Below are 110,982 nucleotides of genomic sequence, written 5' to 3'. Positions count from 1 at the left end.
CGAAGAGCCACGAGCGGCCGTCGGCGCCGGCACGAAGACGACCAGCAGTACCGCGAAAAGGGAAGCCAGCAAAGCGAAATCCAGCGCGACAACGGACGGACGACGTCGCTTTCCGTGTAGCCGCGCCATGAACTCGACGGTGCCCGCACCGGCCGCGGCGGCGAGCAGCGACCACGGTGCGGCATCGGAGAATGCCTGCCACCACCATCCCATGCACTCCCCTTTCGCCGATGATCGTCTTCGGCGAGGGTGGCAGCATCGTGAAGGCCAGACAAGAACCCTGACTATTGTCGGTGAATAACTACCATTCGCGTCGATACTTCACCGGTTTGGATTGTCATGGGCGTGCGCCCAGAGCGGGCCCGATCCAGCGGCGGACGAGGACTCGCAGTCGATCGTCGGTGTGCGGCGGGGTCGACGGGTACTGCAGGAACGAGAGGAACAGCCGCATCAACGTCTCGGCGAGCCCCTCGAAGTCCTCGTCGGTCGTGACGCCCACAGCCGCCCAGTCGACCGGCACGTTCCGGAGGATGCGCGAGCCGAGCGAGAAGGACTGCGACGACGTGACCGCGACGGTGAAGACGTCGGCCTCACCCGCTTTCAGGAGCAGTCCCAGGTGGGGATCCTCGGGAACCGCCCGGACACCGAACACCACGGATTCCACCGCGACCTCGGCGGCGCTGTCGAACGAGGCGAGATGCCGTTCCATCCGCCTGGCGAACTCCTCGACGCGGTCGAGCGCGACCGCTCCGAGGATGTCGGCCAGGCTCGGGAAGTAGCGATAGACGGTCTGCCGGGTCACGCCCGCCTCGGCGGCGACGTCGGAGAGGCTGGTCTTGGCGAGACCGACCCGGTCGATGCAGGCCGTCGCCGCCTCGACGATCCGGCGGCGAGCCTCCTGCTCGGTTCCGGGAGGGTTGCCCTGCCATCCGTGGTGCCCCATCGCTCCATCTTCCCCGAACGGCGAATCTCAGACGGTGGCAGGTGCCGCACGGCGCACGCGGTACAACGCGGCCAGCATCAGCCCCGCACCCGCGAAGCACGCCAAGGCGTAGAGCCCGTTCCCGACCGGGGTCCCCTCTTCGGTGATGCCGTTCTCCGCGGAGAGGTAGGCCGGCAGTGCGCCCAGCCAGAACACGGCCAGCCCGCCCAGATAGACGGCGGGATAGAACCTCGCGAAGGACTCCAACGGTTCGCCGGGACCTCGGTGCCGGACGAGGATCCAGCTGCCCGCGACCCACAGCAAGGCCAGCTCGGCACCGAGAATCCAAGCCTGCGCGGTCGTGTTCCCGTCGAACAAGCTCGACGGGAGACCGGCGATCGCCATGGTCGGCGGGGTGAGGACACCGGCCAGCAGGACGCGCCCCGCCAGTGACCAGCCGCGCCTCGGCCCGCTCGCCAGGCGCATCACCAGCCAGGTCATCGCGCCCATCGAGACGGACGCGAAGAGCAGCATGCTGTTCATGGGCACGGAATCCAGTGCGGGGTGATTGACGATCCGGTTCTCCCCGTTCCAGGCCCACCACTTCAGCTGCGGGCCGAGGTGGTCGAAGACCTCGTAGAATACCTGGCAGGCGAGAGCGACCGCCACCGAGCCGATCGCCGCGCCGCGGGCACGGAAGATCCCCAGAGACCGGACGAGCTCGTAGGCGAGCTGGCTGATCATCGGATAGAACGCGACGATGTAGAGCGGCAGCCGGTCCCCCATGAACTGAACGGTGAACCGGTTGTGGGCGAAGATGAAGCCGTACTGGCTCTCCAGGCCGAACCACTCCGGGAAGTACAGCGGTGGTTCGATGACGAAGAGGTAGACCAGCGAAGCGCACCACAACGCCAGGTTCGTCGAGTCGCCCCGACGATGACGGCGGATGGCGTGCACCAGCGCGAAGACGGCTCCGCCGACGACGAGCAGTTCCAGCAGTGGCATCGTCCAATGCGCCGCCTCCCACGGAGGGCGGATCGAGAGCCAGGGGGAAACGTCGTGGCAGTCGAAGCCGAGTCCCCGGGTGACGGCTTCCGCGTCCGGTCCGCAGACGGGGGTCATCGGGAGCCCGCCGGTGAGTAGTCCGTGACCGGCGGCTCGGCCCGGGCGTCGAAGTCGAACGGGATCCGGTGCCGTCCGAGTGCGGCGCGGATCCGGTAGCGCAGCAGTCCCGCGAGCACCCGCGGGTTGGTCATCATGTCGCGCAGCGACTCGTCGAGGTTGAACACCTTCGCGAAGTGCTCGTCGACGACGTCGTCCTCGCGGGCGGCTCCGACGATGAGCCTGAACGCGGGTCCGGACATCGCCGAGAGCAGGCGGCGTTTCCACTCCCCCGCCTTTTCGGTGCCCACGGCGCAGGCGTAACCCTGGTCCCTCGCCATCGCCAGGCTCCACGGGACGTTGAGCAGCTTTCGCTGCGCGGCGAGGAAAGCCGCGGAGAACCGGTCGTCGAGACGTTCGGCGTGAGCGAGATGTCCACGCAGCAGCAGGGCCGATCCCGCGGCGGAACTGATGCCTTGCGCGTAGAACGGGTTGAACGCGCAGATCGAGTCGCCAACGAACGCCAGGCGTTTCGGCGGGGTACGGAGCTTGTCGTATCGTCGCCACTTGTTGCCGGTCGACCGGGTCAGGTGAACCTCGGACGTCGGCGTGGAGCGGTCCATCGCGGCCGCGAACAGCGGCGCCCGCACCCGGCGGGCCGACTCGACGAACGCCTCGGTGGTCCGCGGCATTTCGAGTCCCCACGAACCCATGCAGGCGATGACGCGGTTGCCTTCGATCGGGAAGAAGTTCACCAGGAACTCGTGCTCGTCCGGATGCGCGCCCTTGTCCGGCGTCGGCATGATCACCAGGTGCTGCCACCACCAGGACCCGGGACGCTCCCCGGCTGAGGGCAGGTCGTACCAGCGCGAGGTGTAGGTGACCTTGGCGTCGAGAGTCCGCACCTCGGGCTCGGGCCAGCCCGCCGCCGCCAGCCAGGCGCCGACGGAGGACCCACGCCCCATCGCGTCCACCACGAAATCCGCGTCGACGTGCTCGTCGCCGGTCACGACCCCGGCGACTTCGCCGTCTCGTGTGGCCAGGCCGCTCACCGCGAAACCTTCGCGGATCTCGACGTTGGGCAGTTCCCGGACCTTGTCGCGCAGCACGCGTTCGATGAGGATCCGCGAGCTGTAGATCATCGTCATCGCGCTGCGTTTGCGCGCCGACCAGCCTTCGCCGTCGAGGTAGGCGGCGTCCATGGACGGCATGAGGTGTAGACCGCCGGCGGCGATGAGGTCGTCCTCGAACCCGGGGAACAACGCGCCGATCGCGCGGCGGCCGGAGTTCAGCAGGAAATGCGGATGCTTGCTCTGCGGTACCCCGCGCCGATGTTCGGCCTCGGCCGGAAGCTCGTCACGTTCCAGTACCAGGACCTGGTCGAAATACGGGGCGAGGGCTCCGGCGGTGCAGAGACCGGCGGCGCTGCCACCGAGGACGACGGCGGTCTTGCCGAGTCGCATGCGGATCAACTCCCAGCGTCATTCATACAGATTGACAACGCCTGTATGAATGTATGAATGACGTCGGAGGCTGTCAAGGAATCGGCCTCGCACAGCAGCGAGGGCCACCCGGATGCCGGGTGGCCCTCGGAGATCGTTCGGGAAACGCGTTACCAGGGAGCGGGCTGTCCGTTCTCCAGGAGAACTCCGGACGGGCCGTCATCGGGAAGCATGGCCGCGTGGACGATGTTGTTCGCGGACTCCTCCACCGAGCGCTCCGCCATCGGCATCATCCTGGTCCGCGTCGGACCGGGGTTCACCGCGTTCACCAGCACCCCGGATCCCTTGGTGTGCGAGGCCAGCATCATGGTCAGCCCGTTGAGCGCCGCCTTCGACACCGAATAGCCCGGCGCGCCGGTGAACAGTCCCCTGTCGTAGGAACCGGCGTCGCTGGAGACGAAGACCACCCGGCCCCAGCCTCGGCTGACCATCCCCGGGAGGAACGTCTGCGCGACCCGCCAGCCGCCCAGCAGGTTCACCGCCAGACTGCGTTCGACGAGGTCCAGCGGCACCGACAGCGGATCGTTGCCCGGATCGAGCAGGACACCCGCGTTGCAGATCAGCACGTCGACCTCGCCGACCCGCTCACCGGCGCTCCGTACGCTTTCGGCGTCGGTGACGTCCAGCACCTGCGACACGCCCGCTTCGCCCGCCTGCCTCGATGTGGGGACAACCCGCAGGCCCCGCCGGGCGAGCTCGGCGGCGACCGCTTGCCCGAGCCCTCGATTGGCTCCGGTGACCAGGGCGGTGCGCTGTTCGGGCATGATGCTCCTCGCTGCTCGGCGGAGTGATGGGGAACCCGGGGAATCCGCAGAGTACGCCGGTATTCCGGTGTCCAATGGCGTCCGGAAGAGGGCCTCTCCCCTTCCATCCAACTGTCCATTCCAGTCGACTGGACGGGCTTGGGTAACATCGGAGCATGAGCAAGCGCTTAGTCAGTATCGGTGACTCCTTCACCGAGGGTGTCGGCGACGAGGACCCGTCGTCCCCCAACGGCGTCCGCGGCTGGGCCGACCGCGTCGCGGAGCGGCTCGCGGCGAATCACCAGGACTTCCGCTACGCGAACCTCGCCATTCGCGGCAAACTTCTCGGGCAGGTCCTCGCGGAGCAGCTCGAACCGGCGCTCGCGTTGAACCCGGACCTCGTGACGATGTACGCGGGCGGCAACGACCTGATGCGGCCGAAGGTCGACATCGACGCCCTCATCGACGACTACGACGTCGCGGTCGGCCAGGCCGTCGCGACCGGCGCGCGCGTCGTTCTCTTCACGGGCGTCGACGGCGTCGAGGACGCCTTGTTCCGCACGATCCGGGGCCGTGTCGCGATCTACAACGAGCATGTCCGCGGTATCGCCGCCCGGCACGGGGCGCTGCTGGTGGACATGTGGGCGATGCGCCGGCTCCGCGACCGGCGGCTGTGGGCACCAGACCGGCTTCACCTCAACTCCTTGGGGCACAACGAGATCGCCATCGCCGTCCTCGACGCGCTCGGTGAACCGCACAAGCTGACGCCTGCCGAACTCGGACCGCGGCCACTGCTGAGCCCGCAGGCGCGTCGTACCGGAAACCTGCGGTGGGGCAAGGAACACGCCGTCCCGTGGATCAAACGCAGGCTGCGTGGCGAATCGTCGGGCGACACTCTCGCACCGAAGCGGCCGACGATGGATCCCTACGCCTGACGCGGCCGGAGACCGTCGAAGAGGATGCAGATCGTCCGGGCCCGCAATTCGGGCCCGGCGTGCTCCGCCGCCTTCGCGGTCCCGATGATCACCGGGATCAGCTCGTCCACGCCGAGGTCTTTGCGGACGTCGCCGGTGTCCTGCGCCCGGCTGAGGAGCACGCCGAGCGCGTCCTTCAGGCGGACACCGATGACCGAGCCCGCCGAGGGAAGGCTGACTCCGGCGGCCGACAAGGCTTCGAAGTAGGCGTTCTTGTCGTCGGCCATCGCGATCCAGCCGGTCAGGAACCCGAAGAACGCGGCGCCCGGGTCCGGCGAGTCCGCGGCAACCGTGGATTCCGCTTCGTCGACGAAGCGGTGGAGACGCGCGTAGAGGACCGCTTCCAGCAGGGCTTCTTTCGTCGGAAAGTGCCGGAACACGGTGCCGACACCGACGCCTGCCTCGCGGGCGACTTCCTCGGTGGGCGCACTGGTGCCTTTGGCCGTGAAGACGCGCTCCGCGGCCTCCAACACCCGCGTGCGGTTACGGCGGGCATCGGCTCGGAGCGGTTTTTCGTCCGTCACAGCGGGGATCCTAGACCCGTTGTCGAGACCGTCTAGTCCGGGATCTCGTCCACTACGCGCGCCAACGCTTTGGGAACCCCGGTGCGCCAGCCGCCGCCCATGATCCGGCGCGACATCCGCTGGAACTCGTCGTCGGGATCGAAACCCTCGTGACTGAGGAACAGCCGGGTGCCACGGCCCTCCGGTTCGAGCCGCCAGGTGACCGTCCATTCCGGACCCCAGCTGATACTGAGCAACCGCTCCGGCTCCACGGCCAGCACCTCGCAGGCGACCGGTCCGCCCGCGAAACCGGCGGCGGGGACGGGATCCGCGAGCAGCTCGAACCGGTGGCCCACAACGGGTTTGATGTCGTTCGGCATCCGGAGCCAGCGCTCCAGCAGTCGCGGTTCGGTCAGCGCGCGCCACACCTTCCGCGGCGGGTGCGCCAGGAACTGGTCGACGTGGATGGCCGTCGGATCCTCGTCGTTCAGAACTCCTCCTCGTCCAGCAGGTCACGCAGGTCGGCCAGTTTGCCGCGCCAGTACTGCTCGTACGGCGACAGCCAGTCGGAGACTTCCCGTAGCGGACCGGCTTCCAGGGAGTAGACGCGATTGCGGCCCTGCCGCTCTTCCCGGACGAGCCCGGCTTCGCGCAGCACCCGAAGGTGTTCCGACAGGCTCGGCCGCCGCATGTCGAAGCGGTCGGCGATCTCTCCCGCCGCTCGCGGGCCGTCGCGGAGGATGCCCAGCACCTCGCGGCGGGACGGGTTGGCGAGTGCGGCGAAGACGTCGTCGTTGACCGGCACTAGCGCGGCCAGTTCCCGTATCTGGCGGCTTCGAGCAGGTCGAAACCGAGCTTGCCGACGGAGAAGTCCCGCGCCTTGGCCTGATCGGAAACCGGCACGGTGAGAAACCGGGCATGGTCGATGCTCATGCCGCGACAATACGTAGGAGATTTCCTACATGTCAACTCCGGCCACTTCGGGAGTGGGCTCCTACAACCTCGACTTTAATAGAGGTCCAGGGATCGTGACCAGGCCCGCAACGGCTTGAGTTCGCCTATGGACGAACTTTTAGCGTCATCGCCATGAGCACGAAAACCACCGCACAGTCCTCCTTCCGCCTCGCCGTGATCATCGGGAGCGTCCGGCACGAACGGTTCGCCGACGCCATCACGGGCTGGCTGTTGACCGAACTCGCCGCGATCGACGGTCTGGAGGTCGACCCGATCGACCTCGCCGACGTCGATCTCCCGTTGCAGGGGACGCGGCCCGGCGGCACCGAGACGGCGATCAGCGCCAGGCTGCACGCGGCCGACGCGTACCTGATCGTCACCCCGGAGTACAACCACAGCTTCCCTGCCGCACTGAAGAACGCGATCGACTGGCACTTCAGCGAATGGGCGTACAAACCCGTCGCGTTCGTCGGCTACGGCGCCGGTTCGGGCGGAATCCGCGCGATCGAGCAGCTGCGGCTGATCTTCCCCGAGCTGAGGGCGACCACCATCCGCGACGCGGTGCTGCTGAACGCTCCGTGGACCCGCCTCGGCCCGAACGGCTACGAAGGCACCGAAGGCGAGCGCGCCGCGCTGGCCGGGACGATGACCGAGCTGGGCTGGTGGGCCCGCACCCTGCGCGCCGGACGGGCCGCGGATCGGGTGAGTGCGGCATGAATCGCCTGACCGCACAGGAACTGCGCATCGCGTCGGTGATCGCGCTCGGCGGCTTGATGGCCGTCCTGGACACCACGATCGTCGCCGTCGCGCTGCCGCGGTTCATGACCACCTTCTCCGCGTCGCTCACCACCATCCAGTGGGTCGCGACCGCCTACGCGCTCGCCATGGTCGCGGCGATGCCTCTGGCGGCCACCTTCGCACAACGCTGGGGTGCGCGCCGGGTGTACCTGATCGCCTTGCTCGTGTTCGCGGCGGCGTCCGCGGCCGCCGGAGCGGCAGGCGATCTGGGCTGGCTGATCGTCGCGAGGGCCGTCCAAGGGCTCGCCGGCGGCCTCATCAATCCCTTGGGCATGACCATCGGCTTCGGCACGGTGGATCCGGCACGCCGGAGCCGGATGACCACGATCACCGGGCTGCCGCTGCTGATCGGACCGATCATGGGTCCGTTGCTCGGCGGGTTCCTGCTGGACAGCCTGTCGTGGCGGGCGCTGTTCTTCATCACCGTCCCGCCCGCCCTGCTCGCCGTCATCGGAGTGCTGCGCTGGGTGCCCGCCGACACCCTGTCCCCGGAACGCTCCCCGATCGACCTCGTGGGCGGCCTGCTGCTCGTCCCCGGCGTCGTCGGGGTGGCCTACGGATTCAGCGAAGAAGCGATCGGCGCCGGGGCCCGCGCGGCGATCGTCGTCGCCGGGCTGGCGCTCATGGCCGTGTTCACCCGCCGGTCTTGGCGGCATCCCGCGCCGCTGCTGAACGTCCGGCTCCTGCGTGACCGGACGTTCGGGCGCAACGCCGTGGTCCTGGTCCTGTACGCCGCGCCGTACTTCGGCTCCATGCTGCTGATGCCCGCCTACATCCAGATCATGCGCGGCGACTCGCCCATGATCAGCGCACTGATGTCGGTGCCGGGCGCGATCGGCATGGGCATCACGATCCAGTTCGCCGCCCGCGTCCTGGAACGCTTCGGTCCGCGGATCGTCGTCGGGACCGGGCTGAGCCTCGCGATCGCTTCGACCGGGCTGACCATGCTCGTCCTCGCACCGGACACGCCGTACCTGGTGCTGGCGATCCTGGGCGTGTTCCAGGGCGCGGGCACCGGCGCGATCATGATGCCCACGATCGTGAGCGCCGGCCGGAACCTGCGTGGCCCGGATCTCGCGTCCGGTTCCGCGATCCTCCCGCTCTCCAGCACCATCGCGAGCGCGGTCGGCACGGCGGCGGTGAGCGCGTTGTTCACCGGGTTGATCGCGACGGCCACCGAAGGCCAGGGTCTCGCGGCGCTGAGCGACCCGCAGGCGGGCGTGACGCTCGTCGGGGACGTCGTCTCCGCCTATCGCCTGACCCTCATCGGTGTCCTCGCGGTGATGGTGATCGCCCTGGTCGTCAGGCTGAGGACCAGGCCGGTCCCGGTAGCCTCGGCGGTGGAACCCACGACGGTACGGAGCGCAGCATGACGACGCCGACCCCGGCACTCCCCCGGCTCGATGCCCACCTGACCATCAGCGAGGTCGCGAGCCGGGCCGGGGTCTCGGCCAACGCCGTCCGGTACTACGAGCGCTACCACGTCATCACCGCGGAACGCACCAAAGGCAACGCGCGCCGGTTCACCGTCGACGCCATTTGCCGGATCCGGCTCGCGGTCGCCGCCCAGCGGGTCGGGCTCAGCCTCGCCGAAAGCGCGGACATCCTCGCCGAGATCCCGCCGATGTCCCCCGACCTCGGAAAATGGTCCAACGCCGGGCAACGGCTCATCGACGCCGGGCAGGCTCGCATCGCCGAGCTCACCACCGTGGTCGACGAGTACCGGACGCTGGAGTTCCTCAGGCGCTGAACGGTCCTTCGGCCGGATTCGACCAGCGGAACACCGGACGGTTCTCCAGACCGGGGTAGGCCACGGCCATGCCCCGGTCAGGGGACATGGACCACAACAAGGCATCAGGCGACGCGGCATGATCCGCCCAGGCCGGGGACCACTCGGGGATGTAGCGCTCGTAGATGCGGCGAATCCGCGCGACGTCCTTTGTCTCCAGCCCCGCGGGCCCGGTCATCCGCACCTGGCGAACGTCGCCGGGTGGATCGAACGTCGCGACCATCACGGCGACTTCACGGTTCTCGCGGGCCGCGTCGAGGAACGGTGCCGGCCGGTCGCCGGACGCCGGAGAGTGGAACCACAGCCTGCCTTCCTCGGCCACGAACCACATCATCGCCAGCGCCGGGTTCCCGCGGCCGGTGGTGGTGGCGACGCTCGCCGGCAGGCGTGGCTCGTCGAGGAAGCTCTGAACGGCGAAAATCGCTTCGGTCATGCCGCCACCCTGCAACCTCCATCGCTGTCGAGGTCCAGCCCGAGCACATGAAGGCCCCCTTCTTTGCGATAGGCGCAAGGAAGGGGGCCTTCATGTACTTCAAGGGCCGATCAGCGCTGCGGCGGCGGACCGCCCTGCGGACCACCGAACGGTCCCTGCTGCGGGAACGGGCCGCTGCCCGGTCCCTGCGACGGCGGACCCTGGTACGGGCCTCCCGGCGGCGTGGCGGGCGGCTGGGCCTGCGGCAACCGGGGCGGGGCCGGCGGAGCCTGCTGCTGCGTGGGCTCCGGGGCGGCTTCCGGCTCGGGAGCGGACTTGGGGACCTTGCGCGGAGCGGGCGGCTCCTGCCGCGGCGTCGCGACGCCGAGCGCCGGGACCTCCTTGCGCGCCACGGCTTCCGCGGCCGCGACGGCCTCGGCGACCTTCGGGTCGCTGGAGGTGTCGAACCAGCCCTGGACCTCTTCGTCTTCCAGGTCCGGCTTCTCGACCGGGTCTTCCTTCGGCGGCTCGTAGCGGAACACACCGTCGTCGCCGGGGGCGCCGAGCGCGCGGGCGAAGCCTTCCAGGGCCTTGCCGTAGTCGCTCGGGATCATCCAGACCTTGTTCGCGTCGCCCTGCGCCATCTGCGGCAGGGTCTGCAGGTACTGGTACGCCAGGACCTCGGGAGTGGGACGTCCGGCCTTGATCGCCGCGAAGACCTTCTCGATGGCCTTCGCCTGACCCTGCGCCTGCAGGTACCGGGCGGCCCGTTCACCTTGCGCCCGCAGGATCCGCGACTGCCGCTCGGCCTCCGCGCTCAGGATCGCGGCCTGCTTGGCGCCTTCCGCCGCGAGGATCTGGCTCTGCTTCTGACCTTCCGCGGTCTTGATCGCCGATTCACGCTGACCTTCGGCGGTCAGGATCATCGCGCGCTTCTCACGGTCGGCGCGCATCTGCTTCTCCATCGAGTCCTGGATGGAGGGCGGCGGGTCGATCGCCTTCAGCTCGACGCGGGCCACGCGGATGCCCCAGCGGCCGGTGGCCTCGTCGAGCACGCCGCGCAGCTGGCTGTTGATCGAGTCACGCGAGGTCAGCGTCTGCTCGAGGCTCATGCCACCGACGACGTTACGCAGCGTCGTGGTGGTCAGCTGCTCGACACCGACGATGTAGTTCGAGATCTCGTAGACCGCCGCCCGCGAGTCGGTGACTTGGAAGTACACGACCGTGTCGATGGACACCGTCAGGTTGTCCTCGGTGATCACGGGCTGGGGCGGGAACGAGACGACCTGCTCGCGGAGGTCGATCCGCGCCCGCACCTTGTCCAGGAAGGGCACCAGAAACGTCAGGCCGGGAGAAGCCACCGTCCGGAACCGGCCCAGCCGTTCGATCACGGCTGACTGCGCCTGCGGCACCACCATGATCGCCTTGACCACGACGACGACAACGAACAACGCGAGCAGTCCGACGACGATGAATACCACTGTCTCTGACAACTACCTTCCCCTTACGTAGAAACCTGTTGCTGTGCGGCTCACAGCTCGGCCGAAACGACCGCGGTGGCGCCCGAGATCTCGACGACCGTCACCGATGTGCCCGGGGCGATCGGTTCCCCCGCGGTCATGCATCGTGCCGACCACACGTCGCCCGCCAGCTTCACCTGACCGGCTTCGACGTCCACTGTGGACACTACTACCGCTCGCGCGCCGATCAGCGCGTCGGTGTTGGTCTTGATGTCCGGTCCCGCGAGGAACCGGCGCTTGAGGGTCGGCCGCACGAGGGCGAGCATGCCGACCGACGCGACGGCGAAGACCGCGACGTCGATGAACGGGTTCCCGGTCAACGCGGCGGAGCCGGCCCCGAACAGCGCCCCGGCGCCGACCATGAGCAGGAACAGGTCGCCCGAGAGCAGCTCGGCGATGATCAGGAGGATGCCGGCGATCAGCCAGATGAGAGCGCCTGTCATGCGTTCATGCTCCCAGATCGCGTCGATTCATACCGAAGAAGCGAAACCGACGTGACCGACGCGTGACCTTGAGTGACCTCGCGCAAACCGGTCATTCAGGACTCGTCGCCCGGGTCGGAGACGAAGTCGATGAGCCGCTCCACCGCTCCGATCAGCGGCGTTTCCAGATCCCGGTAGCTGCCGACCGCCGCCAGGACCCGCTGCCAGCCCTCCCACGGCTCGCCCCAGCCGAGCGCCTCGCAGACACCTTCCTTCCACTCCGTGCCACGCGGGATCTTCGGCCAGGCGCGGATACCGACGACCGAAGGCTTCACGGCCTCCCAGATGTCGATGTACGGATGCCCGGTGACCAGCACGTTCTCGTCGCGGATCGCGTCGACGATCCGGGACTCCTTGCTGCCCGCCACCAGATGGTCGACCAGCACCCCGAGACGACGGCCGGGGCCGGTACCGAACTCTCCGATGCGGTCGGACAGCACGTCCACTCCATCGAGTGGTTCCACCACCACGCCCTCGACCCGCAGGTCGTGCCCCCAGACCCGCTCGACGAGCTCGGCGTCGTGCTTGCCTTCCACCCAGATGCGCGAATCGCGCGCGACCCGGGCCTTGAGCCCCTGGACCTGGACCGACCCGGACGCCGAGATCCGCCGGGCAGGCGTCTTCGAACCCGCCTTGGCGGGCACCAGCGTGACCGGTTTGCCTTCGAGCAGGAAGCCCGCGGGGTTCAGCGGGAACACGCGGTGCTTGCCGTGCCGGTCCTCGAGGACCACGTTGCCGTACTCGATCTTCACCACGGCGCCGCAGTACCCGCTGGCCGGGTCTTCGACCACGAGTCCCGGTTCGGCGGGCACCTCGGGGATCTTCCGCTTGCGCGGACCGGACAGCACGTCGTCGTAGGAATGGGAGCGCACGGCGGACGACGCTAGCGGTGCCCGGGCCCGGCGTCTGCCCGCCACGCCGGTCAGGCCGCCATGAGGAGCATCGCCTCGACGAACGGGGTCCGTTCACCGCGTTCGAGCGGGCGCATCACGAACAACGGCGAGAGCGCGACGCACCACGCCCGCGTCCGCTCGGCGTCGAAGCCCGGCAGGTGCGGGGCGATCGCGTCGAAGCCGTCTTCGAGCGTGCCGCCGTCCCGCATCGGCAGCGTGACCCAGTCGGCGAGGTCGAAGGACGGGTCGCCGACGCTCGGACGCGGGTCGATCGCGACCGCTCCCCTGCCCGGTCCGCCGTCGAGGACGTTGCCGGGGTGCAGGTCGCCGTGCACGATCGCGTTCCCTCGCCCGTCGGTCGCGAGGGCGAGCGCTCGCCTCCTCGCGCGATCAAGAGCGTCCATCGACAACGTCGCTTCGGCGACCGACCCGCGGAGACCGCGCTCGGCAAGCCATACATGAAGACGACCCGGTCTTCCAGCGTCGAGAAGCCAGGCGGCGGGGCCACCGCGTGGATCTGGGTCAGCAGGTCGCCGACCTCGGCCCACGGGACGTCCGCCGCCTCCAGCAGTTGCGTGCCGGGATCGATGCCCTCCAGCAGGATCGCGCCGTCGGAGATCTCGGTGGCGAGGACCTGCGCGACCCGTGAGCAGCCGTCCCACGCCCGCAAAGCGGTGGCCTCGGATTCGGCGATCGAGTGATCCGGGGTCAGCTTCAGGACCTTCTTCGCGCCGTCGTCCCCCGCACAGATCAAGGTGCGGCCGGTGTTGCCCGGTTTCGCGTCGACGACGGTCAGACCCCAGCGCTCGGACAGCCGCGCCACCAGCGCGGGAAGATCGTCGCACCACGTCGCGACGTCTTCGCCGAAACGCTTGATCAGACGCGTGCGCGCCTGATCGTCCAAGACGTTCAAAACAGCGGCCAAGGGATCGCGCGCCAGTCGTCACCGGGCTCCGGGAAGACGCCCTCGGCGAGCAGCAGCTCGGTGCGCTCGGCCAGCGCGCGGATCTCGAAACCGGTGAGGTGCTCGCTCAGCGCGTCGCCGAGTTCGCCGTCCAGCCGCTCGCGCAGTCCGCGCAGCTTTCCGACCTCGTCCCCGGTGAGCCGCTCGCCGATCCAGCCCCAGAGCACCGTCCGCAGCTTCGGATCGGTGTGCAGGCAGATCCCGTGGTCCACCCCGTAGACGCGGCCGTCCGCGCCGGCGAGCACGTGGCCACCCTTGCGGTCGGTGTTGTTGACCACGATGTCGAGCAAGGCCAGTTCCCGCATGCCCTGATGGTTCGCGTGCGCGAGCACCGCGGGCTCACCGTCGCGGTCGTGCGCGTGCAGCACGACGCGCCAGTCGTCCGGCAGGCTTTCCGGGGCGCGGACGTCGACCAGCTCCTCTTCGGTGGTCTCGATCCACAGCTGCACCATGCCGGGCCCGAACGGCCCGTCGCGCAGCACCGTCGGCGGGATCGCGCCGAGCCCGGACGCTTCGGCCACCATGGCCGTCGCGACCTCGCGGCCGGCGAGCGTCCCGTCCGGGAAGTCCCACAGCGGCCGCTCGCCCGACACCGGCTTGTACACGACGTTGCCGCTCACGCCGTCGAGTTCGATCGTGCAGAAGAGCGTGACGTTGGAGGCGTCGACGAGCCTGCCTTCGACGTCGATCTTGCCGCGCGTCACCAGCTCCCGTGAGGTCTCCGACACCTCGTCAGTCCTCGAGGACGTCGACGTCGCGCCGGTACCCGTTCTGGCGCGGGCAGATGTGGCCCGCCGGGTCGAGCGGCTCCGCGCACAGCGGACACGGTTTGCGCCCGGCGTTGACCACCCTGTCGGCGCGTTCGGCGAACGCGCGCGCCGCGCCGGGGGTCAGGAAGACGCGGACGGCGTCCGGCCCTTCTTCCGTGTCGTCCAGAACGACCGTTTCATCCACCTCGCCTTCCGTCATCGCGAGCAGCTCGATGACGACGGCGCTGCTGTCGGCGTCCCAGCCGAGCCCCATCGTTCCGACGCGGAACTCCTCCTCGACCGGGACGGTCAAGGGGTCGACGTCGAGGAGCTCGTCGGGCGCGTCGTCCGGAACGTCCGCGCCGAACCGGCTGGCGACCTCTTCCAGCAGCGAGCCGAGCCTTTCGGCCAGGACCACGACCTGCTGTTTTTCGATGGTCACACTGATCGTGCGGACGTCCTCGGACGCCTGGAGGTAGAACGTGCGGTCGCCGGGCTCACCGACGGTTCCTGCGACGAACCGGTCGGGCTGGCGGAAGACGTGGATTACGCGAGACATGGCACCTTTGACACTAGGCCACGACCCCATGATCGGCATCCGCCGCCCCACGGTTCCGCCCAGGGCGAAACCGCTCGACAAAACCGCCCGTCCTGGCAGTGCCCCACGCCACCGCGGGCAAAGGGACGCTCCTAGTCTTCAGCTGTGGTTGAGATCGCCCCTTACGGCACCTGGACGTCTCCCCTGGCAGCCGCGGATGTCGCGGCCTCGGGAGTCAGCGCGCAATGGCTCGCGACGGCGGGAGACGAGGTCTGGTGGGCCGAAGCGAGAACAGGGGAAGGCGGCCGCGTCACCCTCGTGCGATCCCGCGCGGACGGCACGACCGAAGACGTCCTTCCCGCTCCCTGGAACGTCCGGAACCGCGTCCACGAGTACGGCGGCCGCCCCTGGCTCGTGCTCGGCGACGTCCTCGTCTTCACACACTGGGCGGATCAGCGCGTCTACCGCCGCGACCTGACCACCGGCGAGACCACGCCACTGACACCGGAGCCCGCGACCCGGCACGGGATCCGCTACAGCGATCTCCGCCCCGGCCCCACCGGCGAGGTGTGGCTGGTCCGCGAACGCAGCACCGGCCCCCGGCGCGTCGACATCGCCCGCGACCTCATCGCGGTCCCGCTCGACGGCGGCCCGGAACGCGTCCTGACCGCAGGCCATCACTTCCTCACCGCGCCGCAGCTGTCCCCCGACGGGACGCGCGCGGCGTGGCTCGGCTGGGACCACCCCGCGATGCCTTGGGACGGCACGGAACTGTGCGTCGCCGAGATCCGCGAGGACGGCACCTTCGGCCCTCACCACGTCCTCGCCGGCGCAGCCGACGTCTCCGTCTGCCAGGTCGAATGGGAATCCCCGGACAGCCTGCTCGCGCTCCTCGACCCGGACGGCTGGTGGAACCTGCACCGCGTCGGCCTCGACGGCGGCATCACGAACCTGGCGCCGTGCGAACGGGAGATCGGCGGTGCGCAGTGGAAACTCGGCGCACGCTGGTTCACCCCACTCGGGGACGGCCGGTACGCCGTCATCGCGTCCGGCCGCCTCGCCGTCCTCGACGAGACGACACGGGAAGTGACCCCCGTACCGGTCGCCGAGGACCTGACCACGTGGTCCACCAACGGGTTCGCCGTCCACGAAGGCAGCGTCGTCGGCGTCGCGGCAGGCCCGGCGTGCGAAGGCGCCGTCGTGAAGGTCGACCTCGAAGACGGGACCGTGACCGAACTCGCGACGGCGTCCGGACAACCCTCACCCGCCTACCTGTCGACGCCGGTCGAGCGGATCTTCAAAAGCGACGACGGCGCCCGGATCCCGGCGTTCGTCCATCTGCCCGCGAACGCCGATTTCGCCGCGCCCGAGGGCGAACGGCCCCCGCTGCTCGTGTACCCGCACGGCGGACCGACCGGCCGCGACAGCGCGGTGCTCGACTTCGAGATCGCCTACTTCACCAGCCGCGGGATCGCCGTCGTCACGGTGAACTACGGCGGCTCGACCGGCTACGGACGCGCCTACCGCGAACGACTCCGGGAGCAGTGGGGCATCGTCGACGTCGCCGACTGCGTCACCGTCGCCGAAGCCCTCGCCGCCGAAGGCACCGTCGACGGCGACCGGCTCGCCATCCGCGGCGGCAGCGCGGGCGGGTACACCTCCGCCGCGTCGGTGACCACCACCACGACCTACCGCGCGGGCACCGTCATGTACCCGATCCTCGACCTCGGCCAGTGGACCGGAGACGGCGGCGAGACGCACGACTTCGAGTCCCGCTACCTCGACGGGCTGATCGGACCGCTGCCGGAGACCGCGCGGCGCTACCGGGACCGGTCGCCGATCAACAACGCGGACACCCTCGCCGGCCCCTTGTTGTTCCTGCAGGGCCTCGAAGACGAGATCTGCCCGCCCGAACAGGCGGACAGGTTCGTGGCAGGGCTGGCGGGCCGCGGCATCGAACACGCCTATCTGCGCTTCGAAGGAGAGCAGCACGGTTTCCGCAAGGCGGAGACGATCATCGCCGCCCTCGAAGCGGAGTTGTCCTTCTACGGCCAGGTCCTCGGCTTCGAGACACCCGGCGTGCCGAAGCTCCGGCTGAGCCGGTGAAACCGCCCGAAACGCGCCCGGGCGACACGATCGCCTTGGTCGCACCGGCGGGCCCGGTCCCGGCCGATCTCGTCGGCAAGGCACTGCCCGTGCTCCGCGGCTGGGGCGTCGGCGTCCAGGTCGGCGAGTGCGTCCGCGCGACTCCCGCCGGCTACCTGTCGGCATCCGACGAGGCGCGGGCCGCCGAGTTCACACGAGCCTGGCTCGACCCGAAGGTGACCTGCGTCGTCGCCGCCCGAGGCGGGTACGGCTCACAGAGAATGCTCGACCTGGTCGACTGGACGGCGCTGGCCGCGGCCGGGCCCAAGACGTTCGCCGGATCGAGCGACGTGACCGCGCTGCACCGGGCCGTGAACGTCCACTTGGGACTGGAAACGCTGTTCTCCCCTTTGCCCGCGACCACACTCTTCGACGCGGCCGCCGCCGAACACCTTCGGCTGTCGTTGTTCGAGCCGGACGCGGTACGGACGATCACCTCGGCGACGTCGTCCCCGCTGGTGCCGGGTACCGCGACCGGCACGCTCATCGGCGGCAACCTCGCCCTCCTCGCCTCGGGTCTCGGTGCTCCGGAACAGGGCTCGGCGCGCGACGCGATCGTGCTCCTGGAGGACGTCACCGAGAACGTGTACCGGATCGACCGGATGCTGACCCAGCTCCTGCGTTCCGGCTGGCTGGACGGCGTCCGGGGGTTCGCGCTAGGTTCGTGGGCGTCTTGCGGCGACCCCGAGGCGATCCGGTCACTGATGCTCGACCGGCTCGGCCTGTTCGGCGTGCCGATGGTCTGGGACTTCGGGTTCGGGCACGTCCCGGCGTCGCCGACCATCCCCCTCGGCGCGCGGGCCACCCTCGACGCCGAGGCGGGCACGCTCCAGGTTTTGCCATAACGGCAACGGAACTTGCGTCCACTTCCGGATCCAGGGCATCTTTCGGACATGGATTCCACACAACAGTTCTGGGAAGACTTCTACCGGGACAAAGACCAGGTCTGGAGCGGGAAAGCGAACCCGATCCTGGTGGCCGAGGTCGCCTCGCTGGCACCGGGGACGGCGCTCGACCTCGGCTGCGGCGAGGGTGGCGACGCCATCTGGCTCACCCAGCAGGGCTGGTGCGTCACCGCCGTCGACATTTCGGACGTCGCACTGAAGCGCGCCGCCGGGCACGCGGCCGAAGCCGGGGCCGAGGGCATCGTCTGGGAACGCCACGACCTCGCGAAATCCTTCCCCGAGGGACGCTTCGATCTGGTCTCCGCACAGTTCTTCCACTCCCCCGTCGCGGAAGACGGCGAACGGGACAAGGCACTCCGCCGCGCCGCCGAGGCGGTGGCACCGGGCGGTGTCCTGATGGTCGCCGGCCACGCGGGCTGGCCGACCTGGATGGAAGAGCCACCGCACGAGGACTTCCACTTCCCGACGCCCGCCGAGGTACTCGAAACACTGGAACTGGCCGACGGCGAATGGACCGTGGAACGGCAGGAGCTGATCACCCGCGACTTCCCCGGACCCGAGGGACAGCAGGGCACACGTTCGGACAACGTGCTCCGCGTACGACGCTCGGCCTAGCTCACAGGTCCAGCACCTCGGGTGGCGATCGCCGCGTGAGCAAGGCATGGGCGTGCTCGGTCAAGGACGACTCGGAAGCGGCGGCATGGGCTCGTAGCCGCGCCAGGGCCTCGTCGAGCGGAATACCGAGCTTCGCGGACAGGTAGCCGGTGGCCTGATGGACTTCGGCGCGACGAAGGGAAAGAGCGTTCCACGGGTCGCTCCCCATGCCGTTCAGCAACAGAAGCAGCAGGATCCGGCCGAGTCTGCGGATGTCTCGCCGTTGCGCGGTGGTCAGCACCACGGGGGTGACGCGGTAACCGGTCATGACGCCGACCGTGGCGGCGCCGAGCTGGAGCGGAACGGCGATCACGGCGCGGGCGGATGTCCGGATCGCGGCGGGCAGGAACGCGGGCCAGCGACCGTGATCGGTCAGGGTCAGGTCCGGCTCGGTCAGCACCCGGCTCTGGCGCGCGGCCTGCCAGGTGGGACCGTCACCGAGTGCGAACTGGAGTTCTTCCAGCTCGGGCCCGAGACCCTTGGCCGGGTCGCTCCACACCAGTTCGGGAAGGCCGCCATGGATCCCGCTCACCGTCAGGGCGTCCATGCCGAAGACGCGTGCGACCCCTTCCGGCACCGAACGCAGCCCGCTCCCCGTCCGCGTCGCCTCGACGAGCCCGGCCAGGACGGCGCCGACGTCGCGACCCGGCATTTCAGAGCGGCGTGATGAGTTCGGCCGGGCTCTCTCCACGCGCCACGCGGGCGGCGAGGTCCGCGAGGTTCACCCGCCGGTCCCGGGCGTGTGCGCGCAGCCGTTGGAACGCCTCTTCGACGTCGATTGCCAAGGTGGCCGCCAGCACTCCCTTGGCTTGTTCGATCACGATGCGGCCGTTCAACGCCGCCTGCAACTGGTCCACGATCTCGTCCTTGGTCTGTAGCGCCCGCCGCTGCGACAGCCAGGCGCCCGCGGCGTCGGCCAGGACCTGGGCCAGGCCCAGGTCACGCGAAGTCGGCGCCGCACGGCTCGCGCTCATCAGGTTGACGGCGCCGAGCGTGTGGTCGCCGGCCCGCAGCGGCACGGCCGCGACACGAATGATCCCGGCGCGCAGCGCCAGGGGAACGAACCGGGGCCAGCGTCGCGCGCCGTCGCCCGGTGGGTGGAGCGTGGTCGGGAAAAGGACCTCGCCGCTGCGAGTGCTGTCCACGCAGGGTCCCTCGTCCAGCTCGAACTGGTCCTGCTCGAGGCGACGGCACACCTCGTCCGAGGCGGTCAGGTAATCCACCTGGCCCACTTCGTTCAGGATCGTCGCCCCGGCCGCCCGGATCCCGAGCAGGGCGACCAGATACGTCGTGAGGTCGTGCAGGAGATCGAGGACGTCGCATTCGTGCGTGCGGGTGGCCAGATCGAAGACCGCTTCGGCGACTTTCCTCTCGCGCTCCGTCGAAGGCATGGCCCCTCCAGTCCTCCGGGGACCACACTGGCCCGGCTGTGTGGCGCATACCGACCAGTCAAGTCCTGCCCGATACCGCCGCGCCATGCCGGGAGCGCCGCAAAGGGAAAACGCTATGCAGGAAACGCAGACTTTCTCTCGTGACCGGGCCCGGAACCCCCATGTCGGACGGCAGAGCGGGCGGCTCTCTCGGTACCGTTACCGGATGCGGATGACGCCTGCGGAGACCCGGTCACGGTTCGAAGGCGAGCGGATCGCGCGGCTGGCCACGACGGGTTCGGACGGTGTACCCCATCTGGTGCCGGTGACGTTCGTCCTCGAAGGCGATTCGGTGGTGTTCGCGATCGATCACAAACCCAAGAGCACGACGGCCTTGCGGCGGTTGAAGAACATCGCCGAGAACCCGGTGGTCAGTTTTCTCACCGACCGCTACGACGAGGACTGGACCGGGCTGTGGTGGGCACGGGCCGACGGCGTCGCCCGGGTGTTGACGGATCCCGACGAGCACACGGTGCCGATGCGGCTGCTGCGGGCCAAATATCCGCAGTACGAGACGCAGCCCCCTCCCCATGCCGTGGTGAGCACGCTCGTTCACTCGTGGAGCGGCTGGCGGGCTTCCTGAGCGTTCTTTTTAGCGTTGTTGCCGTGAAGCGGCAACAACGCCATCGCCAAGGCGTATAGGTCGTTATACATTTGATCACGCCATACGCCGATCAGGGAAAACGGCAGTCAGGAGCGAGGCGCTTCGGCGGGCAGGAACTGCTCTTCCCGCTTCCCCCGCCAGGCGGAGATGATCCCCAATGGATCCGGCCGCAGCAGCGAGGCGGCCGCGTACACGCTCGCGGCGACGACACCCGCCATGAACCACCAGTCGTAGAGCGCCTGCTCCCCTGTCGGGTAGTACACCAGCGTCACGAACACCGACACCGCGACGACGACCGCGAGGTTCCGGCGGCGCCACTCGAAGGCGGACAGGACGACGAAACCCCAGGTCAGATACCACGGCAGTGACGGCGGCGGGACGATCGCGCCGGCCAGCAGGACGATCGCCATCCGGTGGATCGCCGGGTATCCCCCGTCACGGGCCAGCCACCACTGCCAGCCGGCGAAGACGAACAGGCCGACCATGGCGATCGCCCGGAACACCGTGACGAACGGCGAGACCTCGACGTCGACCACCAGGTTCACCAGCGAATAGAAGATCTCACCGATCCCGGTCGGGAAGTTCATCCAGTTGGCGATCAGCGTCGGCGCCTTGAGGCCAGTCAACCAGCCGAGGTTGACCGATCCGAGCGAGATCCACGTGCCCGCGACGAACACGGGCAGGAAGATCCCGACCGACGCCGCGCCCGCGCGGAGGAAGTTGACCACCTTCCGGTCGCCGGGCAGATGGTTCGCCCACACCCAGACCAGGAACGGCAGCGCCCACGCCGCGGTGGGTTTGATCAGCATGCCGATGGTGACCAGGACGATCGCGACGACGTGCTTGCGCTCCAGCGCGGCCAGCACACCGATGGTGAGGAAGCCCAGCATCAGCAGGTCGTTGTGCGGGCCGCCGACGAGGTGGATCACGGTCATCGGGCTGGCGATGGCGAGCCACAGCGTGATCGGCAGCTTGCCGCCGAGGTGCTTGACCAGGCGCGGCAGCGACCACAGCATGCCGACCAGGCCGATCATGAGCACCAGGCGGGTCGCGATGACGCCGGCGATCATGTCGTTGCCGGTGATCGAGACGATCCCCTTGGCGACCAGCAGGAACAGCGGGCCGTACGGCGCGGGGGTGGTCTGCCACAGCGGGTGGACGTTCTGCACGACGTCCGGCAGCACGGTCAGCTCGGCCGGGCCGTTGGCGTACGGGTCGAGCCCGTGCAGCAGCTGCGCGCCCTGCGCGAGGTACGAGAAGACGTCGCGGGTGAACAGCGGCGGCGAGACCAGCAACGGCGCCATCCAGCACGCGGCCGCGATCACGATCGGACGGCTGCCGATCCGGCCGGCCAGCGCGTAGCGGCCCAGCCGGACCCACGCCCAGATGATCAGCGCGAAACCCGTGTAAAGCATCGTGTTGGCGAGGATGCGGCCGTGGCCGTAACGGATCCACGACAACGGTCCGTGGCCCAGGATCGGGTCACGGATGAGGATGCCGCCGGCGCCGAGCGCGGCCAGCATCAGCAGCGTGCTGCCCACCGTCCCCATCGCGATGGTGCGGTACGGGAACCGGGAAGGCACCCGGAGCCGCTCGCCGAGCGAGCCGGACGAGGGCGTCTGCGGGGAGTCTGTCGTGGTCGCCATTTCGAGATTGGAGGTTACACACCGCGCCTGTGCGAGTGCGCGGCAATGGGTGTTTCCCGCGTCGGACACCGGAATGCCCTCGCTCAGCGGTCGGCCGTCTCTCGCTGAGCGGTACCCCCGGGCAACGCGGCCAGCAACGACTTCGTGTAGTCGTGCTTCGGGTCCAGCAGGACCTCCTCGACCGTCCCGACCTCCACCAGCTCCCCGCGGTACATCACGGCGACCCGGTCGGCGATGTTCCACGCCAGCCCGAGGTCGTGGGTGATCACGAGCCCGGCGAGGCCCAGCTCACGCCGCAGGCGCAGCAGCAGCGCCAGGATCTCCCCTCGCACCGACGCGTCGAGCGACGCCACCGGCTCGTCGGCCACGACCACACCCGGATCCAGCGCGAGCGCGCCCGCGATGACCACGCGCTGCCGCTGTCCGCCGGACAGCTCGTGCGGGAGCCGGTCGAAGAACTTCTCCGCGGGCCGCAGTTCGGCCGCTTCGAGAGCCTTCCTGACGATCTCGTGCTCGTCGCCCATCCCGTGGATGCGGGGGCCTTCCGCGACGGCCTCGTACACCGTGTGGTTCGGGTTCAGCGCGCTGGTCGGATCCTGCAGGACCAGCTGGACCTGGCGCCGGTACGCCTTGAGCCCGGCGCCGCCGAGCGGGACCGGCTTGCCGTCGTACCGGACCGCGCCCGAGTCGGGTTTCTGCAGGCCGAGCAGCGTGCGGGCCAGTGTCGTCTTGCCGGAACCGGACTGGCCGACGAGCGCGACGATCTCGTCCTTCCGTACCTGGAGGCTCACCCCGGCGACGGCGTCGATGCGCTTGCCGGTGCGGTCTCGGAAGCTGACGCGCAGGTCTTCGGCCTCCAGCAGCGCGGGCCGATCGGCGTCGCGTTCCGGTTCCGGTGGCAACGGCGTGCTGGTCGCGGGCGCGAACCGGGACACCGGGTCGCCGACGGTCGGGAACGCGGCAGCCAGCGCCTTGCTGTGCTCGTGACGCGGCGCGCTCATCAGCTCCGCGCTCGGCCGCTCCTCGACGATCTCGCCGTCGTACATCACCGCGATCCGACGGCAGGTCGCGGCGAGAACCGACAGGTCGTGGCTAATCATGATCAGCCCGATCCCCTGTTCGGCGACCAGCCTGCCCAGCAGGTCGAGCACCTGGGCCTGGACGACGACGTCGAGCGCGGTCGTCGGCTCGTCCGCGATGATCAGCCGGGGCGAGCAGGCCAGCGCCATCGCGATCATGACGCGCTGTTTCTGGCCACCGGACAGCTCGTGCGGGTACGCGCCGGCGCGGCCGGGCGGCAGGTCGACCTGTTCGAGCAGCTCCGTGACCTTGGCCTTGACCTCGCCCTCCGACAACGCCTTGCCACCGGGCGGGTGCAGGCGGATCGGCTCGGCGATCTGCTCGCCGATCTTGCGGACCGGGTTGAGCGCGTGCATCGCGCCCTGGAACACGACCGACGCCTCGGCCCAGCGCACCGCGCGCAACCTGCCCCACTTCATGGCGGACACGTCTTCGCCGTCCAGCAGGATCTCTCCGCTGACCTCGGCCGACCGCGGGAGCAGCCGCAGCACGCTCATCGCGACCGTCGACTTCCCCGACCCCGACTCCCCCGCCACGCCGAGCGTGTCGCCCGGTTCGAGCACCAGGTCGACGCCCCGGACGGCGGCGACCTCGCCGCCCCCGGTGGCGTAGGTGACGCCGAGGTTCTTCAGTTCCAGCAAGGGGCTCATGAGTGCTGTCCCTTCAGGCGCGGGTTCAGCACGGTTTCCAGCGCGCGTCCGACGAGGGTGAAAGCGAGGACGATCACGACGATCGCGAGACCCGGCGGCAGCAGGTTCCACCAGGCGCCCCGGGTGATGGCTCCGTTGTTCAGCGCGGTCTGCAACATCGCGCCCCAGGAGACGGAGTTCGGATCGCCGACCCCGAGGAAGGCGAGTGTGGCGTCGGCGATGACGGCGTTGCCGACGACGAGCGTGGTGTTGGCGAGCACGAGCGGCATCACGCCGGGCAGGACGTGTTTGCCGACGATGTGCAGGTGACCCCCGCCGAGTGCCTTCGAGCGCTCGATGTACGGGCGGCTCTCGATGGTCAGGGTCTGTGCCCGGACCAGCCGCGCGGTGCTCGGCCAGGCGGTCACCCCGATGGCGACGATGACGGTCGCCGTGTTCCGGTCGAGGACCGCGGCGAGGACCACGGCCAGCACCAGCGACGGCAGCACCAGGAAGAAGTCCGTGAACCGCAGCAGCAGGCTCGAAAGCCAGCCGCCGAAATGCGCGGCCGCGATCCCGATGATCGTGCCGATCAGCACCGAAAGGAACGCGGCGGAGAACCCCACGAGCAGCGAGATCCGCGCGCCCCAGTACGTCATCAGGAGGACGGACCTGCCGTCGATGTCGGTGCCGAGCCAGAACTCCCCGCTCGGGGACTCCAGCGGACCGCCGGTGACCTTGGTGACGTCGAGACCGGACTCGTCGCTCAGGACCGGCGCCAGGATCCCCAGCACGGTGATGACACCGAGGAAGAGCAACCCGGTCAGCCCGGCCTTGTTGGTCGCGAACTCGCGCCAGTGTTTCGCCACCGCCGCCCGGCGGCGGCGCCAGGCGATCGTGCTCGGTTTGTCCGTCGTGGTCATGCCGTCCGCACCCTCGGGTCGAGTACGCGGTAAAGCAGTTCCGCGAACAGGTTCATCACCACGACCGCACCGGCCAGAACCACGAATACTCCTTGCAGGAGAGGGAGATCCGGCCCCTGGAGCGAGGTGTAGAGCAGCTGGCCGAGGCCGGGCCAGCTGAACACGGCCTCCACCGAGACCGCACCCGACACGACCATGCCGAACTGGATGAAGATGAGCGTGACGGTCGGAAGGAGGGCGTTGGGCACCGCGTGCTTGCGCCGCACCAGGTCGTCCCGCAGCCCCTTCGCCCGCGCGGTGGTGAGGTAGTCGGAGTTCATCTCCCCGATGAGGGACGACCGCATCACGAGCATGTACTGGGCGTAGAAGACCACGAGCAGTGTCAGACAGGGCAGCACCAGGTGGTGCAGGACGTCCAGACCTTCGGAGAAGAACCCGGGCTCGACGTCCGGGGAGTGCATGCCGCGGCTGGGGAACAGCCCGTTCGTGGCGACCAGCAGGATGAGCCCCAGCCAGAACTGCGGGACCGACCACAGCGTGAGCGCGACCCCGGTCTGGACCCGGTCGAAGGTGCTGTTGCGCCGCCACGCCGCCCGGATGCCGAGCCACAGGCCGAGCAGGATCGCGAGCACCGTCGCGCTGCCGACGAGCAGGACGGTCGGCCACAGCCGTTCACCGATCAGGCCGGCGACCGGCTGCCGCAGGATGTAGGACTGGCCCATGTCACCGGTCAGCAAACCGGTGACGTAGTCCCAGAACTGCTGGAGCAGGGGCTTGTCCACGCCCATCTGCTCGCGCAGCTCCGCCATCATCTTCGCGTCGGTCGGCCGGTCGCGGACCATGGTCCGGACCGGATCGCCGGGCAGCATCCGGAACAGGAAGAAGCCGAGGACGACGACCAGGACCAGGCTGGCCACCGCCTCGCCGATCTTGGTGAGGACGAACCGGGTGGTCCCGGTCCCGCCCCGGCGCTCGTCGGGATCGACGAGCGCCGAGGGCTGATCGAGGGAACTGAGTGCTTCGGTCAACGCTGTCCTTTACTCCCGGTCGTCGGCCGACTTGCCGCGCCGCCCGAGCAGCACACCGCCGCCGACGAGCACCACGAGCACGACCGCGCCGATGCCGATCCACAGTCCGGTGTTGCTTCCGCCGTCCTCCGAGCCCGCCGCCGCGCCGGCCGGGGTGGCGCCGTAGACGCCCCAGTAGCCGGACTGCTCGAGGATCGCGCCATCGGGCTGCGGCTGCTTGGTGAACGAGGCGAACTTGTCCGAGCGGTAGGCCTCCAGCACGTTGTCGTAGTCCAGGACGACGTCGACGTACTCACCGGCCAGGATCGCCTGGGCCTGCTTGACGATCTCGGCGCGCTTGGCCGGGTCGAATTCGGTCAGCTGCTTCTTGTACAGGTCTTCGTAGCGCGGGTCGCAGAAGAACGTCGCCGAGCTGCCGCCGTTGCCCTGCGCGTTCGGACGCCCGGCGCAGGTGTTCAGGCTGAGGGCGTAGTCCGGGTCGGGCGAGGTGCCGTAGCCGGAGATCGCGAGGTCGTAGTTGCCCGCGGTCGTGCGGTCGTCGAGTTCGTCGTCGGAGACGAGCTCCTGCTTGACGCCGATGCCGACGTCCTTGAGCCAGCCGCCGACGAACTGGGCGGTGCGCTGGTCGAACGGGCGGTTCGAGTGGCCGGCGAGGCGGAACTCCAGCTTCGCGCCGCCGGGGGCGACGCGGATGCCGTCCGCTCCCTTGGTGTAGCCCGCCTGGTCGAGGGTGGCGTTCGCGGCCGCGATGTCGAACTTCGTCTTCTCGGCGTCGGACGGGGTCCAGGTGTAGGACTTGTAGATCGCCGGCACGACACCGGTCCCGGGCTGGCCGTAGCCGTTCATGACCTTGTCGACGATGGCGCTGGTGTCGATGGCCTGCGCGATCGCCTTGCGGACGCGGACGTCCTTCAGGATCGGGTTGCCGTCACCGATCGGCTGGTCGACCACGTTCTTGACGCCGAAGTTGATGATGAGCTCGTTGTACCGGCGGCCGGGGGCCTTGTTCGTGGTGATGTTGTTCTCGCCCTTGAGCGCGTCGAACTGCGTCGGCGTGAGCCGGTTGATGACGTCGACCTCGCCCTGCTTCAAGGCGTTGACCGCGGCTTCGGCGTCCTTGAACTGCAGCAGCTGGAGTTCGTCCACTTTGGGCGCACCGCGCCAGTAGTCCTTGTTCGCCTTGAACTTCACGAACTCGTTCTTCTTGTACTCGGTCAGCAAGTACGGTCCGCTGCCGACGCCGACGACGGCCATCTCGTCGGTCGAAGGAGAGTTGAGGTCCTTGATCGGCTCCCAGATGTGCTTGGGCACGATCGGGACGTCGAGCGAGGTCATGCTCGACTGCGGCGCCTTGGTCTTGATGACGAGCGTCTTGTCGTCCGGCGCCGACACCGACGCGAAGTTGCTGACGTAGCTGCCGTTCGCGGTGCGGGCGTTCTCGTCGTCGAGCATCCGCTGGAAGGTGTACGCGGGGTCCTGCGCGGTGACCGGCTTGCCGTCGGACCACTTCATCCCCTGGCGGATGGTGAAGGTCCAGGTGAGCTTGTCGTCCGACGTCGTCCACGACTCGGCGACCCCGCCCGTGGGCTGGGTGTCCTCGGCCGAGGGCAGGGTCAGGAACTCGTAGTTGAACCGGCCGACCTGCGTCGCCGCCGACAGCTGGGCGGTGAAGGGGTTCAGGTGGTCGATCCCGGTCGTGAGCGCCACCCGGAGGACCTTGCCCTGCTGCTGCGCCGCCGCGGCGGGCACGAAAGGCACCGTCGCGACCGCCGAAGCGGCGAGGACGGCGACCACGTGAAGACCACGTCGTCGCCTGGGAAAACGCTCTGTGCGCACGAAGACCACCCCATCGAAATTCGCTGTGTCCCAACCCCCGAAGCGGAAAAGTAACCACATGTCGCGGTAACCGCGCAATGACTCGCCAATACCGATCGTGCACAGCGGATGTCTTCGCGTGGTCGGCAGCTACTTTACGCGTCGCCGACGTAGCACTGAGTCACCGTTTCGGCGCGCGAAACGGCAGCACATGCAGTGTCCTGGGTATTCAAGGGAAGCCTGCTTGCAAAAGGCTTGCGCGCGATGATGCTCAATCGATACGTGCGACGAAGTGAGAGCAAAGCGGCTTCAGCCGATCGGGACCTCGCGCCGCCGCGCGGTGGCGGCACCCGCGTAGAGCCACGCGAACAGCGCCCACATGCCGCCGAAGATCAACCCGACGGAGACATACGCGACCGTCCAGAGCACGGCGGGCGTCTCCGACTTCCGTTCCCGTTGCAGGAACTCGATCTCGGACATGAACGGACGTGAACCGGATGACGCTTCGATCGCCGGCGCGTTCGCGGCCGCGTCGGCCGGCGCGTAGATCGGGGCGAGCCCCATCACCCGGTTCGGGACGTGCACGCGGATCCCGGTCTTCCACTGGCCGAACACCGGCAGCGGCTCGACCGTGCGGTACACGCCCTCGCCGATCTTCTCCAGCGGCGCGGTGAAGAAGTCGCCGCCCTGCCAGGCGAAACCGTTCAGCCAGACGGAGTCGTCGGCGAGGTCGGGCCGCGAGATCGTGACGGTCGCGTCCACCCACCGGGGCGTGCCGCCGCCGTGCGGGTTCGAGATCGGCTGCCCGGCCGCGGCCTCCGTCAGCCGGACGTCCGCGGTGAAGTCCGGTTCCGGATCCTGCGGGACGGCGACGGCCGACATCAGAACGACCGCGCCCAGCGCGCCGACGAGCCCGACCACATGCCGCGGACCGGCCGCGGGCACCCGGGTAGCCGTCTCCTCCACCCGCTGGTACTGCCAGACGCCGATGAACGCGCCCGCGAGCGCCGCGCCCGTCCCGAACAGGACGAACAACGGCAGATGGGCGGTCGGCCACGGGTTCGGCATCAGCCACCGGGTGAACGCCGCCTCGGCGAGCATCCCGGCCGTCCCCACGAGAAGGCCGACGACGGCGGCGAAGGTGTAGCCCAGCCGGTTGCGCATCGCGAAGGCGACGATCTCGACGATCACCGCTTCCGCGATGTACGGCAGCAGCGAAGCCACGTGCAGGTCGGCGAACAGCGGGATGACGGTGAAGGACGCGCGGGCGGCCAGGAAGACCGCGACGACGATCAGCGCACCGCCAGGACCCCAGGACAGCCGTCCGTAGGTGAGCGTCCAGGCGCCGATCAGGCCCACGAGCACGACCTGGGACAGCATCGGGAACTGCGGGACGCCGAGGTCGAACTCCATGAGGAACGCCGAGGCACCCATCATCCAGGCGCCGGCGAGTACCGGGCCGAGCAGGCGCACGACCGGTCCGGTCGCGCCGACTTGGCGGGCCTCGCCGAGCAGCAGCTGGAGACCCAGCACGACACAGACGCCGCCACCGATCATCAGGACGTGGGTCGGCCCCCATTCGGTGACGTCCTGGCCGAACAGCCGGTGCCAGACGTCGTCGAGCGGGAACCCGGCGATGCCGACCAGACCGGTCGCCATCATCTGGATGGAGCCCATCGGCGCCTTCCAGTGCGGGCCGATCTTGAACGTGCGCTTCGGCAGGTTCTTCGTCGCCAGGGTCGCGCTGAGTACGCCGCTGGCGAAGATGCCCATCAGTCCGAAGTAGATCGGGTAGTGCGACGGGTTCGCGAGCGGACCCTCGTCGCGGCCGAGCTCCATGTGGATCGGCACGTCCCAGTAAACGCCGATCAGCGCCGACATCCCGGACAGGAAGGCGACGACCATCGGCAGTGCCGCCCAGCGGGGCAACCCGCTGAAGTCGCCCATCCAATCGGCGACGCGACCGAAGACGGTCCGCTTCCCCGCGCGCTCGCGGAGGACGAAGACGGCCAAGGGTAGGAAGACCGCGGTGAACATCAGGCCCGCGATGACGATCTGCCCGAATTGCGCACCGCCGGCAGGCGGGCTCTCCTGAGCCAAGAACACCGTTGTTCGCCTTCCTGCTAACCTGAGTAACTGTTACCTTGGGGTAACACGATAGGGGCACGGTCCCGGCCAGGCAAGGCCAGGGCGTACGACTCGAAAGGACCTCGATGCGGAGGATCGGCGGGATCTGCGGGATCACCGTGGCGGCATTGCTGGCCGTGACCGGTTGTTCGGGATCGAGCGGGTCCGGACCCGCTCCGAGCGGCGGCACCAAGACCGTGAAGTTCTCGATCACCGAGGGCAAGCGCACGGCAGGCCCGGAAGAGGTCGCGGTGCGCACCGGCGAGACCGTCGCACTGGAGGTCACCTCCGATCAGGCGGACGAACTGCACGTCCACGGCTACGACAAGGCCGCCCAGCTGGCGCCAGGGATCCCGGGGACGGTCGCCTTCACCGCGAACATCGACGGGATCTTCGAGGTGGAACTGCACAAGAGCGGCGCGGCGGTGACCAAGCTCAGGGTGAGCGGATGATCCTGGCGCACGGTCTCGGCGGCCGGTCCGATCTGCCGGTCCCGCTGTGGCTCGCGCTCTACGCGGGGGCGGCGGCCGTGGTGGTCTCGTTCTTCGCGCTCACCGTGCTCTGGAAGGAGCCCAAGCTCCGCGGCGCCGACGCCGGCCGCGCGCTTCCCTCAGGCTTGGCACGGTTCGTCGACAGCGCGTTCTTCCTCGTCGCTTCGCGCGTGGTCGGCGTGGCCCTGTTCGCGGGTTTCCTGGTCATGGCGTGGACCGGCCCGGACAGTTCGGCCGACAACCCGGCCCCGGCATGGTTCTACGCCTGGTTCTGGGTCGGCCTGGTGCCGCTTTCGCTGCTGTTCGGCCCGATCTGGCGACGGCTGAATCCACTGAGGACGGTCGCGTCCCTGATCCCCGCCCGGCATCGCGAACTTCCGGACCGGCTCGGCTACCTGCCCGCGATCGTCGGCATCCTGGCGTTTCTTTGGCTGGAGCTGGTCTTTCCGCACTCGGACTCGCCGAGAGCGATCGCTTTGTTCTGCACCGTGTATGCCGTTATACACATTGCGCTCGGCGTCGTCTTCGGCCCGCGCTGGTTCGACCGCGGTGACGCATTCGAGGTCTACGCGCGCCTGATCGCGGCCCTCTCCCCTTTCGGCAGACGTGGCGACGGACGGCTCGTGGTCCGGAATCCGCTGGACGGGCTGCTCACCGTCTCTCCCGCCCCCTGGCTGACCGCGCTGGTGCTGGTCGTGCTCGGTTCGACGGCGTTCGACGGACTGACCCGGCTCCCCTTCTGGACGTCGCTCGACGCCGGCGTCCTCGGCGGCACCGCCGGACTCGCGGCCTGCATCGCGCTCACCTACGGCGCTTACGCGGGCGCCATCAGCCTGACCAGGCCGTATCTGCGACGGGGGTTCGACCCGTATCCCGCGTTCGCGCCGTCGCTGATCCCGATCATGGCCGGGTACACCGTCGCGCATTACTTCTCGTTCGCCATGTTCTCCGGGCAGCAGGGGTTCGGCCGCGCGATCGACTACACGGTGGTCTCGACCGGCGTGATCGCGCTGGTGCAGATCGCCGGAATCGTCGCCGGGCACGTCTTGGCCGTAACCTCGGCGCATGATCGGTCCGTCGGCGTGCTGCGCGCGAACTACGTCAAGGTGGGTCAGTACCCCATGCTGGCGCTGATGATCGGCTACACCGCGCTCGGGATCGCGCTGGTCTCCGGCTCATGACTCTCGCGGCGCGGGTGATGATGATGCACCAGGGCGGCTGGGACGAGATCCTCATCTTCGTCGGCCCGGTGGTGATCATCGGGCTGCTCATCTACGTCGCGCGCAAGCAGGTCCCGACGACTCCCGAAGAGGACGACGACTAGCCCGTCATTCCACCGGGACGAAGTCGCCGCCCGCCTGGGCCGCGGCCAGGTCGGCGTGGGCGGACCCGCTGGACATGAAGCGCCCCTGGACGACGCGCACGTAGGAACCGTCCAGAGGGAAGACGAGCACGAACTTCGTTCCGTCGTTCCCCCGCAGGACGACTCGCCTGCTCAGATTGCCGAGGAACTCGATGATGTCGCGCTCGATCTCCTCCGCGAACTCGCGCTGCTTGTCCTGCGACAGGTCGTACAAGTCGGTGTCGATGTCGTAGGTGGCGCGTTTGCCGGTCACGGGATCCATCGCCTCGAACGCCAATCCGAGCCAGCGTCGCGGCTCGACGTCCACGGCGGCCTCCCAGATCGACCCGCTCAGCTGCCACCTGGACCCGATGACCTCGACCGTCCACGTGGTGGTCTCCCGGAGCTCCCGCAGGAAAGCAAGGAGCCGGTGGCCCGCGTCAGCCGTCATGACCGGGCGTTCCGCCGAGAATCAGGTTCCCGGCCAGTTCGGTGACCTCGTCCCGGCTGCGCCCGCCGTGATCGGCGGCCATGAAGTGCTTGCCGATCAGGAGCGAGAACGCGAGCAGGCAGCGGGCTTCGACCTCGTCCTCGTCGGCGAAGATCTCGCGCATGAGCGCGCGCAGGTAGTCCATCCGCTGGTTGTCGACCCGCCGGAGACGCTCCGCCACCTCCGGGTCGCGCCGGGCCCAGTCGCGGATCGCGAGATCGATCGGCAGCACGCGGTCGGCGGCGAGCGACCCGGCACGCCGGATCTTCGCCCTGGCGTCGCCACCTTCCCGCTCGACGGTCTCGAACAACAGCTCGGTGCTCATCCGCTCCCAGGTGCCGAGCATTCCTTCGAGCAGCGCTCCCCTGTCGGCGAAATAGCCGTAGAAGCCGCCTTTGGTGACACCCAGCGTCTTCGCGAGTGCCTCGACACGGACCGCGCCGGGGCCTCCGGCGGCGAGGGCGAGCAGCCCCGCGTCGATCCAGGCGCTCGGCGGGGTACGGGTTTCGGCGGCCATGCGACAACCGTATCCGCCGTCACTCCCGCCCCACGAAGTCGATGTATACGCTACCGTATAGATGGCGGAGTTCACTGGGAGGAACCAACGACATGACTGTCGGATTCGTGGCCACGCACTACCCGCACGCCGACCATCGCGACGAGTTCGTCGCACGGGTCCAGCGAGTCGCCGGCGTGTTGCGCTCCACTCCGGGCTGCCTCGCCGCCGAATGCTGGGTCACCGCGGACGGCGGAGCCGTGGTGTCGATCGCCCGCTGGGAATCCGCCGCGGCACAGTCTGCTTCGATGCAGGCTCTGGTTTCCGCGGACGTGGACGTCACCTTCGACGACCGCGAAGTCCGCCCGCGCGAGATCGTCCAGCTGGTGTCGGCATGAAACTCGCGGACACGGAGCACACCACACGTTCCTGGCGGATCCACGAAATCGCCGGGGACTTCGACCTCGAAGACGTCTGGGCTCTCGAAACACCGGGCGGGCCCGACGATTTCGCCAAACTGGTGAAGCAGTTTTCTTCGGGGAACTTCCCGGACGGGGCACCTCTGATCGTCCGCGCCCTGTGGTCGCTGCGCTGGAAACTCGGCGCGCTGTTCCGGCTCGACGGCCGCGACTCCGGACTCGACACCCGGGTCGGGTCGCTGCGCGACCGGCTGCCCGAGAACCTGCGCGACACGCCGACAGGTCCGGACGAGGACTGGCTGCCGTTCACGCCGCTCTACCGGCTCGACGACGAATTCGCCGCCGAGATGGCGAACCGGACCATGCACGGCGTCATGCACATCGCCTGGGTCGAGGACGGCCGGGGCGGGTACCGCGGTCAGATGGCGGTGCTGGTCAAGCCCAACGGCCTGTTCGGCCGGACGTACATGGGATTCATCAAGCCGTTCCGGTACCTGTTCGTCTATCCGGCGCTAATGCGGATGATCGCGCGGGAGTGGCAGAACAGCTGAGGGTCCCGTGAGTGGCAAGGACGGTTAGGGCGGACCGGTCTTTGCCTGGCGTCCGGATCGACGGTGAAGGATTTGGGACGGTGAATGTCCCAAATCCTTCACACACGATCGCCCAATCACCCCGGCGAGCAGGCAAACACGAGTCCACCAGAACCGTCCTTGTCACTCACGAGGAGCCGGCGCGCCGACTGCTCCGCACCAGCGTCATGTCCTTCTCCCGCACCGGTTCACGGCAGTGCGCGCACACCGTCTCGGGCGCGAGCTCCTCGCCGCACGTGTGGCGCCACACCGTCGGCGGCGGCCCCTCCGTGACGTACCGGTCGCCCCACGCCATGAGGTTCAGCAGCACGTGGTTGAGCGCGTGCCCGGCCTCGGTGAGCACGTACTCGTAACGCGGCGGATGCTCCTCGTAGAGCCGTTTTTCGAGGATTCCCGTCTCGACGAGCTTGCGCAGCCGCGCGGTCAGGATGTCGCGGCTCGCCCCGGTGTTGCGGACGATCTGGTCGAACCGCCGCGCCCCGAAGAACACCTCCCGCAGCGCGAGCAGGCTCCAGCGCTCCCCGATCACCTCCATCGCGTTGGCGATCGAGCAGTCCCTCGGTCCTTCGGTCATGCGACCAGCGTAACCCCAGTGAGTCTTGATTTCCAACCCACTCGATGCGACAGTGAGTTGGAGATCCCAACTCACTCCTGGAGGCAGCCGTGCACGACGCGGTCATCGTCGACGCCGTCCGGACCCCGATCGGCAAGGGCAAGCCCGGCGGCGCCCTGCACGAGGTCCACCCGGTCCAGCTACTCGCCCACACGTTGCGCGCGCTGGTGCGGCGCAACGGAATCGACCCGGCGCTGATCGACGATGTCATCGGCGGCGCGGTCGACCAGGTCGGTGAACAGGCCCAGAACGTCACGCGATGGGCGGCGCTCGCGGCTGGGCTGCCGGAAAGCGTGCCCGCGACCACCGTCGACAGGCAGTGCGGGAGCAGTCAGCAGGCCGTGCACTTCGCCGCGCAAGGCGTCATAGCCGGCGCGTACGACATCGTCATCGCCTGTGGCGTGGAGTCGATGAGCCGCGTCCCGATGTGGTCCAACGTGCTGCCCGGCACCGATCCCCTCGGCCCCGGCGTCGCGGAGCGTTATCCGGAAGGCCTGGTGCCGCAGGGGATCAGCGCGGAACTCATCGCCGCGAAGTGGTCGCTCGGCCGCGAGGCGATGGACGAGTTCGCCATGTCTTCGCATCGGAAGGCGGCGCGGGCGCACGAGCTCGGCCGGTTCGCGAGCCAGATCGTGCCGATCGAGACGCCGTCGGGTCTGGTGTCCACCGACGAGTCCGTCCGCCCCGGCACCGACCTCGAAACGCTCGCCAAGCTGCGGCCCGCGTTCCAGGATCCCGACGTGGCCGCGCGATTCCCGCAGATCGACTGGTCGGTGACCGCGGGCAACAGCAGCCCGATCAACGACGGCGCTTCCGCCCTGCTCATCACCTCCAGCGAGACGGCCGCCCGACTGGGCCTCCGGCCTCGCGCCCGCCTGCACAGTTTCGCCGTCACCGGCTCGGACCCGCTGCTCATGCTCACCGGCGTTATCCCGGCGACGGAGAAGGTGCTGCGGCGTGCGGGGCTGCGCCTGGCGGACATCGACCTGTTCGAGATCAACGAGGCGTTCGCCGGCGTCGTGCTGGCGTGGCAGCAGGAGACCGGGGCCGATCCGGCCAAGGTCAACGTCCACGGCGGCGCGATCGCGCTGGGGCACCCGCTCGGCGCGAGCGGGACCCGGCTGATGGGCACGCTGGTCAACGCGCTGCACCACCACGGGGCCCGGTACGGCCTCCAGGCGATGTGCGAAGGCGGCGGCCAGGCCAACGCGACCATCCTGGAGGCGTTGTGACCGGCCGGCTTCCCAAGAAGCTCGCGGGCCACCCGTCGGTGCGGGCGGTCCTCTCCGAGCCGCGCGGCGAACCGTCGCCGGTCATCGACGTGGACTGGCTCAAGGAGGTCTGCCTCACCGCGGGTGCCGACGACGCGGCGGCCGTCTCGCTCGACCACCCGGATCTGGCGGGCGAACGTGAGCACGTCCTGCGTGCGCTGCCCGGCACCAAGACCCTCGTGTCCCTCGTGGTGCGGATGAACCGCGACGACGTCCGCTCCCCCGCTCGCAGCGTGGCCAATCAGGAGTTCCACCACGGCGGCGAGATCATCAACGAGGCGGGCCACACGATCGTCCGCGCGTTGCAGGACGCCGGCTACCGCGCGATCAACCCGTCGGCGACGTTCCCGATGGAGATGGAGCACTACCCGGGCCGGATCTGGGTGGTCGCGCACAAGACGGTCGCCGTCGCGGCCGGGCTCGGAGCCATGGGACTGCATCGCAACGTGATCCACCCGAAGTTCGGCAACTTCGTGCTCCTGGCGACGTTGCTGGTCGACGCCGAGGTGTCCGAACACGGCGAAGCCCTCGACTGCAACCCTTGCCTGGAGTGCAAGCTGTGCGTCGCCGCCTGCCCGATCGGGGCGATCTCGAAGACCGGCGAGTTCGACTTCGTCGCCTGCTCGACGCACAACTACCGCGAGTTCATGAGCGGCTTCACCGACTGGGCGCAGACCGTGGCCGACAGCGAGGACGCCGCGGACTTCCGGTCCAGGGTGACCGACTCGGAGAACGTGTCGATGTGGCAGAGCCTCGCGTTCAAGCCGAACTACAAAGCCGCGTACTGCATGGCCGTCTGCCCGGCGGGCGAAGACGTGCTCGGACCGTACCTCGACGACCGCCGGGAGTTCCTGGGAAACGTGGTGAAACCGTTGCAGGACAAAGTGGAGACCCTGTACGTGCGGCCGGGTTCGGCGGCGAAGGCCTACGCCGAACGCCGGTTCCCCCACAAGCCGGTCAAGGAGGTCGACGGCGGGTACCCGAAACGGTAAGGGCACTGTCGCGGGCCTGTCACATCTTCGCGTCCCCGCACGTCAGGGTTACGACTGACCGATGAAGGATGGGGACCGTGGACGAACACGACTGGCTGGCGCGGCGTTTCGAAGGGCACCGGACGCACCTGAGGGCGGTGGCGTACCGGATGCTCGGTTCGCTGAGCGAGGCGGACGACGCCGTGCAGGAGGCTTGGCTGCGGTTGAGCCGGTCGGACTCCGACGACGTCGACAACCTCGGCGGCTGGCTGACCACCGTCGTCGGCCGGATCTGCCTCGACATGCTGCGCTCGCGCAAATCGAGGCGGGAGGACCCGGCCGGCGCGCAGCTCCCCGACCCGATCATCGGCCGCGAGGGCGGGATCGACCCGGAGCACCAGGCGCTGCTGGCGGATTCGGTCGGGCTGGCGCTCCTGGTCGTGCTCGACACGCTCGACCCCGCCGAGCGGCTCGCGTTCGTGCTGCACGACATGTTCGCGCTGCCGTTCGACGAGATCGCGCCGATCGTGGCCCGGTCCCCCGCGGCGACCCGGCAGCTCGCCAGCCGTGCCCGCCGTCGCCTGCAGGGCTCGCCGACCGTTCCGGACGCGGATCTGAGCCGTCAGCGGGCAGTCGTCGACGCGTTCTTCGCCGCCGCTCGGGACGGCGACTTCGACGCGCTGGTCTCGGTGCTCGATCCCGACGTCATCCTTCGCGCCGAAGGTGGCGCGGCTCCGGCGGGGACTTCGCGTTTCGTGCGCGGGGCGGCCACGGTCGCGAGCCAGGCGCTCATGTTCCGGTCGGCGGGCGCCGGCGGGGTGCCGCGCCCCGCGCTGGTCAACGGCGCGGCCGGGATGGTCGTCACCCAGGACGGTGTCCCGACGACGGTCTTCGCGTTCACCGTCGTGGACGGGAAGATCGCGGCGATCGACATCCTCGCGGATCCGGACCGACTGGCCGCGCTTGACTTCGAACCTCTCGGCTGAAGTGTCATGAGGGGTCCCCTTAAGACGTTTTTCGTCTTAAGGGGACCCCTCATGACATGCGCGCCGCCGGGATCAGGAGGTCGGGAAGTTGTCCGCGGTGCGGATGCGGTCCCGGATCCAGGCACCGGCGGGCTTCAGCGGACCCGTGCCGGTGAACGAGCTGCCCGCGCAGGTGCCCGGCTTGAACACCGCGCCCGAACGGTCGTCGTCGGAGAAGTTCCAGTTCGTCCAGCTGATCTTCTTCGACGCCAGGAAGTCCAGGTACTTCTGGGAGTTGGTGAAGTCGTTCCCGCCGTCACCACTGGCGGTCTGGGTGCCGAACTCGGTCACGAACAGCGGGATCTTGTTCGCGGCGCGGCTCAGCGCGTTGAAGTACTCGGTTTTGTGCGACGCCGCGTAGAAGTGGAACGTGTACATGAAGTTGGTGGCGCGCACCGGGTTGTTGATGACGTCGGTCTCGTCGCGGCCGTCGGAGATGCCGAGCGAGCCCCAGCCGTGGGTGCCCACGAGCACGACGCCGTCGGAGTCCTGGGCCCGGATGACCGGGATCATCTGCTCCGCGTAGCTGCGGACGCGGTCCCAGCTGACGTTGTTGGGCTCGTTGGCGATGTCGTAGATGATGTTGGTCTTGTCCTTGTGCCGCTGGGCGATCTCGGTGAAGAACGTCTTGGCGCGGCTGAGGTTGGCGTTCGGGTCGCCCGGGGTCAGCTGATGCCAGTCGACGAGGGCGTACATCCCGCGTTTGGTGGCCTCCTCGATGTACCCGTGCACCATATCGGTGAACTTGCGCGGGTTCGTCTCGTAGCCCCCTTCTTGGATGTACATCGAGATCCGGAGGACGTCGGCCTTCCAGTCGCCGGCCAGCGCGTCGAGCGCCGCGGCCTTCACACACTGGCTGTACCACTGGATTCCGTGTGTGCTCATGCCACGGAGCTGGATCGGCTTGCCCGCGGAGTTGCAGAGCTGGAGGCCGCAGACCTTCAGCTGCCCGTTGACCGCCGCCGGACTGCCCGGCGGCAGCGCGGCGGCGGCCTGCGTTGCGGGTTCTGCCGCGGTCTCGGCGGCCGTCGAGGTGCTCGCGGCGGCGACCGGGGCCAGCAGTCCGGCGGCCAGTGCGGCCGTCACCCGGAGACGGATCTTGTCCCAACGCATTCGGCTTCTCCTCTCGCGTCGACGGCACCCGCGTTGGTGCGCCGACGGTCAGGGCGGCGGGATTAAATAGGAAACTTTCCTTACTATTGGAAAGTAAAGGAGAGATTACCCGCGGGATCGACGGACGGTCAAGAGTTGACCACCGACTGTTTCAAGGACCTCGGACATGCTCGGAGCGTGACGACGAAGCGTTGCCGACCGGTGGGGCCCGCGCCGTCCTCGCAGCGCGACTCACGAACCTGACCGGCGGGCCCGGTACGCGGCGGCCTTCACGCGGTTTTGGCAGGACAGGCCACAGAACCGCTTGATCTGCGCCTGACTCGCGTCGAGGTACGCCTGATCGCACCGGGGCGCCGCGCACAAGCCGACGCGATGCGGGGTGTCGTCGCCCAGCGCCGCGGCCACCGACACCGCCAGCCCGGCCGCCCATCGCTGGACGAAATCGGCGTCGGGACTGTGGAAATGCAGATGCCACGACTGTTCTCCGTGACGATGCAGGTACGGACGGGCCTTGCTGTCGGTGAGCATCCGGTTGAGCAGTGCCGCCGCCTGGTCGTGCTCGCGCCGCGAGAGCGACTCGATGATCTCCCGCAGCCGCGACGCGACGTTTCGAAGCCTCTCCGCCACCGCGAGATCCACCTGCCCGTCCACCGGCCCGAGCGCGTCAGCGGCCGCGCGGACCAAGTCGTGACCGCCGAGCGCGGGTTTCGGCCTGCCGTGGACGTGCTGCCCGGTCAGGGCGTTGATCAGCGCGACCCCCGTTTCCAGGTGCATCGTGTGGCGCCCGTCGAGTCCGGTTCCCTCCGGCTCCTCAGCCATGTCGCCCCTCCCCCCAAACGTCACTGCTTCACAGGACGCCCACGGTGACGCTATCAAAGGCTCACGACGCCGCAAGGGCGATGAAGTCTTTTGGAGCAGGAGAATCCGACGAAGGATGCAAAGTTTGTCCACTGTGGACATTTGGTCCGTGAAGGCCTCCTTGAGGGACCCTAGGTCCCTCAAGGAGGCCTTCACGGACTTGCGACAGGTAGAGCCACATCACCTTTATTTAGTAGTTAGTAACCAGTAACTTAGGCTCATGGCCGGACGGATGAGCGGAACCGAACGACGAGCCCAGGTGCTGTCCATCGCGGCGAAGGAGTTCGCCGATCACGGGTTGCACGGGGCGTCGACAGAGACGATCGCGCGGGAAGCGGGGATCACGCAGGCCTACGTCTTCAGGATGTTCGGGACGAAGAAGGCCCTGTTCCTCGAACTCGTCGAGTCGGCGTTCGCGGCGGTCAGCGACGGGATGCGAGAAGCGGGCGACGGGAAGGGCGGCCTCGACGCGCTCTCCGCGATGGGCGCCCGGTACTTCGACCAACTGGCCGACCGGACCGGATTGTTGTTGCAGCTTCAAGGCTTCGCCGCGTGCGGAGACCCGGAGGTACGGGACGCGGTCCGGGCCTGTTTCGCGCGGACGTGGGATACGACCGAGGACGGCACCGGACTCGAACCGGTGTCCGTCAAAGCGTTCCTCGCCTTCGGGATGCTGCTGAACGCCGGCGCCGCGTTGGACGTCGAGCAGGTCGACGCGGGCTGGGCGGACGGCGTCCGCACCAGGATCCGGCCCGGGCTGTTCGCGCACATCACGGGCGAGACGAACCGATGAACGACCGGCGGGACGGACGGCTGAGTGCCGCACTGGTGTCCACGGCGTTGTCGGCGGCGGTGATCGGCAGTGTCGGAGCGCCGCTCATCACCCCGGTCGCCACGGGCATGCACGTGTCCCTCGACGCCGCGCAGTGGACCCTGACCATCACTTTGTTCGCCGGTGCGATCGCGGGCCCGGTCCTCGGGCGGCTCGGTGGCGGCCCGTATCGCCGCACCACGATCCTGACCGCGCTCGCCCTGGTCGCGGCGGGTGGTCTGCTGACGGTGCTCCCGCTCCCGTTCGTGGCCTTGTTGATCGGGCGCGGCCTGCAAGGACTCGGCGTGGCCGTCGGGGCGCTGTTGATGAGCGTCGCCCGCGCGCATCTGCCCCCGGAACGGTCGGCGTCGACGATCGCCCTGTTGTCCGTCGCCACGACAGTGGGTATCGGGGTCGGCTATCCGGTGATCAGCCTTGTCGACCAGCTCGCGGGCCTCCGCGCCGCCTACGGGCTCGGGTTCGTCCTGTCCGTGGCCGGGCTGGCGATCGCTTGGCGTGCCCTGCCCGCCGAAGCTCCGGGAGAACGCCCTCGGATCGACGTCCTCGGCGCGATTCTCCTGGCCCTCGGCTCGCTCGGCCTGCTGCTGGTCATCGCCCAGCCGTCGATCTGGGAGAACCCCTGGGCGGCCGCCGGCGTCCTCGCCGGGTCTCTCACGATCCTCGCCGCCTGGGCGGCCGTCGAACTGCGCTCGGCGGCGCCGCTCGTGGACCTGCGGCTGCTGCGCCAAGGGCCGCTTCTCCGCGCGAACGTGGCCATTCTCATCGCCGGGCTGGGGCTGTACCTGCTGTTCAGCCTGCTCACCCGCTACGTCCAGACCCCCGACGGCGCCCCGTACGGGTTCGCACTCCCCGGTGTCGCCGCCGGCGCGGCACTGATCCCGTTCTCGCTGTTCGGTTTCGTCGCGGGAAAGGCGATGCCGCGTCTCGTCGCGCACCTCACCGAGCGGTGGACCTACGCGCTGTCGGCCGCGGTCGCCATCGTCGGCGCTCTGCTGTTCGTCGTCGCCGACCACTCGCTCCTGGCCGTGCTCTCGGCGATCGCTCTGCTCGGGTTCGCCGTCGGAGGCATCTTCGCCTTGATGCCCAAGCTCGTCCTCGTCGGCGTGCCGCAAGAGGAAACCGCCAGCGTGCTCTCGATCAACCAGATCATCCGCAGCATCGGATTCAGCCTCGGCAGCGCACTCGCCGGTTCCCTGCTGTCCGCCGAGACCCCGAACGGAAGCCTCCTCCCGAGTCAAAGCGGCTACGTCACCGCCGCGCTCTGGGCGTTGCCCCCGCTCGCGGCCAGCGCGCTGATCATCACCACCGCGGCGGGCCCGCGTCGACGATCTTCTGCGAAAGCTCCAGCGGATCGAGATGCGTCAGCGACTCCATCCACCACGTCATCCCGGCCTGCCCCAGCGCGGGGAGATCGACCTTGATCTGCTCCTCCCACGCCGGGCTCGCGTTCCCGGCGACCGCGACGTCGAAGGGGCGGCCCGGCTCCAGTCCGGCGAGACCGAGCGCGCGATGGGTCTCGGCGATCTCTTCGGCGGTCGGCGTGTGGTCCTCCGGGTTCGGGAAGATCCCGTCGCACAGCGCCGCTCGCCGGACCACGCGCGGGTTGTCGGTGGAGCTGGCCACCCAGATCGGGATGGGGAACGGCTCGGGCGGCGCCTCGGCGAGCGCGACCTGGTAGTGCGCGCCGTCGTGGTCGAACCGCTTGCCGGACCAGATCGCGCGGATGACGTCGAGACCTTCGTCGAACATAGCCGACCGGGTCAGCAGATCCGTCTGTTCACCGAACCGGCTGAAGTCACCGGATTCGTCCGAACCGAGCCCCGTGCCGAGGATCAGCCGCCCGCCGGAGAGCCTGCTGACCGTCGACGCGTGCCGCGCGACCACCCACGGACGGCGCCGCGCGGGCGGTGTGATCATCGGCCCGAACAGGAGCCGGCTGGTGGCGTGCGCGATGGCGCCGAGCGTCGTCCACGGATCCGCGATGGGCATCGTGTCCGCGACGACGTGGTCCCACAGGAAAAAGCCGTCCCAGCCCGCCCGCTCCGCGCGCACGGCGAGGTCGACGAGCACCCCGGGCTCACCGAACGGGCCGAAAGGCGGCAGATAGACGGCGTGGCGGACCGTGCTGCCGGTCAAGTCGATCATCTCCCCAACGTCATCGTCGAAGTCCCCGGACGGCCGCTTGTTTACGCCGTTCACTCACGTTAGCGTCCGGAAGATGGCGGACACCGGTGAACGATCGTCGAAGTGGCCGGAGCATCGGGGAAGATTACGCCGGGGAGTCGGTTTGCTTCTCGCCGTCTCACTATGCGCGACACTTTCGGCCGTGAACGCGTCCGCATCGCAGGACGACGGCTGGTCCCGGGACTTCTACTGGGGCGTGGCTTCGTCGGGATACCAGTCCGAGGGCAGCGCCCCGGACAGCAATTGGAAGCGGTTCGTGGACCGCTCCGCCGGGAAGGACGGCGTCGACGAGTACCGGGATTCCGTCGACTTCCGGCGCCGCTACGCCGACGACATCCGGCTCGCGGCCGGGCTCGGCGTCAACACTTACCGCTTCGGCGTCGAGTGGGCTCGCGTCGAACCCTCGCCCGGCCGGTGGGACGAGACCGAACTCGCCTTCTACGACGACGTTCTCCGGCAGGTCCGGGCCGCGGGCATGACCCCGATGATCACCCTCAACCACTGGGTCTATCCGGGCTGGGCGCTCGATCAGGGCGGCTGGGCCGAGACACGGACCGCCGACGCGTGGCTGGAGTTCAGCCGGAAGATCGTCCAGCGCTACGCCGGTCAGGACGTCCTCTGGGTGACGTTCAACGAGCCGCTCGTCTTCCTCCAGAACGAGCAGAAGGTCGGCGCGCTGAGCGTGACCCGGTACTTCGCGGCGCGGTCCAACGTCGTCCAGGCGCACCGGCGGGCCTACGACCTGATCCACGAACTCGACCCGACCTCGAAGGTCACCAGCAACCAGGCGTACATCACCGGGGTCAACGGGATGGCCGACTGGTTCTTCCTCGACCAGGTCAAGGACAAGCTCGACTTCATCGGCATCGATTACTACTACGGCCTCAGCGTCGACAACTGGACGGTGTTCGCCGCCGCCTCCGACAAGTTCTGGGACGTCAAGCTCCAGCCCGAAGGCATCTACTACGCGTTGCGCAGCTACCACAACCGGTTCCCGCGCCTGCCGCTCTACATCGTCGAGAACGGCATGGCGACCGACAACGGCGAACAGCGCGACGCGGACTACTCCCGGAGCGATCACGTGCGCGACACCGTGTACTGGCTCCAGCGGGCGAAGGCCGACGGGATGAACCTCATCGGCTACAACTACTGGAGCCTCACCGACAATTACGAATGGGGCAGCTACCGTGCTCGGTTCGGACTGTACACAGTGGACGCTCTCGCCGATCCCGCGCTGACCCGGCGCCCCACGGACGCCGTTCCCGCGTACCGTTCACTGGTCACGGCGGGTGGCGTACCGCAGGGCTATCGGCTCAAGCGCGGTCCCGGGACCTGCTCTCTCGTCGACGGGCTGACCAGCTGCCTCAACCCGGCCAAAGTGGACGGACCGCTCACGCCACTGAAGTGACCAGGTCGAGCCGCCTGCCCTCGAAGGTCCGCCGCATCCGCCGGTCGTGGGTGACGACCACGAGCGCGCCGGAGTACTCCGTGAGCGCCTGCTCCATCTCCTCCACGAGATCCGGGGCGAGGTGGTTGGTCGGCTCGTCGAGCAGCAGCAGGTCGGTCCTGGCCGTCACCAGTCTGGCCAGTTCCAGCCTGCGACGCTGCCCGATGGACAGCTCACGGATCGGCTTCCGCAGATCCGCCGCCCGGAAGAGGCCCAGCGCCAGCAACCGCTCCGCGGCCTCCTCTTCGTCACCGTCGCCGGCGAAGATCGCGAGGACGGTCCGGGCATCGGCGGCGAGCCCGCCGTTCTGACGCAGGAACCCGATCCGCCCGGCCCGCTCCGCCGATCCGGTCGACGGCGCCAGCTCACCGGCGAGCACCCGCATCAGGGTCGTCTTGCCCGCCCCGTTGGGTCCGGTCACCAGCACCCGCTCGCCGGGCAGCACGCTGAGCGACGTCCGCGGGAGACGACCGTCCACCGACACGCCGTCCACCTTGACGACGTACCGATCGGCCTCCGTCTCCCCCGCCGCGATCCGCCCGGTGAACCGGAGCGGCCGAGGCGGCGGCGGAACCGGATCCGCTTCGAGCCGCTGGATCCGCTCGCGGGCCGACCGGATCCGGCTCATCGCCCCGTGCGCCCGGGATCGGGCCCGGAACGCGCCCGCCCCGCTGAAAGCCGCGGGAGCCTTGCGGGGAATCGCCGAGAACCGGTCGATGTTGACGTCCGCCATCCGTTCGTAACGGGACTTCTCCAGGCGCCACTCCTCGTGTTCGCGGACCCATCCGGCCCGCGCGGCCTCCTTCGCCGCGAGGTAGCCCGCGTACCCGTTGCCGTGCCGGTGCACGGTCCGGCGGTCGGCGTCGACCTCGAGGATCGTCGTGGTGACCCGGCTGAGGAACATCCGATCGTGGGTGATCGCGACGAGCCTGCCGCGATGCCCGCGGAGGTGGTTCTCCAGCCAGGCGACGGCTTCGTCGTCGAGATCGTTGGTCGGCTCGTCCAGCAACAGCAGTTCGGGTGACGAGGCCAAGGTCGCCGCGAGCGCCAGCCGGGATCGCTGTCCACCGGACAGCGTGCCCAGCGCGCGATCGCGGTCGAGGCCCGGCTGCCCGAGGCCGTGCAGGGCGACCTCCACCCTGGCGTCGGCCTCGTAGCCACCGCGGGCTTCGTAAGCGGCCAGGAGATCGCCGTAGGCGTCCAGGTCCTCGGCGGTTCCCAGCGACGTCCCGGCCGCCCGCAACCGGGATTCCAGGTCCCGGATGTCGGCCAGCGCGAGGTCGATCGCGTCCCCGACCGTGGCGGTGTCGGGCAGCTCCAAGGTCTGTGGGAGATAACCGACGCCGCCGGGCGCGGTGACGGTCACCGTGCCGTTGTCGGCCCGGTCGCGGCCGGCGATCAGCCTCAGCAGGGTGGACTTGCCGGAGCCGTTGTCACCGATCACGCCCGCCTTCTCCCCCGGTTTGGCGGTGAAGGAGACCTGATCGAGGACGACATGGTCGTCGAAACGTTTGGTGACACCGGAGAGCACGAGTTGTGTTTCGGGATTTCGATGCGGGGTACGCATAGGAGCGTCCTCCTGATTCTCGCAAGGAAGAAGAACATGCGGAAGGACGCGGCCCGGCGGAGCGAAGGCTCTACGCCAGGGCCGCGTCGAAGGCGAGAATCACAGAGTGAAGAAAATCCCCATGACGAAGACGGTAGCGGCGTCACGCGGCCGGGTAAAACGAATAAAAGGTTGTGTACGGGTTCACAGAGTGGTCTGTGTCCCCATACCGCGACAGCGGCGCCCCGGTGACCGAGAATCGAGACCGGAGGTTTTCGCGGTCTGAGGGAATGGGGTTCCTCGTGCACGGGTCCAACGGTCCGATCGCCCGGTTCCGGCGACGGCTCTTCCCGGGTCACAACTCGCTGGCCCGCGGTTCGGACCGGTTCGAAGCCCTCCTCCTCAAACTCGTCATCCTCGCGGCACTCCTCGCCGTCCCCGTCGCGGCCGCCGTCGGCTCGGCCAATCACGGCAGGCAGGTGGCCGCGGCCGCCACCGACGCGGCCGGACGGCACGCCACCACCGCGTACCTGCTCAAGGCCGCGCCCGTCCGCATCGTCGACAGCGAGAGCGTCGGGACCGACGATTCCGCCACCGAGGCGGCCTGGACCGACTCACGCGGCGCCCGGCACACCGGCGGTGTCTTCGCGACGCCGGGCAGCCCGGCCGGATCGCCCGTGCCGATCTGGATCGACGCCCGTGGCGACCTCACCGCCGCCCCGAGGACCGCCTCGACGGCCGTGTTCGATTCCGTGCTCGTCGGCCTCTGGCTCTGGTTCGCCGTGGTCGCCGCTCTCGTGTCGTTCCACCGGATCGTCCGGCTGGTGCTGGACCGGCGGCGGGCCGCCGCTTGGGAGCGCGCCTGGGCGGTCTACCCGCGGTCCGGTTCCTGGCCCTGATCCCGGAAGCGGGGGCAAAGCGCCTCGGCTAGGGTGCCCGGCATGCGCATCATGATCTCGGCGGACATGGAGGGCGCCACCGGCGTCACCTGGACCGAGGACGTCATCCCCGGCACCGAGCAGTGGCAGCGCTTCCGGCGCCTGTTCACCGGTGACGTCAACGCCACCATCGCGGGCCTGTTCGACTCCGGCGCCACCGACGTGCTGGTCAACGAGGCGCATTCGTCCCAGCGGAACCTCCTGCTCGAAGACCTCGACGGCCGCGCGCGCATGCTCACCGGCAGGCACAAGCCGCTCTCGATGATGCAGGGGATCGACACCGGCGTGGACGGGGTCGTCTTCCTCGGCTACCACGCCGGGGCCGGCTTCGACGGCGTCCTTTCCCACACCTACCTGGAGAATCAGATCACCGGGGTGTGGCTCGACGACGTCCCCGCCAGCGAAGGCAGGCTCAACGCCGCGATGGCCGCCGAGTACGGCGTCCCGGTACTGGTCGTCTCCGGTGACGACAAGGCCTGCGACGACGCCCAGGACTACGCGCCGGAGGCCGAACTGGTCACGGTCAAGGACTGCGTCAGCCGCTACGCCGCGATCTGCCTGCCGCCCGCCAGGACCGCCGAGCTGCTGTCCTCCGCCGCGGCGGACGCGATGAACCGGGCGGGCCGGGTCGAGCGGTTCACCACTCCCCACCGGATCGAGGTCGAGTTCGACGCGAGTCATCTCGCGCAGGCCGCGGCCGTGATCCCGACGGTGGAACAGATCGGCGTGCGACGGGTCGGTTTCGACGCGCCCGACATGACGGAAGCGATGAAGGCCTTCAAGATCGTCACGGCGATCGCGGCCGGGGCGGTGCAGGGTATCTATGGCTGAGCTGGATGTCGTCGAAGTCTGTTCGCGTCTGATCCGGTTCGACACCACGAACCGGGGCAACGGGGACTCCGAAGGCGAACGCGAGGCGGCCGAGTACGTCGCGTCGCTGCTGTCCGGGCTCGGGATCGACTCGAAGATCATCGAGTCCGCGCCCCGGCGCGCGAACGTGATCGCCCGGGTGTCCGGCACGGACCCGGGCCTGCCCGCGCTGCTCGTCCAGGGACATCTCGACGTCGTCCCGGCCGACGCCGCCGACTGGTCGGTGGACCCGTTCTCCGGTGAGGTCCGCGACGGCTTCCTCTGGGGCCGCGGCGCGGTCGACATGAAGGACTTCTGCGCGATGGTGCTCGCCGCCCTCGCCACCGGTTTCCGGCCGCGGCGGGACATCGTCCTCGCGTTCGTGGCCGACGAGGAGGACAAGGGCGACTACGGCGCGCACTGGCTCGCCGCCGCGCACCGCGACCTCTTCGACGGCTGCGCGGCCGCGATCAGCGAATCGGGCGCGTACACCTACCACGTCCCCGCCGCCGACGGCCGGACCGTGCGGCTCTACCCGGTGGCGACCGCCGAACGCGGCACCGCGCACCTGCGGCTGACCGCGAAGGGACGCGCCGGGCACGGATCGCGCCCCAACGACGAGAACGCGGTCACCCGGCTGATCACCGCGCTCGGCAAGATCGCCGCGCATCGCTGGCCGGTCCGGCTGACCCCGACGGTCCAAGCCTTCCTCGAACGCACCGGCGAAGCACTGGGCGTCCCGGTCGATCTGTCCGATGTGGACGGAACGATCGCGCGGCTCGGTCCCGCCGGGGCACTGGTGGTGCCGACCGTCCGCAACAGCACGACACCGACCATGCTCGACGCCGGGTACAAGGTGAACGTGATCCCCAGTTCGGCCGAGGCGCACGTGGACGTCCGCGTCCTGCCCGATGCCGAACCGGCGCTGTTCGCCGAGCTCGACGCGATGCTCGGCGAGGGCGTCACCCGCGAGTTCGTCGCGCACCAACCGCCGGTCCAGGCGCCGGTCGATTCGCCGTGGTTCGACGCGATGGCCGACGCGCTGCGCTCCCAAGACCCCGAAGCCGTCGTGGTCCCGTACTGCATGGGCGGCGGCACGGACGCGAAGGCGTTCAGCCCGCTCGGGATCGACTGCTACGGCTTCGCGCCGCTGTGGCTTCCGGAAGGCTTCCCGTATCGGGCGATGGCGCACGGCGTGGACGAGCGGGTCCCGGTCGAGGGACTGCGGTTCGGCACCCGGGTGCTGCGGCACTTCCTGGAGAACTGCTGAGACTTCGCGTTCCCTCGTCCTGGAGGCGGTCCCGTCGCTCGATCTTCGTCCGGTCAAATCGAGCGGAACGAGAGAGCGGACCACTACGTTTGCGGGTGGCTCGACTACCAGGGACTCCAGGAGGCCGCCAGTGGAATCGGTCGCGCGACTCGTGAGGGACGAACGAACGGACTTCGCCGCCTTCCTGCGGACACTGACGCCCGAGCAATGGGACGAGCAGACCTTGTGCTCGGAATGGACGGTCCGCGAGCTGGTCGTACACGTCGTCGACTACGACGCCCTGCGCTTCCGCGACCTGATCACCCACGCCGTCCGCGGCGGGCTGCGGCTGGACCGGATGAACGCGCTCGGCGTCGCGCGCGAACCCGCCCGCGCACCGGACGAGCTGATCGCGAGGATCGAGGACAACCTCGATCCTCGCGGCCTGACAGCCGTGTTCGGCGGACGGGTGGGACTGCTCGACAGCCTCGTCCATCAGCAGGACATCCGGCGTCCGCTGGGACTCCCCCGTGACGTCCCGCCGGAACGGCTGCGGCACGCCCTGGCCTTCGCGCGTCACGCCCGGGTGATCAAGGCCGACAAGCGCGCACGCGGACTCCGGATCGTCGCGACGGACCTCGGCTGGTCGGCCGGTTCCGGTCCCGAACTCAGCGGTCCCGGCGAGGCGATCCTGATGGCGATCGCCGGACGGGACGTGGCCTTGGCCGAGCTTTCCGGTCCCGGCGCGGCGATCCTCGGGGCCAGGTTGGCCGGCTGACTCCGGGGTCAGCCCGGGAAGGCTTTCGCGAGCACGGTGAAGGCCGACTCCAGCCGTTGACGATGGGCGGCGACGATCTCCGCGAGATCGTCGCCGGCGAGGCGGCGCCGGAGGGTCGCCGCGGCGATCGTGCGGTACGCGGCGACGACAAGGGCGGCGACCAGTTCACTGTCGCCCGAGAATCGGCCGTCGCCGTCGAGTTCGGCTGCCAGCTCGGCGTCGATCTCGTGCTCGAATTCGCGAAGCCGCGAGATGAGCGCGCGAGACCCGGCGACCGTGCGCATGAGGGGCAACGCTCCCTCGCTCAGCCCTGACAATGGATGCTGTTCCTCCACCAGTCCGGCGGCCATGGCACGCAGCGCTTCGACCGCACCGACGTCGTCCGGCCGGTCACGGATCGTCGCCCGCACCATGCCGACGGCGTCCGGGAGCCGGTCGAGCGCGATGTCTTCCTTGCGCTCGAAGTGCGAGAACACCGTCACCTTCGAAACGCCGGCCGCGGCGGCGACCTCGGCGACGGTGACGTCGTCGAAACCGCGCTCCACGAACAGTTCCGTCGCCACCGCCGCGATATGCGCCCGCGTCTTCGAACCGCCTCGATCCCCTCGCTTCGCCATATGACAACTCTACCTTTACTCATTAAGCTTACCAAGTAACTTTACTGAGTAAAGCTTGGAGTCGTCATGAAGCGAACCGATGTGATCGTGGTCGGCGCGGGCCCCACCGGCCTTCTCGCCGCGAGCGAGCTGGCCTTGCGCGGAGTGCGGGTCACCGTGCTGGAACGGCTGGAGGAACCGGATCCGACGATCAAATCCGGCTCGATCAACGTCGCCAGCGGCGAGATCCTGGACCGTCGCGGCCTCCTGCCCGCCGCGGAGGAGGTCCAGCGTCGTCGTTTGGCGGAGGCCACCGCCTTCACCGCGGGACGCTCGAACCGGACGGTGCGCGAGTTGACCGCCGCGGCGGGCCGGACGTCCCGCCGGTTCCCGGTGCTCGGGCACTTCGCGGGGATCATGTTCCGCCACGACCTGGTGGACCAGGAGGATCCGCTGCTGGCCGCGCACACGTCGGTGGCGAACGGGATCATGGTGCCGCAGTACGACCTCGAACTGCTGCTCGGCGAGCACTGCGCCAGGCTGGGCGTCGAGATCCGTCGCGGCGTCGAGGTCCGGGAGCTGCGCGACACGAGCGGCGACGTGATCGTCGAGACCGGCGCGGGCGACTTCGCGGCGGGGTGGGTCGTCGCGGCCGACGGCGGGCGAAGCGTCATCCGCAAGCGACTCGGCATCGACTTCGTGGGCACGGACCCGGAACTGGTGGGTTATCAGGCCATCGCGGACATCGACGACCCGAGCGAACTACGGCGCGGCTGGAACTGGACGCCGCGCGGCATCTACACCTACGGCCCGGTGCCGGGCCGCATCCTCGTCGCCCGGTTCGCGCCGCAGCCCGAGGACAAGAACGCTCCCGTGACCCTCGAAGAGCTGCAGAACGCGGTCCGCGATGTCACCGGCGTCCCGGTGACGATCACGCGGCTGCGGGGGCGGGCGACCCGGTGGTCCGACAACGCGCGCCAGGCCAGGAACTACCGCCAGGGCAGGGTTTTCCTCGCCGGCGACGCCGCACACGTGCACTCGCCGTTCAGCGCTCAGGGCCTCAACCTCGGTTTCGGCGACGCCGTGAACCTCGGCTGGAAACTCGCCGCGACCGTCAAGGGCCGGGCCCCGGCCGGACTGCTCGACACCTATCACGCCGAGCGGCATCCGATCGGAGCGTGGGTCCTGGACTGGACGCGGGCCCAGGTCGCGCTCATGCGCGGTGACGAACGGACCGCTCAGCTGCGGAAGGTCGTCGGTGACGAACTGTTCGCCGTCCCCGGCGCGATCACCCGGATGATCGCGCTCTCGTCCGGGATCCTGCAGCAGTACGACGTCGCCGACGACGACGATCCGGTCGGCTCGATCGTCGGGGACGTCGAACTGAAATCCGGCGCACGGCTCGCCGATCACGCTCACGACGGCCGCTTCCTGCTTCTCGACCGCTCACCCGATGGCCGGTACGCCGACGCCGTCCGCGGGTCGGCGGACAGCGTCGCGTACACGGCGGATCCGGTCTCGGACGCCTCGCAGCCGAGCCTGTTCGTGCGCCCGGACGGAATCGTCGCCTGGGCGGACGGCTCCGCGGACTCGGCCGACAACGCGCGGAAGCTGCTCGGCATCGCGATCGGACGCTGGGTCGGCTGAGCGCGTCAGAGGGCGGTGGAGCGGCTCAAGGATTCCCAGGCGGCCAGCTCCGCCGCCCTCGCCTCGTGCACGGCCCGGAGCCCATCGACGGCGTCGTCGCCGAGGGCGAGCCGAAGCGGCGTGTTGTCGCTGTCGAGCGCCTTCAGGATCGCGGCCGCGGCCTTCGCCGGGTCGCCGGGCTGCGAACCGTCCATCCCCTCGACGAAATCCCGGATGGCGCCCGTGGATTCGCGATAGGCGTCGATCACCCGCGAGCGCTGCAACCGGCTGCCGCCGAACTCGGTCCGGAAAGCGCCCGGCTCCACGATCAGCACCTTCACAGCGAACGGCGCGACCTCGGCGGCGAGGGATTCCGACATCGCTTCCAGGGCGAACTTCGCCGAGCAGTACGCCCCGAATCCGGGCGGGCTCTGCTGGCCGCCCATCGAACTCATCTGCACGATCGCCCCGCTGCCCTGCGCCCGAAGGTGCGGCAGGACGGCTTTCGTCACCTCGACGGCGCCGAAGAACATCACGTCCATCAGCGACCGCAGATCGGACATGGCCAGTTCCTCCACGGCGCCCACCGACCCGTGACCGGCGTTGTTGACCACGACGTCGATCCGGCCGAACTCGGTGAGCGTGGCCTGGACGGCGGCTTCGACCTGAGCGGGGTCGGTGACGTCGAGCGCGGCGGCGCGCACCCGGCCCTGGCCGAGTTCTTCCAGTTCGGAGAGGGTTTCCGGGCGGCGCGCCGTGGCCATCACGCGGTCGCCGGCGTCGAGCGCGGCCAGGACTAGATGCCTGCCGAACCCGGACGCGCAGCCGGTGATCAGCCAGACGCGACCGTCGGTTTCCTTCGTCATTCCTGTTTCCTCCAGTGAAGTTCCTGCCACCCATCGTGCGAAGAGCGCGCCCGGTCCGCCAACACCGGCTTCCTGGTGCGGCTACAGTCAGAGCCTGTGACCCCTGAGCTGCGGCAGTTGCGCTACTTCGTCGCCGTCGCCGAGGACGCGAGCTTCACCCAGGCCGCGCGCCGCCTGCACATCGCCCAGCAGTCGCTGTCCCAGCAGATCACCGTCCTGGAGCGGGTTCTCGGCGCGAAACTGCTGCGGCGCGACAGCCGCGGGACAAGGCTTACCGAGATCGGATCGCTGTTCCTGCCGGAGGCCCGCGCGGTGCTGGCGCGCGGCGACGAAGCTCTTTCGGTGCTGAACCGGGCGGTGCGCGGCGAGATCGGCACCCTCCGCCTGGGTTTCCTGACCACCACGGCCAACTATCTGCTCCCGCCGGTGGTGCGCGCGGTCCGCGACCGCCTCCCCGATCTCACCCTCACCACGGACGACACTCAGATCGCGCCGCTCGTCGACGGGCTCACGTCCGGCCGCTACGACCTGATCTTCACACGGCCTCCGCTGGTCGACGGCTTCGAGACCCGCACGTTGATCACCGAAGAGGTCTGCGCTGTCGTGCCGGAGGGACACCGGCTCGCCACCGAGGCCGAAGTGGAGCTGGCGGATCTGGCGGACGAGCCGTGGGTGCTCACGCCGCGCAGTTCGTGGGAGCCCTGGCATCGGCACTACGACAACGAGTTCGGGGCGGCCGGGTTCACTCCGCGCGTCGTCCAGCGGGCGGCGACCGTGCAGGGGCTGCTCGGGCTGGTCGCCGCCGGCATCGGCGTCACGAGACTGGCGAGGTCTTCGCACAGCCTGCGGCGAAGCGGCGTGGTGTTCGTGCCGCTGGCGGGCGAAACCGCCCGGACCGTGGTCGCCTGGGTACCGGGGAACGACAAGCCCGCGGTGCCCGGCGTGCTCGACATCGTGTCGGAGCTGGCGGCCGGGACGGACCTGACGGCGGCGGGCTGACCGGGCATCGCCACCGTCACACCACCATGATCACCCGGTCGGTCCCGGGCTTCCGTAGAATCCGGTGACGATGCGACGTTTCCGGTGGTGGTGGGGTGCTCTCGCGCTCACGTTCGTGGTGGTTCTCGTCGGGTTCATTGCCTTTACCGGGTCGGAAAGCCGCCCAGGGCAGCCGTCCCCGCGCCAAGGCCCGCCGGGGACGGGGCCGCTGACGGTCGTCTCCATCGGCGACAGCACCGTCTCCGGTGAGGGCGCGGGCAACTACACGCCCGCGACCAACGGCCAAGGCGGCAACTGGTGTCACCGCTCCCCCAACGCCTTCGTCGAGCAGGTCAAGATCCCCGACGTCACCGCGCGGGTGAACCTCGCGTGTTCGGGGGCGCCGTCGGAGCAGATCGCCCTCGGCGAGGCGAAGCAGTGGACCGAGCCGTCACAGGCCCAGCAGCTGGCGAACCTGATCAAGGACCACCGGATCGCCGCCGTGGTGATCGCGATCGGCGCGAACGACGAGCCGAAGTTCTCCGCTCAGGTCAGCGAATGCTTCAAGGCGTGGTTCTCCCCCGAGAGCCCGCCGTGCAGCGAGGCTCTCCGCAAGACCTGGAAGTCCAAAGTGGACGCCATGGTGCCGAAGGTGACCAACGCCGTCGCCGACGTCAAGAAGGTGCTGGCACAGGCGGGTTACGTCCCGGCGGACTACCAGCTCGTGCTGATGTCGTACGCCTCGCCCGTCGGGCCCCAGATCCCGGAAGCGTTGCGCAGCCTCAACGGCTGCCCGTTCCGCACCGAGGATCTGGAGTGGATGCGCCGCGACGGCGTCTCCGTCCTGTCGGACGGGATCAAGCAGGCGTCGAGGGCGATCAGTGCGCGGTTCCTCGACCTCTCGCGGGCGGGTGCCGGCCGCGAGGCGTGCAGCAGTGACCCGGCGAAGGAGTGGTTCAGCAGGCTTACCCTGAAACTGAGCGACCTCGGCCAGGTGGACCGCGCGAGCCACGCGTTGCAGGAGTCGTTCCACCCCAACGCGAACGGCCACGCGCAGATCGCGAACTGCCTCAACGAGTTCCTCGCCGCCCGCGGCGGCAACGCGTCGTGCCTGTCCGGGGCGGATGGCAAACTGCACGCCGCGCCCGAGGTCGTCGCCCGCTAGAACCGCTAGAGATCCAGTGCGGCGCGCAACGCGATGTCGATGCGCTCCTGGACCTCTTGGTCGATCTCAGCGATCTTCTCGTCGAACCACGGCCGGTACAGGCGCGTGAGGTTCAGCGTGGAGACCCAGTACCGCGCGTCGACGGCGACGCCGAGGATGTCCTGCGGATCACGGTCCAGCAGTTCGGTGCCGAGCAGCCACGGCCGCTCGGATTCGTTCACCCCGTCCGAGGACAGCAGGACGACGGTCCGCTGCCGTGCCGGTTCGGTCGGGGGGTGGTACGTCCAGACTTCACCCCTGTGCACGCAGATCCTTCTCCGCGGCGGTCAGCTCGGCCTCGTCCGATTCGGCGGACGGTGCGGCCGGAGCGCGCTGCGGGGTGTATCCGGTGCGGACGGCTTCCCGGCGGGCCGCTTTGGACAACCACGACGAGACCGAGATCCCGTGTGCCTTGGCGGCCCGCTCGGCGAACTCGAGCGCACCACTGTCGAGTGAGAGAGTGACCTTACGTGTTGCCATACCTTTTATCGTACCAGCGCCGCGCAAGCCCGCCCGTTCTCCGATTTCACAATGTGGGCGAGCGCCCCTCGAACGGCGTCGACAGCACCACCGTCGTCCGGGTCGAGACCTTGGCGGACTCCCGGATGCGGCGGAGGAGGTCCTCCAGGCCGAGCGGCGAAGCCACCCGGACCAGGAGGATGTACGACTCGTCCCCGGCGACCGAGTAGCAGGACTCGATCTCCTTGATGTGCTCCAGGCGCTGCGGGTAGTCGTCCGGAGCGGCCGGATCGTTCGGCGTCAGCGAGATCAGCGCGGTCAGCGGGAGACCGATCTGCTCGCCGTCGAGCCGCGCGGTGTACCCGAGGATCACCCCGCGCTGCTCCAGGCGCCGCACCCGCTGGTGCACCGCCGAGACCGAAAGCCCGACCCGTTCGGCCAGATCGGTGAAACTGCGCCGTCCGTCCGCGGCCAGTTCCTGCACGATGGCCTGGTCCAGCGGCTCCAGGGAACCGGTCATGCGTCGAGCACGATCAGGTCGTGGGGACGCTGGTTGACCGGCTCGACGCCGTCCTCGGTGACCACGACGATGTCCTCGATGCGGGCACCCCAGCGGCCCGGCTGGTAGATACCCGGCTCGACGCTGAAAGCCATGCCCGGCTCCAGCGGCAGCGCGTTGCCCTTGATGATGTACGGCTCTTCGTGCACGTCGAGGCCGATGCCGTGGCCGGTGCGGTGGATGAAGAACTCGCCGTAACCGGCTTCGGCGATGATGTCGCGCGCGGCGGCGTCGATCGACTCGGCGGTGGCGCCGGGACGGACGGCCTCGACGGCGGCACGCTGGGCGCGCTGCAGGACCGCGTAGGTCTCGGCGACGTCGGCGTCACGCGGCTCGCCGACCGCGTACGTGCGGGTGGAGTCGGAGTTGTAGCCCTCGGCGATCGGGCCGCCGATGTCGACCACGACGACGTCGCCGCGCTCGATGACACGCTCGGAGACGTCGTGGTGCGGGCTGGCGCCGTTCGGGCCCGAGCCGACGATCACGAAGTCGGCGTGGGTGTGGCCCTCTTCGACGATCGCGGCGGTGATGTCCGCGCCGACCTCGGCCTCGGTGCGGCCGGGGCGCAGCCATTCGTGCACCCGGGCGTGGACGCGGTCGATGGCCGCGCCCGCGTCACGCAGCGCCTGGATCTCGGCCGCGTCCTTGCGCATCCGCAGTTCGCGCACGATCGGCCCGGCCAGCGTCTGCTCGGCGTCACCGAGCGCGCCGCGGAAGGCGAGGACGTGCAGGGCAGGCGTGAAGTCGCTGACCGCGACCCGGCCCGGCTTGCCGAGCCTGTCGGCCACCAGTTCGTAGGCGTCGTCCCCGTCGACCCAGGTGACGATCTCGATGCCCAGCTCGTCGGCCGGGACGTCGGCGTAACCGGGAGCTTCCAGCTTCGGCAGCACGAGCGCCGGGACGCCGTCGGCCGGGATCACCAGCGTGGTCAGCCGCTCGAAGGACCCTCCGGCCTGGCCGATGAGGTAGCGCAGGTCCGAGCCGGGTGCGATCAGCAGGGCGTCGGTGTCGGCGGCGGCCGCGGCGGCGCGGGCCCGGTCGAGGCGGGCGCGGAGGCTGGCGGCGTCGGGGGCTGGGTTGTGAAGGGAACGGCGCGACATGATGGCGAGCCTAGTCGGTCCGTGCCCCTTCGTTCACCAGCCGGTCACCCCCGATCGGGGCGGGATCGTCGAGCCCGCGCCAGACCCGGAAGATCGCCGGGAAGACGCCGGCGATCAGGTACAGGCCGCCGAACACGGCGAGCGCTCCGACGAGCCCGATCCCGTCCAGCAGCAGTCCCGCCACCATCGAGCCGACCGGCATCGCGGCGAGGATCCCGCCCACGAGGAGGCTGAGCACCCGGCCCCGGACGGCTTCCGGGACCCGTTCGTAGACCGCCGGGAGCACGATCGGGTTGAGCGCGCCCGCGCCGATCCCGGCGACCACGAGTCCGGCGAGCAGGACGGCGGGCTCGGGTTCCAGCGCGAGCAAGGCGAATCGCGGCGCGCCCTCGATGCCGACGGCGACGAGCAGCGCCGTCCGCCGGGAGAACCGATGGCCCACCCAGCCGTAGAGCGCCGAACCGAGCAACGCGCCCGCCGCGACCGCGGTGATCATCGCGCCGATGAGCGCGGTGCTGTGCAGGACCTGATCGCCGTACGCCGGGTACAGGACGCCCAGCAGCCCGAAGTCGAGGCTGTTGGTGAGCATCAGCATGCCCACCATCGCGCGCAGCAGGCTGTCGCGCTTGATGTACCCGAGTCCTTCGCGCAGTTGCTTGAGGTAGCCGCCCGACGACGGCCTCGGCGGACCGGCCGCGGACGGGATCAGCGTGAACACCAGCGCGGAGGACAGCAGCAACGCGCCCGCGTCGACGTAGAGCACCTGCATCGGCCCGATCAGCGCGATGAGCGCGCCGGCGGCGGGTCCGCCGACCATCCGGCCGGTCCGCATCGCCGCTTCGACGGCGCTGGCCGCCCGGCTCACGCGGACATCGCCGAGTTCGGCGACTCCAGGCAGCAGCACCTGCTTCGCCGTGTCGGCGGGACCGCGGGACACCCCCATCACGAACGACAGGACGATCAGTCCGGGCAGGCTGAGTCCCGTCGTATGCGTCGCGAGCGGGATCAGCAGGACCGTGCCGGTGGTCAGCAGGTCCGCGCCGACGCTGGCGCGGCGGGTGCCGACGCGGTCCACGATCGGCCCGCCCAGCAACGCGGCGACCATCAGGCCGAGCACTTCGGCCGCGGTGACTAGGCCGGTCTTGGTCCCGCTGCCGGTGCTCTGCAGGACGAACCAGGGAATCGCGAGGAGGGTCATCATCACTCCGGCCGAGGAGATCCCCGAAGCCACGACCAGAGCCCCCAGTGGCATCCGGCTCATGACGTCTCCGGCCGCGATTTCCTCGGGAAGGCCGCCCAATGGACCCGGACGGAGGTGTCGCCTTCCTCGGCCGGGCGCCGATAGCGCTTGATCACGTCGAGGATCTCGTCGCTCAGCGCGGCGGCCTCGTCCGGGGTCAGTGAGAGGGGCGAGTCGTGGAACGAGACCTTGTCGATCCACTCGTCCGACCACTCGCGCATCTCGGCGACGAACTGCGCCTCGGCCGCGTAGCGCTGCTCGACCATCGTGTGGGCGTACGTGCTGAACGGCCCGGCGAGGTCGGGATCCCTGATGAAGTCCTGCCCCTGCAGCTCATCCCCTTCGTGCACGGCCTTCCACCACCGGTCGCGCCGGTTGCCGCGCTCGGAGTCTTCGGTGACCAGGCCGTACTCGGCCAGCTGGCGCAGATGCCAGCTCGTGGTGCCGGAACTCTCCCCCAGCCGTTTCCCCAGCCCGGACGCCGTCGCCGGACCGTCCTCTCGCAGCAGCTCCAGGATCCTGACCCGCAACGGATGCGACAACGCGCGCAGAAGGCGTCCGTCGATCCGCGCGAGATACCTCTCGCTCTTCCCCATGCCGGCGATCCTACATCGCAAAGAGTTCTCTGCAATCGAATTCAGTCAGGAAAGCGATTCTGGAGTTTGACCTCTACTTAGCTTCAGGTTCTACGGTCTGTGCCATGACAACCGACACGCCTTACCAGCTCGCCGTCGTGATCAGCAGCGTCCGCGAGGGCCGCTTCGCCCCCGTCGTCGCGAACTGGTTCCTCGAACGCGCGAAACAGCGCGAAGACGTCACCCTGTCCGTCATCGACCTGGCCGAAGCCCCCGAAGACCTCTCGTCCGGTGTCGCCGACGCCGACGCCGTCGTCGTGATCGTCCCCGAGTACAACCACAGCTACCCCGGCCCGCTCAAGACCGCGCTCGACGCCACCGGCCGCGAGTGGCACGGAAAGCCGGTCGCTTTCGTTTCCTACGGCGGGATTTCCGGCGGCCTGCGCGCGGTCGAGCACCTGCGCCCGGTCTTCGCCGAACTCCACGCCGCCACGATCCGCGAGACCGTGAGCTTCCCCTACGCATGGAACCACTTCGGCCCGGACGGCGACCACGACGACCCTTCGGGCGCCGCCCTCGCGGCCACCACGCTGCTGAACCAGTTGGGCTGGTGGGCCAACGCCCTGCGCGACGCGCGCCGGGCGCGGCCCTACGCGGCCTGACCCGTGTCCGTGGAGGACCCGGCTGGGGGTCGGGTCCTTCACGGACATCCGGGCCGGAACATGGCAGGCTGTCCGCGTGACCGGACCACTCGCTCTCCTTGATTCCGCGAGCCTCTACTTCCGCTCGTTCTACGCCCTGCCCGAGTCGATGACCGCCCCGGACGGGACGCCGGTCAACGCCGTACGCGGGTTCACCGACACCGTCGCGCGGATCCTCGTCGACCGGCGGCCCTCCCGCCTCGTCGCGTGCCTGGACGCGGACTGGCGGCCGAAGTTCCGCACCGACCTGCTGCCCAGTTACAAGGCGCACCGGGTGGCCGAAGAGGTCCCGGAGGGCGGCGACGTCGAGGAGGTGCCGGACACGCTGACCCCGCAGGTGCCGATCATCCTCGACCTGCTGGAGGCCTTCGGGCTCGCGACGGCCGAGGCGGCCGGGTACGAGGCCGACGACGTCATCGGCGCGCTCGCGATCCGCGAGGAGAAGTCGCCGGTCGAGGTCATCACCGGTGACCGCGACCTGTTCCAGCTCGTCCGCCGCGAACCGATGTCGACGGTGGTCATCTACGTCGGCAAGGGCTGGAACAAGGCCGAGATCCTCGGCCCGGACGAGCTCGCCGAAAAGTACGGGATCCCGGCCGAGAACGCCGGTCCGGGATACGCCGACATGGCCGCGCTGCGCGGGGACCCGTCGGACGGGCTGCCCGGTGTCGCCGGCATCGGCGAGAAGACCGCGGCGAAGCTGATCACGCAGTTCGGTTCGCTGCAGGAGCTCATCGCGGCGGCCGACGCCGGCGATTCGCGGGTGCCGCTCAAGACCCGGCTGCGGCTGACCGACGCCGCCGACTACCTCGCGGTCGCGCCGACCGTCGTGCGGGTCGCGGCCGACGCGCCGGTCGAGCAGTCCCGCCCGGACACCGTCCCGTCCGAACCCGCCGACCCGGACAAGGTCGCCGAACTGGCGGAACGCTGGAATCTCGGCCGCTCGGTGGAGCGTCTGCTGGCCGCGCTCCCCAAATCATGAGCAACACCGAGACCGACCCGGCCGAGCTGGTGTGCCGGGACCATCCCGGTGACGGCGTCAGCGTGCTGACCCCGCGCGACGTCCCGCTCGGCGGGCCGCGCGCGATCCGGGTCCGCCGGACGCTTCCGCAACGGCAGCGGTCCCTGATCGGCGCGTGGTGTTCGCCGACCACTACGGGCCGCAGGACGTGCCGGAGTCCGGCGGGATGGACGTCGCGCCGCATCCGCACACCGGCTTGCAGACCGCGAGCTGGCTGTTCAGCGGCGAGATCGAGCACCGCGACAGCATCGGCACACACGCCATGGTCCGGCCCGGGGAACTCAACCTGATGACCGCCGGGCACGGCATCGCGCATTCCGAAGTGTCCACATCGGACACCGCGACGCTGCACGGCGTCCAGCTCTGGATCGCACTGCCGGACGGACACCGCGACACCGCACGGGACTTCCGGCATTACGCGCCGCCCTTGCTCCGGCTGCCCGGAGCCACCGCGCGGGTGTTCCTCGGCACCCTGGCCGGGACCACCTCACCGGTTCCGGCGTTCACTCCCCTGCTGGGCGCCGAGCTCACCCTGGAGCCCGGTGCGACCTTGCCCCTCGACGTCGACCCGGACTTCGAACACGGTGTCCTCCAGGACATCGGCTCCGTCGCCGTCGCCGGAACCGCGCTGAACACCGGGGAACTCGCGTACCTCGCGCCCGGCGCCGGACGGCTGGAGCTGACGAATGACGGCGTCGAACCGGCGCGGGTGCTCCTGCTCGGCGGGACGCCGTTCACCGAGGAACTCGTGATGTGGTGGAACTTCGTGGGCCGTAGTCACGAGGAGATCGCCGAGTACCGGGAGGCGTGGCAGGCCCAGGTGGACCGGTTCGGCTCCGTGGAGGGCTATCAGGGCTCCACGGCGTGGTTGCCCGCACCCGCGTTGCCGCAGGTGCGGATCAAACCGCGTCGCAATCCTGCCTAGAAGAACGTCCCGCACCACGCGGCCCGCGCGGTGTGGAACAGCACGTCGGCCCGGTCGACCGCCGACTCGTCCAGCACCTCGACACGGCCCGACAGCGCCAAATCGCCGAAGAAGCCGTGTCCGAAGTAGAGGGACGACAAGGCGGCGACGTCCAGCCGGAGCTCCGCCTCGGCGGTCGTGCGTTCCACACCGCCGGGGCCGACGGTGTAACGACCGTTGTTGCCGGGGAGCTGCTTGTCGAGCACTTCGAGCACCACGGCTTCGGCGGCGCCGTAGGTGCGCGCCCGCAGCGCGGCGAGCACGTCGACGAGCCGGATCCACAGCTCGTCCATGATCTCGGTGGTGTTCACCGCCCGCGGATCGGTGAGCAGCGCGGCGATCGGCTCGTCCACCGGGCGGCCCCGCCCGGCGACGCCCGAAACCAGGTCGACCGACAGCAGGAACCGCCACAGTCCCGCCCACGCCTCCGGTGTCGCGGCGTGGAGTTCCCGGATCTCAAGGATCGCGCCACGATCCGGTGCCTGCCTGTCGCGGGTGTCGATGGTCTGGTAGACGACGAAGCCGTCGTCACCGGCAGGTCCACTGTGGATGGCGACGCGGTTGCCGCCGTCCCCGGTCACCACCCGGTCGAAGAAGCCCGGCCACCATCGCGCGGGCCGGGCCGCGAACCCGGGCCGTGTCCCCTCGAACCTGTTGTACAGCGCAGGAACACGCTCGACGGCCTCGGCGGGAGTGACGAACCTGACCGTCCCTTCGCGTCCCACGCCGTCACGAACCTGGGCGCGGGGACGTTCGACGAAGACACCCTTGTCGAAAGTGGCGGCGCCATAACCGAAGCGGCCGTAGATCACGCCTTCGGAAGCATGCAGCGCGGCCAGCGGAACCCCGCGCGCCGCGAAGTCCTCCAGCTGGGCGGCCATCATCGCCGTCAAGATCCCGCGACGGGTCCAGTCCGCGCGGACGGCGACCCCGTCCACGGCAGCGGTCCCCAGCTTCCGTCCACCCGGGACGGTGAGCTCGATGTCGAACGAGCTGGTGATCCCCACCGGGGTGTCGTGGTCGTCGAACGCCGCGAACTTCCCGGTGGCGGGCCAGGACGGAGCCATCTTGGCCCAGTCCTCGTCCGAGATCGGCTTGGCGTGCAAGGCCTGTTCCAGGACCGCGAGGCAGGCCCGTTGTTCGCCCTCGGCCACGGCACGCACATGGAATTCGCTCATGCCAGGAGATCCTGCCGTCCGGCCCCGGCGAACCCAACCGGTTTTCAGGCGGGCGCGCCGACCTCGTACCGGCCGTCCTCGCCCGTGACGGTGATCGTGACGGTCTTGCCCTCCCCGCCGACCTGGACGGTGCAGGTGAACGTGCTGCCGTCCTTGACCGTCTGGTTCGCCGGGCAGAGGACGTCGCCGACCTCGCTCACCTGATACGTGTCGGTGAGGATCTTCCGCACGTCCGCCTGCATGGTCCGGGGATCGAACACTCTGCCGGGAGCGCTGGAGGGCGAACCGCCGGACGCCGGCGCGCTCGACGAGGCGCTCGTCGTCGGCGGGACCGTGACGGTCTTCGTCGCCGGCGTGGTCGCCGGGGTGTCCGAACACGCCGCCAGTCCCGCGAAAGCGGCACAGCACAGAACGACCGTCGCGACGGCTCGCCTGCTCAAGCTTCTCCACCCCCACCGAATGTGATCATCCAACGTCAGAAGAAGGTACCGCACCAGGGGTTCACTCGCGTGCCGAACAGCAGGTCCGCCCGCATCAAGGCAGCCTCGCCGGTGGCTCGGACACGGCCCGCGGCCGCGAGATCCGACACGCGCCGGCCGCCGAGGTACACCATCGACAGAGTGTCGACGTGCAGTTCGAGATCAGCCGGGTCGGTGGTGCGGGCCGCACCCTCCACGGACAGGCGGTAGCGGCCGGAGTTGTGCTCCAGGAAGGGATCGGTGACTTCGATGACGACCGGTTCGCCCTGGTAGGTGCGGGCGTCGAGCATGGTGGCGACATCCACGAGCCGGAGCCAGCCCTCGTCCTGGATCTTCTCCACGCTCACGTGCCGCGGGTCCGTGAACAGCAACTCGACCGGCTCGTCGAGCGGACGTTTCTCGGCGGTGATGCGATCGACCAGATCCACGGACAGCAGATAGCGCCACAACCCGGCGAAGGCGTCCGGGCCCGCGTGGTGGAAGGACTGGATCTTCAACACCGACGGGGCGTCGAACCTGGCCCTCTCGACGGTGTAGGTCACGTAGCCGTCGACGCCGTCCGGTCCGCGATGCACGGCTGTCGAGACCGGAGTGGTGGCGCGACGCACTTCCCGTTCGTAACCCGGCCACAGATGCGGGCTCCGCGCGATCATGCCGGGCCGGGTCCGCGGGAGGGCGTCGAAGAGCGACGGCCACTGCTCGATGGTGCTTTCCAGATCCAGCACGGAGATCTGCCCGCCCACCGGGACCTCGGGGCGGAACCGGGCGCGGTGCCTGTCGACCTCGATCGACTTGCCCCGCGCGGCGATGCCGTAGCCGAACCTGCCGTAGATGACACCCTCGGAGGCGTGCAGCATCGCCGCCGGGACACCGCGAGCGGCGAAATCCTCGAATTGAGCGCGCATGAGACCGGTCAGCACGCCACGCCGGGTGCGGTCGGCGCGGACACCGACCAGACTGACCGCGGCGAGCGGCGTGGTGCCGCCGCCGGGCAGGGTCACTTCCGAGTCGAAGGACCGGGTGGTGCCGATCAGCTCCGGGTCGAACGCGCCGAACGCGCGGTCCGGCTGCCTCGACGAGGAGATGGCCGACCATTCCTCGTCGGTCATCTCCTTGACGTGCAAGGCACGCCTGAACACATCGGTCGCGGTCCGTTCCTCGTCGGACCGCAGCAGCCGCACTGAGAAGTCGCTCATGGGACGATCATGCAGGATCGACCGTCCCCGGCGCCCGCCGTTTACTTGGTGACGGCGGGTGGCGAGACCTCGTAGTTGCCGGTGTCACCCTTGACGGTGATCGGCACCTCCTGCGGCTTGCCCTCGATCGTCGCGGTGCAGGTGAACTTCACCCCGTCCTTGACCTCCTGGCCCGAGGGGCAGGCGACCGCGCTGATCTCCTTGATCCCGTAGGTCTCGGTGAGCAGCTTCTGCACGTCGGTCTGCATCTGGGTGTTGTTGAAGACCTGGGTGTTGAACCAGCCCGGCGTGACGAACCCGAGGACGCCGATCGCGGCGATGATCACCACGAGCGCCCCGATCCCGATGAACAGGCCCTTCTTGGACTTCGGCTTGTCCTGCGCCTCGCCCTGGGTACCCGGGAACTGGCTCTGGCCGTAGTCGTACTGGCCCGGCTGCTGCTGGGGCTGCCCGTACTGCGGCTGTTGCTGCGGGCCGCTCTGCGGGTAGCCGGGCTGCTGCTGGGGTCCGCTCTGCGGATAACCCGGCTGCTGGCCGTACTGCGGTTGCTGCCCCCACTGAGGCTGCTGTTGCTGCGTCTGAGAGGGGTCGTACCCGGGCTGCTGCTGCGGATATCCCTGCTGCTGCGACGGGTCGTACGGAGCGGGCTGCTGGCCCCACTGGGGCTGTTGCTGCTGTGTCTGTGACGGGTCCTGCTGCGGCTGCTGCCCCCACTGCGGTTGCTGCTGCGGGCCGCTCGGCGGTTGAGCGCCGCCCGGCTGTTGCCCGTAGCCCGGCTGCTGCCCCCACTGAGGCTGCTGCTGCGGGTCGTTGCCGCCATACGGCGTGCTCATCGTTCGCCTCCGCCTGTTCCGCGATCGTCACCGGCCCACCAACCCTGGCCGTCGTGGGCGATCCAACCACAGGTCCGCGCCCCTGCCCACTGTTCCCGGGTGGTGTCGGAGCAACTCCCTCCGCCGGTCGGCCCAACGCCTCTAAACGACGAGGACGATTTTCGAGAGGAAAGGGCAAAGGTGGCATGTCCGGGCGGGATGGGCGATCACTCGTGATCGGACGGCGAACTCGTGTGATCAGAGACGGATCTCGCGTGTTCGGGCGCCGCACACCGAGATCGCCGTCTGATCACGTGAGTTCCGCCTCCAATCACGCGAGTGCCGCCTCCAATCACGTGAGTTCGCCGTCTGATCACGCGAGCCACGTCTCCCGTCCCGGCCACGGAACAGCACCATCCTCGCCAGTCGAGCCCCGGCCAGACCGAGCCGGTGGTTTCGCGTGACTGGACGGACGACACGCGCCCCAGGCGGCGAGTCCTGCTACGCGCCTCCCGCCGCCACGACCCCGCGCCGCAACGCCTTCACGGCGTCCGAAGCCGCCGCGCCGACCGGATCCGCCTTCCCGAGGACGTCGCGGATCTGGTCCAGCAGGTCGATGACCTGCCGCGACCAGCGGACGAAGTCGCCGGCGGACAGCTCCTGCCCGTTCGCCTCGGCGGCGGTGAGCACCTTCTCCAGCGATTCGCCGCGTGCCCAGCGGTAGACGGGCCAAGCGAACCCGGCGTCGGGCTCGCGGGTGCGGTCCAGCTTGTGCCGCCGCTCGTCTTCGGTGAGCTCCATCCACAGCCGCGTGGTCGCTTGCCACGCGTCGAGCACCTTGCCGGCGGGCAAGCGCGGCTCGCCCGCGGTGTCGCGACGGGCCTCGAAGACCAGCGTCGAGACGACGGCCGCGAGCTCGGCGGGCGCCAGGCCCTTCCAGACGTCGTGCCGGATGCATTCGGCGGCGAGCAGATCGGACTCGCTGTAGAGCCGGGTGAGCCGTTTGCCGTGTTCGGTGACGCGGTCTTCGCCGTCGCCCTTGGACTCCGGGCCGAGGTACCCGCGCTCGCCGAGCAGCCGCAGGATGCGGTCGAAGGCGCGCGCGAGCGAGTGCGTCGTCGCGGCGACCTTGCGTTCCAGCTGCTCGGTCTCCGCCGAGAGACGCTGATAGCGCTCGACCCAGCGCAGGTTCGCCTCGCGTTCGGCCAGCCCGTGGCACGGATGCGCGCGCAGTGCCCGTCGCAGCGCGGCCAGCTCACCGTCCTCATTGGCCCCGGCGCGGCGCTTTTGCCTGCCGGGCAAGGAGATTCCCGCGTTGCGCAGGCTTGAAGCGATGTCGCGACGGGTCTTGGGGGAACGCAGCTCGATGTGCTTCGGCAGCTTGATGTTCCCCAGCGCCTCCACCGGCGACGGGAAGTCCGCCACCGAGAGCGGTCCGGACCAGCGGTCCTCGGTGACCACGACGGGCCGAGGTTCGCGGATCGGATCCAGCCCCGGATCGACGACGACCGCGAGCCCCGCGCGCCGCCCGGCGGGCACGGCGATGACGTCACCCTTGCGGAGCTTCTCCAGCGACTCGGCCGTACCCGCCCGGCGGGCCGAGGTGTTCTGCCGCGAAAGCGCCTTCTCCCGGGCGGAGATCTTCGTGCGCAGCTCGACGTACTCGAGCATCTGCTCGAAGTCGCCGGTGATGGCGGAGGTGTAGCCCCGCAGGGCCTCCTTGTTCCGCTCGATCCGCCGCGCGGTCCCGACCACCGACCGGTCGGCCTGGAACTGCGCGAACGACTGTTCCAGCAGGTCACGGGCCGCCTCGGCGCCGACCTGCGCGACCAGGTTCACCGCCATGTTGTAACCGGGCCGGAAGGACGACCGCAGCGGGTACGTCCGCGTCGAGGCCAGACCGCCGACCTGCTTCGGGTCGATCCCCGGCTGCCAGGCGACGACGGCGTGGCCTTCGACGTCGATCCCGCGCCGTCCCGCGCGCCCGGTGAGCTGCGTGTACTCCCCCGGCGTCAGGTCGACGTGCGCCTCGCCGTTGTACTTGACCAGCCGTTCCAGGACGACGGTCCGCGCGGGCATGTTGATGCCGAGCGCGAGCGTCTCGGTGGCGAAGACGACCTTCACCAGCCCCTGGACGAACAGTTCCTCGACGGTCTCCTTGAACGCCGGGAGCAGACCCGCGTGGTGCCCGGCGATGCCGCGTTCGAGCGCTTCACGCCATTCCCAGTAGCCGAGGACGCCGAGGTCGCCCTCGGGCAGGTCCTTGGTGCGCTCGGCGACGATGCGGCGGACCTTCTCGACCTCTTCGGGACCGTTGAGCCGCAGACCGGACCGCACGCACTGGCCGACGGCGGCGTCGCAGCCCGCCCGGGAGAAGATGAACACGATGGCGGGGAGCAGCCCGGCGTTGTCCAGGCGCTCCACCGTGTCGGTGCGGGACGGCGGCCGGAACCGCGGCATCCGGGACGGTCCCCCGCGACGCCCCCTCGGCCCGCGCGTCCCCGCCGGGGCGAACCCGCGGCCGACCTCCTCGGTGCGGCGCAGCAGGCTGGGGTTGATCCGCAGTTCGGTGCCGGGCGCGTGTTCCTCCTGGCCCGCGAAGAGATCCATCAACCGGTTGCCGACCAGCATGTGCTGCCACAGCGGCACGGGCCGGTGCTCGTCGACGACGACGGTCGTGTCGCCGCGGACCTCGACGAGCCATTCGCCGAACTCCTCGGCGTTGCTCACCGTGGCCGACAGACCGACCACCCGGACGTGCTCGGGCAGGTGGAGGATGACCTCTTCCCAGACGGCGCCGCGGAACCGGTCGGCGAGGTAGTGGACCTCGTCCATCACCACGTACGCGAGCTCGCCGATGGTCGGGGACCCGGCGTAGAGCATGTTGCGCAGGACCTCGGTGGTCATGACCACGACCTGCGCGTTGCCGTTGATCGAGGTGTCACCGGTCAGCAGGCCGACGGCGTCGGCGCCGTAGCGGCCGACGAGATCGGCGTACTTCTGGTTCGACAACGCCTTGATGGGTGTCGTGTAGAAGCACTTGCGGCCCTCGGCGAGGGCGAGGTGCACCGCGAACTCGCCGACCACGGTCTTCCCGGCGCCGGTGGGCGCGCAGACGAGCACGCCGTGCCCGTCTTCGAGCGCCTCGCAGCCGCGGACCTGGAAGTCGTCGAATTCGAACGACGACTCCGCCGCGAAGCGGGTCAGCTGGGGATACCGCGCGCGGCGCTGGGAGGCTGCGTAAGCCTCGGCCGGGGTCTGGGGAGGGCTATTGACCACTTCGTCAGCGTTCCATACCCCACCGACAGTTCGCACTCGGTGTGACGATCTCGGGAACGTCCGGCAGCCCTCTGTCATCCAAGGGCCGGATCCGTGATCGAGAGGGGGCACCATGGAGATCGCTTGCCCGCAGTGCGCGCAGGTCGACCAGGTGCAAAGCGTGCCGGCGGCGTTCCAGGGCGGGCAGACGACGTATCGGGTGCAAGGGGGCGTGACGGCCGTCCCGGCCGGTGACGGCGTGGTCTACGCCTCGACGACGCACCGCGGTGTGTCGGTGACCGCGACCGCGGCGGCGCTCAACCCGTATCCGGTGGTCCGCGGCGCCGGATGTCTCCTGACGGTCGCGCTGTTCCTGCTGATCCCGGCGTTCGCGTTCGTCTCGTTCGCCACCGGCGCGGGTGCCGGAGACCCCGCGCCGACCGCGGGCGGCCGCGTCGGGCAACTCGCCGGCACCTGGTTCTTCCCGTTCGTCTCGTTCGCCCTGGTCGCGCTGTTCGCCGTCCTGTTCGTGCTCCGGCTCCGGCGCAACGCGCGGATCCGGCGGGGCATCCCGGACGCGCTGGCGTACTGGCGGCAGGCGTGGTTCTGCCACCGCTGCGGCGGGGTGTTCTTCCCGCGCGGCGAGCTGATGTCCGCCGCCGCGTTCCGGGGACAGGTCTGGCGCGCGGGCGACTACGCCGGGCTCATCCGACGACGGTGAGCGCGCCGGGGACGCAGGTGATGTCGATCGGCAGGCCGCCCAGCGGCTCGCCGTCGGCGTAGACCGGCAGGTCGCTGCCCGCGAGGTGCAGTCGGGCTGCTTTGAGTGTCCGGACCGCCGGATGCTCGATGTGCCGTCCGGAGCGGACGCCCGGCAGCATCCGCAGCAGATCGCGCCGCGTCGCGTCGCCCACGACGGTGACGTCGAACCGGCCGTCCTCCGGATCGGCTCCGGGGCAGATCCGCATGCCGCCGCCGTAGAACGGGGTGTTGCCGACGGCGATCATGGTGGCGTCGAGTTCGAGGGTCTCGACGTCGGTGCGGAGGACGACCCGACGGGGCCGGAACGCCGCGAGTTCGGCCAGGATCGCGACGTCGTAGCGGCGCGGACCGCGAGGCCAGGTCAGCCGGTTGGCTCGTTCGGTGACGAGGGCGTCGAAGCCCGAGCACAGGACGGTGGCGAACCATTCGCCACCGGCCCGGCCGAGATCGACCCTTCGCCGTTCACCGGCGGCGAGTCGCCTGGCGGCGAGATCGACGGCCGCGTGCGGGTTCTCCGGGATCCCGAGCGCCCTGGCGAAGTCGTTGCCGGTGCCCGCGGGGACGAGTCCCAGGGCGACGCCGGATTCGGCGCAGAACTGGACTCCTTGGTGCGCCGCGCCGTCCCCGCCGAGGACGACGAGGACGTCCAGCCCTGCGGCGCGCGAGTCGGTCATCAGCGCGCGGGATTCCTCGACCGTGTCGGCGACGAGGACGTCGAGCCGGTCGACGACGGGCCGCAGCCGCGCCGCGACCGACTCCGTCAGCCGCCCCGCCGCCCCGTTACCGGAGGCGGGGTGGACGGCCAGTGCCGCGTGCATCCCCGGGATCAGGTGACGTCGTCGGTGTTGGGCCGTTTGCCACCGGCGGTGGTCGAAGGCTCGTCCTCGATCGTGCTCGGCGTGTAGTCGAACGGCGCGGCCTCGTCGTCGGAGAGCTTGTCCCAGCCCTCGTCCTCGCGCACCTTGTCGAGCTTGCGGTCGTGGAAGCGCGCGATCTGGATGGACAGCTCCAGCAGCACGATCAGCGCGGCGGACAGGCCGAGCATCGAGAACGGGTCCGAACCGGGCGTCGCGAAGGCGGCGAAGACGAACACGACCATGATCAGGCCGCGGCGCCACTTCTTCAGCGTCTGGTATTTGAGGACGCCGACGCGGTTCAGCATCACCACGAGCAGCGGGAGCTCGAAACTGACGCCGAAGATCAGCAGCAACGACAGGATGAACGAGATGTACTTGTCACCGGTGAGGGCGGTGATGAACTGGTCGCCACCGAAATTCATCAGCAGCTCGAGAGCGTGCGGAATGAGCAGGTACGCGAGCACCGCGCCGGCGGCGAAGAGGATCGACGCGAAGAAGACGAAGGTGAGCGCGTACTTGCGCTCCTTCGAGTAGAGCCCGGGCGCGATGAACGCCCAGAACTGGTAGAGCCACAGCGGCGCGAACAGCACCGCGCCCGCGGCGAGGCCGACCTTCAGCTGGATCATGAAGGCTTCGAACGGGACGGTCTGGAGCAGCTGACAGTGACCGTTCGGAGTCCCGCCGAGCCTGCGCTGCCACGGAATGCCGCAGTACGGGCCGGTCATGATGTCACCCAGCGAAGGGATGGCGCCCACCCTCGTCTGGAACCAGATGAAGCCGATGATCCCGCCGGCCACGAGGGCGAGCAGCGCGAAGCCCAGACGACGCCGGAACTCGTAGATGTGCTCGATGAGGGTCATCGTGCCGTCGGGATTGGTCCGACGGCTGCGCTTGCGCCGCTTCGACCCGCGGCGTTCCTCACCTGAGGCGGAATCCGCCACTGAACAGTCCGTTCTCGTCAGGGTCCACCATGAGCGCGCCGTGACTTACGGCGCGCTCATCCGCGAACAGGCTCCGCTTGGCTTACTGGAAGCTGCTTGCTGAGACCGCTCAGCTGGCGTTCTTCTGGGCCTGCTCGGCCGGAGCGGGCGTGGCAGCCTGCTGCTTCTTGAGCTCGTCGAGCTGACGCTGGAGGTCGGCGACCTGCTTGTCCTGCGCGGAAGCGGCCGGAGCGGCGGGCGCGGGCGTGGTGGCCTGCGGCAGCTGCTTGGTCTCGACCTCTTCGGTCTCGGCGGCCTTGTCCTTGTCCCCGGCCATGTCCTTGGTCTCGGCCTTGAAGATCTTCATGGACTTGCCGATGGACCGCGCGGCGTCCGGAAGCCTCTTGGCGCCGAACAGCAGAACAACGACGAGCACCAGGATGATGATGTGCCACGGCTGCAGCGCGTTCATCGTTTGCGGCCTCCTTCTCGAGTCTCTGGGTGTGATGTTACCGGTCTTCGAGCCCACGTCGTTGCGCGATCGCCACGCGAAGCGCGGCCGACCGAGCACGAAGCAGCCCTGTCCGTTTTCGGGTGTTCGTAGCCACCATGCTCATCGTATGGGTGAGCACGCGCAAGACTCTGCGTAATTTGATGAGCAAAACGAAGAGCAGGATCAGCCCGGCGACGGCGAGCGCGATGCTCGGCAGGTACGACACGGCGTCACCCTACTGCTCGTAGGTTGACGTTAGGTGACGAGCCCGGGCCAGTGCGTCGGCCGCGCGTCGACGAACCGCCTCGCCGAGTGTGGCGGGGCTCTCCACCTGCGCGTCTCCGCCCAGACCGAGGATGAGGCGGACCATCCACGACTCGTCGGCGTAGCGCATCCGGATCCGCAGCCGCCCGCCGTCGAGCTCGTCGAGCTCCTCGCAGGGGTAGTACTCGGCTACCCAGCGTGCGTCGGGGTCGAGGGCCAGGACGGCTTCCTGCTGATCGGGACGGGGCCGGAAAACACCATCGGAAATGTCAGTGGGCCGGGCGTGCGCGGGCGGGACGGCGGGTTCGTCGAGCACGGTGAGCTCGTCGATGCGGTCGAGCCGGAACAGCCGGACCCCTTCGGCGCGGCGGCACCACGCTTCGAGGTAGCCGACCGCCTGCACGATGAGCAGCCGCATGGGATCGACGGTGCGCTCGGTGATCTCGTCCTTCGAGGCGGTGTAGTACCGGATCCGCAGCGCGCGCTTCGCGGTGAGAGCGGCACGGACGGCTTCGCGGGTCCCGGCGGTCTTCTTGCCTTCGCGCACTCCCCCGCCGACGACGATCCCCGACGGCTGGGCCTGGCCCGCGGCGGCCTCGATCTTCGCGATGGCGCGGCGGACCGCGTCGGCGTCGACCACGCCGGGCGTCTCGGCCAAGGCCCGCAGCGCGACGAGCATGGCCGTCGCCTCGCCGCCGGTGAGCCGCAGCGGGCGGTTCATCCCGGCGTCGTGCGTGACGACGATCGTGTCGCCCTCGAAGGAGAGGTCGATCAGGTCACCGGGACCGTAGCCGGGCAGCCCGCACATCCACAGCAGTTCGAGGTCCTTGCGCAGCTGCTTGGGCGTGACGTCGAAGTCGTGGGCAGCGTCGGTGATCTTGATGCCGGGCCGGGCGAGCAGGTACGGCACGAGCGCGAGCAGGCGCGGCATCCGTCCGGTGGCGCTCATCGGGCACCGCCCGCGTGCGCGATGGCTTCGAGGCGGCTGAAGACCGACTTCGCCAGTACCTCGGGTTCGAGGACGAGGACGTCCGGGCCGTGGGCGGCGAGCCAGTCGGCGGCGGATTCGGGGTAGTACAGCGCGATCTCCACGAGGTCGCCTTCTTCACCCCCGGCATGGCCGCGGCCGACCACCCGGCCGCGGCGGCGGACCCCGGCGGCCCGGCCGTCGGCGACCCAGACGCTGGCGGTGGTCGCCGCGGACGGGTCCTCACTGCTGCTCGCGGAGACCATCCGCAGCAGGTTGACCCCTTCCGGGCGCTCGACGACGCCGGTCGCCCCGAAGGCGTCGACCTTCCCCGTCACGCGCGAAAGCCGGAAACACCGCGACGCGCCACGGTCCCTGTCGTGCCCGACGACGTACCAGCGGCCCCGCCAGGACACCACGCCCCACGGTTCGAGGGTGCGGATCTTGCGCTCGGCGGAACCGCTGCGCCGGTACTCGAAGCGCACGGCCTGCCCGGCCTGGACGGCCGCGAGCAACGGGCCGAACGCCGGTTCGGCGCGGACGCGCGGTTCGACCACGGTCGGGGCGTGGTCGTCGACCTCGACCCCGGCGGCGCGGAGCTTCACCAGCGCGCCTTGGGCTTCCCCCGTCAGTTCCGGTGAATCCCAGAGCCGGACGGCGAGGCCGACCGCGGTCGCCTCGTCGGGCGCGAGATCGATCTCGCCGAGTTCGTAGTCGCGGCGCGCGATCCGGTAGCCGTCGATCGCGTCGAAGGCCGAGTTGCGCCCGGTCTCCAGCGGGATGCCGAGTTCGCGCAGTTCGGTCTTGTCGCGCTCGAACATGCGGAAGTAGGCCTCGTCGCTGGCCGCGTCGGCGTACCCGGGCACGATGCCCCGGATCCGATCGGCGGTGAGGTACTGCCGGGTGGACAGCAGGGCCAGGACCAGGTTGACCAAGCGTTCGGCGCGTGCGGTGGACACCCGGCTACCCTAGCCCGCGCCGTCCGACCCGATGGTGAGAGCCGCCGATCGCGCGTCGTAACGATCCCTGGCGGTCTCGACCTCGTCGAACCGGGTCTCGGCCCAGTCCTTGATCCCGGCCAGCAGTTGCCGGAGGCTCCGGCCGAGTTCGGTCAGTTCGTAGTCGACGCGGACCGGTACGCACGCGGTGACGGTGCGGGTCAGCAGGCCGTCCCGTTCCAGGGTCCGCAGGGTCTGCGTGAGCATCTTCTGGCTGACGCCGGCGATCCGGCGCGAGAGGTCGCTGTAGCGCTGAGGCCCCTCGCCGAGCGCGACGAGGATGAGGCTGACCCACTTGCCCGAGACCTCGTCGAGCAGCTTCCGGGCCGGACAGGCCGCGAGGTAGGCGTCGTAGGCCCGTTTCTCCTCGTCCCGCCGCTGCTGTGCCGTGCGCGTGACCACGGTGCGCGTACCTCCGCGTGGGTTGGGCACCTCGAGGTGCGTACTTCCCGATGGAGAGTAACTCCCCTTACGTTCGCCGGGGAACGACACCTTGGAGGAGAACGATGCGCGCAGTGGTGGTCCGCCGGTTCGGCGGACCGGAGGTCCTGGAGTTCACCGATCCGCCGGTGCCCGTGCCCGGCCCCGGCCAGGTCCGGGTGAAGGTGGAGGCAGCCGCGGTCAACCCGGTCGACGCCGCGACCAGATCGGGTTTCCTGACCGAGGCGGGGATCATCCCGCCGCGTGACGTGCTCGGGATCGGCTGGGACGTGGCGGGGACCGTCGACGCGGTGGGCTACGGCGTCACCGGATTCGCCGCGGGCGACGTCGTGATCGGCTTGCGGGACAGGCCGTCTGCGGCGCTCGGCACTTACGCCGAGTTCGTCGTTCTCGACGACGGCGCGATCGCCACCGCCCCGCGAACGGTGTCCCCGGCCGAGGCCGCGACCCTGCCGTTGAACGGGCTCACCGCTGTGCAGGCACTCGACCTGCTCGATCTCCCACCTGGAGCGACGGTCCTGGTGACCGGCGCGGCGGGCGCTGTCGGCGGTTACGCGGTCGCCCTGGCGAAGGCGCGCGGCTTCCGCGTGGTGGCGGTCGCCGGTTCCGCCGACGAAGCGCCGGCCCGGGGCTTCGGTGCGGACGTTTTCCTACCCCGTGGCGACCTCCTGGGCGACCGGGTGCGGGCCGTGATTCCCGGCGGCGTGGACGCGACGCTCGACACGGCCCTGCTCGGACTCGAAGCTCTGGACGCCGTCGCGAACCGCGGCCGGTTCGTGGTGTTCGCGGCCGGCGCGGCTCCGATTCCCTTGCGCGGCGTCAGGGTCGAGCACGTGTGGATCCGCGCGGACGGTGCCGCGCTGGCCGAGCTCGCGACTCTGGTCGACGAAGGCGTGCTCGCGCTCCGGGTCGCGGACACCCTGCCGTTGAGCGACGCGGTGAAAGCACATGAGCGCCTGGCCGTGGGCGGACTCCGCGGGCGACTGGTCCTGACCAAAGAATAAGTTGACGCTTAATTAAGCCTGCGGTTATCTTCACCTCATGGACAACGACACGACCCGGCTCGAACTCCGGCGCGAGTACCCGGACCCCATCGAAGACGTCTGGTCGGCACTCACCGAATCCGACCGCACCGCGCGCTGGATCGGCCCGTGGACGGGGGAAGCCGGAGTCGGCAACACGATCGCGCTGTCGATGACCGCCGAGGAGGGCTCCGAACCGAGCCATGCCGTCATCCGCGAATGCGATCCGCCGAAACGCCTGGTCATGGATCTGCAGAACAAAGAGGAACCGACCTGGCGAGTGGAGCTGACCCTGACGTCGAGGGGCGACGGCACGGTGCTCGACTTCGTGCACCTGATGCCCGAAACCGACTGGGACACCTCGGACATCCTCAAGGGCTGGCACTTCTACCTCGACCGGCTCAGCGCCTCCCTGGTCGGCGAACCGGTGCCCGAGTGGGACGGCTACACGCCGCCTACTTTGGAGGCATGAACGATCGAGTACTGCTGATCACCGGCGCCTCACGCGGCCTCGGCGAGGCCACCGCACGCCGGGCCGCGGCCGCCGGCTTCCGGCTGGCGTTGCTTTCCCGCGACCGCGAGGCGCTCCTCCCCCTCGTCGCCGAATTCGGCGAGGACCGCGCCCTCGCGCTCGCGGTGGACGTCACCGACTGGGAGTCGCTGTCCGCCGCCGTGGAGACGGTGAAGAAGACGTTCGGCGGCCTGGACGCGGTGTTCGCCAACGCGGGACAGAGCGTCGTGGTCTCGTTCTTCGGCGAGGGCGGCGCGGACCCGGAGCACTGGCGGGACATGGTCCTGACGAACGTCTACGGCACCGCCCTCACTGCGCGGGCGACCCTGCCGTCGCTGGCGGAATCGAAGGGGCACCTCGTGCTCACCGGTTCGGTCGCCGGGCGCTACCACCGGCCGGGGAACCTCTACTCGGCGACGAAATGGGCGGTGACCGGGCTGGCCGGATCGATCCGCGAAGAAGCCGTCGGCACCGGCGTCCGGGTCACCGTCGTGCAGCCGGGCCTGGTCGACACCTCGATGATCCCCGAGGATTCGAAGTCCAAGCCGAAACTGGACCCCGACGACATCGCGAGGGCGGTGCTCTACGCACTGGAGCAGCCGCCCTCGGTCGACGTCAACGAGATCGTGGTCCGGCCGACCGGCCAGGTCCGTTAGCGGGACAGCAGCGCCCCGGCCAGCCGCCGCCAGTGCGGCATGGCCGATTCACCGGGCTCGACGCCGATGACCTGCACCCCGACGTGGTCGGCGCCGGCGTCGAGATGCCCTTGCAGTTTCGCGGCGATCGTGTCGAGATCGCCCCAGAACACGAGGTCGTCGACGAGCCGGTCGCTGCCGCGTCCGCCGTCGATGTCGGCTTCGGTGTAGCCGAGGCGGAGGAACTTGGCGACGTTGTACTTCGACGTCAGGTACCCGTGCAGGTGTTCACGGGCGATCTCGCGCGCCTTGCCTGGGTCGGCTTCGAACAGCACAGCGTGCTCGACACCGAGGAAGGCCTTCTCCCCCAGCACTTCCCTCGCCTGGGCGGTGTGCGAGACCGTCACGTGATAGGTGTGCGCGCCCTCGGACCGGTCGCGGGCCAGTTCGAGCATCTTCGGCCCGTACGCGGCCAGCAGCCGCCGCATCGGCGCGGCGGGCAGCGGATTCGCACTCGTGACGGCGTCGAGTTCGTCGAGGTAGCCGTTCATCGCTTCCAGCGGCTTCACCCCGGGCTGCGCGCCGCCGAACCCGAGCCCCAGCACGTGCCGGTCCGGATAGGCGTCGGCCAGCAGGACCGCCGCGCCGCGGGTCCACCGCGCACCACGGGAGCCGATCCGCGCGATCCCGTTGACCACGGCGATCCGCTCGGTGGACGCGAGCAGGAATCCGGCGTGGGTCAGCGCTTCCCGGCCGTCCCGTTCCGGGATCCAGATCGCGGGCCAGCCGAGTTCTTCCAGCTCCCGCGCCGAATCAGTTCCATCTGTGTCTCCTCAGGTCGAGTCCTACATATCGAAGTATCGCAGATTCTCGATATGTTATTCCCGAACGAGCTCAGATGGAGCGTCCCAGCAGGTCGACGAGCTGCGCGATCCGCTGTTCGTCACGCCGGTAGTGCGTCCACTTCCCCACCCGGGTGGACCGGACGAGCCCGGCACGCTGCAGCAACGCCATGTACGCCGACACCGTGGACTGCGCGAGCCCCAGCTTCTCCTGGAGATGACTGACGCAGACCCCGACCTCGTTCTGGTCGGCGATCGCCCTCTCCGGCGGGAAATGCCGGTCCGGTTCGCGCAGCCAGCCGAGCACCTGGAGCCGGATCGGGTTGGCGAGCGCCTTCAGCACCTCGACCAGATGCTCGGTGGTCTCCGGAACGGGTTCAGCGTGTGCGGTCATGGTCCTTCGAGCTTAGACGCCGGAGAGCCGGGCCGCCCTGCCCTTGGCCCCGCTCGCCCAGCACGCGCCGCGCGCGCAGTCGACGGAATCCAGGGATCCGGTGTCGAACGATTTCCAGTGCCGTCCGCCGTCCGGGCTCAGGTCGCTCCCGCCAGGGCCGACGGCGATGACCGTGTTCCCCAGCCACGCCAGACCGGACCGGTAGCCGACCGGCGCCTCCGACGGCGTCCGCCAGGTACGGCCCTTGTCCGCGCTCAACGCGACCGCCGGGCCAGGCGCGTTCGGCGCCGCGTAGTCACCGCCGATGGCCACGCCGTGCCGCGGGTCCCGGAACGTCACCGAGAAGACCCCGGCGGAGGCGCCAGTGGGCAGCGGGGTGTCGGCTGCCTCCCAGGTCTTCCCGCCGTCACCGGAGTGCAGGACACGCGCACGGGAACCGCCGCCGGTCGCGATCCAGGCGTCGCGCGGACCCGCCGTGGTGAGGCACTGACCGCTGGCGGCGAACCCGAACTCTCCGTCGAGCGCGGGAACCATCCCCTCGGCGGGCACGGCCGTCCAGGTACGGCCTCCGTCCGAAGTGGACCGCAACCGGAACTTGCCGTCCACCGGATCGCTCATCGCGAGACCGCGCCGATGGTCGAAGAACGCGACACAGTCGTAGAACGCGGCCGGGTCGCTGTTCTGGAAGGACAGCCGCCAGCTCTTGCCACCGTCGTCGGTGCGGTAGATCCGGGACGCGTCGCCGGGCCCGATGGACAGGGCGACCGCGTGATCGGCGTCGAACGCCTCGATGTCACGGAAGTCGAGAGCCTCGGTGCCGGCCGGGGCGACCGGCTTCCAAGTGCGACCGCGGTCGGTGGTGCGCAGGATCGTACCCTTGCTGCCGCTGACCCAAGCCGTGCGGGAATCCACCGCGGAGAGCCCGCGCAACTGCGCGTCCGTACCCGTCGGGGTGTCCGTCCACGCGGGCTCGGGACATTCCGGCGCGGCGTGCGCGACGCCGGTGAACGCCAACGGGACGATCGCTCCCAGCACGACCAGCAACCCACGGCTCATCGACGCACCTCTCCCTCGATCGAAGAATCGCGCAGGCAACCCTAGCCTGGCCGACGGCGGCCTGGCGAGACCCGAGTCAGCCGGACTCCCGCGCGAGATGCTTCCGCACCTTCTCCGTGGTCGGAAAGAACAAGCGGTGGGAGACGACGAGGTTGACGACCGTCAGGATCATGGCGAGCACCGGCAGGAGCGTGTACATCACGATGCCGGGCGTCACTTCGATGCGATCTTGCGGGTCGTACCGGCCGGACGAAAGCAAACCGGGTACGTAGAAGACCAAGAACGTCGTCATCGAGAAAATCGCACCCACGCACAACCCCGCCTCGACTCCTCGAAGGATGATGGTGCCTTTGGTGTCTATCTGGCCGGTTCTCACGAGCGTCCGTGAGATCAGCATGGCGGTTCCCGACAACAGCACCGCACCGGCCGCGAAAGTGGCCATCCCCATGGTGAGGACGTTCGCACCATCGGTCGAGGTCGGAAGAACTCGGCCCGAAATCTGGATGACGATCACCATGGCCAGGCCGATCGCGCCCGTTCCGATCCCTAGGCTGGTGGCGACTTCGCGGATGGTTCTGATCATTCCTGGCGGGATGCGACGGTAGGGCTCCTCCGGCCACGCGGTCGGGTAGGTCACGGTTGCCGCTTCCAGTCAGTCGAGTGCGACATCGTTTCCGTGTTAACCCTGGGCCACGTGGCTCCGAGGGAGTTCACCTTGTCCTGAATCGCTGTCTGCTCCACTCCGATGCTGTTGGTGAGCGAATCCACAGCGCTGATAGTGGTAAAAATCGACGCGATACCAGCGCCGATCATACCGACCAGAATCGCGACCGCGGCCGGAATGCCGACAACACTGATCGCACTGAGGGCGGCAACGACGGCGGCGATGGCCAAGGCCGCGAAGGTGCCATATATCTGAGTCCAGAAGCTTTCCAGGCCGTTGGCGAGGTTGACCAGGGAGTTCCTGATCTGCAATCCCAGGTCCTTGAGGGAGTTCAGCCCTGCGACTTGAGCGGGCACAGTGACTTTGTACGTCTCTGCCGCCTTTCCGCTCCATTCGATGTTCGTCTTGAGCTTGTCCAGAGATACCGAACCGGCGATATCTCCAATACTGTCTCCGATCCGGTCCGACCATTCGGCGGCAACCTGCCTCAGCTTGGCCGGGTCACCCTTGTCATTCATGAACCGGTTGATCGCGTCCCAGAACTCGGTCATTTTTCCGTTCAGCGCGTTCATGCCTCGGCGGACGGGTTCGATCAGATCCGAGAGGATGTCCGGCACCCAGCTCATCACGTCGTTCACTTTGTCGAACAGCTCACGAATCTTGTCTTCGATCTCACGAAGCTTTTCCAGCGACTGATCGATGACCGGATTCGCTCCAGCGGCAGTCATGGTGGATCCCCCTCAAGGTAAGCCGTCAGCCGCGGCCGGCTCGATCGATGTCGCCGGCACGCTGGTCCTCGTCGTGCGCGTACCGTTCGGCGGCCGCGCGCAACGAAGTGGACAGTGCGCGGAAGTTGTTTCCGGCCTGGTCGATCATGTCTTGAATGAGCGCGCGGGCCTGGTTGTACTGTTTGTCGAGCCCCTTCGCCGCCGCATACGACATGACCTCTCGCGGGGTCAGGCTCAGCGGCTCGATCGCCGCGCGCGGAGGGGCGAGGGCGTCAGCGGCGGCGTCCCAAAGGCCCGCGTCCGAACGCAGTGCGTCCAACGCCAGCGAAATATCGTAATTGTCCGCCATTACGCCTGCTCCCTGCTAATCGACGGTTCGAGCCCGACCCGGCGCGCCATCCGGTGCGGGTCGAAGAGCAGTCCCATGATCTCGGCGATCGCGGGACCTTGCGGACCGTCGGCAAGCCCCGGAGGCACACCGGCTTTGCGGAGCTGACGGAGCACGTCGAGGATTTCGCTCTCGATCTCGCCAGTGCGCACCCGCGCTACCCATGACGGATCGATCTCCACGGCTACGACCTGTCCGTTGGTCACCGTTCCGTGGACATGGCCGCCGCGACTCTCGGCGGTGACGCGGCGGTCGACGACCGCGACGGCCCGCTCGGTGAACTGCGCCAGTTCGGCGGTCGCGGCCTCAACGAGGCGCAACATGTCCTGAGTGCCGAGAGGCGACTCGTCGGCGTTGGACGCGGAGGTCGCGCCGAAGGTCGGCATCGGCGGCGGGTTGCGGGCGACGTCGTCCATTTGCCTGCCCAAAGCGGCGATGGTGGCGGCGTTCGCGGCCGCTGTCACCGCGCTGTGCAACCCGCGCGGGTCGACAGACTGTTTCCACTCCGGTGAGAGGAGCACTGCGAGAACGTCGGCCTCCGGTGACACGACCACCGTGACGACACCGTCCGGGTCCCGCCCGCTGATCCGGTCCTCTTCGGGAACCTGGTCAGTCGCCGACGACGTCGGCGGATCGTCGTCCCGCTCGAGTTCTTCCTCGAAAGCCCACCGCTCGTCGTCCATCCTCGCCCTCCCCGGCTCAGAACCCACAGCGATCCACACGGTACATGGAGTGACGATCGCGTGTCAGGCGGTTCTGAGCCGGGTGTCGGTCAGAGCGAGGAGATGAGCCTCTCGACCCGTTCGTCCACCGAGCGGAACGGGTCCTTGCACAGCACGGTCCGCTGCGCCTGGTCGTTCAGCTTGAGGTGCACCCAGTCCACGGTGAAGTCGCGTCCGGCGGCCTGCGCGGCGGCGATGAAGTCACCGCGCAGTTTCGCCCGCGTGGTCTGCGGCGGGGTGTCCTTGGCCAGTTCGATCTCGCCGTCGTCGGTCACCCGGCGCACGAGGCCCTTGCGCTGCAGCAGGTCGAAGATGCCGCGGCCACGCCGGATGTCGTGGTAGGCGAGGTCGAGTTGGGCGATCCGCGGGCTCGACAGGTCGAGGTCGTGCTTGTTGCGGTAGCGCTCGACCAGCCGGTGCTTGATCGCCCAGTCGATCTCGGTGTCGATCTTGCTGAAGTCCTGCTGCTCGACGGCCTCCAGCGCCCGGCCCCAGAGCTCGACGACGCGCTCGGACTGCGGCGACGAACCGGTCTCCTTGACGTGCTGGACGGCGCGGGCGTGGTACTCGCGCTGGATGTCCAGCGCGGACGCCTCGCGACCGCCGGCGAGCCGCACCTGGCGACGGCCGGTGAGGTCGTGGCTGATCTCGCGGATGGCCCTTATCGGGTTGTCCAGGGTGAAGTCGCGGAACTGGACGCCCGCCTCGATCATCTCCAGCACCAGGTTCGCCGAACCGACCTTGAGCATCGTGGTCGGCTCGGCCATGTTCGAGTCGCCGACGATCACGTGCAGGCGCCGATAGCGCTCCGCGTCGGCGTGCGGCTCGTCGCGGGTGTTGATGATCGGCCGCGAGCGCGTGGTGGCGCTGGAGACGCCTTCCCAGATGTGTTCCGCCCGCTGGGACAGGCAGTACACCGCGCCCCGCGGCGTCTGCAGCACCTTGCCCGCGCCGCAGATCAGCTGCCTGGTCACCAGGAACGGCAGCAGCACGTCGGCGATCCGCGAGAACTCCCCGGCACGGGTCACGAGGTAGTTCTCGTGGCAGCCGTAGGAGTTGCCCGCCGAGTCGGTGTTGTTCTTGAAGAGGAAGATGTCACCGCCGATGCCCTCGTCGGCCAGCCGCCGCTCGGCGTCGACCAGGAGGTCCTCGAGGATCCGTTCCCCGGCCTTGTCATGCGTGACGAGCTGGACGAGGTCGTCGCATTCCGCCGTCGCGTACTCCGGGTGGGAGCCCACGTCGAGGTAGAGCCGCGAGCCGTTCGACAGGAAGACGTTCGAGGAACGCCCCCAGGACACGACACGCCGAAACAGGTAACGCGCCACTTCGTCCGGGGAGAGCCTGCGTTGCCCGTGAAAGGTGCAAGTCACCCCGAACTCGGTCTCGATGCCAAAGATCCGCCGCTGCATCTCACCAGAGTAGGCGGTGAGGCCCCACTGACGGTGCGCCGTTCGGGCGGCGACACGCGGTCGGTACGTTTCATTCGGTGAAAGGTGTGCGGGACGTCCCGATCGGGTATCACGCACATGACGTCCCGGCCCGGAAGTGGGGAACCCGTGTTAAAGCAGCTCAAGCGCCCTTTCCGCAAGGTCGGGCGGACCGACAGACGGCTGATGGCACGGAGCGCGGCGCTGCCGAGGACCAGGGCCGACGACGTGATCACGTCACTCTCCAAAAGTGCCGACAAATCCAAGCTCTGGTGGTGTGTCGCGATCGCGCTCGCGGCGAAGAAGGGCCCGGCACGCCGAGGCGCGCTCCGCGGCGTGGCCGCCATCGCCGGGGCGAGCGCCGCGGCGAACCTGATCGGCAAACCGCTGTTCCCCCGCCGCCGTCCCGCGGCCGAGGAGGTTCCGCTGCACCGGCGCCTCGTCCGGCGGCCGACCTCGTCGTCGTTCCCGTCCGGGCACTCGGCGTCTGCGGCCGCCTTCGTCACGGCGGTCGCGATGGAGTCGCCCAAAACGGGCGCGGCCCTCGTGCCGCTGGCCGCCGCGGTCGCCTACTCCCGCGTCCACACCGGCGTCCACTGGCCCAGTGACGTCGGCGTCGGGATCGGCATCGGCGTCGGCGCGGGCCTGCTGACGCGGCACTGGTGGCCGCTGAACCCCGACGCCCCCGGTCGTACCGCGCACACCGCCGACGCACCCGAGATGCGCGACGGCGAGGACATGCTCGTCCTGGTCAACCCGCATTCGGGGATCGACGGCCAGGACCCGACCGAGGAAGCCCGCTTCGCCTGGCCCAAGGCCACCATCCTGTACCCGGACGCGAAGCGGGACCTGCGCGAACAGCTCTGCGACGAGATCGCCGCCCGGGACAACACCGTGCGCGCGCTCGGGGTGGCGGGCGGCGACGGGACGGTCGCCGCGGTGGCCGCCGTCGCGGCCGACCACGACCTTCCGCTAGCGCTCATCCCGGCGGGCACCCTCAACCACTTCGCCCGCGACGTCGGCATGCGCTCGATGCCCGACGCGGACGCCGCCACCGAGGCAGGCAACGCCGTCGGCGTCGACCTCGGCGAGGTCGAGATCAACGACGACGACCACCGCTACTTCGTGAACACCGCCAGCCTCGGCGGCTACCCGGAAATGGTGCGGATAAGGGAAAAGCTGCAGAAGCGGCACCCCAAATGGCCGTCGGCGGCGATCGCGCTCGCCCGCACCCTCCGGCGCGCCAAACCGCTGGAAGTGACCCTCAACGGCAAGCACACCAGCATCTGGCTGCTGTTCGTCGGCAACGGCACCTACTCGCCCAAGGGATTCGCGCCCTCGCACCGGCCTGCCCTCGACACCGGGCTCCTCGACGTCCGCTACCTGCGGGCCGACCTGCCCTACTCGCGGGCGCGGTTCATCCTCGCGACGATCACGAACAGCCTCAACGCCAGCCACGTCTACCAGGAACTCGACGTCCCGGAACTGCACGTCCGGCTGCTCAACGGCAACCGGCGCGTCGCCACCGACGGCGAGGTCGGACCGCTCGGCAACGACTTCCTGTTCCGGTCCCGGCCCAGCGCGCTCACCATCTACCGGCTCTAGGTTCCCAGCAGGGCGCTGCCCAGTGGTGTCAGCGAGTGCAGCACGGCGTTGCGGTCGCGTTCGGTGGTGATCAGCCCCGCGCGCCGCAGCACGGTGGTGTGCTTGCTGGCCGCGGACGGTGTCACGCCCAGTCTGGCGGCGAGCTCCGACGTGCTGCACCCGACCGCGAGCACCGCGAGCGTCGCCGCCCGGGTCGGCCCGAGCAGGTCGGCCAGGGCGGCGTCCGGGGATCTTCGCGCGTCACGGCCGTGCCCGATCGACGGCGGGGCCTGCCGCACCGCCGGATACAGCAGCCGGATCGGTCCCTCGCCCTCCGCTGGGACGACCACCGGGCACACCGCGAAGTACGTCGGCGAAAGCATCAACCCCGTGCCGTCCGCACCCCAGGAACCGGGGACCCCGTCGTCGGTCTCCAGCACCGGTGACGCCCAGCGCACCAAAGGACGCAGGCTCGCCATCACCCCGTCTACACCGTCGTTCAGCAACAACCGCGCGCGTAGCGCCCGGTCCGCGTCGACCTGGTCCCGCGCCGGTTCCCAGACCGGCGCCAGCGACAGTTCGAAATAGTCCCGCATAGCTTGGACGAGCTTCGGCAGTCCCGCGGTGTCCCCAGCGGGCAGGCCCGCCGCCCAGGCGGGCAGATCGTGGTCGACCGGGGCGTCGCGCAACGCCGTTTTCAGGCACACCGGGTCGGTCCGGGCGACCTCCGCGAGACCTGCTTCCAAGCCTCGTTCTTCGGTGGCGGGAACGAGAAACGCCGGGATCGCCGCGTACGGCCGGCACAGCCACAACAGCACCGAGGCCGACTCCACCAGCCCGAGCCGGACCCGGTGCCGCCACCGGGTGAACAACGCGGTGCCGGCGTCGTGTCGCTGGAGGACCTGCAAGCTCGAAACCAGCTCGGCCAAGGGATCGGCTTCCGGCGCGAGTCGGACGCGGGTCAGGTCCTGCAACGTCAGCTCGATGCGCACGGAGGTCCTCGCCTTGATCGAAGTCGTCGCCGTGTGATCGCGGGCCAGGACATTCCGTTACATCACCGGACCGCCCTCTTGACCTGGTCGGCCGAAGTCCACTGTGTACGGAGGCCGACCGCACGAAGGCCCCCTTCCTTGCGCTGGAAGCGAGGAAGGGGGCCTTCGCGTGGTCGGGAGTGACTCAGTCCTTCTTGGACTCGCCTTCGGGCTTGTCGTCGCCGTCGGCGTCGTCCTTCTTCGGCTCCTCCGGCTCGGCGGGCAGCAGCGCGTCGAGCGCCGCACCGGCGACCCGGCGGAACTTGCGGCCACGCCGGTCCCGCTCCAGGACGGCGACTTCGAGCTTCACCGGGTCCGAGTCGCCGTTGGCCGGCGCGGGGGTGTTGTCGCGCAACGCCTTCACCGCGACGCCGAGCGCGGCGGCCAGCTCCATGTCCGGCTCGAAGCTCTCCTTCAGCTTCGTGGTGAGCGTGTCGGCCTGACCGCCCATCACGACGAACTTCGGCTCGTCGAAGATCGAGCCGTCGTAGGTCAGCCGGTACAGCTGGTCCTCGGCGGCGGTCGCGCCGACCTCGGCGACGCAGACCTCGACCTCGAACGGCTTCAACTGCTCGGTGAAGATGCTGCCCAGCGTCGCGGCGTACGCGTTCGCCAGCGCACGCGCGCTGACGTCCCGCCGGTCGTACTGGTAGCCCTTCAGATCCGCGTGCCGGATCCCGGCGACCCGGAGGTTTTCGAACTCGCTGTAGCGGCCGACTGCCGCGAAACCGATCCGGTCGTAGATCTCAGACACCTTGTGCAACGTCGCCGAAGGGTTCTCGGCCACGAACAGCACGCCACCGCGGTACTTGAGCACGACCACGCTCCGGCCCCGCGCGATGCCCTTGCGCGCGATCTCGGAACGCTCCCGCATCAACTGCTCGGGAGAGGCGTACAACGGCATCGTCACTGTGGTGCTCCGCTCTTTCTGGCTCTCATCGGAAAGGGACAGGGAGGACGGACTAACGCCCGCGCTCGGCTCGGGCGGCCACGACCGCTTCGGCCACCGCGGTCGTCTGCTCCAGCGGCAACGCCACCGCACCCTGCTCCGCGGTGACCGTCACGATCGTCGGGAAGATCCGGCGCACCAGATCCGGTCCGCCGGTCGCGGTGTCGTCGTCCGCCGCGTCGTACAACGCCTCCACCGCCGTCCGGATCGCGGCTTCGGCGTCCGCGTCCGGGTCGTGCAGCTTCTTCAGCGAACCCTTCGCGAACAGCGAACCAGATCCGATCGCGTGGTAACCGGCGCTCTCCTCGTAGCGGCCGCCCGTCGCGTCGTACGAGACGATCCGGCCCGCGTGCTTCGCGTCCTCCGCGTCGAGGTCGTACCCGACGAACAGCGGCAGCACGGCCAGCCCCGCCATCGCCATCTCCAGGTTGGACTTCACCAGCCCCGCGAGTTTGTTCGTCTTGCCGTCGAGCGAGAGCGAAACACCCTCGATCTTCTCGTAGTGCGCCAGTTCGACCGCGTACAGCCGCACCATCTCGATCGCCAGCCCGGCCGAGCCCGCGATGCCCACCGCCGAGTACTCGTCGGTGACGTGAACCTTCTCCATGTCCCGCGAAGCGATCAGGTTGCCCGACGTCGCCCGCCGGTCACCGGCGATCAGCACCCCGCCCGCGAACTTGACCGCGACGATCGTCGTTCCGTGCGGCGCGTCCAGCCCGCCCGACCCGGCCGCGACACGCCGCTCCGGGAGCAGCTCGGGCGCCTGCGCCCGAAGGAAGTCCGAGAACGACGAGGTCGCCGACGAGAAGTACGCGGCGGGCAGCGCCGACTTACCCGAGGTGTGTTCCATACGTGCTCAAAGTTCCAATCTGTGTGATCCGCCGGCTCCGCACAGGCGGCCGCGAAGGCCGCCGGAAGACGGTTACTCGCCGCCCTTTTGCACGTACGCGCGCACGAAGTCTTCGGCGTTCTCTTCGAGTACGTCGTCGATCTCGTCGAGGATCGTGTCGACGTCCTCACCGAGCTTCTCGCGCCGCTCCTGGCCCGCCGGACCGCCGCCCTCGAACTCTTCGTCCGAGTCGCCTCCGCCGTGCTTTTCGATCTTTTCCTGAGCCATCTCGCCTCCCGGTGTGGCCGATGTTTCCTAGCCTACCCAGCGGTCCCGACATTCCGTGGGATCCGTGATCGCTTAACCCCGATGAAAGGAAATACCGCTAGTCCGAACCGGTGAGCGCCTCCACCAGCTCCTCGGCGGTCGCGGAGTCGTCCAGCAACTTCCCCACGTGGGCCTTCGTGCCCCGCAACGGCTCCAACGTCGGGATCCGCACCAGCGATTCCCTGCCGACGTCGAAGATGACCGAATCCCAGGACGCCGCGGCGATGGAGTTGGCGTACTTCTCCAGCGTGCGGCCCCGGAAATAGGCCCTGGTGTCGGAAGGCGGGGTCGTGACCGCCTCCAGCACCTCCTCCTCGGACACCAGGCGCTTCATCGAACCCCTGGTGACGAGCCTGTTGTACAGACCCTTGTCCAGCCGGACATCCGAGTACTGCAGGTCGACCAGCCGCAGCCGCGGCGCGCCCCAGGCCAGCTGGTCGCGCGCGCGGTAGCCCTCGAGCAACCGCAGCTTCGCCGGCCAGTCCAGCCTGTCCGCGCATTCCTGGGGGTCCCGCGCCAGCGCGTCCAGGATCTCGCCCCAGACCCGCAGGACCTCCTTGGAGGCCTCGTCCGCGCCGGTGCGCTCCAGGTTCGCCGACGCGATCTCGTGATAGGCGAACTGGAGGTCCAGCCCGGTGTACTTCCGCCCGTTGGCCAGCGACACCTTCGCCTTCAGCGTGGGGTCGTGGCTGATCTGGTGCACCGCCCGCACCGGCTCGTCGAGTTTCAGGTCGTCGAACCGGATGCCGGCCTCGATCAGGTCCAGCACCAGCGCCGTCGTCCCGACCTTGAGGTACGTCGAGTACTCGGCGAGGTTGGCGTCCCCGATGATGACGTGCAGCCGCCGGTACTTGTCCGCGTCGGCGTGCGGCTCGTCGCGCGTGTTGATGATGCCGCGTTTGAGCGTCGTCTCCAGGCCGACCTCGACCTCGATGTAGTCGGAACGCTGCGAGAGCTGGAAGCCCGCTTCCTCGCTCTGCTGCCCGACACCGACGCGACCCGACCCGGTGACCACCTGGCGGGACGCGAAGAACGGCGTCAGTCCCGCGATCACCGCGGTGAACGGGGTCGAACGCTGCATCAGGTAGTTCTCGTGCGTGCCGTAGCTCGCGCCCTTGCCGTCGACGTTGTTCTTGTACAGCTGCAACGGCGGCTGGCCGGGGACGGTGGCGGCCTTGCGCGCCGCCTCCTCCATGACCCGCTCCCCCGCCTTGTCCCAGATGACCGCGTCGCGCGCGTTCGTCACCTCGGGCGCCGAGTACTCCGGGTGAGCGTGGTCGACGTACAGCCGCGCCCCGTTGGTCAGGATCACGTTCGCCGCGCCGAGGTCCTCGACGTCCGGGTCGTGTCCCGGGCCGCTCGGGCCGGTCAGGTCGAACCCGCGGGCGTCGCGCAGGGGCGACTCCACCTCGTAGTCCCACCGTGCCCGCCTCGCCCGCGGGATGTCCGCCGCGGCCGCGTAGGCGAGCACGACCTGTGTCGAGGTGAGTACCGGGTTCGCCGTCGCGTCGCCCGGCACCGCGATGCCGTACTCGACTTCGGTTCCCATGATCCGCCGCATACCCACCACCCTACGGGGTCGGAGGCGTGCGACGATGCCCCCCATGTCAGGCAGTGACGAACTCGTTGCGCTCTATGACCTCGCCGGAACCGCCGCGGGAGCGGCCACCCGTTCCCGGGTCCGCGCCGAGGGCCTCTGGCACGCGGCCGGCGTGGTATTGGTCCGTTCGGGTGATGGAGAGCGCGTCTACGTGCATCTCCGTACTGCCACCAAGGATGTCTATCCCTCCACTTGGGACTGCTGGGCCGGCGGCATCGTCGCGGCAGGCGAGTCACCGGAGGAGTGCGCCCGCCGCGAGCTGGGTGAAGAACTCGGTGTTCACGGGGTGGAACTGCGGCCGCTCTTCGTCCACATCACCGACGACGACACGATCCGCTGCCACAACTTCGCCTTCGAAACGCGCTGGGACGGACCCTTCGTCCATCAACCGTCCGAAGTGGTCGAAGGACGCTGGCTGACGCTGACCGAGTTGCGTTCGTGGCTCGACGATCCGGAGAGCCGGTTCATCCCGGACGGACGCCTCGGCGCGCTGGAGTGGTTCCGGCGGGAAGACGCCCGCTAGGCCGAACGGAGGCGCTGCGCGACCGTCGGCAGCAGCCGCTTCGCCGCGTCCGTCGCACGCGCCTCGGTCCCGGCGGTCACGCTGAGGGCGGAGACGAGTTTCCCCTTGGCGAGCAACACCGTGCACGTCGCGCCTTCACACCAGGCGCGCTGGGCTTCGATGCCGGTCTGCTTCGTCAGCGTGAGCTTCTTGCCGTCGCACTCCGCCTGGGCGACGACGTCCGCCGCCTCGCGGTCGGTGTACTCCGTGACCTGATGTTCCAGCGTCGAACCGCTCGGGTACGACCACGCCGTGGACCGGCTCGTGCCGCGGGTCAGACCGGTCAGACAGCCGGACACCTTGCTCTCGCCCGGGGCGACCTCTTCCTCGGCGACGTCCTCGTCGGTCAGCAGAGCGGCGGAAACCGCCGCGGGGACCGGAGCCCGGGTCGACGACGGCGGGACCGGGGCGGCCTGCGGCTTGACCGAAGGCTGCGCGGGTTCGACCGTGGGCGTCGGCGTCGGGTCGTCGTAGTAGGTGTCGAGGTCGTTGGGCCGGTCGGCGCATCCCGACAGACCGAACAGCGCGACCGTCGCCACCGCGAGCACCTGCCGATGACGCACCCTCGAGCCTCCCCGGTGTCCCGCCTGACGTTTGCCGCGAGACTAGTCCAGTCCCTCAGTGCCAGCCGAGGCAGGACCTGTGCCGCCAGTAGGCGACTGGTTCTTCGGCGAGCGCGCCCAGTTCGGAGAGCTCGTCGGCGGTCAGCTTCGCCTTCGCGGCAACGAGATTCTCCGCGAGCTGGGCCGTGCTCGACGGGCCGATGACCGCGACCGGCCGCCAGTCCTGTGCCAGGACGGCCGCGATCGCCACCGCGTCCGGGCCCGCCCCGTGCTCCCGCGCGATCCGCGCGAGCACCGGCGGCGGCTCGACCACCAGCCGCCCGTTCGCGACGGTTTCCTTGACCAGCACCTGTTTCCCGGCGGCGCGGGCCTCCGCGAGCGCGGGGCCGACGGAGGGTTCGAGCAGATTCCACGTCGACTGCACGGCACTGAAGACGGGTGTCCCGGCCACCTCCAGCTCGAACGCGCGGCGGATCGCGTCGGCCTGCGCGGGGCCGGACGTGGAGAAACCGACCGGGACACCATCGGCGGCGAGTCCGGCCAGCGCCTCGATCAGCCGCTCGTCGGTGAACAACGGACTGTCCACAGTGAGCGAGTGGACCTGGTACAGCGAGACGGCTTTCCCCAGCAGGCCAACGGTTTCCGCCCACTGCTCGGCGAACCGCGCCGCGGTGTGCTCCTTGATCTCGTGCACGTCCGCGTCGAGCTTCCACTCCCCCACGTAGCGGTAGCCCCATTTACTGGACACCGTCACGTCGCGGTGGGCGCGATCGGCGAGCCAGCCGGAGAGGAACTCCTCCGAGGAACCATACGAACGGGCGACGTCGATCCACCGGACGCCCGCGCGGTAGGCGTCGTCCAGCACGTCGTACGTCGCCGCGCGCATCGCCTCGAACTCGCGTCCGGGCGGGAGCGCGTCGGCCCGGCCGAGGTTGATGTACGCGGGCCTGCCGAGCGCCGCCAGTCCGACGGCGATCCGGTCGCCGGTCTCCGAGTCTGTCACCGGGCTCCTTCGTTCTTGTGGCGGAGGATCGCGAGCCATTGGCTCGAGTTCTGCGCCTGCCGGTGGAGCTTTTCGAGGCGGGCCGCCGGGGCCCGAACGTAACCCTTGCCGAACACCGGCGCGATCTGACGGAGGCTGGCGCCCTCCTCCCTGGCGGCGAGCAACGCCCAGTCGGACGCGTCGGCGCAGGCCGCGGAGGCGCGCCGCAACTCGCCCAGCAGCTCGATGAGCTCAGGGGCGCTCATCTCGCCCGCCTGGACGGCGGCGGCCGTCGTTTCCAGCCACGCCAGGACATCGGCTTCGGTGATCGGCGCACGCGGGCGCCCGGGGGATTCGCTCACAGCCCGTGAGTATAGGTCGTTATACGCTCGGCGCGCGGCAACGCCACGCGCGAGTTTTCGGACACATCGTCCGAAAACCGCTGGAGCGCAAAGTGGATTCCCGATTCACTGAGCTCGAAGTTGAGAACTCAGGAGAAGGACAATTGGGACGTTTCGGTATCGCGATCCGATTCGCGGCGCTCGCGATCGTATGGGGTGCGAGTTTTCTGTTCATCAAAGTCGGGCTCACCGGTTTGTCGCCCGCCCAGGTGGCGCTTTCGCGGGTCTGCCTCGGCGCCGTGGCGCTGATCGCCATCGCCGCCTGGCGCCGCAAGCCACTCCCCCGTGATCCGGCCGTCTGGGGCCATCTCGCGGTCGTTTCCGTGCTGCTGTGCGTCATCCCGTTCCTGCTCTTCTCCTGGGCCGAGCAGTACATCTCGTCCGGGCTCGCCAGCATCTTCAACGCGACGACCCCGCTGATCACCATGCTCGTCGCCGCGGCAGCGCTGCCGTCCGAGCGGTTCACGAAGGCCCGCACGACCGGTCTGGCCCTCGGGTTCCTCGGCGTGCTCACCATCGTCGGGGTCTGGCAAGGGATCGACGTCTCGCACGAGCTGACCGCGCAGCTGGCCTGCCTCGGCGCGACGACCTGCTACGGGATCTCGTTCGTCTACGTGCGGCGGTTCATCTCCTGGCGGAACCTCGACGCGCCGACCATCGCGCTCGGGCAGGTCTGCTGCGGCGCCGTCGTGATGCTGCTGCTCGCGCCGTTCATCGCGACGACGCCGGTGAACCTCGACACGCCGATCGTCCTCAGCATGATCGCGCTCGGGGCCTTGGGCACCGGGCTCGCGTACGCCTGGAACGCGTCGATCATCGCGGCGTGGGGCGCGTCGAACGCGTCGGCGGTGACCTACCTCACACCCGTGGTCGGCGTGCTGCTCGGCGTCCTGGTGCTCGACGAGCCGCTGGCGTGGAACCAGCCCGTCGGCGCGTTGCTCGTCGTTCTCGGGATCCTGGCCGCGCACGGGCGGCTGAGCCCGCGCAAGAAGGTCGCGGAACCCGCGGCCGCCGAAGCAACCATGTGACGAAGGGGCCCTTCACCGCATTTGCCGCGGTGAAGGGCCCCTTCGGACCGCTTTACAGGTACTGACCGGTGTTCGTGGCGGTGTCTATCGCCCGCCCCGAATCCTGGTTCTTGCCGGTGACGAGCGTACGGATGTAGACGATCCGCTCGCCCTTCTTGCCGGAGATCCGGGCCCAGTCGTCCGGGTTGGTGGTGTTGGGCAGGTCCTCGTTCTCCGCGAACTCGTCGACGATCGCGTCCAGCAGATGCTGCACGCGGAGGCCGGGCTGCTTGGTCTCCAGCACCGACTTGATCGCCGACTTCTTCGCCCGGTCCACGATGTTCTGGATCATCGCGCCCGAGTTGAAGTCGCGGAAGTACAGGACTTCCTTGTCACCGTTGGCGTAGGTGACCTCGAGGAACCGGTTCTCGTCCGTCTCCTCGTACATCCGCTCGACCGTGTGCTGGATCATCGCGTCGAACGTCGCCCGCACATCGCCGCCGAACTCGGCGAGGTCGTCCGAATGGATCGGCAGACCGTCGGACAGGTACTTGGAGAAGATGTCCTTCGCGCCTTCGGCGTCCGGACGCTCGATCTTGATCTTGACGTCGAGCCGGCCCGGCCGCAGGATCGCCGGGTCGATCATGTCCTCGCGGTTGGAGGCGCCGATGACGATGACGTTCTCCAGGCCCTCGACACCGTCGATCTCCGAAAGCAGCTGCGGGACGATCGTGGTCTCCACGTCGGAGGACACGCCCGAACCGCGAGTGCGGAAGATCGAGTCCATCTCGTCGAAGAACACGATCACCGGAGTGCCTTCGGAGGCCTTTTCCCGAGCCCGCTGGAAGATCAGGCGGATGTGCCGCTCGGTCTCCCCGACGAACTTGTTCAGCAGCTCCGGACCCTTGATGTTCAGGAAGTAGGACTTCCCGTCCGCCGCGTCGCCGCGTGCTTCCGCGACCTTCTTGGCGAGCGAGTTGGCCACCGCCTTCGCGATGAGGGTCTTACCGCAGCCAGGAGGCCCGTAGAGCAGCACGCCCTTGGGCGGGCGCAACTGGTACTCCTGGTAGAGATCCGCGTGCAGGAACGGAAGCTCGACGGCGTCGCGGATCTGCTCGATCTGCCTGCCGAGGCCACCGATGTCCTCGTAGCGGACGTCGGGCACCTCCTCGAGCACGAGATCCTCGACCTCCGCCTTCGGCACGCGCTCGTAGGCGTAACCGGCCTTCGAGTCCACCAGCAGGGAATCGCCCGGCTTGAGGGGCTGCTCGGCCAGCGGATCGGAGAGCAGGACGACCCGCTCCTCGTCCGCGTGCCCGACCACCAGCGCACGGGGGCTGCCGCCCTCGACGTCCGGTGCCAGCACCTCGCGCAGCGCGCAGACCTCGCCGATCCGCTCGAAGTCACCGCCTTCGACGACGGTGAGCGCCTCGTTGAGCCGCAACGCCTGTCCGCGCTGCAGCGACGAGACCTCCACCGCGGGTGAGACCGAAACCCGCATCTTGCGGCCCGCGGTGAACACGTCCACCGTGTTGTCCTCGTACGCGGTGACGAACACGCCGTAACCGCTCGGAGGCTGGGCCAGCCTGTCGACCTCCTCTCGCAACGCGAGCAACTGGCCACGCGCCTCGCGGAGCGTTTCGACCAGTTTCGTGTTGCGTTCCGTGAGTTGGCTCACTCGTTCCGACGCCTCGGCGAGTCGCTGCTCCAGCACTCGGTTCTGACGTGGCGAATCGGTGAGCTTCCGGCGCAACAGGGCTACTTCCTCCTCGAGGAAGCGAATTTGACGTGCCTGCTCGTCGGACGTGGTTCCAGCTCCGGTCGTTTCTGAAGGGTCGGCCTCCTCGCGCCGACCTCCGGGAAGGTCATGATGCATCGGGCACCTCCTCGGAGTGCTTTTCATTCCACGGTACCGGCGATCACCGACAATAAAAGGCCTTTCCGCATCACAAGATCGGCGCGTCGCGTTCCGGACGACCTGACAGCACGTACCTCCGTGCCGCGCAAGGGGCCATCCCGGTGCCGGGTCCGGCACTCTCCTGGTCACATTCCGTCCACCTGGCCTGACCTGCGGCGGGCTACCCGGCTCCGTCCGGGTGCAAACGGGTTTCCGGTATCAGTTCGGCCCTAATCGAGCGGCGATCCGGCTCGGTGGCTAGCATCGGGCCGACGTTCGCCGGGGAGGCGGACCGGCAGGTCGTGTTGAGCATTTTCGCAGAACAGCTAGGGGGCAACAGCCATGACTTACCCGCCGCAACAGCCCGGCGGCTACGGACAGGATCCGTACGGCCAGCAGCAGGGCGGGTACCCGCAGAGCGGCCCCCAGCCGCAGCAGGGATACCCCGGTGGCGGCCAGTACGGCCAGCAGCAGCCCGGTCAGTACGGACAGGACCCGTACGGCCAGCAGCAGGGCGGGTACCCGCAGAGCGGCCCCCAGCCCCAGCAGGGATACCCCGGTGCCACGCAGCAGTTCGGCCAGGCGGATCCGTACGGGCAGCAGCAGGGCGGCTACAACGCCTACCCGCAGGAAGGCGGCTACGGGGGCGAGCCGCCCAAGAAAAAGAAGACCGGTCTGATCGTCGGGATCGCGATCGGCGCGGTCGTGCTGGTCGGTGGCGGTGTCACCGCCCTCGTCATCGCGCTGAACTCGGGTGACGACAACCCGACCGCGGCTCCGCCCGCCAGTTCCAGCAGCGCCGCTCCGACGGGTTCCGCTTCGTCCTCGAAGCCGTCCACTTCCTCGACCCGGAGCAAGTCCAGCTCGCCGAGCACCTCGTCGTCCCCCAAGGGCACGGGGCCGGCTCCGCTGGGCAAGGCGACGCCGCAGGAGGTGGCGCAGGCGGTCATCGCGGCCTACAACTCGGGTGACGGGAAGACCGTCGCGCAGTCGGCCTGCCGCAGCGTGAACACGAAGGACGAAGTCCCCATCGCGAAGGACATCAAGATGGAGGCGACCGGCGACATGCAGGTCACCGGGGACTCCGCCAAGCAGCCCGCGAAGGTCACTCAGGGCAGCAAGACCGACTCGGGCAACTTGAACTTCAAGAAGGAGTCCGACCTCTGGTGCTTCACCGGCGGCAAGAGCTGACCCGGAACCGGTGTCCAGCAGGCTGATCGCCGTTCTCGCCGGATGCGGCGCGGTCGTGGTCGGTGTCGTGGTAGGGCTGCTCCTGGTGGCCCCGTCCGGCTCCGAACCGGCCGCGCCGGATTCGGTGGCGCCCACGTCCTGGCCGAGTTCGTCCCGTCCGGTCCCGGTGGATCCGGACGTGGCGGCGGTCGAGGTGGTCGGCAAGGCGATCGCCGCCGCCATCGTCAATCACGACGCGACGGCGTTCGGCAAGCTCACCTGCGTCCAGCAGTCTTCGGCCGATCTGGCCGCGCTCAAACGGAAGTGGGAGGCCGCGGGCAAGGTGTCCGCGACCGTCCCGGACCCGCCGACGGTCGGCGGCGACTCGGCCACCGTGACGGTGCACGTCGAGGGCGCGGGCGGCCGGAAGGACACGCCTTTTCCCTTGAAGAAGCGCGACGGCAAGTGGTGCGTGCCGTGATGTCGGCCGAGCGCTGACGAAACTCGCCGAAGGGGCGTCTGTCCGCTTGCAACTTGCGTTGTGCTCCGTGAAGGCCCACAGGTGGTCGTGAGTGGCAAGTGGGGTTAGAACACGATTCGCCACTCACGACCCGTCGGCACAGCCCGGTCTGGGGGCGGCCGTTGTGAAAGCCACTTTCGGCCGGGTCAGCCCTTGCCGGAGCGGCGGTGGACCCGCGGCGACACGGTCCCGTCCGCCAGACGGCGCGCCGTCAGCAGGAAGGCGGTGTGCGCGACCATCCGGTGATCCGGCCGCACCGCGAGGCTCACGACGTGCCAGGGCCGCATGAGCGTCTCCCACGACTCCGGCTCGGTCCAGCACTGCTGGTCCCGCAAGGCTTCCGTGATCCGCGAAAGCTGTGTGACCGTCGCCACATAGACCGTGAGGACGCCTCCGGGCACCAGATGCGCGGCGACCGTCTCGAGCTGGTCCCAAGGCGCCAGCATGTCGAGGACGACGCGGTCGACCTCTCCGGTGTGCGTCGACAGGTCCGCGACGGTCAGCGACCAGTTGTCCGGTTTGTGGCCGAAGAACTTCTCGACGTTCCGTTCGGCGTGCTCCGCGTGGTCATCCCGGATCTCGTAGGACTGCACGGTCCCTTCCGAACCGACCGCCCGCAGCAGCGAACAGGTCAGCGCGCCCGAACCGGCGCCCGCCTCCAGCACCCGCGCGCCCGGGAAGATGTCGCCCCACATGACGATCTGCGCGGCGTCCTTCGGGTAGATCACCTGCGCGCCACGCGGCATCGACAACACGTAGTCCGGCAGCAGCGGGCGCAGCGCCAGATAGTGGCTGCCGCCGGCCGAGGTGACGACCGAACCCTCCTGTGCCCCGATCACGTCGTCGTGCGCCAAAGCGCCGCGATGGGTGTGATACTGCTGTCCCTCGGCGAGGACCATGGTGTAGTGCCGCCCCTTGGAGTCGGTCAGCTGAACCCGGTCACCAACACGAAACGGCCCTCGGACCGACACTGAACCTCCATACCCGCGTACTGATCGACGACCGATCCTCGCAGGTGGCCGTACCGCGCTACGCCGGGGGTCGGCTCCGGGTCATCGCGGCGCGCAGGTCCTCACGCCGGAGCACCCCCGCCGGCCTGCCTTCGTCGTCCACGACGAGGAACTGCCAGGCGGCGGTTTCGCGGACGCGCTCGGCGATCTCCTCCCCCGACTCCGAGGAGAGCAGCACGGTTTCGGCGCGGATCGGTTCCGCGGCCATCTCCGCGGGCGCGTGCGGCGAAGTCCCCGCCAGGTGCGCGGCCGCCGTCTCGTCGAGCAGTCCGGCCGCGACTCCGTCGGCGCGCACCAGGACCACTCCGCGGCCCGCGGAAGCGGCAAGCGCGTCCGAGACGGGGCTCTCCGCGGGAAGCTGGAGAACGGGCCGGACGAGCTCGCTCAGCCGCACGCCCTCGGGCCAGCCTCGGCGTGTTTCGGCGGCGAGTTCGCTTCGCGCGCCGAGGATCACGAACCACGCCGTCACGACGCAGACACCGAGCCGGAGCCACCGGTCCTCGCTGCCGGCCGCCAGGCCCCACAGTGCCCAGACGACCAGTCCCGCCGCGACGACGCCGCCCCCGGCGACCGCGGCCCGGGTGCCCTTCTCCCGGCGGCCCGTGGCCGCCCAGACCCCGGCCCGCACGAGCCGTCCGCCGTCGAGCGGGAGCCCGGGCAGGAGGTTGAAGATCCCGACGGCGAAGTTCGCGACGGCGCATTCGGCGATGAGCAGCCACGCCGCGCTCTCGCCCGGGACGGCGAACATGAGCAGCCCGCAGAAACCGCCGAGCAGCAACGAAACCACCGGCCCGGCGGCGGCGACGAGACCTTCCTGACGCGGCTGGCGGGGAGTCCTCGCGACCTCCGAAAGACCGCCGAGCAGAAACAGGCGCAGGCGCCGGACGGGGATGCCGAGCCGCAAGGCCACCAGGCAGTGCCCGAGTTCGTGCGCGAGCACCGAAAGTCCGAGAAGGACCGCGAACGCGGCCGCCAGCAGCCACGAGGTCAGCGTCGTCGCGCCGGGCAGGAGCCGTCCGACCAGTGGCGTGTAGAGCACCACGATGATCAGGGAACCGATCCACCACGAAGGGGCGAGCAGCACGGGAATCCCGGAGACACGGAACAGCAGGAGACCACCCTCCGGTGCCACGCCTCGTCGAGGCGGGCCCTGCTCACCCGTCACCGCCATGTGTCAGAGCGTAGATGTCCAGGTGTGGGGTGCTGGTAACCCGCCCTTCCCGTCCGGGTGGTGTCCGTCATGCCGCTCCGGTGCGTTGCGGTCCCGAAACTGTCGGTGCCCGGCGATACCCTTCTCCCATGCCCGACACCGACACGGTCACCGCCGATCCGCCGCCCGGCGCCGAAGTCCCGCGCCGTCGGCCGGCCCTGTCCCCGTCGCGTGCCAGCGACTTCAAGCAGTGCCCGCTGCTCTACCGCTTCCGCGCGGTGGACAGACTTCCCGAGATCCCGACGAAGGCCCAGCTCCGCGGCACGCTGGTGCATTCGGTGCTGGAGCGCCTGTTCTCCCTCCCGCAGGCCGAACGCACCCCGCCGCAGGCCAAGGAGCTGCTCGCGCCGGCGTGGGAAGACCTGTCCGCGGAACGTCCGGAGTGGATCGAGCTGTTCGATCAGGACGACCCTGAGGCCGTCACCTCATGGCTCTCGTCGGCCGAGCAGCTCGTCGACACGTACTTCGGCCTGGAAGATCCGCGCCGTCTGGAGCCCGAGGCGTGTGAGCTGCACGTCGAGATCGAGCTGGGCTCCGGAGTGCTGCTGCGGGGCTACGTCGACAGGCTGGACGTGGCGCCGACCGGCGAGATCCGGGTCGTCGACTACAAGACCGGCGCCGCGCCCCGCGAGATCGGCGAGGCCAAGGCGATGTTCCAGATGAAGTTCTACGCCGTGGTCCTCTGGCGGCTTCGCGGTGTCGTGCCACGTCAGCTGAAACTGATGTACCTCACCGACGGCCAGTCCCTCGCGTACACGCCCGACGAGGGCGAGCTGATCCGCTTCGAGCGCACGCTGGAGGCGATCTGGCAGGCGATCCTCAAAGCGGGCAAGACCGGCGATTTCCGGCCCAATCCGAGCAAACTCTGCGCGTGGTGCGACCACCAGGCGCTCTGCCCGCAGTACGGCGGCACTCCCCCGCCGTACCCCGGCTGGCCGGAACCGGATCCCGGCGAGGAGTCCGTATTGGACCGCGCGGACTAGGGTGCCTTTCGTGACGGATGCCTTCTATGTACCGACCGGCGAGGGGCTCTTCCTCCCGACCCGGCACACCGCCGGCCCGTGGACCCCGGACGCGCAGCACTTCGGGCCGCCGTCGGCGTTGCTGGTCCGCGCGCTGGAGGACGTCGAGGCACCGCACGTCAGCCAGCTGGCGCGGGTGACGATCGAGATCCTCGGGCCCGCCCCGCTGAAGGAGCTTTCGGTACGGGCCTGGGTGGAACGACCGGGACGGTCGGTGGAGTGGCTGGAAGCGGAGCTCTCCCACGGGGAGCGAGTGGTCGGCCGTGCCTCGGCGTGGCGCATCGCGACCTCGGACACCACCGCCGTGGCCACGGCGGAAGGCCCCGCGCTGCCGCCGCCGGACGACCTCCCGACGTCGAACTGGCCGGAAGGCTGGCACGGCGGCTACCTCGACGCCGTCGAGTGGCGGCGTGTCGAGGGCGCGCTGGACGAGCCCGGGCCGGCGACGGTCTGGGGTCGTCAGCGTGTCGCACTCGTGGACGGGGAGAAGCCGAGCGCGCTGCAGCGGCTGTTCGTCCTGGCGGACTCGGGCAACGGGATTTCGAATTTCCTCGACCCGCGCGAGTGGTGGTTCATCAACTCCGAGCTGACCGTGCACCTCCGCCGCCCGCCGCTGGGCGACTGGATCGGCGTCGACGCGGCCACCCTGGTCGGCCCGAACGGCATTGGAACGGCGACCACGACCCTGCACGACGTCTCCGGCCCGATCGCCTCCGGAGCACAGGCTCTCCTGGTGCGACCGCGACAGGCGGGCTGATAGACGCGCTTTCTCGGCGTGTTTCCAATAGCCTTCCCGGAACAACAGACGCAGGGAGCGCTTCGGCATGCAGATCACCTCGGTGGTCAACCAGAAAGGCGGGGTCGGCAAGACCTCACTCAGCGTGGGCGCGGCGGCCGCTTTGGCCGAACGCGGTCGCCGGGTGCTGCTGATCGACCTCGACCCACAGGGCCACGCGACGACCGAACTTCTCGGGCTCGACGAAGTCGCGCCCGATATGCCCAGCCTGGCAAAAGCCCTGACCAAGGTGTGGAAGGGCTCGATCGAGGAACTCGCGGTGCGGCATCCGCGCAGCAACCTCGGGCGGGGTGGCGCGTTCGACGTCATCCCGACGTCGCCGGGAATGTTCGACCTCATCCGGCGGCTGGACCAGTTCCGCGTCCCCGGCTGGCAGCTCGCCAGGGTCATCCAGTTCGCCAACTACGACCACATCATCATCGACTGCCCGCCCGCGCTCGACGTGCTGACCAACAACGCGCTGGCCGCTTCGCACGGGATCCTGGTGCCGGTGCAGCCGGACCGGACCAGCATCCGGGCGCTGCGCCTGCTTTCGGACCAGGTGCGGTACGTCGAACAGACCGTCGGCCGTCCGCCGATCGCTTACTACGGCCTGGTTCCGGGGCTGTACCGCCGGCCGGTCTCGCATTACGCGGCGGCCGCGTTGCAGGAGCTGTACACCTTCGGGATCCCGATGCTCTCGCACATCCCGCTGGGTGTGGTGATGAACGAGGCGGCCGCGCACGGTGTCCCGGTGACCACGTACGCACCGGAAACACTGCAGGCGCTGTCGTTCCGGGAGATCGCGGAAACGCTGGACGGGTACGCGACGAACCACCCGGCCGCGGCGATCGTGCCCGCGGACGAGGAGTTCGTCTTCGAGGACTTCATCACCGAGGTCTCGGTGACCCGCAGCGCCAACGACAACGGCGCCCGGAAGCGGCTCTACGACCTCATGCCCAAGAAGCCGAACCGGCCCCGGTAGCGCATGCCATGAATGGTCCGTTCCTTGCAAAATCTGCAAGGAACGGACCATTCATGGCGTTCTGGAGCAGTGTCAGAGGCGGCAGGCCCGGATGTCCGAGGCCAGGACGGCCTTGGCGCCGGTCTCGGCGAGCTCGTCCATGATCCGGTTGACCTCCTTGCGCGGCACCATCGCCCGCACGGCCACCCAGTCCGCGTCCGCCAGCGGAGCGACGGTCGGGGATTCGAGACCCGGCGTGATGGCGATGGCCGCGTCGAGCAGCGAACGCGGGCAGTCGTAGTCCAGCATCATGTAGTGCTGGGCGAACACGACGCCCTGCAGCCGTGCCTGCAGCTGGTCCTTGGGCCGGGTGTGCTCGGTCCCGGCGCGCTGGAGCAGCACGGCCTCGGACACGCAGATCGGGTCCCCGAAGGCCACGAGGTTGTGCTGGCGCAGCGAACGCCCGGACTCGACGACGTCGGCGATAGCGTCGGCCACACCGAGCTGGATCGAGATCTCGACCGCGCCGTCGAGGCGGATGACCTCCGCCTCCACCCCGTGCTGCTTCAGGTTCTCCCGCACGAGCCTCGGGTACGACGTCGCGAGGCGCTTGCCCTGCAGGTCCTCGACCTTCCAGTCCCGGCCCGAAGGCGCGGCGTACCGGAAGGTGGACCCGCCGAAGCCGAGGCCGAGGATCTCCTCCACCGGGGCGCCGGAGTCGAGCGCGAGGTCGCGGCCGGTGATGCCGAGGTCCAGCTCGCCGGATCCGACGTAGATCGCGATGTCCTTGGGGCGCAAGAAGAAGAACTCGACCTCGTTGACCGTGTCCAGGACGGTCAGATCGCGGGCCTCATGTCGCTTGCGGTAGCCGGCCTCTCCGAGCATCTCCGACGCGGCGGCGGCGAGGGCTCCCTTGTTCGGCACGGCGACACGCAGCATTGCTTCTCCTTGGTTCTCCGGACGCGGACGCGTCACAGGTACCGGTACACATCCTCTTTCGACAGGCCACGGCCGATCATGAGCACCTGCAACCGGTACAGCAGCTGTGAAATCTCCTCCGCGAGCCTGTCGTCGGATTCGTGCTCGGCGGCGATCCACACCTCGCCCGCCTCTTCGAGCACCTTCTTGCCCTGTGCGTGCACTCCCGCGTCCAGCGCGGCGACGGTGCCGGAACCGTCGGGGCGCGTACGGGCGCGCTCGGCAAGCTCGGCGAACAGCTCATCGAAGGTCTTCACAGTCTGGAGATCCTTCCATCCGCGCTCGGGTCGCGCTGCCCCGGGCCGGTGTGTTGCCGCTCGCGTCACACCTCAGAACAGCGCCGCGCCGCCCCGCTCGAAGTCGAGCAGGTGCCGCTTCCGTTCGACACCACCGCCGTAACCGGTCAGATCGCCGTTGGAGCCGATCACGCGATGGCACGGCACGATGATGCCGATCGGGTTCTTCCCGTTCGCGAGCCCGACGGCGCGCGACGCGGTGGGCCTGCCGAGGCGGTCGGCGAGTTCGCCGTAGGAGACCGTCTCGCCATACGGGATGCCGAGCAGGCCTTCCCAGACCATCCGCTGGAAGTCGGTGCCGCCGAAGCTCAGCGGAAGTTCGAAGTCCTTCCGCTGACCCGCGAAGTACTCCTTGAGCTGCTTCTCGGTCTCCACGAAGAGCGGCGCGCCCGGATCCGGGTGGCCGAAAGTCTCCTCGTCCGGACGGTGGCGCTGCCGGACCATGTACAGACCGCAGAGGCTCTCGCCGTCGGCGACCAGGGTCAGCCGGTCGTACGGGCTGTCGATGACGGTGTGCGTGCGCATGGCGCTCCTCGGAACTCAGGCGGCGGGCAGCCGGTTGATCGGGTGATCCCCGGTCGCCCAGAGATGCTGGACGGCGTAGGCGCGCCACGGACGCCAGCGTTCGGCGTGCGCGGAGAACTCTGCAGGGGTGAGCCCGAGCCCCTTCGCGGCGACCTTGACTCCGAGGTCGGTCGGCAGGAAAGCGTCCGGGTCGCCGAGCGAGCGCATCGCGATGCTCTCGACCGTCCACGGCCCGAAGCCGGGCAGCGCGTTCAACTGTTCCCGGGCGCGCTGCCAGTCGCTTCCCGCGCCGAGGTCGAGTTCGCCGTTGTTCAGTTCGGCGACGAGGCCGAGCAGGGTCCGCTTGCGGCTTTGCGGCATCGCGAGGCTCTCCGGGTCGATCTCCGCGAGCGCGGCGGCGTCCGGGAAGACGTGGGTGAGCCCGCCCTCGGGATCGTCGACGGGCTCTCCGTGCGCGAGGACCAGCCGGGCGGCGTGGGTCCGGGCGGCGGCGGTCGAGACCTGCTGGCCCAGGACGGCGCGGACGGCGAACTCGTCGCCGTCGACCGTCCTCGGCACCCGCCTGCCCGGTGCGGCGGCCACGAGTGGCCCGAGCAGCTTGTCCGCCGCCAGGGCGTCGTCGACCGCGACCGGGTCGGCGTCGAGGTCGAGCAGACGGCGGCAGCGGCTGATCGCGGTCGAGAGGTCCCGCAGGTCCGACAGGGTGAGCCGGCAACCGATGTAGCCGTCTTCGGGTTTGAGCGCGACGACGGCCGGGCCGTGCGGCAACCTCAACGTCCGCCGGTACGCGCCGTCGTGCCATTCCTCGACGCCGGGGACGCCGGTCGCGACCAGATGCCCGAAGAGGTTGTCCGGGAACAGCGGTTCGCGATACGGCAGGCGCAGGTTCAGCGTCCCGGGCGCGGTCGCCGGCGCGGTGCGGACGCGGGCCCGCAGTTCGGTCGGGGACAGCGCGAACACCTCGCGGACGGTGTCGTTGAAGGTCCGGACGCTGCCGAACCCCGCGGCGAGGGCGACGTCGATCATCGACAGGCCGGTCGTCTCGATCAGCAACCGCGCCGTCTGCGCGCGCTGCGCCCTGGCGAGGCTGAGCGGGCCCGCGCCGAGTTCGGCGCGCACGTGCCGCTCGACCTGCCGGACGCTGTAGCCCAGCCGGGCGGCCAGCCCGCTCACGCCGTCGGTGTCGACGACGCCGTCGGCGATCAGCCGCATCGCCCTGGCCACGACGTCCGCGCGCTCGTTCCACTGCGGCGAACCGGGGCTCGCGTCCGGTCGGCACCGCTTGCAGGCGCGGAAGCCGGCCTCCTGTGCGGCCGCCGCGCTCGGGTAGAACGACATGTTCTCCGGTTTGGGCGGGACGACGGGACAGCTCGCCCGGCAGTAGATCCGCGTCGTCAGGACGGCGGTGAAGAACCAGCCGTCGAACCGGGCGTCCTTCGCCTGGACCGCTCGCACGCAACGCTCGAAATCCTCATGCACCCGGCAAGCATCACCGACCGCACGGGGTGCGGTCTAGCGGAAACGCGACATGGCTGTCAGGGCAGGAGCGCGGTCAGTGTGGGCACGTCGAGACCGACCAGCGACGAACGGAACACGCGCCGCTCTCCCGGTTCGACGTCGACGTCGTTCGGGATCACCACGACGGTGCAGCCCGCCGCGACGGCGGAAGCCGCGCCCGGCGGGGAATCCTCGATCGCGACGCACCGGGAAGCCGGGACTCCCAGCAACTCCGTCGCCAGCTCATACGGCCTGGCCTCGGGCTTGTTCAGACCATCGACCTCGTCACCGCAGACGGTGGCGGCGAAGTACTCGCGGCCGATGGTGTTGAGCGCGAGCTCGGTCAGCGACCGTTCGGTGGAGGTGACCAGCGCCATCGGGACCCCGTTGGCGCGCAACAGTTCGAGCAGCTCCTGCGCGCCGGGACGCCACGGGAGGGGGCCGTCGAAGAGGTTGGCCGTCCGCTCGCGGATCCACTCCCCCATCTCCGTGATCGACTCCGGGGTGACGGGCTTGCCGCACACTTCCAGCAGGAACGCGGCCGTGTCGTCCATATTGGACCCGACGAGACTCAGGCGCTGCTCTTCGGTCAGCGTGCCGCCGAGGGTTTCGACGGCCTCGTAGAGGGCGACGTCCCACAGCTTCTCCGAGTCGACCAGCGTGCCGTCCATATCCCACAGCACGGCGGCGAGTCCGTCCAGTGTGGACGGTTCGGTCACGGCTCCCCCTCACGATCGGGTCCTGCACGAATCGACGTTCCGTACCCCACGGTAGCCGAGGCGCGATCACGTCGGCGCCGTGGCATTGCGCCTGGAATGTCGCGTTACCGAAGATCTGGGTAGTTCGCCCTGAGCGAAGGCGATCGGACATGCTCAACGGTGAATACCCGCCTGGTCGTAGGCTGGTCCGGTGAGTGAGCCCGTCGACGAGACCCAGCGGCCCGGCCGCGACCACCCGGATGACACCAAGCCGATCATGATCGTCGCCTTCGAAGGATGGAACGACGCAGGTGACGCGGCCAGCCGGGCGGTCGAGCATCTTCAGCTCAACTGGGATGCGACTCCGCTGAGCGAGCTGAGCCCGGACGAGTACTACGACTTCCAGGTGAGCAGACCGACCGTGCGCATGGTCGACGGCGTCACCCGAAGGGTCGACTGGCCGACCACGCGGCTCTCGGTGTGCCGTCCCGAGGGTCTCAGCCGGGACATCGTGCTGGTCCAGGGACCCGAGCCGAACATGCGCTGGCGCGCCTTCTGCGCCGAGCTGCTGGAGCACATCCAGCAACTGGACGTGGCCACCGTCGTCACCCTCGGCGCACTGCTGGCCGACACCGCGCACACCCGGCCCGTCCCGGTCACCGGAACGGCGTACGACAAGGACACCGCTTCGCAGTTCGGCCTGGAGCTGAACAACTACCAGGGGCCGACCGGCATCGTCGGGGTCCTGCAGGACTACTGCGTGCAGGCGGGTGTCCCGGCCGTCTCGATCTGGGCGGCCGTGCCGCACTACGTCTCGCATCCGCCGTCGCCCAAGGCGACGCTGGCGCTGCTGCACAAGCTCGAAGACGTCCTCGACGTCGAAATCCCGCTCGGCGCCCTGCCCGAGCAGGCCGAGGAGTGGCAGCGGACGGTCACCGAGATGGCCGAAGAGGACGAGGAGATCAGCGAGTACGTCCGGGGACTCGAGGAGCGCGGTGACGCGGAAACCGAGTTCACGCTGGACGACGTGAGCGGGGACAAGATCGCGGCCGAGTTCGAGCGATACCTGCGGCGCCGTCGTCCGGGCCAGGACGGTCCCGGGCGGGGCTGACCGCGCTCTCCTCCCGCAGATGTCATGAAAGGGTCGTTCCTGGCGAAAAACGTCAGGAACGACCCTTTCATGACATCCAGGTCAACGCGGCCCGGAAGCGACGGGTCAGAAGATGCGGCGCAGCGGGATCGGCCCCCGCGCCCGCTTCCGCCACTCACGCGGATAGCCCAGCGAGACCTCTTCGAAGCGCACCCCGTCCGCCTCGGTGGAGCGCGGGATGTGCAGGTGCCCGTAGACGGCCACCTCCGCCCGGAACCGCTGGTGCCAGTCCTCGGTCTCGGTCGTCCCGCACCACAGCGCGAACTCCGGGAAATACAGCGGCGCGGTCGGGTGCCGGTGCAGCGGCCAGTGCGACATCAGGATCGTCCCGTGGTCCTCGGGGATCGCCTCCAGCCGCTCCGTGCTGATCTTCACCCGGTCGGCGCACCAGGCCTGCCTGCTGGGGTACGGGTCGGGGTGCAGGAAGAACTCGTCCGTGCACAGCACGCCCGCTTCGCGCGCCTGGTCGATGGCGGCGAGCATCGGCAGCCCCTCGGCCGCGGGGGTCCGCCAGCTGTAGTCGTACAGCACGAACAGCGGCGCGATCGTGAGCGGCTTCTCCTGGTGTTCCCACACCGGGTACGGATCCTCCGGGGTGAGGACGTCGATCTCCTGGCACCGCTCGACCAGATGCTCGTAACGCGCCTGGCCCCGGAGCTGACACTCGTCCTTCTGGGTGGTCCACAGCTCGTGGTTGCCGGGCACCCAGACGACCTTCGCGAAGCGTTCCCGCAAGGTCTTGAGCACCCCGATCACGGATTCGGCGCGTTCGGCGACGTCACCGGCCACGAGCAGCCAGTCGTCGGGGGTCCGGGGGACGACCTCGTCGACGAGCGGGGCGTTGCCCTCATGGGTGACGTGGAGGTCGCTGGTGGCGAAGAGATGCGGCACTCCACCACCGTAGCTTCACTCGGACCGGCGAACCGCCAAAACCGCATCGCGGCGTAACCGGCCCGACGCCGACACGCCCAGGACGATCAGCGCCGAGAGGGTGTGCAGACCTGCTTGGACGTTCAGCAGGACTCCGCTGCCGAGCACTCCCATCAGGCCTCCTGCCAGCAGCGCGCCCAGCGCGGTGAATCCGGCGGTCCCGGCGAACACGGTGCTCAGGACACGTCCGGACCGTTCCGGCGACGCGGTCGTCTGGACCAGTGAGAGCAAACCGGACCCGGCGAGGACCCCGGGGGCGCCGACCAAGCCGAACAGTCCGATGAAGACACCCAGCGACGCGGTCAGGGCGGGCAGGTTCCAGATTACCGCCGACAGCAGGCCGAGCGCGAGCCCGCCCCAGCCGAGCAGAGCGGTGGGCGCGACCTTGCGGGCGACGGTGGCGACGGCGAATCCCGCGACCAGTCCCCCGAGCGCCTGCACACCGCGCAGGAGGCCGACGTCGCCCTCGGTGCCCTTGAGGATGTCGAGCACGAAGACCACGAACAGCACGAGGAACATGCCCTGCGCCAGGGACGTCAGCACCACGACGACACCGGCGAGACGAAGACGCCGTTCGCGGCCGATCTCGCGAAGCCCGTCGATCCAGGCTCGCAGCACCGGCTCGTGCGGCCCTGCCGCGATCGGCGCGGCGGCCCGCCGGAACGGGCGCGACAGCAGGATCGAGCCGACCGCCAGCACACCGAGATACGCCACCACGACCCAGCCCAGGCCACCGAAACCGAGCAGGAGACCGCCGGCCCAGCCGCCGACGAGGCGCGCGACGCTCCCGTTGATGCTCATCAGGCCGTTGGCGCCGATCAGCTCGTCCGGGGCCACCAGCTCCGGCACCAGGGCGTTGCGGGCGGGCTCGAACAACGAGGCCAGGCCCGCCTGCGCGGCCATCACCCCGTAGATCACGTACGCCGGGCCGCCGGAGCCGACGAACAGCAGCGGCAGCGCCACGAACGCCTGCCCCGCGCACACCACGCACAGCACCAGCCGCCGGTTCCAGCGGTCCGCCACGACGCCGGCGACCGGGCTGAGCAACACCGCGGGCAGCAGGCCGAGGACGATGCTCAGCGCCGTGGTGGCCGCGGAACCGGTGGTCTGGAAGATGAACACCGGCAGCGCGATCTGCAGCATCCACTCGGCGGTCTCGGAGAAGAACGCGGCGATCCACAGCCGCGCGAACGCGGGTTCTCTCAACGGTCTCATGTGCTCGGCTTCCCCTCGGCGTCGATGCGCGGGAACGCCCGGAGTCCCAAGTGGACCGGCAGGGCTCCCGCGGGAGCGTCGTCGCGGATCGCGCCGACGTAAGGCCGGACCAGCGCGTCGATCGCGTGGACCAGCTCCTTCAGCTCGGCCGCGGTCACCCGCAGCGAATAGGTGTTGATCCCGGACGCGTCGCGCCATTCCTTGTCGAGGCTGTCGGCAGCGTCGAAATAGCGTTCGACGAGCTCCTTCTCCCGAGTCAGGGTGGTGCCGACGACCGCCAGCTGCGTCCCGTGCAGCTCCGGGTCGTCGCCGAGCTCGATGCCGACCTGGCAGGCACGCCAGGGCCGCTCTCGGCCGTCCTCCCCCTCCGCCCGTTCCACGAGACCGTGCTGGGCCAGCTGGCGCAGGTGCCAGCTGCAGTTCGAGGCGGTCGAGCCGACCGCTGCCGCGCATTCGCTCGCGGTGCGCGGGCCGACCGCCATCAGGTGGTCCACCAGCGCCGAGCGCAGCGGATGCGCCAGCGCCCGCATCAGCTCGACGTCTTCGATCCGCTTGCGCGGCGGCAACCCGGCCATCGCCTCGATCCAATCTGAAAGAATTCTTTCAAAAGTTCTCTTTCAGATTTACAGGCGGCCGCCGGGATGTCAAGCGGCACTCGATACCCTTGCCGGGACAGTTGCCGCATGACGCAGTAACTGCACATGTCAACTACTGCCCAAGGAAGGCACGTGCCCGACCAGCGAGAACTCGCCACCGCGGCCGCACTGGAGATCCCCCGGTTCGTCAGCGCGACCGTCCTGTTCCAGACGGCCATGGCCGAGCAGCTCGGGATCAGTCCCACCGAGCTGCACGGACTCCAACTGGTCATCAGCGGGGCCGCGACCTCGCCGACAGAGCTGGCGCGCGCCCTCGGCATGACCACCGGCGCGGTGACCCGCCTGCTCGACCGCATGGAGAAGCGGCGCCTGGTCGAGCGCGCACCGGATCCCGCCGACCGCCGCCGTCTCGTGGTCCGCCCGCTCCCCGACCGGCTGGAAGACGTGGCCGACCTCTACTCCCCCGTGGCCCGGTTCTTCGGCGACCGGCTCGCACGGCTGGACCGGCGCCAGCTCGCCGCACTGCTCGGCGTCCTGACCGACGGACGCGCCTTCGCCGAACAAGAGGCCACCAGGCTGCGATCCGGATCCCGGAAAGAAGGGGTTGACTAACGCTACATAGGTTGCGTTAGACTCCTCGCATCATGGACAACTGACATCGCACCTTCCCCGTTCCGAGGCGGCTTCGGTCGAGCACGGCTCCCGTAAGTCACGACGCCCAGCGGGGATCCCTCATGTCCGAAGAAGACGCGGTGATGTCGTATGTCTCTTTCCCTGATCGCCAAAGACCTCGTCCACTCCTACGGCGCCCGCGTCGTGCTCGACGGCGTCGACCTCACGGCGTCCGCCGGGCAGCGGCTCGGCCTGGTCGGCGAGAACGGCGTCGGCAAGTCCACGCTGCTGAGGTTGCTGGCCGGGGTCGAAGAGCCCCACGGCGGCGAGGTACTGCGTGGTGACGATCTCGGATTCCTCTTGCAGGAACTGCCTTTCCCGCTCACGGCGCGGTTCTCCGACGTCGTCGACGACGCGCTCACCGAGATACGGCGAGCGTCGGCGAGACTCGACGAGCTGACCGAAGCGCTCGCGGAGCGGCCGGACGACGCGGCGGTGCTCGACGAGTACGGCAGCGTGCTCGAATGGGCCCAGGCGCACGACCTCTGGGACGCCGACCGGCGGGCCGAGGTCGTCTGCGCGGGTCTCGGGCTCGCCGGGATCGACCCGGCGCGCGAACTGGGCACGCTCTCGGGCGGGCAGCGGTCACGGCTCGGCCTCGCCGCGCTGCTGATCCGGCGGCCGGGAACGCTCGTCCTGGACGAGCCGACGAACCATCTCGACGACGCCGCGATGGAGTTCCTGGAACAGCATCTCGCGTCGCTGACCGGTGTCCTCGTGCTGTCGTCACACGATCGCGTGTTCCTGGACGCGGTGTGCACCGACATCGTCGACCTCGACCCGGCGCTGGGTGGCCCGACCCGCTACGGCGGCACGTATTCGGACTACCTGGACCAGAAACGGGCCGAACGGGCGCGCTGGGAACAGCGCTACGCCGAAGAGCAGGACGAACTCAAAGAGCTGCGCGAATCGGTGGCCGTCACCGCGCGCAACGTCGCGCACAACCGGCCGCAGCGCGACAACGCCAAGATGCTCTACGACTTCAAGACCGGGAGGGTGCAGAAGCAGATCTCACGCCGGGTCCGCAACGCCCAGCTGCGGCTGGACGAACTGGAACGCGACCAAGTGCGGAAACCACCCGCGCCCCTGCGGTTCCAGGGCGATCTGACCGGTGAACCCGGAGAAGGCAAGACGGCGATCTCGGTTCGGGACATCGAGATCGCCGGGCGGCTGCGGCTGGCGACCCTCGACATCACGACGACGTCGAGGCTCCTCATCACCGGCGGGAACGGAGCCGGGAAGTCGACGCTGCTGTCGGTTCTCGCCGGCTCGCTGGAGCCCGATTCGGGAACCGTCCTTTCCGGACGCGGCGTGCGGATCGGTATGCTGGCCCAGGATGTCGTGTTCGCCGAACCGGACAAGACCGCGCAGCGGACCTACGCCGAAACCCTCGGCGAGGACGCTCCCCCGTTGCGCGGGCTGGGACTGCTGGCCCCGCGTGATCTCGGGACCCGGGTGGGCGCGCTGTCGGTCGGGCAGCGGCGGCGACTCGCGCTGGCGTTGCTGATCGCCGATCCGCCGGAGGTGCTCCTGCTGGACGAGCCGACGAACCACATCTCGCTCACCTTGGCCGAGGAGTTGTTCGCCGCGCTCGATTCCGCGCCCGGCGCCGTCGTCATCGCTTCGCATGACCGGTGGCTGCGGCGGGACTGGCCGGGCGATCACCTGAGGCTGGAAGCCGGTCGCGTCGCCGTGTAGGGCGTTATACGCGTGTCATGAGGGGTCCCCATAGGACGAACTTTGTCAGAAGGGGACCCCACAACACACAATTCACACCACGAAGACGA

General features: G+C 69.3%; 118 protein-coding genes and 4 pseudogenes (1 of these 122 only partly in view). 44 read left to right on the top strand and 78 right to left on the bottom strand.

Going from position 1 to position 110,982, the window contains the following annotated elements; translation table 11 throughout:
- From AB0N89_RS00670 to AB0N89_RS00650, 5 genes are all read right to left on the bottom strand, one after another.
- Window positions 1-213 carry the beginning of a VanZ family protein gene (locus AB0N89_RS00670; RefSeq protein ID WP_364198712.1) on the bottom strand. 516 nt of this gene lie to the left of the window's left edge, so the window shows 213 of its 729 coding nt (coding positions 1-213); it begins with the start codon at window positions 211-213; the stop codon falls past the left edge of the window.
- A 124-nt stretch (window positions 214-337) separates the two neighbouring features.
- Window positions 338-943, bottom strand: a complete 606-nt coding sequence (locus tag AB0N89_RS00665) for a TetR/AcrR family transcriptional regulator (RefSeq protein ID WP_364198709.1) — start codon at window positions 941-943, stop codon at window positions 338-340.
- Window positions 944-970: 27 nt separating this feature from the next.
- Window positions 971-2,044: a hypothetical protein gene (locus AB0N89_RS00660; protein ID WP_364198706.1), complete on the bottom strand. Its 1,074-nt coding sequence runs from the start codon at window positions 2,042-2,044 to the stop codon at window positions 971-973.
- A complete protein-coding gene (locus AB0N89_RS00655) occupies window positions 2,041-3,486 on the bottom strand; it encodes an FAD-dependent monooxygenase (protein ID WP_364198703.1) in 1,446 nt (481 codons plus the stop codon). Before AB0N89_RS00655 ends, AB0N89_RS00660 begins: the two co-directional genes overlap by 4 nt.
- 149 nt (window positions 3,487-3,635) lie before the next feature.
- Window positions 3,636-4,289: an SDR family NAD(P)-dependent oxidoreductase gene (locus AB0N89_RS00650; protein WP_364198700.1), complete on the bottom strand. Its 654-nt coding sequence runs from the start codon at window positions 4,287-4,289 to the stop codon at window positions 3,636-3,638.
- A 155-nt stretch (window positions 4,290-4,444) separates the two neighbouring features.
- On the opposite strand from AB0N89_RS00650, the gene AB0N89_RS00645 reads away from it, so the two are divergent.
- Entirely contained in the window at window positions 4,445-5,203 is a 759-nt protein-coding gene (locus AB0N89_RS00645; RefSeq protein ID WP_364198697.1) for an SGNH/GDSL hydrolase family protein, read from the top strand.
- Here AB0N89_RS00645 and AB0N89_RS00640 read toward each other — a convergent pair.
- Genes AB0N89_RS00640 through AB0N89_RS00625 form a run of 4 tightly spaced genes read right to left on the bottom strand, consistent with a single transcriptional unit; the run spans window position 5,194 to window position 6,678 of the window.
- A complete protein-coding gene (locus AB0N89_RS00640) occupies window positions 5,194-5,766 on the bottom strand; it encodes a TetR/AcrR family transcriptional regulator (protein ID WP_364198694.1) in 573 nt (190 codons plus the stop codon). The two genes, AB0N89_RS00645 and AB0N89_RS00640, sit on opposite strands and share 10 nt — an antisense overlap.
- 32 nt (window positions 5,767-5,798) lie before the next feature.
- The gene (locus tag AB0N89_RS00635; RefSeq protein ID WP_364199247.1) at window positions 5,799-6,194 is read right to left on the bottom strand and encodes an SRPBCC domain-containing protein; all 396 of its coding nucleotides are present in this window, start codon (window positions 6,192-6,194) and stop codon (window positions 5,799-5,801) included.
- 38 nt (window positions 6,195-6,232) lie between these two features.
- Entirely contained in the window at window positions 6,233-6,550 is a 318-nt protein-coding gene (locus tag AB0N89_RS00630) for a metalloregulator ArsR/SmtB family transcription factor (protein ID WP_364198691.1), read from the bottom strand.
- On the bottom strand, window positions 6,550-6,678 hold the full coding sequence (locus AB0N89_RS00625; protein ID WP_364198688.1) for a hypothetical protein: 129 nt from the start codon (window positions 6,676-6,678) through the stop codon (window positions 6,550-6,552). The genes AB0N89_RS00630 and AB0N89_RS00625 overlap by 1 nt, the downstream gene beginning before the upstream one ends.
- Window positions 6,679-6,831: 153 nt before the next feature.
- On the opposite strand from AB0N89_RS00625, the gene AB0N89_RS00620 reads away from it, so the two are divergent.
- From AB0N89_RS00620 to AB0N89_RS00610, 3 genes are read left to right on the top strand one after another with little or no spacing between them, the layout of a single operon-like run.
- Complete coding sequence (locus tag AB0N89_RS00620) at window positions 6,832-7,416, top strand: NAD(P)H-dependent oxidoreductase (protein ID WP_364198686.1); 585 nt, start codon at window positions 6,832-6,834, stop codon at window positions 7,414-7,416.
- On the top strand, window positions 7,413-8,870 hold the full coding sequence (locus AB0N89_RS00615; RefSeq protein ID WP_364198683.1) for a DHA2 family efflux MFS transporter permease subunit: 1,458 nt from the start codon (window positions 7,413-7,415) through the stop codon (window positions 8,868-8,870). Before AB0N89_RS00620 ends, AB0N89_RS00615 begins: the two co-directional genes overlap by 4 nt.
- Entirely contained in the window at window positions 8,867-9,247 is a 381-nt protein-coding gene (locus AB0N89_RS00610; protein ID WP_364198680.1) for a MerR family transcriptional regulator, read from the top strand. Before AB0N89_RS00615 ends, AB0N89_RS00610 begins: the two co-directional genes overlap by 4 nt.
- On the opposite strand, the gene AB0N89_RS00605 is transcribed toward AB0N89_RS00610, so the two are convergent.
- From AB0N89_RS00605 to AB0N89_RS00575, 7 genes and pseudogenes are all read right to left on the bottom strand, one after another.
- Window positions 9,237-9,719: a pyridoxamine 5'-phosphate oxidase family protein gene (locus AB0N89_RS00605; RefSeq protein WP_364198677.1), complete on the bottom strand. Its 483-nt coding sequence runs from the start codon at window positions 9,717-9,719 to the stop codon at window positions 9,237-9,239. The genes AB0N89_RS00610 and AB0N89_RS00605 overlap by 11 nt on opposite strands.
- Before the next feature lie 110 nt (window positions 9,720-9,829).
- Window positions 9,830-11,179 (bottom strand): SPFH domain-containing protein, encoded by a 1,350-nt coding sequence (locus AB0N89_RS00600; protein WP_364199245.1) that lies wholly within the window; start codon window positions 11,177-11,179, stop codon window positions 9,830-9,832.
- A gap of 50 nt (window positions 11,180-11,229) precedes the next feature.
- Window positions 11,230-11,661: an NfeD family protein gene (locus AB0N89_RS00595; RefSeq protein ID WP_005151060.1), complete on the bottom strand. Its 432-nt coding sequence runs from the start codon at window positions 11,659-11,661 to the stop codon at window positions 11,230-11,232.
- A gap of 95 nt (window positions 11,662-11,756) precedes the next feature.
- On the bottom strand, window positions 11,757-12,572 hold the full coding sequence (locus AB0N89_RS00590; RefSeq protein WP_364198674.1) for a DUF3097 domain-containing protein: 816 nt from the start codon (window positions 12,570-12,572) through the stop codon (window positions 11,757-11,759).
- Between the two features lie 50 nt (window positions 12,573-12,622).
- Window positions 12,623-13,518, bottom strand: a pseudogene (locus AB0N89_RS00585) (aminoglycoside phosphotransferase family protein).
- Window positions 13,503-14,285 (bottom strand): SCO1664 family protein, encoded by a 783-nt coding sequence (locus AB0N89_RS00580; protein WP_364198671.1) that lies wholly within the window; start codon window positions 14,283-14,285, stop codon window positions 13,503-13,505. The pseudogene AB0N89_RS00585 and the gene AB0N89_RS00580 overlap by 16 nt, the downstream one beginning before the upstream one ends.
- 4 nt (window positions 14,286-14,289) lie before the next feature.
- A complete protein-coding gene (locus AB0N89_RS00575; RefSeq protein ID WP_364037324.1) occupies window positions 14,290-14,865 on the bottom strand; it encodes a DUF3090 domain-containing protein in 576 nt (191 codons plus the stop codon).
- Between the two features lie 144 nt (window positions 14,866-15,009).
- On the opposite strand from AB0N89_RS00575, the gene AB0N89_RS00570 reads away from it, so the two are divergent.
- The 3 genes from AB0N89_RS00570 to AB0N89_RS00560 are packed head-to-tail and all read left to right on the top strand — an operon-like array spanning window position 15,010 to window position 18,509.
- Window positions 15,010-16,950, top strand: a complete 1,941-nt coding sequence (locus AB0N89_RS00570; protein ID WP_364198668.1) for a prolyl oligopeptidase family serine peptidase — start codon at window positions 15,010-15,012, stop codon at window positions 16,948-16,950.
- The gene (locus AB0N89_RS00565; protein WP_364198665.1) at window positions 16,947-17,834 is read left to right on the top strand and encodes an LD-carboxypeptidase; all 888 of its coding nucleotides are present in this window, start codon (window positions 16,947-16,949) and stop codon (window positions 17,832-17,834) included. Before AB0N89_RS00570 ends, AB0N89_RS00565 begins: the two co-directional genes overlap by 4 nt.
- A gap of 48 nt (window positions 17,835-17,882) precedes the next feature.
- Window positions 17,883-18,509: a class I SAM-dependent methyltransferase gene (locus tag AB0N89_RS00560; RefSeq protein ID WP_364198662.1), complete on the top strand. Its 627-nt coding sequence runs from the start codon at window positions 17,883-17,885 to the stop codon at window positions 18,507-18,509.
- A gap of 1 nt (window position 18,510) precedes the next feature.
- Here the strand turns inward: AB0N89_RS00560 and AB0N89_RS00555 are convergent, their stop codons facing one another.
- Window positions 18,511-19,200, bottom strand: coding sequence for a hypothetical protein (locus tag AB0N89_RS00555; RefSeq protein WP_364198659.1), 690 nt, complete (start codon window positions 19,198-19,200; stop codon window positions 18,511-18,513).
- 1 nt (window position 19,201) lies between these two features.
- Entirely contained in the window at window positions 19,202-19,939 is a 738-nt protein-coding gene (locus AB0N89_RS00550; protein ID WP_364198657.1) for a GAF and ANTAR domain-containing protein, read from the bottom strand.
- A 205-nt stretch (window positions 19,940-20,144) separates the two neighbouring features.
- Here AB0N89_RS00550 and AB0N89_RS00545 point away from each other — a divergent pair, with 205 nt between their 5' ends.
- Complete coding sequence (locus tag AB0N89_RS00545; protein ID WP_364198655.1) at window positions 20,145-20,561, top strand: TIGR03668 family PPOX class F420-dependent oxidoreductase; 417 nt, start codon at window positions 20,145-20,147, stop codon at window positions 20,559-20,561.
- A 107-nt stretch (window positions 20,562-20,668) separates the two neighbouring features.
- Here the strand turns inward: AB0N89_RS00545 and mptB are convergent, their stop codons facing one another.
- From mptB to AB0N89_RS00515, 6 genes are all read right to left on the bottom strand, one after another.
- The gene (mptB, locus tag AB0N89_RS00540) at window positions 20,669-22,228 is read right to left on the bottom strand and encodes a polyprenol phosphomannose-dependent alpha 1,6 mannosyltransferase MptB (RefSeq protein ID WP_364198653.1); all 1,560 of its coding nucleotides are present in this window, start codon (window positions 22,226-22,228) and stop codon (window positions 20,669-20,671) included.
- 83 nt (window positions 22,229-22,311) lie between these two features.
- A complete protein-coding gene (locus AB0N89_RS00535) occupies window positions 22,312-23,958 on the bottom strand; it encodes an ABC transporter ATP-binding protein (protein WP_364198650.1) in 1,647 nt (548 codons plus the stop codon).
- Window positions 23,955-24,860 (bottom strand): ABC transporter permease, encoded by a 906-nt coding sequence (locus tag AB0N89_RS00530; protein ID WP_364198647.1) that lies wholly within the window; start codon window positions 24,858-24,860, stop codon window positions 23,955-23,957. Before AB0N89_RS00530 ends, AB0N89_RS00535 begins: the two co-directional genes overlap by 4 nt.
- Window positions 24,857-25,888: an ABC transporter permease gene (locus tag AB0N89_RS00525; protein ID WP_364198644.1), complete on the bottom strand. Its 1,032-nt coding sequence runs from the start codon at window positions 25,886-25,888 to the stop codon at window positions 24,857-24,859. The genes AB0N89_RS00530 and AB0N89_RS00525 overlap by 4 nt, the downstream gene beginning before the upstream one ends.
- A gap of 9 nt (window positions 25,889-25,897) precedes the next feature.
- On the bottom strand, window positions 25,898-27,682 hold the full coding sequence (locus AB0N89_RS00520; protein ID WP_364198642.1) for an ABC transporter substrate-binding protein: 1,785 nt from the start codon (window positions 27,680-27,682) through the stop codon (window positions 25,898-25,900).
- Between the two features lie 330 nt (window positions 27,683-28,012).
- The gene (locus tag AB0N89_RS00515) at window positions 28,013-29,809 is read right to left on the bottom strand and encodes a hypothetical protein (protein WP_364198639.1); all 1,797 of its coding nucleotides are present in this window, start codon (window positions 29,807-29,809) and stop codon (window positions 28,013-28,015) included.
- Window positions 29,810-29,916: 107 nt separating this feature from the next.
- Between AB0N89_RS00515 and AB0N89_RS00510 the strand changes: the two genes are divergently transcribed.
- From AB0N89_RS00510 to AB0N89_RS00500, 3 genes are read left to right on the top strand one after another with little or no spacing between them, the layout of a single operon-like run.
- On the top strand, window positions 29,917-30,282 hold the full coding sequence (locus tag AB0N89_RS00510) for a hypothetical protein (RefSeq protein WP_364198636.1): 366 nt from the start codon (window positions 29,917-29,919) through the stop codon (window positions 30,280-30,282).
- A complete protein-coding gene (locus tag AB0N89_RS00505; protein WP_364198633.1) occupies window positions 30,279-31,502 on the top strand; it encodes a hypothetical protein in 1,224 nt (407 codons plus the stop codon). The genes AB0N89_RS00510 and AB0N89_RS00505 overlap by 4 nt, the downstream gene beginning before the upstream one ends.
- Entirely contained in the window at window positions 31,499-31,645 is a 147-nt protein-coding gene (locus tag AB0N89_RS00500) for a hypothetical protein (protein WP_168214319.1), read from the top strand. Before AB0N89_RS00505 ends, AB0N89_RS00500 begins: the two co-directional genes overlap by 4 nt.
- A gap of 4 nt (window positions 31,646-31,649) precedes the next feature.
- Here the strand turns inward: AB0N89_RS00500 and AB0N89_RS00495 are convergent, their stop codons facing one another.
- Together AB0N89_RS00495 and AB0N89_RS00490 are read right to left on the bottom strand one after the other, a co-directional pair.
- Window positions 31,650-32,114: a hypothetical protein gene (locus AB0N89_RS00495; protein WP_364198630.1), complete on the bottom strand. Its 465-nt coding sequence runs from the start codon at window positions 32,112-32,114 to the stop codon at window positions 31,650-31,652.
- A complete protein-coding gene (locus tag AB0N89_RS00490) occupies window positions 32,104-32,670 on the bottom strand; it encodes a TetR/AcrR family transcriptional regulator (protein WP_364198627.1) in 567 nt (188 codons plus the stop codon). The genes AB0N89_RS00495 and AB0N89_RS00490 overlap by 11 nt, the downstream gene beginning before the upstream one ends.
- A 92-nt stretch (window positions 32,671-32,762) precedes the next feature.
- On the opposite strand from AB0N89_RS00490, the gene AB0N89_RS00485 reads away from it, so the two are divergent.
- Both AB0N89_RS00485 and AB0N89_RS00480 read left to right on the top strand, forming a co-directional pair.
- Window positions 32,763-33,047: an antibiotic biosynthesis monooxygenase gene (locus AB0N89_RS00485; RefSeq protein WP_364198625.1), complete on the top strand. Its 285-nt coding sequence runs from the start codon at window positions 32,763-32,765 to the stop codon at window positions 33,045-33,047.
- Window positions 33,044-33,619, top strand: coding sequence for a DUF2867 domain-containing protein (locus AB0N89_RS00480; protein WP_364198623.1), 576 nt, complete (start codon window positions 33,044-33,046; stop codon window positions 33,617-33,619). The genes AB0N89_RS00485 and AB0N89_RS00480 overlap by 4 nt, the downstream gene beginning before the upstream one ends.
- A gap of 166 nt (window positions 33,620-33,785) precedes the next feature.
- Here AB0N89_RS00480 and AB0N89_RS00475 read toward each other — a convergent pair whose 3' ends face one another.
- The gene (locus tag AB0N89_RS00475; protein ID WP_364198620.1) at window positions 33,786-34,232 is read right to left on the bottom strand and encodes a helix-turn-helix domain-containing protein; all 447 of its coding nucleotides are present in this window, start codon (window positions 34,230-34,232) and stop codon (window positions 33,786-33,788) included.
- A gap of 89 nt (window positions 34,233-34,321) precedes the next feature.
- Between AB0N89_RS00475 and AB0N89_RS00470 the strand changes: the two genes are divergently transcribed.
- The 3 genes from AB0N89_RS00470 to sigJ all read left to right on the top strand — a co-directional run bounded on the left by AB0N89_RS00470 (window position 34,322) and on the right by sigJ (window position 37,499).
- A complete protein-coding gene (locus AB0N89_RS00470) occupies window positions 34,322-35,503 on the top strand; it encodes a thiolase family protein (protein ID WP_364198617.1) in 1,182 nt (393 codons plus the stop codon).
- A complete protein-coding gene (locus AB0N89_RS00465; protein WP_364198614.1) occupies window positions 35,500-36,534 on the top strand; it encodes a (4Fe-4S)-binding protein in 1,035 nt (344 codons plus the stop codon). Before AB0N89_RS00470 ends, AB0N89_RS00465 begins: the two co-directional genes overlap by 4 nt.
- Before the next feature lie 77 nt (window positions 36,535-36,611).
- The gene (gene sigJ / locus AB0N89_RS00460; RefSeq protein ID WP_364198611.1) at window positions 36,612-37,499 is read left to right on the top strand and encodes an RNA polymerase sigma factor SigJ; all 888 of its coding nucleotides are present in this window, start codon (window positions 36,612-36,614) and stop codon (window positions 37,497-37,499) included.
- A gap of 72 nt (window positions 37,500-37,571) precedes the next feature.
- Here the strand turns inward: sigJ and AB0N89_RS00455 are convergent, their stop codons facing one another.
- Both AB0N89_RS00455 and AB0N89_RS00450 read right to left on the bottom strand, forming a co-directional pair.
- Window positions 37,572-38,651: a glycoside hydrolase family 5 protein gene (locus AB0N89_RS00455; protein ID WP_364198608.1), complete on the bottom strand. Its 1,080-nt coding sequence runs from the start codon at window positions 38,649-38,651 to the stop codon at window positions 37,572-37,574.
- Window positions 38,652-38,882: 231 nt separating this feature from the next.
- Window positions 38,883-39,470: a CGNR zinc finger domain-containing protein gene (locus AB0N89_RS00450; protein ID WP_364198605.1), complete on the bottom strand. Its 588-nt coding sequence runs from the start codon at window positions 39,468-39,470 to the stop codon at window positions 38,883-38,885.
- Between the two features lie 259 nt (window positions 39,471-39,729).
- Here AB0N89_RS00450 and AB0N89_RS00445 point away from each other — a divergent pair, with 259 nt between their 5' ends.
- Together AB0N89_RS00445 and AB0N89_RS00440 are read left to right on the top strand one after the other, a co-directional pair.
- Complete coding sequence (locus AB0N89_RS00445; RefSeq protein ID WP_364198602.1) at window positions 39,730-40,302, top strand: TetR/AcrR family transcriptional regulator; 573 nt, start codon at window positions 39,730-39,732, stop codon at window positions 40,300-40,302.
- Window positions 40,299-41,762, top strand: coding sequence for an MFS transporter (locus tag AB0N89_RS00440; RefSeq protein WP_364198599.1), 1,464 nt, complete (start codon window positions 40,299-40,301; stop codon window positions 41,760-41,762). Before AB0N89_RS00445 ends, AB0N89_RS00440 begins: the two co-directional genes overlap by 4 nt.
- 34 nt (window positions 41,763-41,796) lie before the next feature.
- Here the strand turns inward: AB0N89_RS00440 and AB0N89_RS00435 are convergent.
- A pseudogene (locus AB0N89_RS00435) lies at window positions 41,797-42,486 on the bottom strand (LLM class flavin-dependent oxidoreductase); the annotation flags it as partial.
- Window positions 42,487-42,667: 181 nt separating this feature from the next.
- Here AB0N89_RS00435 and AB0N89_RS00430 point away from each other — a divergent pair.
- Window positions 42,668-43,933: a family 1 glycosylhydrolase gene (locus AB0N89_RS00430; RefSeq protein ID WP_364198597.1), complete on the top strand. Its 1,266-nt coding sequence runs from the start codon at window positions 42,668-42,670 to the stop codon at window positions 43,931-43,933.
- Here the strand turns inward: AB0N89_RS00430 and abc-f are convergent.
- A complete protein-coding gene (abc-f, locus tag AB0N89_RS00425) occupies window positions 43,917-45,539 on the bottom strand; it encodes a ribosomal protection-like ABC-F family protein (protein ID WP_364198594.1) in 1,623 nt (540 codons plus the stop codon). The two genes, AB0N89_RS00430 and abc-f, sit on opposite strands and share 17 nt — an antisense overlap.
- Before the next feature lie 281 nt (window positions 45,540-45,820).
- Here abc-f and AB0N89_RS00420 point away from each other — a divergent pair, with 281 nt between their 5' ends.
- From AB0N89_RS00420 to AB0N89_RS00405, 4 genes are all read left to right on the top strand, one after another.
- Window positions 45,821-46,417: a hypothetical protein gene (locus AB0N89_RS00420; RefSeq protein ID WP_364198591.1), complete on the top strand. Its 597-nt coding sequence runs from the start codon at window positions 45,821-45,823 to the stop codon at window positions 46,415-46,417.
- Between the two features lie 42 nt (window positions 46,418-46,459).
- Window positions 46,460-47,287, top strand: coding sequence for a M55 family metallopeptidase (locus tag AB0N89_RS00415; protein ID WP_364198589.1), 828 nt, complete (start codon window positions 46,460-46,462; stop codon window positions 47,285-47,287).
- Window positions 47,280-48,575, top strand: a complete 1,296-nt coding sequence (locus AB0N89_RS00410) for a M20/M25/M40 family metallo-hydrolase (protein WP_364198586.1) — start codon at window positions 47,280-47,282, stop codon at window positions 48,573-48,575. Before AB0N89_RS00415 ends, AB0N89_RS00410 begins: the two co-directional genes overlap by 8 nt.
- A gap of 130 nt (window positions 48,576-48,705) precedes the next feature.
- A complete protein-coding gene (locus tag AB0N89_RS00405) occupies window positions 48,706-49,332 on the top strand; it encodes a maleylpyruvate isomerase family mycothiol-dependent enzyme (RefSeq protein ID WP_364198583.1) in 627 nt (208 codons plus the stop codon).
- Between the two features lie 8 nt (window positions 49,333-49,340).
- On the opposite strand, the gene AB0N89_RS00400 is transcribed toward AB0N89_RS00405, so the two are convergent.
- On the bottom strand, window positions 49,341-49,949 hold the full coding sequence (locus AB0N89_RS00400; RefSeq protein WP_364198580.1) for a TetR/AcrR family transcriptional regulator: 609 nt from the start codon (window positions 49,947-49,949) through the stop codon (window positions 49,341-49,343).
- 66 nt (window positions 49,950-50,015) lie between these two features.
- On the opposite strand from AB0N89_RS00400, the gene AB0N89_RS00395 reads away from it, so the two are divergent.
- Window positions 50,016-51,575, top strand: a complete 1,560-nt coding sequence (locus AB0N89_RS00395) for an FAD-dependent oxidoreductase (RefSeq protein ID WP_364198577.1) — start codon at window positions 50,016-50,018, stop codon at window positions 51,573-51,575.
- 5 nt (window positions 51,576-51,580) lie between these two features.
- Here AB0N89_RS00395 and AB0N89_RS00390 read toward each other — a convergent pair whose 3' ends face one another.
- Window positions 51,581-52,420: an oxidoreductase gene (locus AB0N89_RS00390; RefSeq protein WP_364198574.1), complete on the bottom strand. Its 840-nt coding sequence runs from the start codon at window positions 52,418-52,420 to the stop codon at window positions 51,581-51,583.
- Between the two features lie 96 nt (window positions 52,421-52,516).
- On the opposite strand from AB0N89_RS00390, the gene AB0N89_RS00385 reads away from it, so the two are divergent.
- Window positions 52,517-53,419 (top strand): LysR substrate-binding domain-containing protein, encoded by a 903-nt coding sequence (locus tag AB0N89_RS00385; RefSeq protein ID WP_364198571.1) that lies wholly within the window; start codon window positions 52,517-52,519, stop codon window positions 53,417-53,419.
- A 70-nt stretch (window positions 53,420-53,489) separates the two neighbouring features.
- Entirely contained in the window at window positions 53,490-54,563 is a 1,074-nt protein-coding gene (locus AB0N89_RS00380) for a GDSL-type esterase/lipase family protein (protein WP_364198568.1), read from the top strand.
- Between the two features lie 5 nt (window positions 54,564-54,568).
- Here the strand turns inward: AB0N89_RS00380 and AB0N89_RS00375 are convergent, their stop codons facing one another.
- The 6 genes from AB0N89_RS00375 to AB0N89_RS00350 are packed head-to-tail and all read right to left on the bottom strand — an operon-like array spanning window position 54,569 to window position 58,556.
- A complete protein-coding gene (locus AB0N89_RS00375; protein WP_005150941.1) occupies window positions 54,569-54,868 on the bottom strand; it encodes a hypothetical protein in 300 nt (99 codons plus the stop codon).
- Window positions 54,855-55,082 (bottom strand): hypothetical protein, encoded by a 228-nt coding sequence (locus AB0N89_RS00370; protein WP_005150938.1) that lies wholly within the window; start codon window positions 55,080-55,082, stop codon window positions 54,855-54,857. The genes AB0N89_RS00375 and AB0N89_RS00370 overlap by 14 nt, the downstream gene beginning before the upstream one ends.
- A 46-nt stretch (window positions 55,083-55,128) precedes the next feature.
- Window positions 55,129-55,581, bottom strand: a complete 453-nt coding sequence (locus AB0N89_RS00365) for an Lrp/AsnC family transcriptional regulator (protein WP_016334198.1) — start codon at window positions 55,579-55,581, stop codon at window positions 55,129-55,131.
- Complete coding sequence (locus AB0N89_RS00360; protein WP_364198565.1) at window positions 55,578-56,720, bottom strand: Xaa-Pro peptidase family protein; 1,143 nt, start codon at window positions 56,718-56,720, stop codon at window positions 55,578-55,580. The genes AB0N89_RS00365 and AB0N89_RS00360 overlap by 4 nt, the downstream gene beginning before the upstream one ends.
- Before the next feature lie 10 nt (window positions 56,721-56,730).
- Window positions 56,731-57,981 (bottom strand): MFS transporter, encoded by a 1,251-nt coding sequence (locus AB0N89_RS00355; RefSeq protein ID WP_364198562.1) that lies wholly within the window; start codon window positions 57,979-57,981, stop codon window positions 56,731-56,733.
- Entirely contained in the window at window positions 57,978-58,556 is a 579-nt protein-coding gene (locus AB0N89_RS00350) for a helix-turn-helix domain-containing protein (RefSeq protein WP_364198559.1), read from the bottom strand. The genes AB0N89_RS00355 and AB0N89_RS00350 overlap by 4 nt, the downstream gene beginning before the upstream one ends.
- A gap of 104 nt (window positions 58,557-58,660) precedes the next feature.
- On the opposite strand from AB0N89_RS00350, the gene AB0N89_RS00345 reads away from it, so the two are divergent.
- The 3 genes and pseudogenes from AB0N89_RS00345 (at window position 58,661) to AB0N89_RS00335 (ending at window position 61,182) form a co-directional block, all read left to right on the top strand.
- Complete coding sequence (locus tag AB0N89_RS00345; RefSeq protein WP_364198556.1) at window positions 58,661-59,197, top strand: NAD(P)H-dependent oxidoreductase; 537 nt, start codon at window positions 58,661-58,663, stop codon at window positions 59,195-59,197.
- 76 nt (window positions 59,198-59,273) lie between these two features.
- On the top strand, window positions 59,274-60,218 hold the full coding sequence (locus tag AB0N89_RS00340) for a 5'-3' exonuclease H3TH domain-containing protein (RefSeq protein ID WP_364198553.1): 945 nt from the start codon (window positions 59,274-59,276) through the stop codon (window positions 60,216-60,218).
- Window positions 60,215-61,182: pseudogene (locus AB0N89_RS00335) on the top strand (pirin family protein). The gene AB0N89_RS00340 and the pseudogene AB0N89_RS00335 overlap by 4 nt, the downstream one beginning before the upstream one ends.
- Here AB0N89_RS00335 and AB0N89_RS00330 read toward each other — a convergent pair.
- The 5 genes from AB0N89_RS00330 to AB0N89_RS00310 form a co-directional block, all read right to left on the bottom strand.
- On the bottom strand, window positions 61,179-62,399 hold the full coding sequence (locus AB0N89_RS00330) for a GNAT family N-acetyltransferase (RefSeq protein WP_364198551.1): 1,221 nt from the start codon (window positions 62,397-62,399) through the stop codon (window positions 61,179-61,181). The pseudogene AB0N89_RS00335 and the gene AB0N89_RS00330 overlap by 4 nt on opposite strands.
- A 44-nt stretch (window positions 62,400-62,443) precedes the next feature.
- Window positions 62,444-62,839: a DUF4333 domain-containing protein gene (locus tag AB0N89_RS00325; RefSeq protein ID WP_364198549.1), complete on the bottom strand. Its 396-nt coding sequence runs from the start codon at window positions 62,837-62,839 to the stop codon at window positions 62,444-62,446.
- A gap of 35 nt (window positions 62,840-62,874) precedes the next feature.
- Complete coding sequence (locus tag AB0N89_RS00320) at window positions 62,875-64,074, bottom strand: GNAT family N-acetyltransferase (RefSeq protein ID WP_364198547.1); 1,200 nt, start codon at window positions 64,072-64,074, stop codon at window positions 62,875-62,877.
- Window positions 64,075-64,115: 41 nt separating this feature from the next.
- Window positions 64,116-64,907, bottom strand: a complete 792-nt coding sequence (locus AB0N89_RS00315; RefSeq protein WP_364198544.1) for a DUF4333 domain-containing protein — start codon at window positions 64,905-64,907, stop codon at window positions 64,116-64,118.
- 480 nt (window positions 64,908-65,387) lie between these two features.
- Complete coding sequence (locus AB0N89_RS00310; RefSeq protein WP_364198541.1) at window positions 65,388-68,165, bottom strand: DEAD/DEAH box helicase; 2,778 nt, start codon at window positions 68,163-68,165, stop codon at window positions 65,388-65,390.
- A gap of 112 nt (window positions 68,166-68,277) precedes the next feature.
- Here AB0N89_RS00310 and AB0N89_RS00305 point away from each other — a divergent pair, with 112 nt between their 5' ends.
- Window positions 68,278-68,865, top strand: coding sequence for a hypothetical protein (locus AB0N89_RS00305; RefSeq protein WP_364198539.1), 588 nt, complete (start codon window positions 68,278-68,280; stop codon window positions 68,863-68,865).
- Here the strand turns inward: AB0N89_RS00305 and AB0N89_RS00300 are convergent.
- The 7 genes from AB0N89_RS00300 to AB0N89_RS00270 form a co-directional block, all read right to left on the bottom strand.
- Window positions 68,849-69,724, bottom strand: coding sequence for a YegS/Rv2252/BmrU family lipid kinase (locus AB0N89_RS00300; protein WP_364198536.1), 876 nt, complete (start codon window positions 69,722-69,724; stop codon window positions 68,849-68,851). The two genes, AB0N89_RS00305 and AB0N89_RS00300, sit on opposite strands and share 17 nt — an antisense overlap.
- Before the next feature lie 8 nt (window positions 69,725-69,732).
- Entirely contained in the window at window positions 69,733-70,704 is a 972-nt protein-coding gene (gene tatC / locus AB0N89_RS00295) for a twin-arginine translocase subunit TatC (protein ID WP_364198533.1), read from the bottom strand.
- Window positions 70,705-70,813: 109 nt separating this feature from the next.
- Window positions 70,814-71,155: a Sec-independent protein translocase subunit TatA gene (gene tatA / locus AB0N89_RS00290; RefSeq protein WP_191251588.1), complete on the bottom strand. Its 342-nt coding sequence runs from the start codon at window positions 71,153-71,155 to the stop codon at window positions 70,814-70,816.
- A 37-nt stretch (window positions 71,156-71,192) separates the two neighbouring features.
- The gene (locus AB0N89_RS00285; RefSeq protein WP_005150907.1) at window positions 71,193-71,402 is read right to left on the bottom strand and encodes a bacteriophage holin; all 210 of its coding nucleotides are present in this window, start codon (window positions 71,400-71,402) and stop codon (window positions 71,193-71,195) included.
- Between the two features lie 9 nt (window positions 71,403-71,411).
- Window positions 71,412-72,389: a YafY family protein gene (locus tag AB0N89_RS00280; RefSeq protein ID WP_364198529.1), complete on the bottom strand. Its 978-nt coding sequence runs from the start codon at window positions 72,387-72,389 to the stop codon at window positions 71,412-71,414.
- Window positions 72,386-73,366, bottom strand: coding sequence for a WYL domain-containing protein (locus AB0N89_RS00275; protein ID WP_364198527.1), 981 nt, complete (start codon window positions 73,364-73,366; stop codon window positions 72,386-72,388). The genes AB0N89_RS00280 and AB0N89_RS00275 overlap by 4 nt, the downstream gene beginning before the upstream one ends.
- Before the next feature lie 9 nt (window positions 73,367-73,375).
- Window positions 73,376-73,807 (bottom strand): helix-turn-helix domain-containing protein, encoded by a 432-nt coding sequence (locus tag AB0N89_RS00270; RefSeq protein ID WP_364198524.1) that lies wholly within the window; start codon window positions 73,805-73,807, stop codon window positions 73,376-73,378.
- Between the two features lie 104 nt (window positions 73,808-73,911).
- Between AB0N89_RS00270 and AB0N89_RS00265 the strand changes: the two genes are divergently transcribed.
- From AB0N89_RS00265 to AB0N89_RS00255, 3 genes are read left to right on the top strand one after another with little or no spacing between them, the layout of a single operon-like run.
- Window positions 73,912-74,850 (top strand): NADP-dependent oxidoreductase, encoded by a 939-nt coding sequence (locus tag AB0N89_RS00265; RefSeq protein WP_364198522.1) that lies wholly within the window; start codon window positions 73,912-73,914, stop codon window positions 74,848-74,850.
- Window positions 74,851-74,887: 37 nt separating this feature from the next.
- Complete coding sequence (locus AB0N89_RS00260) at window positions 74,888-75,340, top strand: SRPBCC family protein (protein ID WP_364198519.1); 453 nt, start codon at window positions 74,888-74,890, stop codon at window positions 75,338-75,340.
- Window positions 75,337-76,035 carry an SDR family NAD(P)-dependent oxidoreductase gene (locus AB0N89_RS00255; RefSeq protein ID WP_364198517.1) on the top strand — a complete coding sequence of 233 codons (699 nt, stop codon included), beginning with the start codon at window positions 75,337-75,339 and terminating at the stop codon, window positions 76,033-76,035. Before AB0N89_RS00260 ends, AB0N89_RS00255 begins: the two co-directional genes overlap by 4 nt.
- Here AB0N89_RS00255 and AB0N89_RS00250 read toward each other — a convergent pair.
- The 8 genes and pseudogenes from AB0N89_RS00250 to pafA all read right to left on the bottom strand — a co-directional run.
- Window positions 76,032-76,829: pseudogene (locus tag AB0N89_RS00250) on the bottom strand (TIGR03620 family F420-dependent LLM class oxidoreductase); the annotation flags it as partial. The gene AB0N89_RS00255 and the pseudogene AB0N89_RS00250 overlap by 4 nt on opposite strands.
- A 79-nt stretch (window positions 76,830-76,908) precedes the next feature.
- Window positions 76,909-77,250, bottom strand: a complete 342-nt coding sequence (locus tag AB0N89_RS00245; protein ID WP_364198515.1) for a metalloregulator ArsR/SmtB family transcription factor — start codon at window positions 77,248-77,250, stop codon at window positions 76,909-76,911.
- Between the two features lie 12 nt (window positions 77,251-77,262).
- Window positions 77,263-78,306, bottom strand: coding sequence for an oxidoreductase (locus AB0N89_RS00240; RefSeq protein WP_364198513.1), 1,044 nt, complete (start codon window positions 78,304-78,306; stop codon window positions 77,263-77,265).
- 76 nt (window positions 78,307-78,382) lie between these two features.
- Window positions 78,383-78,943 (bottom strand): hypothetical protein, encoded by a 561-nt coding sequence (locus tag AB0N89_RS00235; protein ID WP_364198511.1) that lies wholly within the window; start codon window positions 78,941-78,943, stop codon window positions 78,383-78,385.
- Window positions 78,940-79,698: a hypothetical protein gene (locus AB0N89_RS00230; protein WP_364198508.1), complete on the bottom strand. Its 759-nt coding sequence runs from the start codon at window positions 79,696-79,698 to the stop codon at window positions 78,940-78,942. The genes AB0N89_RS00235 and AB0N89_RS00230 overlap by 4 nt, the downstream gene beginning before the upstream one ends.
- 25 nt (window positions 79,699-79,723) lie before the next feature.
- On the bottom strand, window positions 79,724-80,047 hold the full coding sequence (locus AB0N89_RS00225) for a hypothetical protein (RefSeq protein WP_364198505.1): 324 nt from the start codon (window positions 80,045-80,047) through the stop codon (window positions 79,724-79,726).
- Entirely contained in the window at window positions 80,047-80,769 is a 723-nt protein-coding gene (locus tag AB0N89_RS00220) for a YbaB/EbfC family nucleoid-associated protein (RefSeq protein WP_364198502.1), read from the bottom strand. Before AB0N89_RS00220 ends, AB0N89_RS00225 begins: the two co-directional genes overlap by 1 nt.
- Window positions 80,770-80,858: 89 nt before the next feature.
- A complete protein-coding gene (gene pafA, locus AB0N89_RS00215) occupies window positions 80,859-82,217 on the bottom strand; it encodes a Pup--protein ligase (RefSeq protein ID WP_007035399.1) in 1,359 nt (452 codons plus the stop codon).
- A 147-nt stretch (window positions 82,218-82,364) separates the two neighbouring features.
- Between pafA and AB0N89_RS00210 the strand changes: the two genes are divergently transcribed.
- A complete protein-coding gene (locus AB0N89_RS00210) occupies window positions 82,365-83,840 on the top strand; it encodes a phosphatase PAP2 family protein (RefSeq protein WP_364198499.1) in 1,476 nt (491 codons plus the stop codon).
- Here the strand turns inward: AB0N89_RS00210 and AB0N89_RS00205 are convergent.
- From AB0N89_RS00205 to dop, 5 genes are all read right to left on the bottom strand, one after another.
- Window positions 83,837-84,811 carry a helix-turn-helix domain-containing protein gene (locus tag AB0N89_RS00205; protein ID WP_364198496.1) on the bottom strand — a complete coding sequence of 325 codons (975 nt, stop codon included), beginning with the start codon at window positions 84,809-84,811 and terminating at the stop codon, window positions 83,837-83,839. The two genes, AB0N89_RS00210 and AB0N89_RS00205, sit on opposite strands and share 4 nt — an antisense overlap.
- Before the next feature lie 184 nt (window positions 84,812-84,995).
- Window positions 84,996-85,760 carry a proteasome subunit alpha gene (gene prcA, locus AB0N89_RS00200; protein ID WP_364198494.1) on the bottom strand — a complete coding sequence of 255 codons (765 nt, stop codon included), beginning with the start codon at window positions 85,758-85,760 and terminating at the stop codon, window positions 84,996-84,998.
- A gap of 52 nt (window positions 85,761-85,812) precedes the next feature.
- A complete protein-coding gene (gene prcB / locus AB0N89_RS00195) occupies window positions 85,813-86,649 on the bottom strand; it encodes a proteasome subunit beta (RefSeq protein ID WP_364198491.1) in 837 nt (278 codons plus the stop codon).
- Window positions 86,650-86,721: 72 nt separating this feature from the next.
- Complete coding sequence (locus AB0N89_RS00190; protein ID WP_005150863.1) at window positions 86,722-86,916, bottom strand: ubiquitin-like protein Pup; 195 nt, start codon at window positions 86,914-86,916, stop codon at window positions 86,722-86,724.
- A gap of 97 nt (window positions 86,917-87,013) precedes the next feature.
- On the bottom strand, window positions 87,014-88,516 hold the full coding sequence (dop, locus tag AB0N89_RS00185; protein WP_093934025.1) for a depupylase/deamidase Dop: 1,503 nt from the start codon (window positions 88,514-88,516) through the stop codon (window positions 87,014-87,016).
- 43 nt (window positions 88,517-88,559) lie between these two features.
- Here dop and AB0N89_RS00180 point away from each other — a divergent pair, with 43 nt between their 5' ends.
- A complete protein-coding gene (locus AB0N89_RS00180) occupies window positions 88,560-89,078 on the top strand; it encodes an NUDIX domain-containing protein (RefSeq protein WP_364198487.1) in 519 nt (172 codons plus the stop codon).
- Here the strand turns inward: AB0N89_RS00180 and AB0N89_RS00175 are convergent.
- The 3 genes from AB0N89_RS00175 to AB0N89_RS00165 are packed head-to-tail and all read right to left on the bottom strand — an operon-like array spanning window position 89,075 to window position 91,024.
- Window positions 89,075-89,680: a hypothetical protein gene (locus AB0N89_RS00175; protein ID WP_364198484.1), complete on the bottom strand. Its 606-nt coding sequence runs from the start codon at window positions 89,678-89,680 to the stop codon at window positions 89,075-89,077. The two genes, AB0N89_RS00180 and AB0N89_RS00175, sit on opposite strands and share 4 nt — an antisense overlap.
- Before the next feature lie 55 nt (window positions 89,681-89,735).
- Window positions 89,736-90,683 (bottom strand): aldo/keto reductase, encoded by a 948-nt coding sequence (locus AB0N89_RS00170; protein WP_364198482.1) that lies wholly within the window; start codon window positions 90,681-90,683, stop codon window positions 89,736-89,738.
- Window positions 90,680-91,024 carry a hypothetical protein gene (locus AB0N89_RS00165; RefSeq protein WP_364198480.1) on the bottom strand — a complete coding sequence of 115 codons (345 nt, stop codon included), beginning with the start codon at window positions 91,022-91,024 and terminating at the stop codon, window positions 90,680-90,682. Before AB0N89_RS00165 ends, AB0N89_RS00170 begins: the two co-directional genes overlap by 4 nt.
- A 143-nt stretch (window positions 91,025-91,167) precedes the next feature.
- Here AB0N89_RS00165 and AB0N89_RS00160 point away from each other — a divergent pair, with 143 nt between their 5' ends.
- On the top strand, window positions 91,168-92,091 hold the full coding sequence (locus AB0N89_RS00160; RefSeq protein WP_364198477.1) for a DMT family transporter: 924 nt from the start codon (window positions 91,168-91,170) through the stop codon (window positions 92,089-92,091).
- A gap of 52 nt (window positions 92,092-92,143) precedes the next feature.
- On the opposite strand, the gene arc is transcribed toward AB0N89_RS00160, so the two are convergent.
- Complete coding sequence (gene arc, locus AB0N89_RS00155) at window positions 92,144-93,946, bottom strand: proteasome ATPase (protein WP_364198474.1); 1,803 nt, start codon at window positions 93,944-93,946, stop codon at window positions 92,144-92,146.
- 363 nt (window positions 93,947-94,309) lie between these two features.
- Here arc and AB0N89_RS00150 point away from each other — a divergent pair, with 363 nt between their 5' ends.
- Complete coding sequence (locus AB0N89_RS00150; protein ID WP_364198471.1) at window positions 94,310-95,158, top strand: hypothetical protein; 849 nt, start codon at window positions 94,310-94,312, stop codon at window positions 95,156-95,158.
- A gap of 10 nt (window positions 95,159-95,168) precedes the next feature.
- Window positions 95,169-95,618, top strand: coding sequence for a hypothetical protein (locus AB0N89_RS00145; RefSeq protein WP_364198468.1), 450 nt, complete (start codon window positions 95,169-95,171; stop codon window positions 95,616-95,618).
- Window positions 95,619-95,803: 185 nt separating this feature from the next.
- Here AB0N89_RS00145 and AB0N89_RS00140 read toward each other — a convergent pair whose 3' ends face one another.
- Window positions 95,804-96,628 carry a tRNA (adenine-N1)-methyltransferase gene (locus tag AB0N89_RS00140; RefSeq protein WP_007035384.1) on the bottom strand — a complete coding sequence of 275 codons (825 nt, stop codon included), beginning with the start codon at window positions 96,626-96,628 and terminating at the stop codon, window positions 95,804-95,806.
- Between the two features lie 58 nt (window positions 96,629-96,686).
- Window positions 96,687-97,838 (bottom strand): site-2 protease family protein, encoded by a 1,152-nt coding sequence (locus tag AB0N89_RS00135; protein WP_364198465.1) that lies wholly within the window; start codon window positions 97,836-97,838, stop codon window positions 96,687-96,689.
- A gap of 128 nt (window positions 97,839-97,966) precedes the next feature.
- Here AB0N89_RS00135 and AB0N89_RS00130 point away from each other — a divergent pair, with 128 nt between their 5' ends.
- From AB0N89_RS00130 to AB0N89_RS00120, 3 genes are all read left to right on the top strand, one after another.
- Entirely contained in the window at window positions 97,967-98,860 is an 894-nt protein-coding gene (locus AB0N89_RS00130) for a RecB family exonuclease (RefSeq protein WP_364198463.1), read from the top strand.
- A 10-nt stretch (window positions 98,861-98,870) separates the two neighbouring features.
- Complete coding sequence (locus tag AB0N89_RS00125) at window positions 98,871-99,656, top strand: thioesterase family protein (protein WP_364198460.1); 786 nt, start codon at window positions 98,871-98,873, stop codon at window positions 99,654-99,656.
- Window positions 99,657-99,723: 67 nt separating this feature from the next.
- Window positions 99,724-100,659 (top strand): ParA family protein, encoded by a 936-nt coding sequence (locus AB0N89_RS00120; protein WP_364198457.1) that lies wholly within the window; start codon window positions 99,724-99,726, stop codon window positions 100,657-100,659.
- Between the two features lie 72 nt (window positions 100,660-100,731).
- On the opposite strand, the gene hisG is transcribed toward AB0N89_RS00120, so the two are convergent.
- The 5 genes from hisG to AB0N89_RS00095 form a co-directional block, all read right to left on the bottom strand.
- Window positions 100,732-101,577: an ATP phosphoribosyltransferase gene (hisG, locus tag AB0N89_RS00115; RefSeq protein WP_364198454.1), complete on the bottom strand. Its 846-nt coding sequence runs from the start codon at window positions 101,575-101,577 to the stop codon at window positions 100,732-100,734.
- A gap of 32 nt (window positions 101,578-101,609) precedes the next feature.
- Complete coding sequence (locus AB0N89_RS00110; protein ID WP_020635144.1) at window positions 101,610-101,873, bottom strand: phosphoribosyl-ATP diphosphatase; 264 nt, start codon at window positions 101,871-101,873, stop codon at window positions 101,610-101,612.
- Between the two features lie 72 nt (window positions 101,874-101,945).
- A complete protein-coding gene (locus tag AB0N89_RS00105) occupies window positions 101,946-102,437 on the bottom strand; it encodes a methylated-DNA--[protein]-cysteine S-methyltransferase (protein WP_364198451.1) in 492 nt (163 codons plus the stop codon).
- Between the two features lie 15 nt (window positions 102,438-102,452).
- Window positions 102,453-103,916, bottom strand: coding sequence for an AlkA N-terminal domain-containing protein (locus tag AB0N89_RS00100; protein WP_364198449.1), 1,464 nt, complete (start codon window positions 103,914-103,916; stop codon window positions 102,453-102,455).
- A gap of 56 nt (window positions 103,917-103,972) precedes the next feature.
- On the bottom strand, window positions 103,973-104,653 hold the full coding sequence (locus tag AB0N89_RS00095) for an HAD family phosphatase (RefSeq protein ID WP_364198446.1): 681 nt from the start codon (window positions 104,651-104,653) through the stop codon (window positions 103,973-103,975).
- Window positions 104,654-104,843: 190 nt separating this feature from the next.
- Between AB0N89_RS00095 and AB0N89_RS00090 the strand changes: the two genes are divergently transcribed.
- On the top strand, window positions 104,844-105,743 hold the full coding sequence (locus AB0N89_RS00090) for a PAC2 family protein (protein WP_005150209.1): 900 nt from the start codon (window positions 104,844-104,846) through the stop codon (window positions 105,741-105,743).
- A gap of 105 nt (window positions 105,744-105,848) precedes the next feature.
- On the opposite strand, the gene AB0N89_RS00085 is transcribed toward AB0N89_RS00090, so the two are convergent.
- From AB0N89_RS00085 to AB0N89_RS00075, 3 genes are read right to left on the bottom strand one after another with little or no spacing between them, the layout of a single operon-like run.
- The gene (locus tag AB0N89_RS00085; RefSeq protein ID WP_364198444.1) at window positions 105,849-106,673 is read right to left on the bottom strand and encodes a metallophosphoesterase; all 825 of its coding nucleotides are present in this window, start codon (window positions 106,671-106,673) and stop codon (window positions 105,849-105,851) included.
- A 15-nt stretch (window positions 106,674-106,688) separates the two neighbouring features.
- The gene (locus AB0N89_RS00080; protein WP_364198441.1) at window positions 106,689-107,927 is read right to left on the bottom strand and encodes an MFS transporter; all 1,239 of its coding nucleotides are present in this window, start codon (window positions 107,925-107,927) and stop codon (window positions 106,689-106,691) included.
- On the bottom strand, window positions 107,924-108,502 hold the full coding sequence (locus AB0N89_RS00075) for a helix-turn-helix domain-containing protein (RefSeq protein ID WP_364198439.1): 579 nt from the start codon (window positions 108,500-108,502) through the stop codon (window positions 107,924-107,926). The genes AB0N89_RS00080 and AB0N89_RS00075 overlap by 4 nt, the downstream gene beginning before the upstream one ends.
- Before the next feature lie 153 nt (window positions 108,503-108,655).
- Between AB0N89_RS00075 and AB0N89_RS00070 the strand changes: the two genes are divergently transcribed.
- On the top strand, window positions 108,656-109,135 hold the full coding sequence (locus tag AB0N89_RS00070; protein ID WP_364198436.1) for a MarR family transcriptional regulator: 480 nt from the start codon (window positions 108,656-108,658) through the stop codon (window positions 109,133-109,135).
- Between the two features lie 150 nt (window positions 109,136-109,285).
- On the top strand, window positions 109,286-110,893 hold the full coding sequence (locus tag AB0N89_RS00065; RefSeq protein WP_364198433.1) for an ABC-F family ATP-binding cassette domain-containing protein: 1,608 nt from the start codon (window positions 109,286-109,288) through the stop codon (window positions 110,891-110,893).
- The last annotated feature ends 89 nt before the right edge of the window (window positions 110,894-110,982 follow it).

The sequence above is a fragment of the Amycolatopsis sp. NPDC089917 genome, from assembly GCF_040684635.1.
Classification (GTDB): domain Bacteria; phylum Actinomycetota; class Actinomycetes; order Mycobacteriales; family Pseudonocardiaceae; genus Amycolatopsis.
This window is presented reverse-complemented; position numbering and strand designations above follow the sequence as displayed.

Coding starts and splice junctions, on each gene's coding strand:
- AB0N89_RS00665 (WP_364198709.1), bottom strand. CDS start 943: ATGGGGCACCACGGATGGCAGGGCAACCCTCCCGGAACCGAGCAGGAG.
- AB0N89_RS00660 (WP_364198706.1), bottom strand. CDS start 2,044: ATGACCCCCGTCTGCGGACCGGACGCGGAAGCCGTCACCCGGGGACTC.
- AB0N89_RS00655 (WP_364198703.1), bottom strand. CDS start 3,486: ATGCGACTCGGCAAGACCGCCGTCGTCCTCGGTGGCAGCGCCGCCGGT.
- AB0N89_RS00650 (WP_364198700.1), bottom strand. CDS start 4,289: ATGCCCGAACAGCGCACCGCCCTGGTCACCGGAGCCAATCGAGGGCTC.
- AB0N89_RS00645 (WP_364198697.1), top strand. CDS start 4,445: ATGAGCAAGCGCTTAGTCAGTATCGGTGACTCCTTCACCGAGGGTGTC.
- AB0N89_RS00625 (WP_364198688.1), bottom strand. CDS start 6,678: ATGAGCATCGACCATGCCCGGTTTCTCACCGTGCCGGTTTCCGATCAG.
- AB0N89_RS00620 (WP_364198686.1), top strand. CDS start 6,832: ATGAGCACGAAAACCACCGCACAGTCCTCCTTCCGCCTCGCCGTGATC.
- AB0N89_RS00615 (WP_364198683.1), top strand. CDS start 7,413: ATGAATCGCCTGACCGCACAGGAACTGCGCATCGCGTCGGTGATCGCG.
- AB0N89_RS00610 (WP_364198680.1), top strand. CDS start 8,867: ATGACGACGCCGACCCCGGCACTCCCCCGGCTCGATGCCCACCTGACC.
- AB0N89_RS00605 (WP_364198677.1), bottom strand. CDS start 9,719: ATGACCGAAGCGATTTTCGCCGTTCAGAGCTTCCTCGACGAGCCACGC.
- AB0N89_RS00595 (WP_005151060.1), bottom strand. CDS start 11,661: ATGACAGGCGCTCTCATCTGGCTGATCGCCGGCATCCTCCTGATCATC.
- AB0N89_RS00575 (WP_364037324.1), bottom strand. CDS start 14,865: ATGTCTCGCGTAATCCACGTCTTCCGCCAGCCCGACCGGTTCGTCGCA.
- AB0N89_RS00560 (WP_364198662.1), top strand. CDS start 17,883: ATGGATTCCACACAACAGTTCTGGGAAGACTTCTACCGGGACAAAGAC.
- AB0N89_RS00555 (WP_364198659.1), bottom strand. CDS start 19,200: ATGCCGGGTCGCGACGTCGGCGCCGTCCTGGCCGGGCTCGTCGAGGCG.
- AB0N89_RS00550 (WP_364198657.1), bottom strand. CDS start 19,939: ATGCCTTCGACGGAGCGCGAGAGGAAAGTCGCCGAAGCGGTCTTCGAT.
- AB0N89_RS00545 (WP_364198655.1), top strand. CDS start 20,145: ATGCGGATGACGCCTGCGGAGACCCGGTCACGGTTCGAAGGCGAGCGG.
- mptB (WP_364198653.1), bottom strand. CDS start 22,228: ATGGCGACCACGACAGACTCCCCGCAGACGCCCTCGTCCGGCTCGCTC.
- AB0N89_RS00535 (WP_364198650.1), bottom strand. CDS start 23,958: ATGAGCCCCTTGCTGGAACTGAAGAACCTCGGCGTCACCTACGCCACC.
- AB0N89_RS00530 (WP_364198647.1), bottom strand. CDS start 24,860: ATGACCACGACGGACAAACCGAGCACGATCGCCTGGCGCCGCCGCCGG.
- AB0N89_RS00510 (WP_364198636.1), top strand. CDS start 29,917: ATGCGGAGGATCGGCGGGATCTGCGGGATCACCGTGGCGGCATTGCTG.
- AB0N89_RS00505 (WP_364198633.1), top strand. CDS start 30,279: ATGATCCTGGCGCACGGTCTCGGCGGCCGGTCCGATCTGCCGGTCCCG.
- AB0N89_RS00500 (WP_168214319.1), top strand. CDS start 31,499: ATGACTCTCGCGGCGCGGGTGATGATGATGCACCAGGGCGGCTGGGAC.
- AB0N89_RS00495 (WP_364198630.1), bottom strand. CDS start 32,114: ATGACGGCTGACGCGGGCCACCGGCTCCTTGCTTTCCTGCGGGAGCTC.
- AB0N89_RS00490 (WP_364198627.1), bottom strand. CDS start 32,670: ATGGCCGCCGAAACCCGTACCCCGCCGAGCGCCTGGATCGACGCGGGG.
- AB0N89_RS00485 (WP_364198625.1), top strand. CDS start 32,763: ATGACTGTCGGATTCGTGGCCACGCACTACCCGCACGCCGACCATCGC.
- AB0N89_RS00480 (WP_364198623.1), top strand. CDS start 33,044: ATGAAACTCGCGGACACGGAGCACACCACACGTTCCTGGCGGATCCAC.
- AB0N89_RS00475 (WP_364198620.1), bottom strand. CDS start 34,232: ATGACCGAAGGACCGAGGGACTGCTCGATCGCCAACGCGATGGAGGTG.
- AB0N89_RS00455 (WP_364198608.1), bottom strand. CDS start 38,651: ATGCGTTGGGACAAGATCCGTCTCCGGGTGACGGCCGCACTGGCCGCC.
- AB0N89_RS00450 (WP_364198605.1), bottom strand. CDS start 39,470: ATGGCTGAGGAGCCGGAGGGAACCGGACTCGACGGGCGCCACACGATG.
- AB0N89_RS00445 (WP_364198602.1), top strand. CDS start 39,730: ATGGCCGGACGGATGAGCGGAACCGAACGACGAGCCCAGGTGCTGTCC.
- AB0N89_RS00440 (WP_364198599.1), top strand. CDS start 40,299: ATGAACGACCGGCGGGACGGACGGCTGAGTGCCGCACTGGTGTCCACG.
- abc-f (WP_364198594.1), bottom strand. CDS start 45,539: ATGCGTACCCCGCATCGAAATCCCGAAACACAACTCGTGCTCTCCGGT.
- AB0N89_RS00415 (WP_364198589.1), top strand. CDS start 46,460: ATGCGCATCATGATCTCGGCGGACATGGAGGGCGCCACCGGCGTCACC.
- AB0N89_RS00410 (WP_364198586.1), top strand. CDS start 47,280: ATGGCTGAGCTGGATGTCGTCGAAGTCTGTTCGCGTCTGATCCGGTTC.
- AB0N89_RS00400 (WP_364198580.1), bottom strand. CDS start 49,949: ATGGCGAAGCGAGGGGATCGAGGCGGTTCGAAGACGCGGGCGCATATC.
- AB0N89_RS00395 (WP_364198577.1), top strand. CDS start 50,016: ATGAAGCGAACCGATGTGATCGTGGTCGGCGCGGGCCCCACCGGCCTT.
- AB0N89_RS00390 (WP_364198574.1), bottom strand. CDS start 52,420: ATGACGAAGGAAACCGACGGTCGCGTCTGGCTGATCACCGGCTGCGCG.
- AB0N89_RS00380 (WP_364198568.1), top strand. CDS start 53,490: ATGCGACGTTTCCGGTGGTGGTGGGGTGCTCTCGCGCTCACGTTCGTG.
- AB0N89_RS00370 (WP_005150938.1), bottom strand. CDS start 55,082: ATGGCAACACGTAAGGTCACTCTCTCACTCGACAGTGGTGCGCTCGAG.
- AB0N89_RS00365 (WP_016334198.1), bottom strand. CDS start 55,581: ATGACCGGTTCCCTGGAGCCGCTGGACCAGGCCATCGTGCAGGAACTG.
- AB0N89_RS00360 (WP_364198565.1), bottom strand. CDS start 56,720: ATGTCGCGCCGTTCCCTTCACAACCCAGCCCCCGACGCCGCCAGCCTC.
- AB0N89_RS00355 (WP_364198562.1), bottom strand. CDS start 57,981: ATGAGCCGGATGCCACTGGGGGCTCTGGTCGTGGCTTCGGGGATCTCC.
- AB0N89_RS00350 (WP_364198559.1), bottom strand. CDS start 58,556: ATGGGGAAGAGCGAGAGGTATCTCGCGCGGATCGACGGACGCCTTCTG.
- AB0N89_RS00345 (WP_364198556.1), top strand. CDS start 58,661: ATGACAACCGACACGCCTTACCAGCTCGCCGTCGTGATCAGCAGCGTC.
- AB0N89_RS00330 (WP_364198551.1), bottom strand. CDS start 62,399: ATGAGCGAATTCCATGTGCGTGCCGTGGCCGAGGGCGAACAACGGGCC.
- AB0N89_RS00320 (WP_364198547.1), bottom strand. CDS start 64,074: ATGAGCGACTTCTCAGTGCGGCTGCTGCGGTCCGACGAGGAACGGACC.
- AB0N89_RS00315 (WP_364198544.1), bottom strand. CDS start 64,907: ATGAGCACGCCGTATGGCGGCAACGACCCGCAGCAGCAGCCTCAGTGG.
- AB0N89_RS00305 (WP_364198539.1), top strand. CDS start 68,278: ATGGAGATCGCTTGCCCGCAGTGCGCGCAGGTCGACCAGGTGCAAAGC.
- AB0N89_RS00300 (WP_364198536.1), bottom strand. CDS start 69,724: ATGCACGCGGCACTGGCCGTCCACCCCGCCTCCGGTAACGGGGCGGCG.
- tatA (WP_191251588.1), bottom strand. CDS start 71,155: ATGAACGCGCTGCAGCCGTGGCACATCATCATCCTGGTGCTCGTCGTT.
- AB0N89_RS00280 (WP_364198529.1), bottom strand. CDS start 72,389: ATGAGCGCCACCGGACGGATGCCGCGCCTGCTCGCGCTCGTGCCGTAC.
- AB0N89_RS00265 (WP_364198522.1), top strand. CDS start 73,912: ATGCGCGCAGTGGTGGTCCGCCGGTTCGGCGGACCGGAGGTCCTGGAG.
- AB0N89_RS00260 (WP_364198519.1), top strand. CDS start 74,888: ATGGACAACGACACGACCCGGCTCGAACTCCGGCGCGAGTACCCGGAC.
- AB0N89_RS00255 (WP_364198517.1), top strand. CDS start 75,337: ATGAACGATCGAGTACTGCTGATCACCGGCGCCTCACGCGGCCTCGGC.
- AB0N89_RS00245 (WP_364198515.1), bottom strand. CDS start 77,250: ATGACCGCACACGCTGAACCCGTTCCGGAGACCACCGAGCATCTGGTC.
- AB0N89_RS00240 (WP_364198513.1), bottom strand. CDS start 78,306: ATGAGCCGTGGGTTGCTGGTCGTGCTGGGAGCGATCGTCCCGTTGGCG.
- AB0N89_RS00230 (WP_364198508.1), bottom strand. CDS start 79,698: ATGACTGCCGCTGGAGCGAATCCGGTCATCGATCAGTCGCTGGAAAAG.
- AB0N89_RS00225 (WP_364198505.1), bottom strand. CDS start 80,047: ATGGCGGACAATTACGATATTTCGCTGGCGTTGGACGCACTGCGTTCG.
- AB0N89_RS00220 (WP_364198502.1), bottom strand. CDS start 80,769: ATGGACGACGAGCGGTGGGCTTTCGAGGAAGAACTCGAGCGGGACGAC.
- pafA (WP_007035399.1), bottom strand. CDS start 82,217: ATGCAGCGGCGGATCTTTGGCATCGAGACCGAGTTCGGGGTGACTTGC.
- prcB (WP_364198491.1), bottom strand. CDS start 86,649: ATGGAACACACCTCGGGTAAGTCGGCGCTGCCCGCCGCGTACTTCTCG.
- AB0N89_RS00190 (WP_005150863.1), bottom strand. CDS start 86,916: ATGGCTCAGGAAAAGATCGAAAAGCACGGCGGAGGCGACTCGGACGAA.
- dop (WP_093934025.1), bottom strand. CDS start 88,516: ATGCGGCGGATCATGGGAACCGAAGTCGAGTACGGCATCGCGGTGCCG.
- AB0N89_RS00180 (WP_364198487.1), top strand. CDS start 88,560: ATGTCAGGCAGTGACGAACTCGTTGCGCTCTATGACCTCGCCGGAACC.
- arc (WP_364198474.1), bottom strand. CDS start 93,946: ATGCATCATGACCTTCCCGGAGGTCGGCGCGAGGAGGCCGACCCTTCA.
- AB0N89_RS00150 (WP_364198471.1), top strand. CDS start 94,310: ATGACTTACCCGCCGCAACAGCCCGGCGGCTACGGACAGGATCCGTAC.
- AB0N89_RS00135 (WP_364198465.1), bottom strand. CDS start 97,838: ATGGCGGTGACGGGTGAGCAGGGCCCGCCTCGACGAGGCGTGGCACCG.
- AB0N89_RS00130 (WP_364198463.1), top strand. CDS start 97,967: ATGCCCGACACCGACACGGTCACCGCCGATCCGCCGCCCGGCGCCGAA.
- AB0N89_RS00120 (WP_364198457.1), top strand. CDS start 99,724: ATGCAGATCACCTCGGTGGTCAACCAGAAAGGCGGGGTCGGCAAGACC.
- hisG (WP_364198454.1), bottom strand. CDS start 101,577: ATGCTGCGTGTCGCCGTGCCGAACAAGGGAGCCCTCGCCGCCGCCGCG.
- AB0N89_RS00105 (WP_364198451.1), bottom strand. CDS start 102,437: ATGCGCACGCACACCGTCATCGACAGCCCGTACGACCGGCTGACCCTG.
- AB0N89_RS00080 (WP_364198441.1), bottom strand. CDS start 107,927: ATGAGACCGTTGAGAGAACCCGCGTTCGCGCGGCTGTGGATCGCCGCG.
- AB0N89_RS00075 (WP_364198439.1), bottom strand. CDS start 108,502: ATGGCCGGGTTGCCGCCGCGCAAGCGGATCGAAGACGTCGAGCTGATG.
- AB0N89_RS00065 (WP_364198433.1), top strand. CDS start 109,286: ATGTCTCTTTCCCTGATCGCCAAAGACCTCGTCCACTCCTACGGCGCC.